This window comes from Sphingobacterium sp. InxBP1 (assembly GCF_026191775.1).
Lineage (GTDB): Bacteria > Bacteroidota > Bacteroidia > Sphingobacteriales > Sphingobacteriaceae > Sphingobacterium > Sphingobacterium thalpophilum.
Map to the genome: position 1 here is coordinate 1 of NZ_JAINDX010000040.1, position 115343 is coordinate 115343.

Annotated in this window: 82 protein-coding genes, 6 tRNA genes and 3 rRNA genes (1 of these 91 running past the window's edge); 35 read left to right on the plus strand and 56 right to left on the minus strand. The window is 44.2% G+C overall.

All coding sequences use genetic code 11. The features are described from left to right. Positions 1-504: 504 nt before the first annotated feature. The 7 genes from K7A41_RS04405 (at position 505) to K7A41_RS04435 (ending at position 8561) form a co-directional block, all read left to right on the plus strand. Positions 505-2032, plus strand: a 16S ribosomal RNA gene (locus K7A41_RS04405). Between the two features lie 124 nt (positions 2033-2156). Then, a tRNA-Ile gene (locus K7A41_RS04410) sits at positions 2157-2230 on the plus strand. Positions 2231-2240: 10 nt separating this feature from the next. Then, positions 2241-2314 (plus strand) — tRNA-Ala (locus K7A41_RS04415). A 165-nt stretch (positions 2315-2479) separates the two neighbouring features. Beyond that, positions 2480-5363: ribosomal RNA gene (locus K7A41_RS04420) — 23S ribosomal RNA — on the plus strand. Between the two features lie 160 nt (positions 5364-5523). After that, a 5S ribosomal RNA gene (gene rrf, locus K7A41_RS04425) occupies positions 5524-5635 on the plus strand. The 16S, 23S and 5S rRNA genes sit together here with 2 tRNA genes alongside, the layout of an rRNA operon. A gap of 452 nt (positions 5636-6087) precedes the next feature. Further along, positions 6088-7494, plus strand: coding sequence for a Gfo/Idh/MocA family protein (locus K7A41_RS04430; protein ID WP_265712771.1), 1407 nt, complete (start codon positions 6088-6090; stop codon positions 7492-7494). A gap of 29 nt (positions 7495-7523) precedes the next feature. Beyond that, positions 7524-8561 carry a formylglycine-generating enzyme family protein gene (locus tag K7A41_RS04435; protein ID WP_265712772.1) on the plus strand — a complete coding sequence of 346 codons (1038 nt, stop codon included), beginning with the start codon at positions 7524-7526 and terminating at the stop codon, positions 8559-8561. Positions 8562-8605: 44 nt separating this feature from the next. Here K7A41_RS04435 and carB read toward each other — a convergent pair whose 3' ends face one another. Together carB and K7A41_RS04445 are read right to left on the minus strand one after the other, a co-directional pair. Next, positions 8606-11425 (minus strand): carbamoyl-phosphate synthase large subunit, encoded by a 2820-nt coding sequence (gene carB / locus K7A41_RS04440; protein WP_265712773.1) that lies wholly within the window; start codon positions 11423-11425, stop codon positions 8606-8608. A gap of 259 nt (positions 11426-11684) precedes the next feature. Further along, a complete protein-coding gene (locus K7A41_RS04445; RefSeq protein WP_265712774.1) occupies positions 11685-13943 on the minus strand; it encodes a family 20 glycosylhydrolase in 2259 nt (752 codons plus the stop codon). A gap of 149 nt (positions 13944-14092) precedes the next feature. Here K7A41_RS04445 and lipA point away from each other — a divergent pair, with 149 nt between their 5' ends. Further along, positions 14093-14974 carry a lipoyl synthase gene (gene lipA / locus K7A41_RS04450; RefSeq protein WP_028072418.1) on the plus strand — a complete coding sequence of 294 codons (882 nt, stop codon included), beginning with the start codon at positions 14093-14095 and terminating at the stop codon, positions 14972-14974. A 264-nt stretch (positions 14975-15238) separates the two neighbouring features. Here lipA and K7A41_RS04455 read toward each other — a convergent pair whose 3' ends face one another. The 8 genes from K7A41_RS04455 to upp all read right to left on the minus strand — a co-directional run bounded on the left by K7A41_RS04455 (position 15239) and on the right by upp (position 23762). Then, positions 15239-17899, minus strand: coding sequence for a hypothetical protein (locus tag K7A41_RS04455; RefSeq protein WP_265712775.1), 2661 nt, complete (start codon positions 17897-17899; stop codon positions 15239-15241). After that, positions 17899-18804 carry a GLPGLI family protein gene (locus K7A41_RS04460; RefSeq protein ID WP_265712776.1) on the minus strand — a complete coding sequence of 302 codons (906 nt, stop codon included), beginning with the start codon at positions 18802-18804 and terminating at the stop codon, positions 17899-17901. Before K7A41_RS04460 ends, K7A41_RS04455 begins: the two co-directional genes overlap by 1 nt. A gap of 135 nt (positions 18805-18939) precedes the next feature. Beyond that, positions 18940-20583 carry an amidohydrolase gene (locus K7A41_RS04465; RefSeq protein ID WP_265712777.1) on the minus strand — a complete coding sequence of 548 codons (1644 nt, stop codon included), beginning with the start codon at positions 20581-20583 and terminating at the stop codon, positions 18940-18942. A 184-nt stretch (positions 20584-20767) separates the two neighbouring features. After that, entirely contained in the window at positions 20768-21178 is a 411-nt protein-coding gene (locus K7A41_RS04470) for a BrxA/BrxB family bacilliredoxin (protein WP_028072420.1), read from the minus strand. Positions 21179-21326: 148 nt separating this feature from the next. Next, positions 21327-21860 carry an ATP-binding protein gene (locus K7A41_RS04475; protein WP_265712778.1) on the minus strand — a complete coding sequence of 178 codons (534 nt, stop codon included), beginning with the start codon at positions 21858-21860 and terminating at the stop codon, positions 21327-21329. A gap of 23 nt (positions 21861-21883) precedes the next feature. Then, on the minus strand, positions 21884-22486 hold the full coding sequence (pnuC, locus tag K7A41_RS04480) for a nicotinamide riboside transporter PnuC (RefSeq protein ID WP_265712779.1): 603 nt from the start codon (positions 22484-22486) through the stop codon (positions 21884-21886). A gap of 51 nt (positions 22487-22537) precedes the next feature. Then, positions 22538-23011, minus strand: a complete 474-nt coding sequence (locus K7A41_RS04485) for a ribonuclease H-like YkuK family protein (protein ID WP_028072423.1) — start codon at positions 23009-23011, stop codon at positions 22538-22540. Between the two features lie 103 nt (positions 23012-23114). Further along, positions 23115-23762, minus strand: coding sequence for a uracil phosphoribosyltransferase (gene upp, locus K7A41_RS04490; protein ID WP_028072424.1), 648 nt, complete (start codon positions 23760-23762; stop codon positions 23115-23117). A 275-nt stretch (positions 23763-24037) separates the two neighbouring features. Here upp and uvrB point away from each other — a divergent pair, with 275 nt between their 5' ends. The 4 genes from uvrB (at position 24038) to K7A41_RS04510 (ending at position 28982) form a co-directional block, all read left to right on the plus strand. Next, the gene (gene uvrB / locus K7A41_RS04495) at positions 24038-26068 is read left to right on the plus strand and encodes an excinuclease ABC subunit UvrB (RefSeq protein WP_265712780.1); all 2031 of its coding nucleotides are present in this window, start codon (positions 24038-24040) and stop codon (positions 26066-26068) included. A 222-nt stretch (positions 26069-26290) separates the two neighbouring features. Further along, positions 26291-27322: a glutamate 5-kinase gene (proB, locus tag K7A41_RS04500; protein ID WP_265712781.1), complete on the plus strand. Its 1032-nt coding sequence runs from the start codon at positions 26291-26293 to the stop codon at positions 27320-27322. Beyond that, on the plus strand, positions 27319-28569 hold the full coding sequence (locus K7A41_RS04505) for a glutamate-5-semialdehyde dehydrogenase (RefSeq protein WP_037534678.1): 1251 nt from the start codon (positions 27319-27321) through the stop codon (positions 28567-28569). The genes proB and K7A41_RS04505 overlap by 4 nt, the downstream gene beginning before the upstream one ends. 8 nt (positions 28570-28577) lie before the next feature. After that, positions 28578-28982 carry a hypothetical protein gene (locus K7A41_RS04510; RefSeq protein WP_265712782.1) on the plus strand — a complete coding sequence of 135 codons (405 nt, stop codon included), beginning with the start codon at positions 28578-28580 and terminating at the stop codon, positions 28980-28982. Positions 28983-29038: 56 nt separating this feature from the next. On the opposite strand, the gene K7A41_RS04515 is transcribed toward K7A41_RS04510, so the two are convergent. Beyond that, positions 29039-30175: an acyl-CoA dehydrogenase gene (locus tag K7A41_RS04515; RefSeq protein ID WP_028072429.1), complete on the minus strand. Its 1137-nt coding sequence runs from the start codon at positions 30173-30175 to the stop codon at positions 29039-29041. A 258-nt stretch (positions 30176-30433) separates the two neighbouring features. Between K7A41_RS04515 and K7A41_RS04520 the strand changes: the two genes are divergently transcribed. Next, complete coding sequence (locus K7A41_RS04520) at positions 30434-31069, plus strand: peroxiredoxin (RefSeq protein ID WP_028072430.1); 636 nt, start codon at positions 30434-30436, stop codon at positions 31067-31069. Positions 31070-31330: 261 nt separating this feature from the next. Here the strand turns inward: K7A41_RS04520 and K7A41_RS04525 are convergent, their stop codons facing one another. After that, positions 31331-32437, minus strand: a complete 1107-nt coding sequence (locus K7A41_RS04525) for a S1 family peptidase (protein ID WP_028072431.1) — start codon at positions 32435-32437, stop codon at positions 31331-31333. Between the two features lie 23 nt (positions 32438-32460). Then, entirely contained in the window at positions 32461-33033 is a 573-nt protein-coding gene (locus K7A41_RS04530; protein ID WP_265712783.1) for an RNA polymerase sigma factor, read from the minus strand. Between the two features lie 280 nt (positions 33034-33313). Between K7A41_RS04530 and K7A41_RS04535 the strand changes: the two genes are divergently transcribed. Next, positions 33314-37363, plus strand: coding sequence for a glycoside hydrolase family 2 TIM barrel-domain containing protein (locus tag K7A41_RS04535; RefSeq protein ID WP_265712784.1), 4050 nt, complete (start codon positions 33314-33316; stop codon positions 37361-37363). Between the two features lie 211 nt (positions 37364-37574). On the opposite strand, the gene K7A41_RS04540 is transcribed toward K7A41_RS04535, so the two are convergent. The 8 genes from K7A41_RS04540 to K7A41_RS04575 all read right to left on the minus strand — a co-directional run bounded on the left by K7A41_RS04540 (position 37575) and on the right by K7A41_RS04575 (position 40955). Then, positions 37575-37651 (minus strand) — tRNA-Asp (locus K7A41_RS04540). Between the two features lie 25 nt (positions 37652-37676). Beyond that, positions 37677-37750, minus strand: a tRNA-Asp gene (locus K7A41_RS04545). Between the two features lie 28 nt (positions 37751-37778). Next, positions 37779-37855, minus strand: a tRNA-Asp gene (locus K7A41_RS04550). A 61-nt stretch (positions 37856-37916) separates the two neighbouring features. After that, positions 37917-37990, minus strand: a tRNA-Asp gene (locus K7A41_RS04555). A 72-nt stretch (positions 37991-38062) separates the two neighbouring features. Further along, positions 38063-39136 carry a peptide chain release factor 1 gene (gene prfA, locus K7A41_RS04560; protein WP_028072435.1) on the minus strand — a complete coding sequence of 358 codons (1074 nt, stop codon included), beginning with the start codon at positions 39134-39136 and terminating at the stop codon, positions 38063-38065. Between the two features lie 97 nt (positions 39137-39233). Further along, a complete protein-coding gene (locus tag K7A41_RS04565; protein ID WP_028072436.1) occupies positions 39234-39563 on the minus strand; it encodes a DMT family transporter in 330 nt (109 codons plus the stop codon). Positions 39564-39627: 64 nt separating this feature from the next. Further along, a complete protein-coding gene (locus tag K7A41_RS04570) occupies positions 39628-40218 on the minus strand; it encodes a Crp/Fnr family transcriptional regulator (protein WP_051607377.1) in 591 nt (196 codons plus the stop codon). Further along, entirely contained in the window at positions 40200-40955 is a 756-nt protein-coding gene (locus K7A41_RS04575) for a UDP-2,3-diacylglucosamine diphosphatase (protein WP_028072438.1), read from the minus strand. The genes K7A41_RS04570 and K7A41_RS04575 overlap by 19 nt, the downstream gene beginning before the upstream one ends. A 255-nt stretch (positions 40956-41210) precedes the next feature. On the opposite strand from K7A41_RS04575, the gene K7A41_RS04580 reads away from it, so the two are divergent. Next, on the plus strand, positions 41211-43334 hold the full coding sequence (locus K7A41_RS04580) for a prolyl oligopeptidase family serine peptidase (protein ID WP_265712785.1): 2124 nt from the start codon (positions 41211-41213) through the stop codon (positions 43332-43334). Positions 43335-43399: 65 nt separating this feature from the next. Here K7A41_RS04580 and K7A41_RS04585 read toward each other — a convergent pair whose 3' ends face one another. The 18 genes from K7A41_RS04585 to K7A41_RS04670 all read right to left on the minus strand — a co-directional run bounded on the left by K7A41_RS04585 (position 43400) and on the right by K7A41_RS04670 (position 61393). After that, positions 43400-44638 (minus strand): thioredoxin family protein, encoded by a 1239-nt coding sequence (locus tag K7A41_RS04585; protein ID WP_265712786.1) that lies wholly within the window; start codon positions 44636-44638, stop codon positions 43400-43402. 112 nt (positions 44639-44750) lie between these two features. Further along, entirely contained in the window at positions 44751-45938 is a 1188-nt protein-coding gene (locus K7A41_RS04590) for an aminopeptidase C (protein ID WP_028072441.1), read from the minus strand. A 183-nt stretch (positions 45939-46121) separates the two neighbouring features. Next, positions 46122-47174: a TerC/Alx family metal homeostasis membrane protein gene (locus K7A41_RS04595; protein WP_265712787.1), complete on the minus strand. Its 1053-nt coding sequence runs from the start codon at positions 47172-47174 to the stop codon at positions 46122-46124. Continuing rightward, positions 47174-48145 (minus strand): polyprenyl synthetase family protein, encoded by a 972-nt coding sequence (locus K7A41_RS04600; RefSeq protein ID WP_265712788.1) that lies wholly within the window; start codon positions 48143-48145, stop codon positions 47174-47176. The genes K7A41_RS04595 and K7A41_RS04600 overlap by 1 nt, the downstream gene beginning before the upstream one ends. Before the next feature lie 32 nt (positions 48146-48177). Continuing rightward, on the minus strand, positions 48178-48759 hold the full coding sequence (locus K7A41_RS04605) for a DUF3109 family protein (RefSeq protein ID WP_265712789.1): 582 nt from the start codon (positions 48757-48759) through the stop codon (positions 48178-48180). 5 nt (positions 48760-48764) lie between these two features. Continuing rightward, positions 48765-49550 carry a DUF3108 domain-containing protein gene (locus K7A41_RS04610; RefSeq protein ID WP_265712790.1) on the minus strand — a complete coding sequence of 262 codons (786 nt, stop codon included), beginning with the start codon at positions 49548-49550 and terminating at the stop codon, positions 48765-48767. 36 nt (positions 49551-49586) lie between these two features. After that, positions 49587-50099 (minus strand): DUF2480 family protein, encoded by a 513-nt coding sequence (locus K7A41_RS04615; RefSeq protein ID WP_265712791.1) that lies wholly within the window; start codon positions 50097-50099, stop codon positions 49587-49589. Between the two features lie 62 nt (positions 50100-50161). Then, positions 50162-52267 (minus strand): peptidylprolyl isomerase, encoded by a 2106-nt coding sequence (locus K7A41_RS04620; protein ID WP_265712792.1) that lies wholly within the window; start codon positions 52265-52267, stop codon positions 50162-50164. A gap of 256 nt (positions 52268-52523) precedes the next feature. Beyond that, a complete protein-coding gene (lptC, locus tag K7A41_RS04625; protein ID WP_232048632.1) occupies positions 52524-53096 on the minus strand; it encodes an LPS export ABC transporter periplasmic protein LptC in 573 nt (190 codons plus the stop codon). Between the two features lie 58 nt (positions 53097-53154). Next, positions 53155-54435 carry a hypothetical protein gene (locus K7A41_RS04630; protein ID WP_265712793.1) on the minus strand — a complete coding sequence of 427 codons (1281 nt, stop codon included), beginning with the start codon at positions 54433-54435 and terminating at the stop codon, positions 53155-53157. Positions 54436-54657: 222 nt separating this feature from the next. Further along, positions 54658-55641 carry a DUF6427 family protein gene (locus K7A41_RS04635; protein WP_037534681.1) on the minus strand — a complete coding sequence of 328 codons (984 nt, stop codon included), beginning with the start codon at positions 55639-55641 and terminating at the stop codon, positions 54658-54660. 12 nt (positions 55642-55653) lie between these two features. Further along, a complete protein-coding gene (locus K7A41_RS04640; protein WP_028072452.1) occupies positions 55654-55863 on the minus strand; it encodes a CcmD family protein in 210 nt (69 codons plus the stop codon). 137 nt (positions 55864-56000) lie between these two features. Next, on the minus strand, positions 56001-56666 hold the full coding sequence (gene ccsA, locus K7A41_RS04645; RefSeq protein ID WP_028072453.1) for a cytochrome c biogenesis protein: 666 nt from the start codon (positions 56664-56666) through the stop codon (positions 56001-56003). 36 nt (positions 56667-56702) lie between these two features. After that, positions 56703-57362, minus strand: a complete 660-nt coding sequence (locus K7A41_RS04650) for a heme exporter protein CcmB (RefSeq protein WP_265712794.1) — start codon at positions 57360-57362, stop codon at positions 56703-56705. Between the two features lie 77 nt (positions 57363-57439). Beyond that, positions 57440-57838 carry a hypothetical protein gene (locus K7A41_RS04655; RefSeq protein WP_028072455.1) on the minus strand — a complete coding sequence of 133 codons (399 nt, stop codon included), beginning with the start codon at positions 57836-57838 and terminating at the stop codon, positions 57440-57442. 103 nt (positions 57839-57941) lie between these two features. Continuing rightward, positions 57942-59777, minus strand: a complete 1836-nt coding sequence (locus tag K7A41_RS04660) for an ABC transporter ATP-binding protein (protein ID WP_265712795.1) — start codon at positions 59775-59777, stop codon at positions 57942-57944. A gap of 143 nt (positions 59778-59920) precedes the next feature. After that, positions 59921-60481, minus strand: a complete 561-nt coding sequence (locus tag K7A41_RS04665; protein ID WP_265712796.1) for a hypothetical protein — start codon at positions 60479-60481, stop codon at positions 59921-59923. A gap of 123 nt (positions 60482-60604) precedes the next feature. Beyond that, the gene (locus K7A41_RS04670) at positions 60605-61393 is read right to left on the minus strand and encodes an SAM hydrolase/SAM-dependent halogenase family protein (RefSeq protein WP_028072457.1); all 789 of its coding nucleotides are present in this window, start codon (positions 61391-61393) and stop codon (positions 60605-60607) included. Between the two features lie 355 nt (positions 61394-61748). On the opposite strand from K7A41_RS04670, the gene K7A41_RS04675 reads away from it, so the two are divergent. From K7A41_RS04675 to K7A41_RS04725, 11 genes are all read left to right on the plus strand, one after another. Next, positions 61749-62714: a PhoH family protein gene (locus K7A41_RS04675; protein ID WP_028072458.1), complete on the plus strand. Its 966-nt coding sequence runs from the start codon at positions 61749-61751 to the stop codon at positions 62712-62714. 43 nt (positions 62715-62757) lie between these two features. Continuing rightward, complete coding sequence (locus K7A41_RS04680; RefSeq protein ID WP_028072459.1) at positions 62758-63708, plus strand: phosphoribosylaminoimidazolesuccinocarboxamide synthase; 951 nt, start codon at positions 62758-62760, stop codon at positions 63706-63708. 33 nt (positions 63709-63741) lie between these two features. Further along, positions 63742-64122 (plus strand): STAS domain-containing protein, encoded by a 381-nt coding sequence (locus K7A41_RS04685; protein ID WP_028072460.1) that lies wholly within the window; start codon positions 63742-63744, stop codon positions 64120-64122. A gap of 1 nt (position 64123) precedes the next feature. Continuing rightward, positions 64124-65035 carry a ribonuclease Z gene (locus K7A41_RS04690; RefSeq protein ID WP_028072461.1) on the plus strand — a complete coding sequence of 304 codons (912 nt, stop codon included), beginning with the start codon at positions 64124-64126 and terminating at the stop codon, positions 65033-65035. 150 nt (positions 65036-65185) lie between these two features. After that, positions 65186-66244 carry a histidinol-phosphate transaminase gene (hisC, locus tag K7A41_RS04695; RefSeq protein ID WP_265712797.1) on the plus strand — a complete coding sequence of 353 codons (1059 nt, stop codon included), beginning with the start codon at positions 65186-65188 and terminating at the stop codon, positions 66242-66244. Positions 66245-66248: 4 nt separating this feature from the next. Continuing rightward, the gene (gene hisB, locus K7A41_RS04700; RefSeq protein WP_265712798.1) at positions 66249-67388 is read left to right on the plus strand and encodes a bifunctional histidinol-phosphatase/imidazoleglycerol-phosphate dehydratase HisB; all 1140 of its coding nucleotides are present in this window, start codon (positions 66249-66251) and stop codon (positions 67386-67388) included. A gap of 182 nt (positions 67389-67570) precedes the next feature. After that, positions 67571-68170 (plus strand): imidazole glycerol phosphate synthase subunit HisH, encoded by a 600-nt coding sequence (gene hisH / locus K7A41_RS04705; protein ID WP_028072464.1) that lies wholly within the window; start codon positions 67571-67573, stop codon positions 68168-68170. Between the two features lie 12 nt (positions 68171-68182). Beyond that, entirely contained in the window at positions 68183-68935 is a 753-nt protein-coding gene (locus K7A41_RS04710; RefSeq protein WP_028072465.1) for a HisA/HisF-related TIM barrel protein, read from the plus strand. 1 nt (position 68936) lies between these two features. Beyond that, entirely contained in the window at positions 68937-69689 is a 753-nt protein-coding gene (gene hisF / locus K7A41_RS04715; RefSeq protein ID WP_028072466.1) for an imidazole glycerol phosphate synthase subunit HisF, read from the plus strand. Positions 69690-69725: 36 nt separating this feature from the next. Further along, positions 69726-70310 (plus strand): bifunctional phosphoribosyl-AMP cyclohydrolase/phosphoribosyl-ATP diphosphatase HisIE, encoded by a 585-nt coding sequence (gene hisIE, locus K7A41_RS04720; protein ID WP_028072467.1) that lies wholly within the window; start codon positions 69726-69728, stop codon positions 70308-70310. Between the two features lie 255 nt (positions 70311-70565). After that, positions 70566-71471: a WD40 repeat domain-containing protein gene (locus tag K7A41_RS04725; protein WP_265712799.1), complete on the plus strand. Its 906-nt coding sequence runs from the start codon at positions 70566-70568 to the stop codon at positions 71469-71471. Here the strand turns inward: K7A41_RS04725 and K7A41_RS04730 are convergent. The 5 genes from K7A41_RS04730 to dacB all read right to left on the minus strand — a co-directional run bounded on the left by K7A41_RS04730 (position 71468) and on the right by dacB (position 78497). Continuing rightward, positions 71468-71941 (minus strand): GAF domain-containing protein, encoded by a 474-nt coding sequence (locus K7A41_RS04730; protein ID WP_028072469.1) that lies wholly within the window; start codon positions 71939-71941, stop codon positions 71468-71470. The genes K7A41_RS04725 and K7A41_RS04730 overlap by 4 nt on opposite strands. Before the next feature lie 94 nt (positions 71942-72035). After that, positions 72036-73892 carry a beta-N-acetylhexosaminidase gene (locus K7A41_RS04735; protein ID WP_265712800.1) on the minus strand — a complete coding sequence of 619 codons (1857 nt, stop codon included), beginning with the start codon at positions 73890-73892 and terminating at the stop codon, positions 72036-72038. Positions 73893-74084: 192 nt separating this feature from the next. Further along, entirely contained in the window at positions 74085-74666 is a 582-nt protein-coding gene (gene ruvA, locus K7A41_RS04740; RefSeq protein ID WP_028072471.1) for a Holliday junction branch migration protein RuvA, read from the minus strand. A 30-nt stretch (positions 74667-74696) separates the two neighbouring features. Then, positions 74697-76979: an NADP-dependent malic enzyme gene (locus tag K7A41_RS04745; protein WP_028072472.1), complete on the minus strand. Its 2283-nt coding sequence runs from the start codon at positions 76977-76979 to the stop codon at positions 74697-74699. Between the two features lie 93 nt (positions 76980-77072). Further along, positions 77073-78497: a D-alanyl-D-alanine carboxypeptidase/D-alanyl-D-alanine-endopeptidase gene (gene dacB, locus K7A41_RS04750; protein WP_265712801.1), complete on the minus strand. Its 1425-nt coding sequence runs from the start codon at positions 78495-78497 to the stop codon at positions 77073-77075. A 175-nt stretch (positions 78498-78672) separates the two neighbouring features. Here dacB and K7A41_RS04755 point away from each other — a divergent pair, with 175 nt between their 5' ends. Next, on the plus strand, positions 78673-80448 hold the full coding sequence (locus K7A41_RS04755; protein ID WP_028072474.1) for an aminopeptidase P family protein: 1776 nt from the start codon (positions 78673-78675) through the stop codon (positions 80446-80448). A 173-nt stretch (positions 80449-80621) separates the two neighbouring features. Here K7A41_RS04755 and K7A41_RS04760 read toward each other — a convergent pair whose 3' ends face one another. The 8 genes from K7A41_RS04760 to K7A41_RS04795 all read right to left on the minus strand — a co-directional run bounded on the left by K7A41_RS04760 (position 80622) and on the right by K7A41_RS04795 (position 93594). Continuing rightward, the gene (locus K7A41_RS04760) at positions 80622-81017 is read right to left on the minus strand and encodes a response regulator (protein WP_051607380.1); all 396 of its coding nucleotides are present in this window, start codon (positions 81015-81017) and stop codon (positions 80622-80624) included. Positions 81018-81027: 10 nt separating this feature from the next. Then, positions 81028-82842, minus strand: a complete 1815-nt coding sequence (locus K7A41_RS04765) for a sensor histidine kinase (protein WP_265712802.1) — start codon at positions 82840-82842, stop codon at positions 81028-81030. 292 nt (positions 82843-83134) lie between these two features. Continuing rightward, positions 83135-84928, minus strand: coding sequence for an alpha-L-fucosidase (locus K7A41_RS04770; RefSeq protein ID WP_265712803.1), 1794 nt, complete (start codon positions 84926-84928; stop codon positions 83135-83137). Positions 84929-85155: 227 nt separating this feature from the next. Beyond that, positions 85156-87009 (minus strand): alkaline phosphatase, encoded by a 1854-nt coding sequence (locus tag K7A41_RS04775; protein WP_265712804.1) that lies wholly within the window; start codon positions 87007-87009, stop codon positions 85156-85158. Then, positions 87003-88523 carry a RagB/SusD family nutrient uptake outer membrane protein gene (locus K7A41_RS04780; protein WP_265712805.1) on the minus strand — a complete coding sequence of 507 codons (1521 nt, stop codon included), beginning with the start codon at positions 88521-88523 and terminating at the stop codon, positions 87003-87005. Before K7A41_RS04780 ends, K7A41_RS04775 begins: the two co-directional genes overlap by 7 nt. A gap of 88 nt (positions 88524-88611) precedes the next feature. Next, positions 88612-91956, minus strand: a complete 3345-nt coding sequence (locus K7A41_RS04785) for a SusC/RagA family TonB-linked outer membrane protein (RefSeq protein WP_265712806.1) — start codon at positions 91954-91956, stop codon at positions 88612-88614. 65 nt (positions 91957-92021) lie between these two features. Then, positions 92022-92969: a FecR family protein gene (locus K7A41_RS04790; RefSeq protein WP_265712807.1), complete on the minus strand. Its 948-nt coding sequence runs from the start codon at positions 92967-92969 to the stop codon at positions 92022-92024. Between the two features lie 97 nt (positions 92970-93066). Continuing rightward, a complete protein-coding gene (locus K7A41_RS04795) occupies positions 93067-93594 on the minus strand; it encodes an RNA polymerase sigma-70 factor (RefSeq protein WP_265712808.1) in 528 nt (175 codons plus the stop codon). 623 nt (positions 93595-94217) lie between these two features. Here K7A41_RS04795 and K7A41_RS04800 point away from each other — a divergent pair. The 5 genes from K7A41_RS04800 (at position 94218) to K7A41_RS04820 (ending at position 105240) form a co-directional block, all read left to right on the plus strand. Further along, positions 94218-95942, plus strand: coding sequence for a hypothetical protein (locus K7A41_RS04800; RefSeq protein WP_265712809.1), 1725 nt, complete (start codon positions 94218-94220; stop codon positions 95940-95942). Between the two features lie 79 nt (positions 95943-96021). Next, positions 96022-99447, plus strand: coding sequence for a DEAD/DEAH box helicase (locus K7A41_RS04805; protein ID WP_265712810.1), 3426 nt, complete (start codon positions 96022-96024; stop codon positions 99445-99447). An 18-nt stretch (positions 99448-99465) separates the two neighbouring features. Continuing rightward, the gene (locus K7A41_RS04810; protein WP_265712811.1) at positions 99466-100155 is read left to right on the plus strand and encodes a hypothetical protein; all 690 of its coding nucleotides are present in this window, start codon (positions 99466-99468) and stop codon (positions 100153-100155) included. Positions 100156-100380: 225 nt separating this feature from the next. Then, entirely contained in the window at positions 100381-103629 is a 3249-nt protein-coding gene (locus K7A41_RS04815; protein ID WP_265712812.1) for a SusC/RagA family TonB-linked outer membrane protein, read from the plus strand. Between the two features lie 90 nt (positions 103630-103719). Continuing rightward, on the plus strand, positions 103720-105240 hold the full coding sequence (locus tag K7A41_RS04820) for a RagB/SusD family nutrient uptake outer membrane protein (protein WP_265712813.1): 1521 nt from the start codon (positions 103720-103722) through the stop codon (positions 105238-105240). Positions 105241-105390: 150 nt separating this feature from the next. Here the strand turns inward: K7A41_RS04820 and K7A41_RS04825 are convergent, their stop codons facing one another. From K7A41_RS04825 to K7A41_RS04840, 4 genes are all read right to left on the minus strand, one after another. After that, positions 105391-106476 carry a Gfo/Idh/MocA family protein gene (locus K7A41_RS04825; RefSeq protein ID WP_265712814.1) on the minus strand — a complete coding sequence of 362 codons (1086 nt, stop codon included), beginning with the start codon at positions 106474-106476 and terminating at the stop codon, positions 105391-105393. A gap of 48 nt (positions 106477-106524) precedes the next feature. Beyond that, positions 106525-107133: a hypothetical protein gene (locus K7A41_RS04830; RefSeq protein WP_265712815.1), complete on the minus strand. Its 609-nt coding sequence runs from the start codon at positions 107131-107133 to the stop codon at positions 106525-106527. Positions 107134-107177: 44 nt separating this feature from the next. Beyond that, complete coding sequence (locus K7A41_RS04835; RefSeq protein ID WP_265712816.1) at positions 107178-109103, minus strand: heparinase II/III domain-containing protein; 1926 nt, start codon at positions 109101-109103, stop codon at positions 107178-107180. Between the two features lie 146 nt (positions 109104-109249). Further along, positions 109250-111640: a TonB-dependent receptor gene (locus K7A41_RS04840; protein WP_265712817.1), complete on the minus strand. Its 2391-nt coding sequence runs from the start codon at positions 111638-111640 to the stop codon at positions 109250-109252. Between the two features lie 301 nt (positions 111641-111941). On the opposite strand from K7A41_RS04840, the gene K7A41_RS04845 reads away from it, so the two are divergent. The 3 genes from K7A41_RS04845 to K7A41_RS04855 all read left to right on the plus strand — a co-directional run. Then, positions 111942-112562, plus strand: a complete 621-nt coding sequence (locus tag K7A41_RS04845; RefSeq protein ID WP_028072489.1) for an RNA polymerase sigma factor — start codon at positions 111942-111944, stop codon at positions 112560-112562. A 62-nt stretch (positions 112563-112624) separates the two neighbouring features. Next, positions 112625-113599: a FecR family protein gene (locus K7A41_RS04850; protein WP_265712818.1), complete on the plus strand. Its 975-nt coding sequence runs from the start codon at positions 112625-112627 to the stop codon at positions 113597-113599. Positions 113600-113714: 115 nt separating this feature from the next. Continuing rightward, positions 113715-115343, plus strand: partial view of a SusC/RagA family TonB-linked outer membrane protein gene (locus K7A41_RS04855; RefSeq protein WP_265712819.1) — the start only. The gene runs 2025 nt beyond the window's last position; only the first 1629 of its 3654 coding nucleotides appear in the window; the start codon lies at positions 113715-113717; its stop codon lies beyond the right edge, outside the window.

Sequence of the window (115343 nt, forward strand, 5' to 3'; positions counted from 1 at the left end):
GGCGCAGCAAGTTTGAAAAACAATCGTGCACCTGTCCAGCGTGTTAGGGCAAAAACAAAAAAAATAAGGACAAAAGTCTTGGAAGTTTGTTCCAAAAGTTTCTATCTTTGCACCACTCCGCAAGGGAGGGCGGGCTGCTGCGGAAGAAGCAGCCATGAAAAAAGAAGGGTTTAACGGGTGTTAGACGCGGAAACCGGAAAGAGAAAAGAAAAAAAACTTTAAAAGTTTTTTGGAAGTTCCGGAAAGATTCCTACCTTTGCAGTCCCGTCGGAAACGGCCGGGGAGACAAAACAAGATAAAAGAGGGCGCAATGCCATCGGAATATAGCGGATACGGAAGTTGAAGCGGAAAAAGTTCTTTAATAACACACAATCATGTAGCGTGACGAGTAGACAGACGAAAGTCATGGAACAAATTCAAGAATTCGTTCAATTCGGTCCAAGATCAGAGATATAAAAAAGAATTCTGATTATTATAAATAGTTGGAATCAAAAACTTCATTTTACAATGGAGAGTTTGATCCTGGCTCAGGATGAACGCTAGCGGCAGGCCTAATACATGCAAGTCGGACGGGATCCATTGATAGCTTGCTATCAATGGTGAGAGTGGCGCACGGGTGCGTAACGCGTGAGCAACCTACCTCCATCAGGGGGATAGCCTCTCGAAAGAGAGATTAACACCGCATAATATCAACAGTTCGCATGTTCAGTTGATTAAATATTTATAGGATGGAGATGGGCTCGCGTGACATTAGCTAGTTGGTAGGGTAACGGCTTACCAAGGCGACGATGTCTAGGGGCTCTGAGAGGAGAATCCCCCACACTGGTACTGAGACACGGACCAGACTCCTACGGGAGGCAGCAGTAAGGAATATTGGTCAATGGGCGGAAGCCTGAACCAGCCATGCCGCGTGCAGGATGACTGCCCTATGGGTTGTAAACTGCTTTTGTCCAGGAATAAACCTAAATACGAGTATTTAGCTGAATGTACTGGAAGAATAAGGATCGGCTAACTCCGTGCCAGCAGCCGCGGTAATACGGAGGATCCGAGCGTTATCCGGATTTATTGGGTTTAAAGGGTGCGTAGGCGGCCTGTTAAGTCAGGGGTGAAATACGGTGGCTCAACCATCGCAGTGCCTTTGATACTGATGGGCTTGAATCCATTTGAAGTGGGCGGAATAAGACAAGTAGCGGTGAAATGCATAGATATGTCTTAGAACTCCGATTGCGAAGGCAGCTCACTAAGCTGGTATTGACGCTGATGCACGAAAGCGTGGGGATCGAACAGGATTAGATACCCTGGTAGTCCACGCCCTAAACGATGATAACTCGATGTTGGCGATAGACAGCCAGCGTCTTAGCGAAAGCGTTAAGTTATCCACCTGGGGAGTACGCCCGCAAGGGTGAAACTCAAAGGAATTGACGGGGGCCCGCACAAGCGGAGGAGCATGTGGTTTAATTCGATGATACGCGAGGAACCTTACCCGGGCTTGAAAGTTAGTGAAGGTAGCAGAGACGCTACCGTCCTTCGGGACACGAAACTAGGTGCTGCATGGCTGTCGTCAGCTCGTGCCGTGAGGTGTTGGGTTAAGTCCCGCAACGAGCGCAACCCCTATGTTTAGTTGCCAGCATGTAGTGGTGGGGACTCTAAACAGACTGCCTGCGCAAGCAGCGAGGAAGGTGGGGACGACGTCAAGTCATCATGGCCCTTACGTCCGGGGCTACACACGTGCTACAATGGATGGTACAGCGGGCAGCTAGCTGGCAACAGCATGCTAATCTCTAAAAGCCATTCACAGTTCGGATTGGGGTCTGCAACTCGACCCCATGAAGTTGGATTCGCTAGTAATCGCGTATCAGCAATGACGCGGTGAATACGTTCCCGGGCCTTGTACACACCGCCCGTCAAGCCATGAAAGTTGGGGGTACCTAAAGCATGTGACCGCAAGGAGCGTGTCAGGGTAAAACCGATAATTGGGGCTAAGTCGTAACAAGGTAGCCGTACCGGAAGGTGCGGCTGGAATACCTCCTTTCTAGAGCATCTTAGGACCGGTGCTCGTCACGTACAACATGATTGAAAAAAAAGAGAAACATCAGAAGAAAGTGCCCTCCCCTTAAAAGGAGCGGTCCCGATAGGAGAGATGGAATAATACAGCTAGTCCCGTAGCTCAGTTGGTCAGAGCACTACACTGATAATGTAGGGGTCAGCAGTTCAAATCTGCTCGGGACTACGGATAGAAAGGGGAATTAGCTCAGCTGGCTAGAGCACCTGCCTTGCACGCAGGGGGTCAACGGTTCGAATCCGTTATTCTCCACGTTTCCGGGGGGACATCGATAGATGCTCCGAAAAGAGAAGCCGGAAAAAGAGTTCTTTGACATACTGAAAGAGAAAAAAAATTACAAGAGAAGACAACAGTAGGGATAATGTCAGTGATGGCATATCCATGCAGCTTCCTAGCGAGCAAAAGGGCTAGGGGGTGAAGAAAGTAAATAAGGGCACACGGGGGATGCCTAGGCTCTCAGAGGCGATGAAGGACGTGATAAGCTGCGATAAGCCACGGGTATCGGCAAATGCGAATTGATCCGTGGATTTCCGAATGGGGCAACCTGGCTATTTGAAGAATAGTCGTATGAAACGCGAACGCGCTGAACTGAAACATCTAAGTAGGCGTAGGAGAAGAAAATAACAATGATTTCCCAAGTAGTGGCGAGCGAACGGGAAGGAGCCCAAACCGGTCATGTTACGGCATGGCCGGGGTTGTAGGACCACGATATTGTACTGTGCTATGAACTGGAAGCAGGTGGGAAACTGCGCGATACGGGTGACAGCCCCGTACAGGTAAAGAATACAGGCATAGTGGTATCCTGAGTACCGCGGGACCGGAGAAATCCTGTGGGAATCGGCCAGCACCATCTGGCAAGGCTAAATACTCCTGAGAGACCGATAGTGGACCAGTACCGTGAGGGAAAGGTGAAAAGAACCCCGAACAGGGGAGTGAAAAGAACCTGAAACCGTGTGCTTACAAGCGGTTGGAGCGGAGTAGTTCCGTGACAGCGTGCCTTTTGCATAATGAGCCTACGAGTTACTCTTGTCTGGCAAGGTTAAGTCCTTCAGGGGCGCAGCCGAAGCGAAAGCGAGTCTTAATAGGGCGTATAGTCAGATGAGGTAGACGCGAAACCTTGTGATCTACCCTTGGGCAGGTTGAAGTTGCAGTAACATGTAATGGAGGACCGAACCGATAAACGTTGAAAAGTTTCCGGATGACCTGAGGGTAGGGGTGAAAGGCCAATCAAACTGGGAAATAGCTCGTACTCCCCGAAATGTTTTTAGGAACAGCGTGAGAATAGAGTCTGTCAGAGGTAGAGCTACCGATTGGGTGCGGGGGAGTCAAATCCTACCAAATCCAGACGAACTCCGAATGCTGACAGATATGTCTTGCAGTGAGGCTTTGGGTGCTAAGGTCCAAGGCCGAGAGGGAAAGAACCCAGACCATCAGCTAAGGTCCCCAAATCCGTTCTAAGTTGAACTAACGAGGTCCGGCTGCCCAGACAGCTAGGATGTTGGCTTGGAAGCAGCCATTCATTTAAAGAGTGCGTAACAGCTCACTAGTCGAGCGGCCGGGCGTGGATAATAAACGGGCATCAAGAACGGTACCGAAGCTATGGATTTGCACCGAGATATGTGCATCTGGTAGGGGAGCATTCCATCGCCGGGGAAGCAGTTTGGTAATGAACTGTGGAGGTTATGGAAAAGCAAATGTAGGCATAAGTAACGATAAGGCGGGTGGGAAACCCGCCCACCGAAAGACCAAGGTTTCCTGATCAACGTTAATCGGATCAGGGTCAGTCGGGACCTAAGGCGCACCCGAAGGGGGCAAGCCGATGGACAACTGGTTAATATTCCAGTACTATTATTGACTGCGATGTGGTGACGGAGTAGTGACACTGCCGCGAACTGACGGAATAGTTCGTTGAAAGGCGTAGGTATTGGGGCTGTAGGCAAATCCGCAGCCCTAGCTGAACCCCAATAGTACAGCAAAGCTCCGGCGGCGCTGATAGAGCAGGTAAACAGACTTCCAAGAAAACCCGCTAAGCTTCAGGTTAATAATACCCGTACCGCAAACCGACACAGGTGGTCGAGGAGAGAATCCTAAGGTGCTCGAGTGAATCATGGCTAAGGAACTCGGCAAAATGGCCCTGTAACTTCGGGAGAAGGGGCGCTGTCTCAGCGATGAGCAGCCGCAGTGAAAAGGCCCAGGCGACTGTTTAACAAAAACATATGGCTTTGCAAAATCGGAAGATGAAGTATAAGGCCTGACACCTGCCCGGTGCTGGAAGGTTAAGAGGGGATGTCATCGCAAGAGAAGCATTGAATCGAAGCCCCAGTAAACGGCGGCCGTAACTATAACGGTCCTAAGGTAGCGAAATTCCTTGTCGGGTAAGTTCCGACCTGCACGAATGGTGTAACGATCTGGGCGCTGTCTCAGCCATGAGCTCGGTGAAATTGTGGTATCGGTGAAGACGCCGGTTCCCCGCAACGGGACGGAAAGACCCCATGCACCTTCACTATAGCTTAACATTGAGATTGGGTACAGGATGTGTAGGATAGGCGGGAGATATTGAAGTGGCTTCGCCAGGAGTCATGGAATCATCCTTGAAATACCGCCCTTTCTGTATCCGGTTTCTAACTCCGCTGTGCGGAGGACATTGTTTGGTGGGTAGTTTGACTGGGGTGGTCGCCTCCAAAAAGGTAACGGAGGCTTTCAAAGGTAAGCTCAGTACGCTTGGTAACCGTACGTGGAGTGCAATGGCATAAGCTTGCTTGACTGTGAGACCAACAAGTCGAACAGGGTCGAAAGACGGACATAGTGATCCGGTGGTTCTGTATGGAAGGGCCATCGCTCAAAGGATAAAAGGTACGCTGGGGATAACAGGCTGATCTCCCCCAAGAGCTCATATCGACGGGGAGGTTTGGCACCTCGATGTCGGCTCGTCACATCCTGGGGCTGGAGAAGGTCCCAAGGGTTGGGCTGTTCGCCCATTAAAGTGGCACGCGAGCTGGGTTCAGAACGTCGCGAGACAGTTCGGTCCCTATCTGTTGTGGGCGTTGGAAGTTTGAGTGGATCTGACCTTAGTACGAGAGGACCGGGTTGGACAGACCTCTGGTGAACCTGTTATGCCGCCAGGTGTACGGCAGGGTAGCTACGTCTGGAATAGATAAGCGCTGAAAGCATCTAAGTGCGAAACTAGCCACGAGATGAGACTTCCTTATAGGGTCGTAGGAGATGACTACGTTGATAGGCCACAGGTGTACAGGTTGAGAGACCAAAGCCGAGTGGTACTAATAGCCCGAAGCTTTCTCAAGCAGAGAGACACTGTTGTCTTCCTCTTTAATTTTTGAAACAGTCAGAAACGTATCTCTTTTGGTATATATGTCAATATAGTGTGATGTACTGGACGGGTGTCTTCCCCATGGAAGTAAGCTGAATACTGATGTCCGGATACATGATACCATAAAAAATCTTTAGGTGCCTATATCGGCGGTGTCTACCTCTTCCCATTCCGAACAGAGCAGTCAAGCCCGCCAGAGCCGATGGTATTGCCGTAACAGGTGGGAGAGTAGGTCGGTGCCTTTTTTTACACGGAAGCCCTTGCTGGAAACAGTCAAGGGCTTCTTTCGTTTACAGCGGTACACCGCCCCAGCGTGCCGCATGCCCTTCGAACAAATCGATTGATAATATTGTGTTTCTATAAAATAGATTGCTTCTCGTTTTTGGTAACGGAGATGTACCGCTGTATTCCTTTTATGAAACTGCTGGGCGCTACTTTCGAAATTGGTTAGACAGAGACTACGATGATAATAAATTAAGCAATCGTTTGTGTAAATTAAGCAAACGATTGCTTTGAAGTTTGATTTTTTATTTTGAGAAAAGTGTTATATCATTGTTATAGAGATTAAGTTCTTTAGTTAGAACCAGATATAAATCCAAGTCCACAAGGATTTTCGAATTGACTGTTTAGTTTGTTTTAAAATAGGTGATTTTTAGAGGGACCAATTGGTCCCTTTAAATTTACATGACTTTAAATTATGAATTCTAGAAGAGATTTTCTAAAAAAGGCGAGTATATTATCTTCGTTGGCAGTTTCGCTTCCCACTTTAGTGCATGCAGAGTCGGCAACGGAAGCATTCAATATGTGTGGTTATGCGGCGCCCAAGATTGATAAGGTCAAGGTTGCAGTGATCGGGCTTGGAATGCGCGGGCCTGGCGCTGTGGAGCGTTTGTCCTATATTGCTGGCTGTGAAATTGTAGCGCTCTGTGACAAGTATCCTGAGCGCGTTGAAAAAGCGCAAAAAATTCTAACTTCGAAAGGCCTAAACACTGCCAAATCCTATTCTGGGGAAGATGGATGGAAGGCCTTGTTGAAAGAGCAGGAGCTGGATCTGGTGTATATCTGTACGCCGTGGTCATATCATGCACCGATGAGTGTCGCTGCCATGAAAGCCGGCAATCATGTTGCCTGTGAAGTGCCGATCGCCTTATCGATAAAGGACTGCTGGGAAGTCGTCAAAACCTCTGAAGCGACAAGAAAGCATTGTATGATGCTGGAGAACTGCTGTTATGACTTTTTCGAAATGCTAACCCTAAACATGGTTCGGCAGGGATTGTTCGGCGAACTGGTTCATGCTGAAGGTGCTTATATCCATGATCTACTGGATCTGAATTTTGCAAAGAATGGCTATGATAATATGTGGCGCTTACGGGAAAATATCAAAATGAATGGCAACTTGTACCCTACTCACGGTCTCGGCCCAGTTGCACAGTGCCTAAATATCAATCGAGGTGACAAAATGGACCATTTAGTGGCGATGTCGTCCAACGATTTCATGATGGGTGAAAAAGCGAAAGAGCTCGCGGGTAAAGACTCCTTTTTTCAGGAGTTTGTCGACAAAAAGTATCGCGGCAATATGAACACCACTCTTATCCGTACAGCAAAAGGCAAGACGATTATGCTGCAGCATGATGTCACTTCGCCAAGACCGTATTCCAGGCTGCATACCATAAGTGGAACAAAAGGATTTGCACAAAAATACCCAACAGAGAATATCGCTTTTGGACACGAGTTTATCGGAACAGAAAAGCTAAAAGAACTGTATGACAAATATACACCAGAATTGGTGAAGTATATCGGAGAACAGGCAAAGCAGGTGGGCGGACATGGAGGAATGGATTTCATGATGGACTGGCGGTTGATCGACTGCCTGCGGAATGGCCTACCTTTAGATCAAGATGTATATGATGCCGCTTCGTGGAGCTGTATCGTCCCGTTAAGTGCTGAATCGGTTGAGAGAAATTGCAAGACTGTTGCAGTGCCGGATTTTACAAAAGGTGCTTGGAAACATAATGCTCCTGTTGATATTAGCCTGCGAGGCGGGGGAAATACCCCTATCCGCTCTAAGAGCGTAAAAAAGGAAAATCTTCAGTTGGATGTATAGAGGTCCCGACTTTATGTTTATCTTTAATCATGCTACTTAATCTGACACTGGTTACTTGTCTGTCGTTATTTCCGGCACCTGATACACTTTCATGCTGCGTCGGAGCGAGTATACCGACACGGGCAGGAATGATTAAATCGAAATTATCAAGGCAGGATGCTGGCACCGATGGAAAAATGGTCTTGGTCAAAGGTGGCCGTTTTTTGATGGGTAGTTCTAGGTTTGAGGACAGTAAGCCTTTGCATACGGTAGAAATATCATCCTTTTATATGGATGAGCATGAAGTGACGAATGCGCAATTTGCTCAGTTTGTAAAAGAAACGGGGTATATTACCGTCGCTGAACGGGAACTGGACGCCGGAGATTTCCCTGGCGTAGACCCCAGCATGCTTGTTCCTGGATCTGCGGTATTTTCCAAACCGGAAGAAATCCGCTCCTTAAATAACTACCTGATGTGGTGGGAGTATATCCCTGGTGCAAGCTGGCAACATCCTGAAGGACCTCAAAGCTCCATAAAGGACAGAATGGATCATCCTGTGGTACAGGTTGCTTACGAGGATGCGGCAGCCTATGCAAAATGGGCGGGTAAGCGCCTGCCGACAGAAGCCGAATGGGAATATGCGGCACGTTCTGGACAGGATGCGAATGATAATGTTTATTACTGGGGCAGCGAATTAAAGCCAGATGGCAATTGGAAAGCAAATATCTATCAAGGACAGTTTCCTGTCGATAATTCAAAGGAGGACGGGTATGAAGGTACGGCTCCGGTCAAATCGTTTCCGCCAAATACTTTGGGGCTGTACGACATGGAAGGAAATGTCTGGGAATGGTGTTCGGACTATTATAGGCCCGACTATTATCAGCATAGTGTGCTGTCTAACCCAAAAGGGCCTGAAAATTCTTATGATCCTCAGGAGCCAAATCTCGAAAAACGTGTACAACGGGGAGGATCTTTTCTTTGCAATGACCAATACTGCGAACGTTATAAAGCCGGGAGCAGAGGAAAAGGAGAGGTAAACAGCCCTACCAATAATGTCGGGTTCCGCTGCGTAAAAGATATCAAATAGAAAAGGCTTGCATTTGCAAGCCTTTTCTATTTGATATCGATATTTTATTGTGCATTTAAGAACATCGATTTTTGATTGTATAATTCTCTGAAATATGGGTCTTGTAGATCTTTGATAAAGCGGATTGCTTCACCGGTTGATTTCATTTCAGGACCTAATTGTTTGTCGACCTCAGGGAACTTACTGAAAGAGAATACCGGTTCTTTTATCGCATATCCTTTCAATTTTCGCTCGATAGTGAAATCGCTCAATTTGTTTGCTCCTAACATGACTTTCGTAGCAATATTGATGTAAGGAACATCGTATGCTTTTGCGATGAAAGGAACGGTACGGGATGCTCGGGGATTAGCTTCGATAACGTAAACATTCTCACCCTTGACTGCAAATTGAATATTCAATAGACCACGTACATTCAGCGCTTTCGCTAACTTAATAGAATATTCTTCCATTTTGTCCTGTACTGCTTGCGATAAACCAAATGGAGGCAACACAGCCGAAGAGTCTCCAGAGTGTATACCAGCAGGCTCGATGTGCTCCATCATACCGATTATATGTACATCTTGACCATCGCAGATAGAATCCGATTCAGCTTCTTCAGCACGGTCCAGGAAGTGGTCGATTAGAATATGGTTTCCTGGTAGATTCTTCAGCAAATTAACAACGGCTTTTTCGAGGTCTTCGTCGTTGATGACGATGCTCATGCCTTGCCCACCCAATACGTAAGAAGGGCGAACCAATACAGGATATCCTACTTCATTGGCAACTTGTAATGCTTCTTCTGCTGAGGTTGCCACTCCATATTTTGGATAAGGTATATCCAGTTCTTTCAACAAATCTGAGAAACGGCCGCGATCTTCGGCAAGATCCATGTCCTTGAAAGATGTACCGATGATTTTTACACCAAGCTGCTCCAGGCGTTCCGCCATTTTCAATGCAGTCTGGCCTCCTAACTGAACGATGACGCCTTCAGGTTTTTCGAGTTCGATAATCTCCCGCACATGTTCCCAGAATACAGGCTCAAAGTATAACTTATCTGCCATGTTGAAATCTGTAGATACCGTCTCTGGGTTACAGTTGATCATGATCGCTTCGTAACCACATTCCTTAGCTGCCAATAATCCATGAACGCAAGAGTAATCAAATTCGATGCCTTGGCCAATACGGTTAGGACCGGATCCTAATACGATGATTTTCTTTTTATCCGAAGAGATCGATTCATTTTCTTCTTCGAATGTCGAGTAATAATATGGCGTCTGTGCAGGGAATTCTGCCGCGCAAGTGTCTACCATTTTATAAACACGGTTGATGCCTAGTTCCTTACGACGATCGTAGACTTGGTCTTCTGTCACATTTCCTAACAGCCAGGCAATCTGTACATCCGAATAACCTTTTTGCTTTAAGGTCATGAAAAAATCGCGGGGAATGTTATTCAGTTGGTAACGGCGCAATTCCTGTTCAAGGTGTACGAGTTCCTGAATCTGAACCAGGAACCATTTATCGATACGTGTAGCCTTTCGGATGGATTCCAATGGAACGCCTAATTCGAAGGCATCTTTGATATGGAATAGACGGTCGCCGCTGGGATGCTCCAAGCTATCCATGATCTCATCAAGATTTCTCCACTGACGGCCATCAGCACCTAAACCAGCGCGGCCGGTTTCCAGCGATTGACAAGCTTTCTGTAATGCCTCGATAAAGGTACGGCCGATTGCCATCACTTCGCCTACGGCTTTCATCTGAAGCCCCAATTCTTTGTTCGCTCCTTTGAATTTGTCGAAATTGAAACGTGGGATCTTAACAATTACGTAATCTAATGTAGGTTCAAAGTAGGCTGAGGTCGTTTTGGTAATCTGATTCTGAAGCTCATCGAGGTTGTAGCCAATTGCCAGTTTCGCTGCAATTTTTGCAATAGGGTAACCTGTTGCTTTGGATGCCAGTGCCGATGAACGCGATACCCGTGGGTTGATCTCAATGGCGATGATCTCTTCATTCTCAGGATTGACGGAGAACTGCACATTACATCCACCGGCAAAGTTACCTATGGAGCGCATCATCAGGATTGCCTGATTACGCATTTCCTGATAACATTTGTCTGATAAGGTCATTCCGGGCGCCACAGTAATTGAGTCACCGGTATGAATACCCATTGGATCAAAGTTTTCGATGGTACAGATGATGATGACATTGTCATTAGAGTCACGAAGCAGCTCCAGCTCAAACTCTTTCCAGCCCAGCACTGCCTGCTCTACTAACACCTCGTGTGTAGGAGAAGCATGTAAACCTCTGTTTAAGGCTGCATCAAAATCTTCTTTTCTGTGTACGAAGCCACCACCTGTACCTGCTAATGTATACGATGGACGGATCACAAGTGGATAACCAATTTCTTGAGCAGCTTCTTTACCCTCTAGGAAAGAGTTCGCAATCTTGGATTTTGCAACACCCACTCCGATATCAACCATTAATTGACGGAATTCTTCACGGTTTTCAGTTTTTTCAATGGCAGCGACATCCACACCGATCACCTTTACATTGTATTTTTCCCAGATACCGCGGTTGGAGGCTTCTATACATAAGTTCAGAGCCGTCTGACCACCCATTGTAGGAAGTACAGCGTCGATGTTATGTTTTTGCAATACTTCTTCAATACTCTCACAAGTTAATGGAAGTAAGTAGACATTGTCTGCAACAACTTTGTCCGTCATGATTGTTGCAGGGTTTGAGTTGATGATGGATACTTCAATACCTTCTTCTTTCAAGGAAAGGGATGCTTGAGATCCAGAATAATCAAATTCACAAGCCTGACCGATAACGATGGGACCTGATCCGATGATTAAAACCGACTTAATGGAAGTGTTTCTTGGCATTATATCTAGTTCAAAAAATTAAATTTCCTATTGTGATGTGAGCAAAGACAATCAAAAATAGCTCATGGGGAAGGGTCTTTCCGACTGCTTTGTCGGAGTGCAAAGTTACATTTTAAATTTTGAAAATTAAGTATTTATTTTAAGAATATTTCAAAAATAAACGCGGAACATTGGAATACTGGTCTTGAAGCAATGAATAATAGTTGGAAAACGTAAGTGGCATCATCCAACTATTATCGGGACATAATATATTGTCTATTTAATAAATGATAATTTCATCTGTAAATAGATAGCCTTTTTTAGGATTGCTTGCTTTGATTTTGATGTAGCGGGCCTGCTGTGGTTTGTCTAGTTTCAGCTCAAATCTTTTAAAAGTTAATTTCGGATCATTGTCGGGAATATCATTGTGAACGGTGCCCACCTTCCGGAACGTTCGGCCATTGTCAGATAGAAGAACTTCCATTTCACCGGGCATATAAACACCGGGACCTATCATTTGCATAAAGGTCATGGCGACCTGATGGATTTCTTCCCTTCTTTCCATATCCACGACCACATCCACCGGACTTGTGAAACCCTGCCATTGGCCGTCATGATACGATAGCCCGCCCTTTATACCATTGGTAAGTGTCGAATCCTCTTGGGCAGGGTAACCCGACCATGGGGAATTATAAATTACTTTCTTACCGATAGCACGGTGAATATCCACATCAAAAGACAAGGTAGGGCCTATTTTAACGGAGTCTTGAAAGTAGGCGGCATTGATGTGTCCCGTTGCACTAAGTTCAAATGGACCGGTATAGGGCGTTGACAGGATCGTTGGCTCACTTCCATCGATCGTATATCGGATCTGGTCGGTCTTTAACTGTTCGGTCGTCAGCGTCACTCTGCTGTTATTCTTGTTGGCGTTGTATGATGCGCTGTAGGCTACATTATACGAAGGACGGTAATAATTCAGGTTTAGCTCCTGCATCAGCTTGTAATGAGACTGAAGTCTTCGCTGAAAATCGGCCCAACTCTTTGCGTTTTTACTTGTCCAGTTTACCTCGGACAGTGCCAAAGCGCGAGGAAAGACCATATATTCAACATGCTCTGTCGTGGGAACATATTCTGTCCAGATATTTGCTTGCGCACCGAGAATATGCTTGACCTTATCGCCCTGTATGGCTTGGGGAACCGGATCATAAGCATACACCTTGTCCAGCGTCAGATATCCTCCGATGGCTTCTGGCTGCGTCCTTGGATCGGTCTGATAAGAATCAAAATAAAGGTGTGAGCTCGGAGTCATAATGACGTCATGACCAGCATTTGCTGCTTTGATGCCACCCTCTTCTCCACGCCAGCTCATGACGGTTGCGCCTTCGGTCAGTCCGCCTTCTAGTATTTCATCCCAGCCTATAAGTTTCCTACCTTTTGATTGTAGATACAGATCCATCTGTTTAATAGCATAGCTCTGCAGCTCATCTACCGATTTTAAACCTTCTTTTTGCATAAGCGCTTGATCTTTAGGGCAGGTTTTCCAGTGTTTTTTGTCTGCTTCATCACCACCGATGTGAATATATTGGGACGGAAATATCGTTAGCACTTCATCCAGCACATTTTTAAGGAATTCAAAAGTCTTTTCATTTCCAATACAGAATTCGCTTTGGTTGTATGGTGTTCCGGAGCAGGAAAGCTCGGGATAGACGGCCAGCACTTCTTCCGAATGTCCCGGCATTTCTATTTCGGGAATGACATTGATGCCTTTGCGGGCAGCATATTCGACCAGTTCACGAGCTTCCTCCTGTGTATAATACCCCCCGCTGGCATTCGGACTTCCTTTGTCGACGTAGCGACGTCCATTATTCCACCAGTCTTTCCAATGGGTATGGGTGCGCCAGGCGGCTCTCTGCGTTAGTTCTGGATATTTTTTGATTTCCAGCCGCCATCCCGCTCCGTCGGTCAGATGCCAGTGAAAGTTATTAAACTTATATATAGCCATGACATCAATATACTTTTTGACGAAAGAGAGTGGCATAAAATGACGGGATACATCCAGATGAAGTCCCCGGTAGGAAAAACTCGGTTCATCAACGATAGTTGCAAAAGCGATCTGGCTCGGATCGGACTGCAGGTAACCTAGCTGCACAAGTGTATAAATCCCATTGATGATCTGGGGTGTATCCCAGGCTTTGAGCAGCAATCCCTTCTCATCGATCTGTATAGAATATGCATTTTTATTTAAGTTATCGGCATCGACGGCCTTAACGATTCGAAATCCCTCTTTGGGCACTTTCTTATTTTTCTTGAGGGTTTCTATGCTCAGACTTTGAATCGCGGGATGCTCGGACAACAACTGGGCTGCAGCCTGAAAATCCTCCGATACAATCATAGAAAGGTGGGCGGGGATGGTATATACGCCCGCAGTTAAACTTATTTTCGAAGGTTTGGGAATGATATCAAAGTTAGTTTGTGCCTGCGCACCAAAAAAGCATGCTGCTCCAAGCAGTGCCATGAACAAAGATCGGCTCAATCGCATAGTCATGTATTTAGATTAATGATAATCAGCACAAATATCTTAAATTTTGTTTCATTATTCTATTCATGCTTGCATCGGGTGAGTTTTTATGATATAAAACCAACAAATAGGCCGATAGAAATTACGTTTTTAATCCTTAACTTTGTTGTATGATTGAACTTCCAGTTATTCCGGCAACTCCTACACAGCGCAAGCCTGATTGGTTGCGCGTCAAATTGCCTGTTGGTAAAGAATACAGACATGTCAGAAGTCTAGTAGATGAGCACAAATTGCATACTATTTGTGAGAGCGGCAATTGCCCGAATATGGGCGAATGTTGGGGAGCCGGAACGGCAACCTTTATGATACTGGGCAATATCTGTACGCGCTCCTGCTCATTCTGTGCTGTTGCCACTGGCCGCCCCTTGCCCGTGGACATGGATGAACCCAATAGGGTTGCCAATTCTGTGAAGCTCATGCAGGTAAAACACTGTGTAATCACCTCAGTGGACCGTGACGACTTAAAAGATGGCGGTTCTACGATCTGGGCAGAGACTATCCATGCTATTCGTAGAGAAAGCCCCGGAACCACTTTAGAAACACTGTTGCCGGATTTCAAGGGACAATGGGAGAATCTGGAACGGGTTATTGCAGTGCGCCCGGAAGTTGTCTCGCACAACCTGGAAACTGTTCGCCGTTTGACCAGAGAGGTTCGTATTCAGGCAAAATATGACCGCTCGTTGGAATGTTTAAGAAGGATTTCGGCTGCAGGTCTGCGTACCAAATCCGGCATTATGCTCGGTTTGGGCGAAACGGAAGAAGACGTTATTGAAGCGATGCAGGATTTATATAATGTCGGGGTGCACATATTGACTTTAGGTCAATATCTACAGCCCACGAAAGCGCATCATCCCGTAATTGAGTGGATCACGCCGGCGCAATTTGAGAAATATCAGAAAATCGGTTTGGAAATGGGATTCAAGTATGTGGAATCTGGACCGCTGGTTCGCTCTTCCTATCATGCGGAGAAACATTTATTTGATATGCAATAGAAAACGGGTTTAAAGTTTTTTTGGAAGGTATATTTCGCCTTATAGTGGAATTATCTTTGCAAGATATAAAAAAGAAGCCTGAGTGATTTTTCGCTCAGGCTTTTTTTATCTGAAAATACCCGCTTTGGTGAGTTAAAAAGCCTTTTGCTCATTTTTCAAAACTACTGGCAGGCTTGAAAATAGAAAACTTCGATTGGGAGCTATTGGGCCATAAGGGTATGCGTATGCTAATTCAATTGATGCTTACCGGTATGGGCAGGTGCTTTAGAGGTTAAAAACAGTACGCAGTAAAATGGTTCTTCCGCGAAGTTCAAATTCATTCTGGGAGATCATATTGGCGGTCGTCATGTAGGTGCGATAGTTTTTAATATTGGCCAGATTATTTATTTCCAATTCAAGGTCCATTTTCCATTTGTTGACTTTATAGCGTGTGAAAAAGTCTATAAAAGTATAACTTGCGTTCCGCATATTCGTTTGAAAGGTGGCTAGATTACGGAGATTTACACGCATAAAGCCATTTTTGAACGGGCTCGCCGGAAAACCCAGGTTATGCATCATTGCCGTTGTTTTATTTTGGATCATATTGCTTAGCCCTTCTTGTTTACTCTTGTTCCAATTGAACATTCCTGAGTAGGAAATGTTATAGGATTTAAATAGTCTGGCCTCCAGACTAGGTTGAAATAGATAGCTTATGCTTCGAATAGGAACAATGGCATTATTTATCAATTGATTGTATTTAAAATAGGAAATACTCCCTTTTAATTTGAGGGTACTTGCCAGGGGGAAAAGGTATTTGTCGAATCCGATCTGGGAGGACCATCTTTCCTGAAGGTTGTCCATATTGACCACTACATTTTCGGTGATATTATTTTTTATAATAGTGGATAACATCGTATTTGAAAGCGATCTTGAATAGCTGATGCCTGCATTTGCAAATAATACCTTTAGGGTGCGGGCCAAATTGTAATTGAGATTAAATGCATGTTTTTTGGACTCGTTGAGTACCGCATTATTTTGGCTGAGCATTCTATAGTTGCGCAATACTACTCCACGGTATATGTCTTCAATATTACCAATGTCTTGGCCATATTGATAGCTAAATTGAAGATAGTCCTCCTGAGAAACTTGCCATCGCGCTTTTAGATTGGGATTGATCAGCAATGAATTTTTGGAGTTCGTCAGCTGTTGGATTTCATCTTTATAATGTGTATATAGATAGGTGACCGGAATATCCAGCTGGGTTTCGAACCTATTGGTTTTCCAGGAATATTGTGGTGTAATAAATGCCTGGGTTCTGTTCCAATGCAGATCATTATGCATCCTTTCTCCGAGTGGCCGGCTACCTTGGTCATTGTCCGCTATGGTTAGTAAAGAGTTGAAATGCTGACGATCAATATTTATCCCAATTTGATAGTATTGCTTGATCTTGCCTTTATTGAAGCGATAGCCTGTACTGATTTCTGTAAAAAATGAGGGTACCTCAATTTGCTGAAGGCTACTTTTATACAGAACGCTATCATTTAGTATTTCAGGAAATACACCAGGATAGATCTGTAAAGACTGTGGCTTGCTGCCATAATTCACAGACCAGTTAATAGCAATGATGTCGTTATTTTTAAGTTGTGGGATATAACTGAACAAGTTACTGAATCCCTTAATGCGGTGTTTTTGGAATTGGTCGATTTGGCCTGTAGAATTAGTTAATAGAGCTTTTATATTTCTCTTTTCATATTCAAATGACAGGGCATTGCTCGCATACTTGTGTTCGGTATTGGTAGACGCGGAAAGCCTAGCTGTTCCTAGCCATTTCTTGGTTTTCACCTGGTTTTGTTCATTAAAATAAACATCACCCTCATCGAGCAGGTAATGTGTGCTGGAAGCATTATTTTGTTTATCAGTGTCGTATAATACCTGAATATTGGATTTTAATTGCCAGTTATTTTTGAGGTTATATAAGTTATTCGTATTGAGTAAGCCGGTATTGTTGAAGTAATAATTATTTTTAGGTATGTTGGGACTGCCTGTCGTACTGGTCGCCAGAAGATTATTGATGGTGGAGTTGCCAAATTTGGCCAATAAAGATGACTGATTGCCGCCGATGATATCCCCAGAAAGATCTTTACCGGTATTATTCCCGCTGAGGACATTGAGCATCTTTACTTTTTTGTTGAACAAGATGGAATTCAGTTCGGGATCATAGAGATTAGGCGTACCAGCACCGATTTTAGCCTGTCCAGTGAGTTTTAGCTTTGCTTCGTCTTTAATAACCAGGTTAATGGCAACGTCGTCTGTAAATCTTTTATTTTTAAGTACCTTATAATGTTCGTGGTTGTCGAGTACCTGAACGTCCTTCACCATTTTATGGGGGATAGTCCGTGTACCGATTCCATAGCGATTTTCCAATAGGTCGTCTCCGTCGATGTAAAGTTTAGAAACAGTTTTGTCCTGGTATTTAATGAGCCCAGATTCGGTCACTTCCATGCCTGGAAGACGCTTGATGACATCACCGATATTTCGGTCTTCCTCTTTAGCAAAAGAGCCGACATCGTAGGAGATGGTATCATCCGAGCGGGTTACTTTAGGCTTGCTTTTCACAATTACATCTTGCAAAAGATTGGTTTTTGGAATAAGAGCAATTCGAAGATTTGACGCCTGTGGACCAAGTTTAAGCTCAAATTTTTCATAGGTCAGGTGATTGATCTGGAGGTAGATGTTTGTATATTCCTTGGTTAAAGTAATGGTAAAGCGTCCCTCTTTATCAGTCGGTTTGAAGGCAATAATTTTATTTTCTGAGAGAATATTGACACTGGCAAAGGGTACCGGATGCAGTGTTTTATCTACTTGTACCGTTCCGCTGATCGTTTGCTGGGCAAAGGTTATTTGCCCAAGCAAAACGAATATAAATAAACATAGAAATATTTTCATTAAGGCGTCAGCTCTATCGGATTATTGGTAACTTTTGAAGGTGTGTACTTATCGTCTTTTGAAATATTGACACTCTTTATTTTTGACGCATCCAAAGCACCGAGCGGGGAGCCTCCTCCAGAGCTGGAATTGGATCTAACGGCAACCATGTTTCCTGATGAACCTACACTGATGGTTCTGTTTTTTTCCGATTGCGCTTGCATATAAGCTTGTGGGTTGGCCTTAAAGGCTTCCTGAATTTTTTTTACTTCTTCTGCAGTAGTTACGATGGCGTTTTGCGGAAGGGCAACCGATGTTTTGCCTTCCTCAATTTTGTCGAATCCAGCGTAAGCAAAAATTACTTCATTTTTCGTATCACGGGCGTCCAGGATTAGGCCAGGAAGACCATGAAGTTTCCAGGGACCATAGGAAAACGGCAGTTCGGTTGTAAACCAGGCAATATAGGTTCGGCCTTTGAATGTTGTTTTTGCGTTCTGACAATTGTAGCCACCGATTTCTTTGCGGTCACTTAGTATTTCCCAATCTTGTGTGGGGTAGGCTTGTGGGATGGCAAATTTGTCACTGGCAACGCTGACCACTTCGGTCATTTTGTTTTGATTGGCTTCTAATAAGTAGGAAGAGCTTGACGGTGTCGAGCGTGTAATAATGGTTAGCGTACCGTCGAAACCGGGATCCTCCATTTGTTTTTTGACCTCATCTTGCATGCGCCTGGAAGAGTAGGAGGTGTAATAACTTGCTTGTTGATTGAAGTAAACCACTGTTTCATCACGTATAAATTGATCCCGCTGGGTACTGTCGTTTACATGTTTGAATTCGTAATGTACTTTCGCAATCGCTTGTGGACTGTCTTGCGCATATAGAAGCTGTGCAACTATAGATAAAAGGATTGATAATGAATATTTCATAATAATATGTTTATATCGTAAATATACGAAATATTCGTAAATCATAAAATTTATTTCATTTTCACACGTAATCTTGGGTAAGCAAATGAAAAGAGGCAAGTATAAAGCTTGCTCCTAAAGACTTATTGGGCGGTTCTATTCGTGTTCTCTATTAAAAACTGTCTCGCCAGCAATCACTGTGCGTAATGTTTTCACATCACGTAGCTGATCGAAGGGCGCTTTTAAAATGTCCTGCTCCAGAATAACGAAATCAGCGTCTTTTCCAACTTCTATGCTACCTCGTTTATTTTCCTGAAAACAAGAATATGCAGCCCAGATTGTCATGCCCCGCAAAGCATCTTCGCGGCTTATGGCATCCTGTATCTGAAATCCTTTATCGGGGAAACCGTTTTTATCCACACGGGCTACAGCGGCGTGGAATCCATACAGAGGATTGAAATGTTCTACAGGAAAATCACTGCCCAAAGCGAGTTTGCCATATTCTTCCAGTAAGTGTTTATAGGCATAAGCTCCTTTCATCCGTTCTTCTCCAAGACGATCTTTGGCCCAGTACATATCAGACGTAGCGTGAGTTGGCTGTACCGAAGGGATGATCTGAAATTGGCGAAATTTATTGAAATCGACTGGTGAGATAATTTGTGCATGTTCGATGCGCCACCTGCGATCCGCCTGCGGTTGGAGGTACTTACCATAGATATCCAGTATAATGCGGTTGGCCGAGTCACCAATTGCATGCGTATTGGCCTGGAATTTACTTGCAGCAATCTGTTCTATCATCTCCTCATATTCCGCGGGACTATGCAGCAGAAAGCCATGTGTAGGAGCATCGTGGTAATGTGCGAGAAGGCAGGCCCCCCTGGATCCCAATGCGCCGTCTGCCAATAGCTTGAAACTCTTGATCTCAAAACGCCCGGTTTCGTAAAAGCCTTGGCTTATAAATGATTTAATATTTTTAGGTGTGCCTAATATCATGGCGTAGTCCCTAATTTTTAACTCACCGGCTTTGTAGTATTTTTTCAGCAGGTCAAGCTTTTCTTTTGTCAAGCCAGCATCGACAATAGAGGTGAGACCTACGGACAATAGTGAATCCTGCGTTCGCTTCAACATTCTTAAATATTCTTTTTCATCCGGAACAGGAATCGTCTTGTTCACAAGTTCCATGGCATTGTCAATTAAGAGACCATTTGGGACGTTATTTATACCGCCGACTACACCGCCATGAATAATCGGGATACTGTTTAGCTGGGCCCATTCCAAAGCTTTTGAGTTGGCCACTGCTGCATGATAATCGACCCGTATCAGGTATACCGGAATATCCGGGAAGGCTTTGTCGAGCAGTTCTTTTGTGGGAAAAGCTTTGTCTTTCCAGCGGTTTTGATCCCATCCACTCCCGATGAGCCAGGTTTTGTCCGGATTTCTCTTTCGGTATTCTTTAACGCGCCGAATTACCTCTTCAAAGGATTCCGCTCCATTGAGATCCGCCTGGTCCATTAACTCGGCTTCGTCAAATAAGTGGGCATGAGCATCGTAAAATCCCGGATAGATAGCTTGCCCTTCCGCATCGATATACGCCTTGGCCGTATAATGCTGTTCGATGTGTTCGTTGGAGCCTATTGCGATAAACTTTCCGTCTTTAACTGCAAAAGCCTGCGCCTGACTAAACATCGAATCAACGGTGTACACATGGGCATGGTGAACAATCAGGTCAACATTTTCTTTGGAAGAACAGGCGGCAAATAGCACACAGCATAATACGAATAGAATTGGATAGTTTCTCATACCTTAAAAATAAGAAAAACTGTTTTTATTCTTCCATTTTTTGTTAGCGTCCGTGTGTGACAGTCAGGCTGTCGCTTTCGGAAAAGACGGGAGGTTGCCGGAATGCAGGGTAGGTTTATTCAAACAAAAAAGGCTATCCAAATACCTTGGACAGCCTTTTTAATTCAAAAATCAAAATACGTGACTAACAGTACTCGTCAAATGCTGCAACCAAATTGTCCGCAATCATTTGTGCCGGGCGACCCTCAATCATATGTCTTTCAATCATATGTACCAATTTACCATCTTTAAATAAAGCCATTGCCGGAGAAGATGGGGGATACGGCAACATGTAGTTGCGGGCAGTATTTACGGCGTCCGTTTCCATACCTGCAAAAACTGTTACTAATTTTCCTGGACGTTTTGCGTTCTTAACTGCTGCTTTTGCTGCAGGGCGCGCATTGGCCGCCGCACAACCACAAACTGAGTTTACAACCACAAACACAGTTCCTTCTGTCGCGATGGCCTGATCCACCGCTTCTGGTGTTTTTAACTCTTCGAATCCAGCGTCAACGAGCTCTTGACGCATTGGGGCTACTAAATATTCTGGATACATTATTTCTTAAGTAAAGTTTAAATTCCAATTATTTGTCTAATAGTCGCCGATGGGTTATTTTGTCTCCTCATTCAAGGAGCATCCGCCTGGCCCTCTATTTTCATTTACAAATATAGATGGAAAAGCCTGTTCCGTCAAGAAGCTTCTCTCAAATCAATGTCAGAAAATCGCTGACAGCCGAGAATCCGTTGTCCAGTCGTTGGTTGCCTTGTCCTGAAACAATACGATACTGGCCACCTATTGCCTGCAGTTCTTTTTTCCAAATCTCCATAAAGTAATCCCGTTGTCCGGGGAAGTCCCGTAAAGGGTCGTCCTGCCAAGGAAGATCGATGTCCATCAGAAGATAAAGATCATAGGGATGCTGTTCGATTTTGTCGACGACTTCTTTAGGGGTATATTGAAATAAGTGATCGCACCAGATTTTAACGGTCATGAAAGTGGTGTCGCAGACCAGGATATTGTTTTTGGCCAAAGGGAGCAGCGCTTCCTCCAGGGCCACCTGTCCATAAAACATATTGACTTCATCCTGCAATGTATACTGATTATTGAGGCCTTGGCAATAATACCGCGAATATTCGGGTACACAAACGGTTTGTAATTTCTCGGCAAGATACTGCGCCATTGTGGACTTCCCGGTGGATTCAGGTCCTACAACTGCAATCTTTAGTAACTCATTTCCCACATCTATCGTTTTGATGAGCAATATTACGCAAAATTTTGACAGGTTTTGCGCCAGTCGCGATATCCGTTCCAGGCGATAATGGTGAACACAAAGTACAGAACTGCTGTTAACATAAGTTCTTTGTGTATGTATAAAGGGATATAGCAGATGTCTACAAACACCCACAGCAGCCAGTTTTGCAAGACTTTGCGAGTCATGAGAAATTGGGCTACAAAGCTCATCGCCGTACAGAATGCATCAATATAAGGCACGTCCGAATTTGTCTGGCTGTCCAAAAAGTATCCGAGTATACCAGTTAACAACAGGACCGCCAACATACTCAGGAGTAGCTCCAGCTTGCTGGCTTTGACAATGGGTTTCTTTTTTTCCTCTTTTCGTTTTAACCAGTAGTACCAGCCATAGACAGCGGTACACAGAAAATAAAACTGGAGCACGGCATCCCCGTATAATCTGGTGCCATAAAACAGAATAGCGTAGGAACTGACGCTAATAATACTTATTGGCCAGTTCCAGATATGCTGTCTGGCAGCCAGGTAAACACATAGGAAGCCCGTAAGGGTGCCCAGCCATTCGAGCCAAGTAGTCTGAGCAAACTGACTTGCAATTTGCTGAAAGAAATCCTGCATGCGGCGTTTTATAAAGTTACGCCTAATATACGAAGTCTAACCTAATGTCAGCTACTGAACCTGCTTATTCGCACAGTTGGTGCTGGCAAATGATTCGGGTTTGGCTTTAAAGACAAAGCCCATCCCCATGATATAACCCATAGCTTCTTTGAGAGCAACATTTGACTGAAAGTTTGGATTGGTGTTAATGTCGGCGTGGACTTCGAGGTCTACTTTGTGTTTTTCGAGGAGGGGGCAGAGTTGGTAGGCAATGTCGATGGATTTCTGGACTTCGAGCAACATCCTTTCTTTGATGCTCATCCGGTGGTGCCTTTTGTCCCGTTGGATGAACATAAATCCACCTTTATGTTCCCTGAGAAAGACGATGACGGTAGCGAAGTCGATAATTCCTCTCTTGACCTGGGAGTCGGTGCCGATATAAACCTTGAGTTTATTGCCGAGGGCATCTTCCCGTTTGATGACTTCTTCAACAGCATCGTAAATTGTGGAGCGAATGGATTCGCCATTGTATTTTTGCCATCTCATAGTGATATAAATTAGATATAAAAAAATAAAACTTCATCATTGATATAAATTTACTGAATTTCAATGAGCTAAGTGTTAATTTAATTTTAAATAATTATCCACATCAATGGTGTTTTTCACCATAGGCAAGGTCTCCGGCATCGCCTAGTCCGGGGACAATGTACGCTTTTGTAGTCAATTCGTGGTCTACATCGCCAACCCAGATATGGGCGGTCGGGATAAAGGCTTTAACATGGTTTAATCCTTCTTCAGAAGCGATAGCGGCAACGATATGCAGTTCCTTGATATCGTACTCCGCAAGGAGTTCTTTGCAACAAAGGACAAGACTCTTGCCGGTAGCAAGCATGGGGTCCACCATAATAACCGTCCGGTTATCTAAATTAGGAGTGTTGACATATTCCTTATGAATCTCAAACTCTCCACTCTTTTTTGTATGTCTATAGGCTGCTATGAAAGTATTGTCCGCATGATCAAACACATTGAGTAATCCCTGGTGAAAGGGGAGCCCCGCTCTCAATATGGTTGCGAGCACCGGTTGCTCCATCAGCAAATGCGTTTTGGCGACTCCCAGAGGGGTTTCTACTTCCACAGGTCTGAAGGCCATGGTTTTGCTGATCTCGTAGGCAAAAACTTCTCCTAGCCGCTCCAGATTCCTGCGAAAGCGCATCCTGTCCCGCTGAATAGTGACATCTCTCAGTTCCGCAATAAAATGATTTGCAATGCTGTTTTGGGTAGATAGAATAGTGACCATGACGTGATTGCTAGTTCAGTAAGCTAAAGATAGTAAATAATCAACTGAAAGTAATAACATCTGCAGCATTATTATGGTTTGATATAAAATGGTAAAAAAATTAGTAAATTTGTTTACAGACTATAGCAGGATATGGCCTAGACCACATGTTACGAATCACAGCATTTACAGCTCGCATCTTTTTTGTCGGAATGGATGAATTTTTTCGCTGAGCCCGGACAGGTATTCGTGTACTGAAGAAGCTGAAATAATTTTCTTTAAGAAATTGGAATTGTATGAAATTTGAATTGACATCAGAGTATAAACCTACAGGCGATCAGCCAGAAGCAATTAAAGAATTGGTCGCCGGGGTGCTACAGGGCGAGCAGTATCAGACTCTTCTAGGCGTCACAGGATCTGGTAAAACATTTACCGTGGCCAACGTAATTCAGGAGACGCAGAAACCGACATTGATACTGAGCCACAACAAGACACTGGCCGCACAGTTGTATGGGGAATTCAAACAGTTTTTTCCTAAAAACTCTGTCAATTATTTTGTTTCCTATTATGATTATTACCAACCGGAAGCTTTTATTGCCTCGACCAATACCTATATCGAAAAAGACCTGGCCATCAATGAGGAAATTGAAAAACTGCGCCTGGCAACAACCTCTGCTTTGATGTCCGGCCGCCGGGATATCGTGGTGGTTTCTTCGGTATCCTGTATCTATGGTATGGGAAATCCGGAGGATTTTTCGCGGTCGATTTTTCGTTTCGGTGTGGGGATGACTGTCAGCCGCAACGCCTTTTTGCACAAACTGGTTGAAATCCTGTACTCGCGGACGACGACAGAGTTCAAACGCGGTACCTTTCGTGTTAAAGGGGATACGGTAGATGTGTTTCCGGCGTATCTGGACAATGCGATCCGGATTTCTTTTTTTGGTGATGAAATTGACGAATTGAGCGAGATAGATCCCGTTTCTGGCAAAACATTGAATAAAATGGAGGATCTCGCACTTTTTCCTGCAAACCTGTTTGTGACGCCAAAGGAGAAATTCAAGGAATCCATATGGGCTATTCAGGATGAATTGCTGCATCGCAAAGCGCAGCTCGAAGAGGAAGGGCTGATGCTCGAAGCCAAACGTTTGGAGGAGCGGGTCAACTATGATCTGGAAATGATGCGCGAATTGGGGTATTGTTCAGGTATAGAGAATTATTCCCGTTTTTTCGATGGCAGAAAACCCGGCATGCGTCCATTCTGCTTGCTGGATTATTTTCCGGAAGATTATCTCCTGGTCATTGACGAGAGCCATGTGACCCTGCCACAGCTGCGGGCCATGTACGGTGGTGACCGCTCGCGCAAAGTATCCTTGGTGGAGCATGGTTTCCGCTTGCCAGCTGCACTGGACAATAGACCACTGAACTTTCCTGAGTTTGAGTCTTTGACGAATCAGACTATCTATGTGTCAGCGACTCCGGGGGATTACGAACTGCAACAGACAGAGGGGGTTGTTGTGGAACAGGTTATTCGACCGACTGGGCTACTGGATCCGGTCATAGAGGTGCGTCCGGCAATCAATCAGGTGGACGATTTCCTGGAAGAAGTGGATAAAACCGTAAAAGATGGAGGGCGTGTCCTGGCAACGACGCTAACGAAGCGTATGGCGGAAGAACTCACAAAATATATGGCCAAGCTCAATTTAAAGGTGCGCTATATACACTCGGAAATCAAGACATTGGAGCGTGTGGAGATTTTGCGGGGACTGCGTCTCGGTGAGTTTGACATATTGGTTGGGGTGAATTTGCTGCGGGAGGGCCTCGATTTGCCCGAAGTGACCTTGGTGGCTATCCTCGATGCCGATAAAGAAGGATTTTTGCGGTCAGAACGTTCGCTTATACAGACCATTGGACGTGCCGCAAGGAATGACCGTGGGCGGGTCATCATGTATGCGGATAAGATGACGGATAGTATGCGCGTAACGATAGATGAAACAAACCGCCGAAGAGATAAACAGATGAAATACAATCTGGAGCACGGGATTACACCGAGAACGGTAGGTAAGACCAGGGAAGAGATCCTGGAGCAGACTTCAGTTGCGGATTTCTCTGCTGCTGAACCAAAAGTGTATGTTGAACCTGATCCGGCGCAGGCCGTAGCCGCCGATCCGGTGATGCAGTACCTCAGTGAAAAGGATCTGAAGAAAGCGATTGAAAATGTCCGTAAGAAGATGGACAAAGCAGCTAAAGAGATGGACTTTCTGGAAGCAGCCAAATATCGGGACGAAATGTTTTCATTGGAAAAGCTTTACGAAGAGCGTTTTTCCTAACCATCTTGTTTATCGCATTTAAGCGGGCACCAGGTTGGTTCTTCTTTTTTTGAGCTCCTCATAAGAAGTGTATACTGCATCGAATTTGAATGGTGCAGTATTTTTCGTGTATACTGTTCGGCTTTGCTGTTGAATAATATTGTTCAATTGTTAACATATTTTGCGAAAATCAAATTCTTCTGCCTAAATTAGGGCTTTAATCTAAACTAAAGCATACAATAAATGAAAAAGCCAATTCTGGTTGTCAAATTTGGATCGGCTTCTATCACCACGAAAGAGGGAGAAGTTGACGAACGTATTGTTTTGGAGATTGCCAGGCAGATTGCTTCCTTACAGAAGAAATATAATATTGTTCTGGTATCTTCGGGTGCTGTTGCTGCAGGAAAGCGTTTTCTCCCGAGTTACACCGGAACTTTATCGGAGCGGAAAGCTGCGGCGGCCATTGGGAATCCGATTCTCATCAATACCTATTCGACTTATTTCAGGCCTTTTAAGATTTCGCTTGCGCAGAGCCTGTGTGAAAGGCATCATTTTTCTAACCGCGATCAGTTCCTGCAACTTAAAAATACCTATGAAGAGCTGTGGCGAAATAACGTTATTCCGATTGCGAATGAAAACGATGTGGTAAGCAACAAAGAACTGAAATTTTCGGACAACGACGAACTGGCAACATTGATAGCTGTAGGCTTTGGTGCGGAGAAACTGCTGTTCAGTACCTCTGTTCCGGGGGTACTGGATACCGATAATAAAATCATAGACCGGATCGAGACGATCGACCGGGAGGTCCTTGGGCTGGCCCGAAAGGACAAGTCTGCTGTCGGTCTCGGAGGAATGACATCGAAATTGAATTTTGCGCGGCTGGCCAATCAGATGGGGATTGCTGTTGTGATTTTTAGTATGCAGACTGAAGATGCCATAAAGAAAGCGGTCAGGCACGAGACCGGTACCCTGTGTATGCCGGAGAGCAAGAAGATTTCTTCCCGGAAGAAATGGCTTGCGAGCGGCAGTCTAATCAAGGGTGAGCTGATGGTAGACAGGGGGGCTGAGGAAGCACTTTTAAAGCATAAGAGTCTACTTGCCGTTGGGGTAACGCGGGTCGTCGAACATTTTGAAAAAGGGGAGGTGCTGAATATTGTCAATTTGGATGGAGTCACTATTGCGGTTGCACGGGCCAAGATGGATTCGTCCTTATTCGCACAGTCCAGTAAGAAGAATTTGGAAATTGCACATGCAAATGATATCGTATTGTTATGAGTGAATCAATCGTAGAACAGTTACAGGCAGCGACCAGGGCCAAACAATTTTTACAGCAACTTGCTTCCGAAGCAAAAATCGGAATCTTGAATGCGATAGCGGCCGCACTTATAGATCAGGAGAAAGCTATACTTGAGGCCAATAAGCTGGATCTGGACCGGATGGATGATGAAGATCCGAAAAAAGACCGGCTATTGCTGAATAGTGACCGGCTGCTGGGGCTGTCAGAAAGTGTCAGGCAGATCGCTACACTGGCCGATCCGACAGATCAGCTGTTGCTTAAGAAAGTGCTGCCCAATGGGCTGGAGATAGAAAAGATTACTGTCCCATTGGGTGTAGTGGGCGTCATTTATGAATCGAGACCCAACGTCACGATTGATGTTGCAGCCCTCTGTATTCAATCAGGCAACGTGTGCCTATTGAGAGGCGGTTCGGACGCCTTATATACCAATGAAGCACTGCTGAAAGTAATATATGCAGTGCTGGAAGCAAGAAGCATACCCAAGGAGATCGTACAACTGCTACCGGTAGACCGCAAGCATGTATCAGAACTTCTGGAAGCTACCCGGTATGTGGATATCATTATCCCACGTGGTTCGCAGTCTCTAATCGATTTTGTGCGGGCCAATGCCAAGGTTCCTGTTATTGAAACAGGGGCTGGGGTATGTCATACCTATGTTGATGAGACGGCTGATCTTGATATGGCCGCAAAGATTGTAGCCAACGCTAAAATCTCGAGGCCTTCGGTCTGCAATTCGCTGGATACAGTATTGGTGGACCGGTCGGTAGCGGGAACCTTCTTGACTAAGTTAATTCCATATTTCGAAGAAGCTGGCGTCGAAGTTTTTGCCGATCCTGTTGCCTTCGAACTCATGCAGCATCAACATTTTGCAAATTTAGCAGCAGCAGAGGAGGCAGATTTTGGAAGAGAATTTTTAGATTTGAAGTGTTCGGTAAAAACAGTGGACGGATTGGACGAGGCGCTGTCGCATATTGAAAGATATTCGTCCAAACATTCGGAATGTATCGTTTCTTCCGATGAAGTTCATATTGAGCGTTTTCTGAACGTCGTCGATGCGGCTGCGGTTTATGTCAATGCATCAACGCGTTTTACCGATGGGGGAGAGTTTGGGTTGGGAGCCGAAATAGGCATCTCGACTCAGAAACTTCACGCCAGAGGGCCATTTGCCCTGGAAAAATTAGTAACAGAAAAATGGGTGGTCCGTGGTAATGGGCAAATCCGATAAAATAAATCATGGGATTAAGTTATAAGAAAGATGTATTGTTGAACTGGATCGAAGAGATCGGTAAATTTCTGCGCATATGGACAGAAGGCCACCATGCACTGACGGAGGCTGACGATCCTGCTGTATTTGATACTGCTTATCAGAAGTTCTTCGAAAAAGACAGGATACATTTCTTGCAGCTTGCTGAAAGTGATCTGATAGCTTATGTCAAGGCAGAGCTTCAGCCGCAGCAGCTGCGTCCGCTGGCATTGACCCTGCTGTTCGATGGTATGCAGGCGAAGCCTGATGAACAACAGAACCTATTGGGCAAAGCAAAACTGCTTCTCAATCTGGCAATGACCGAAACGGCTAGTTTTGATTTTCAAGACTACCAATATCTGGCTTTGATTGACAGTAAATTGAACAACTCCTAAATGTCCCGGCGGCATTTAAACACAACAGCACTCCCGGTTACTAGCAATAAGAAGTTTTAACGTAGAATTTCACGGGCGATGACCAACCGTTGTATCTCAGAAGTTCCCTCGTAGATTTGTGTGATTTTGGCATCGCGCATCAGACGTTCGACATGGTATTCTTTCACATAACCATAACCACCATGGATCTGTATAGCCTCTACAGTATGCTTCATAGCTACCTCCGAAGCATGTAGTTTGGCCATAGCAGCTTCTTTACCATAAGGTAGCCCCTGATCCTTAGTCCAGGCCGCTTTGTAGGTCAATAGTCTGGCAGTTTCAATATCAACATCCATGTCAGCGAGTTTGAACTGTATCGCCTGATGTTCGGCAATTGGTTTTCCGAAAGTTTTCCTTTCTTTGGAATATGCGAGTGCGAGGTCGTAGGCGCCGGCGGCAATGCCCAGGGCCTGAGCTGCTATGCCGATGCGTCCGCCATCCAAGGTTTTCATGGCGAACTTAAATCCGAAGCCATCCTCACCAATGCGGTTTTCTTTTGGTACCCTCACATCAGAAAATAGCAGTGAGTGTGTGTCCGAACTGCGTATGCCCAGTTTATTCTCTTTAGGACCGATAGTGAAGCCCGGTAATCCTTTTTCCACAATCAGCGCATTGATTCCCTTGTGGCCTTTTTCGGGGTGAGTCTGCGCAATGACGATGTAGATATCGGCGTGACCGCCATTGGTGATCCAATTTTTGGTTCCATTCAACAGGTAATGGTCGCCTTTGTCCTCCGCGATGGTATGCTGTGACGTAGCGTCCGATCCCGCTTCAGGTTCGGACAAGGCGAAAGCGCCTAGCATTTCGCCTTTAGCCAGGGGGACAAGATACTTTTGTTTCTGTTCTTCGGTTCCGAAAGCATGGAGACCATATAACACCAGTGAGTTATGTGCTGAGACAATGACTGCGGTGGAAGCATCGATTTTGGCGATCTCCTCGAGCACTAGTACATAGGCTAACGTATCCATTCCAGAGCCTCCGTATATTTCGGGCGTCATAATGCCCATGAAGCCCAGTTCAGCCATTTTGCGGACAAATTCGGAGGGAAATTGAGCGTCTTCGTCGCGCTGTATCACACCCGCCTTTAGTTCTTGGGCAAACTCCCGCGCTGCATCACGGATCATTTTGTGTTCTTCGCTTAGTTCAAAGTTCATGGTCTACTAATTTGAGGTTTATCAATTATTTTTCGGATATGCCTATGCCTGCAGGCAACACGCTTTCAGCGAGTCAACGCTGTAAATCTGTCTATTTACCTGACTTACCCAAATATACGAATATATATTATGCAAGCATAGTATTATATAAATAGATTTTTCATTTTAATCTAAGAATTTGGCCAATTATTTGTTTGCTAATTTTAATCTACTATATTTGTAGAGTATGTAGTTTTGAACAGTTTAAACAAAAAGATTATGAGTTTAAGATTAGGAGACGAAGCGCCAAACTTTAAGGCGCAGACAACCATCGGTGAAATTGATTTTCACGATTATATTAAAGATAGCTGGGTGGTATTTTTCTCACATCCGTCTGATTACACTCCGGTATGTACAACAGAGCTGGGCCGTACGGCAAAACTAAAATCTGAGTTCGACAAACGTGGTGTTAAAGCTATTGCCCTGAGTGTTGACAGCGTAAGTGATCATCTGGACTGGATCAACGATATTAACGAAACGCAGCAGACAGAAGTAAACTTTCCTGTCATTGCCGATGAGGACCGTCACATTGCGGAATTGTACGATATGATTCATCCCAATGCATCTGCAACAGCAACGGTACGTTCAGTGTTTATTATCGGGCCGGACAAGAAAATAAAGTTGACATTAACCTACCCCGCGTCTACAGGAAGGAATTTTGACGAGATTTTGCGCGTCATCGACTCTTTGCAATTGACGGCAGACTATCAGGTGGCTACACCTGCGGACTGGAAACATGGCGAAGATGTGATTGTCGTACCAGCTATCAAAACAGAAGATATTCCAGCTAAGTTCCCGAAAGGTTACAAGGAAATCAAACCGTATTTGAGGACAACGCCGCAACCGAACCTGTAAGTGTTCGGCAAATGCGATGTGCCTGTTATGCAAACGTCAATCTTCCATAAGATTGACGTTTTTATTTTAACGGCTTATCGTCCTCTCTCTCCGTCGACGTACCTTAAGGTTATTTCAGTACGCTGGCCATTAGCTGATGTTACCGCAAACCTTGATAGCGCTGAAAATAGAAAGTTTCTTTTGGACCGATAAAGAGAAGGTATTTTAAATAAAAAAAGGCAGTGCTTGAGCACTACCTTTTTTGGGCATTAAAATTACAGTTTAGTATACTTTGACCATATAGATATAGTCCTGTAGTTTTTTGATCTGTTCGGTTCTTGGCAGACCTGCCAACGTGTTTTTCTTATTAATTTTTACTTCAGCCGACAATGAGTCCGTTGGGATAGCTGCAATCGCATTCATTATGGATTTGGTTTTAATGGCAAATGCAGCACCATCGATTCCTCTTTGTTTACCCGATATAATTCCGATTACGTTTCCTTTGCTATCCAGCACAGGGCCGCCGCTGTTGCCCGGGTTCACAGGGACAGAGATCTGATATGCAATCGTGTCTCCGGCGTAACCTGTGGATGAGCTTAGGTAGCCCTGCCCGTACACTGCTTCGTCTCTAGGAAAACCAATCGTATAGATATCTTCCCCTAAATCTGAAGTTGATGTCTTGAAGGTATAGGGCAGACTTTTAACCTTTTTGAAATTCTTATCTGCGATGTACAGGATCGCTAGATCCTTGCTGGCATCCGTATGGACAACCTGAGCTTTGTACGACTCGCCTTTACTGTTCTGTAAATAGATGGAATCAGCCCCGCTGATGACGTGGTAATTGGTGACCACATAACCATCGGTGGTGAGCATAAAACCAGTCGCACCAAATTGGCTTTCACCGGCCGTTACTGATTTCTTGTCATTGATATCCCTAATTGCTGCATTGTGCGCATTCACATTCTTTTTGACATTATTCATATCACGGCGCAAAGCACTGTAATCAGAAGATGCTTTTTCCAGGTTGCTATAATAACCACTTAACCATAATGTGCCAAATACTGCAAATACGGCCACTACCGCCGCTACTAAAGAACTTGCTTTGATTCGCTCCCAAAGAGAAATAACAGCGGACTGTTTCATTGGAACCACTTTGGTGGTTCTGCTCTGAGATTGATGGTATTCTTTAGCTGATTTTGCCAATGCGTTTTTGAAATCAAGCCTTTGGCTTGTCTCTTTCATATGAGCAACAAAATCGCGATGTTGTTGTAATTGGGCAGCATAGGAAGGGTGTTCAGCACAGAAAGATTCGAATGCTGCTTGTTCTGCCGCTGCTAACTCGCCGCGGAGATATTGGTCAGCCCACTCGAAAAATTCGCTTTGATTCATTGTTCCCATGGTGTTACTCAAATTTACTCTGTTGAAAAAAATATTTTTTTCAGCCTCTGCAGGCATTTATATTTTTGAGTCTTGGCGTTATCAGTATTGGTGTAACCAAACTTTTCACAGATGTCCTGCATCGAGTGGTTTAAGATATAGAAATCATATAAGATGGTCTTACACGGTTCTCCCATTTTCTCCAGCGCCAGTTCCATTTGATCGAACTTCTTTTCGAGTTCTTGATGCTGCTGTAAATCTTCCTCCTCAAAAAGGAAATCTTCATAGCCGCTAATGTCACTATTGCCAAAACCAGCACGATTGAGCTGTTTAAGCCAAAGCCTTCGGCAAATGGAGTAAAGATATGTCTTTAGCTTGCTGCTGAGCTCAAAATCACCTTTGGTCACTTTGTCATAGAGCACGATTACAGCCTCCTGAAAGATATCTTTTGCTTCATCCTCACTTCCGTTGTTTTGCAGTATCATATGGCTTATGGAGGGGTAATACCGCTTATAGATAGTATCTATCGCTAAGCTGCTTCCGCCCTTAATGCCTTCAATGATTTGCTCATCATCTTCTAGCAGGATTGATTTACCGAATTTACTCACCTATTAATACCTTAATGCTTAAATTGTAACCCGTTGAAAAATGAAAATATTCAAAATATTTTCAAACGTAAACTTTTATTTGTTGAATGCGAAATCTATAATCAAAAATACAGCTTATTCCTTGAAAGCGAAAGCATTTGTTTTTTTGCTCTTCTATTCCAGTTGCTTGCTTTATTTTATGTATCGAAAAAGTTTCGCAATCGAGTGCTTTGACTATCTGCTTGTTATTCCTATAAAATGAACTTACATTTGGTCGTCCTGAATTAAAATGCTTACATACATGATGTTAAGAAAATCTATCTTTTTTTCAACCATTTTGGCCTCACTGCTGCCGTTCGGTTTTCGTCCCGCAGCCGCACAATCTCCTAACCCACATATCCCCGGCTTTCAGTATGAACACACGCTGGCCCCCAGTGGTCATGAATGGGAATCCCCCCAGCTATTGGCCCTCAATAAGGAACTGCCACACGCCTCCTTTTTCTCTTTTAAAAACGTTGAAAGTGCCCGAAAAGTACTTCCAGAGCATAGTGATTTCTGGCTTTCTTTAAATGGGAACTGGAAATTCCATTGGGTAAAGACGCCGGAGGAGCGGCCAAAGGATTTCTTCGATCCCAGATACGATGTGACTGCCTGGGAGTCGGTCCCCGTTCCGATGAGCTGGAATATCTTTGGTATCCAAAAAGATGGCAGTCTAAAATACGGTGTGCCGATTTATACAAATCAGCGGGTTATCTTTCACCATCAGGTGAAAACCGATGACTGGCGCGGCGGCGTCATGCGGACGCCGGCAAAAGACTGGACGACTTACGTTTATCGCAATGAAGTAGGCTCATATAGACGTAACTTTACCGTTCCAGCAACCTGGGATGGCCGTGAAGTTTTTATCAATTTTGATGGCGTCGATTCTTTCTTCTACCTCTGGATCAACGGTAAGTATGTGGGGTTTTCAAAGAATTCAAGAAATGTAGCTTCGTTTAATATCACCACTTTTTTGAAGCCTGGAGCAGAGAACGTTCTGGCGGTTGAAGTCTACCGTAATTCGGATGCGTCATTTTTGGAGGATCAGGATATGTTCAGGCTTCCCGGCATATTCCGGGATGTCGCATTGACGTCGACCCCGAAAATACAGATACAAGATCTGGCAGCGATACCCGAATTGGATAGTAACTATGTGGATGGTACACTAAAAATCAGGACGAACGTCCGCAATCTGAGTGGTAAAAAAGCCGCTGGCTATAAGATTGCGTATTCCTTATACCAAAATGAATTATATAGCGACCAGAATACCTTAGTTGACCAGGTAGAAACAATCGCTGCCGTACCTGAACTCGATGCGAAAACGACACATACGATAGGGGCCATTTTGGCCGTAAAGCATCCAAATAAATGGTCTGCTGAATTACCTCACCGTTACACCCTGGTTGCAGAATTAAAGGACAGGAAAAACCGGACAGTGGAAGTAGTTTCGACCTATGTGGGCTTTCGGAAAGTTGAAATTAAGGACACCAAGGCCAGCGATGACGAATTTGGTTTGGCTGGACGTTACTTTTATGTCAACGGTAAGACTGTTAAACTGAAGGGTGTCAACCGGCACGAGACCAATCCCAAACACGGCAAGGTGGTGACCCGTGAACAGATGGAAGCCGAAGTGAGGTTGATGAAACGCGCTAATATTAACCATGTCCGTAATTCGCATTATCCTGAACCAGCATACTGGTATTATCTCTGTGATAAATATGGTATTTACCTTGAAGATGAAGCCAATATTGAGAGTCACCAGTATTATTATGGGAAAGAATCTCTTTCTCATGTGCCGGAATGGAAAGCAGCGCATGTGGCACGTAATATTGAAATGGTCCGTGCGACGATCAATCATCCTTCCGTGGTGATCTGGTCGCTTGGAAATGAAGCCGGACCGGGCAATAATTTTGTGGCAGCCTATGAAGCCATCAAGAAAATAGATACATCAAGACCTGTGCAGTATGAGCGGAACAACGCTATTGTTGATATAGGTTCAAATCAGTATCCTTCCATCGACTGGGTGAGGGGTGCCGTAAAAGGGACGTATAAGTTAAAATATCCCTTCCATATTTCAGAGTATGCGCATTCCATGGGCAATGCTGCCGGAAACTTGATCGACTATTGGGAGGCAATTGAATCGACCAACTTTTTCATGGGAGGCGCAATCTGGGACTGGATCGACCAGGCCATGTACTACTATGATAAAAATACCGGTGAACGCTTCCTGGCGTATGGAGGAGACTTTGGCGATAAGCCAAATGACGGTACTTTTGTCAACAATGGGCTAATATTTGCCGATATGAAACCCAAACCTCAGTATTACGAAGTAAAAAAGGTATACCAGAATGTGGCCGTCACCGCCATCAATATGCAAGCGGGTAAAATTGAGCTGTTTAATAAAAACTACTTCAAAGATCTGAGCGAGTATAATGCACGATGGTCGCTATATAAAGATGGCGTCGAGGTGGAGGGAAGCGGCGGCATCCTGCCTGCGTCGGAGCTACCTGGGCCACGTCAACGTAGGCAGATCGTGTTACCTATCGGTTATGAAAAACTGGATGCGGGCTCCGAATACTTTATAAAAGTACAGTTCTTACTGAAAGAGAACAGCGCCTGGGCGGATAAAGGCTATGTGCAGATGGAGGAGCAACTGTTTGTCAAAGCAGCTCAGAATAAACCGTCTATGGCTACAGTGGCAAAGGGCAGTACTCCTGTACTGAATAAAGAAGGTGATTTACAAGTTATAAAAGGCGAGCAGTTTGTCGCCAAATTTGACAATAAAACAGGCACGATTCATAGCCTGCTGTATGGCAATAAACAGATTATCCGCGAAGGCGAAGGACCTAGGCTGGATGTGTTACGCGCTCCGGTGGACAATGATAACTGGGCTTATCAACAATGGTTTGAGAAAGGGCTGCACAACCTCAAACATAAAGTGCTCTCGGCGGATAGTTATACCAGGAAAGACGGTGCGCTCATACTAACTTACACTGTAGAATCTCAAGCACCTTACGGAGCTTCCTTATTGGGGGGGACCTCAGGAACCTATTCTCTCAAGGAACATATCGACAAGCCGTTTGGTGAGGACGACTTTAAATTCACGAGCAACCAGATCTGGACGATTTATAAAGATGGTTCGATTGAGCTGTCTTCGAGCGTGACATCGAATAATGCCAGTGTTGTACTCGCGCGGCTGGGCTACTCGCTACAATTGCCGGGCGAATACCATAACTACAGTTATTACGGCCGCGGGCCGATCAATAATTATGCAGATCGCAAAACTGCACAATTTATTGAACTGCACAAAAGTACTGTAAAAGATCAGTTTGTGCCATGGCCTAATCCGCAGAGCATGAGTAATAATGAAGATGTCCGCTGGGCTGCCCTGACCAACGACAGCGGACAAGGTGTGCTCTTTGTTGCAAAAGACCGTTTGTCTACCTCTGCTTTGGAATATAGCGAGCTAGAACTCACATTTGCGCCACATCCACACCAATTACCCAGAAGTTCTGGCGTGCATCTGCATCTGGATGCGGCAGTTACGGGGCTAGGTGGGAATAGCTGTGGACAAGGGCCACCATTGGAAAAAGACCGCGTAAAGGCTGTTCCAACTTCGTTGGGCTTCCTTATCCGTCCGGTGCGACAGGCTAATTTAAGAGAACAGGCTCATGTCGCTGCAGCTGGAGACGTACCTATTTCGATTACCCGGGCTAGTAGCGGTGAGGTATCCGTTCTCTCTGAAAATGCCGTAGAGCCTATTGTCTATAGCGTGAACAATGGGAAAGCCAAGAGGTATACAGCAGCTTTTGACCTGCGTCAGGGCGGAAATGTGACGGCTTGGTATCAGGGGAATGAGAAATTGAAGGTGACGCAGCAATACACGAAAATTGAGACCGTACCTATGGAAGTTGTACTTGCTTCGAGTCAGGAGACGGGAGAGGGAAATGCAGCCAACTTGTTAGATGGGGATCCATCGTCCATCTGGCATACCATGTATTCCGTAACCGTCGCGCAATATCCGCATTGGGTTGATTTTGATGCCGGGAGTATAAAGACGATCAAGGGATTTACATTTTTGCCGAGGCAGGATGGTTCCAATGGTGATATAAAGGATTATAAAATTCAGGTAAGTAAAGATGGTAAAAACTGGGAAGATCTGATGTCGGCCTCATTCGAGCGCAGCAAAAAACTCAAAACTGTCCGCTTTGAAAGTCCCGTTAAAGGGCGTTACATCCGGTTTACAGCGTTGACCTCACAGCGCGGGGATGATTTCGCTTCCGGGGCAGAATTTGCTGTCATCGCTGAATAGACCATGCTGAAAATAATTTTTGGGAGCGACCACCTGCATCCGCAGGTGGTGGTTTTATGGGGAGATTACTGTAGCAAGTGGAACAACCGAGGAACTGGTGGAACAGATTGGGAGATGCCCTTCAAGGGCGTGGCAGTATGAGTTAAACAAACGCGGATAAGCATATAAACAAAAAAAAAGCATCATTTGAGGAAAATGATGCTTTTTTTGTTGGCGGTCTGGACGGGACTCGAACCCGCGACCCCATGCGTGACAGGCATGTATTCTAACCAGCTGAACTACCAGACCAACGTTGGATTGTTTAAAATTTTAGCGGTCTGGACGGGACTCGAACCCGCGACCCCATGCGTGACAGGCATGTATTCTAACCAGCTGAACTACCAGACCTAAAATCTTAAGGATTGTTTTTAAGTTTTGGCGGTCTGGACGGGACTCGAACCCGCGACCCCATGCGTGACAGGCATGTATTCTAACCAGCTGAACTACCAGACCTAAAAATCTTAAAAACTTATTTTGTTAAAGAACGTGATGAGCTTTTGGCTCTATCTTGATGCGGTCTGGACGGGACTCGAACCCGCGACCCCATGCGTGACAGGCATGTATTCTAACCAGCTGAACTACCAGACCTCAACCCTTCCTCTCAGAAGGTGTGCAAATATAGCGTTTGTTTACGTATCTGCAAAGGTTTTTTGAAAAAAACTACTCTACTTGGCCTTCTTTCATCTTCTCCGCATTCTCTGCAAATTGCAATGCGTCGATAATACCTTGAATATCACCATCCATGATAGCAGGCAGATTATACATCGTCATTCCGATGCGATGTTCAGTTACACGGCCCTGAGGGTAGTTGTAGGTCCGGATCTTGGCAGAGCGGTCTCCAGTGGATACCAAAGTCTTTCTTTTGGCCGCGATGTCGCCGTTCTTTTTATTCAGTTCGAGTTCATAAAGCTTGTTGCGCAGCATTTCCATGGCCAGTTCGCGGTTAGCTAACTGCGAACGTTCGACCTGACAGATAACGACAATTCCGGTAGGTTTATGCGTGAGCTGTACTTTGGTCTCTACTTTGTTGACGTTCTGCCCACCAGCACCGCCGGAGCGTGAGGTCTGCATCTCAATATCACCGGGATTGATTTCGACGTCTACGTCTTCGGCCTCCGGTAATACAGCGACAGAGGCAGCCGAGGTGTGCACACGGCCCTGAGTTTCTGTATCAGGTACACGCTGGACACGGTGTACTCCGGATTCATACTTTAACTGCCCATAAACATCTTCACCGATTACTTTTAAAATAACCTCTTTATAGCCGCCGGATGTTCCCTCAGTGACATCCATCACCTCGTTGCGCCAGCCTTTACTTTCAAAATAACGGGTGTACATACGGTAAAGATCACCGGCAAATAAGGCTGCTTCATCACCTCCTGTTCCACCACGGATCTCGATAATGGCGTTTTTGGCATCTTCAGGATCTTTCGGAATGAGCATCAAACGGATTTCTTCCTCCTTCTGCTCTTTTTCCACCAGCAATAGATCCAATTCCTCCTTAGCCATCTCACGAAGCTCCTGGTCTTTTTCGTTCATGATGATGTCCTTATTGGTTTCGATATTGCTGACCATATTTTTATAAATATGATATTGCTCAACGATTTTGCCCAGATCTTTGTATTCTTTATTCAGTTTGGCAAAACGTTTCATATCTTGCATGGTTTCAGGGTTGCTCAATTCGGCTTCCACTTCTTCCCATCTTTCTTTGATCGCTTGTAATTTATCTAACATATATCAAAAATGCTTCTTCTAGGAATTATGACCTAGATTACTATTGAGTGTACAAAAGTAAGGAAATTTTGTTGCTTTTGAACTACCTAGGCAGCTATTAATGAGCGGAAACTGCTTTTAATCCAATGATAGAAGCGATCAGGGTGAAAATAAAGAATATGCGCCAGAAGTCTGCGGGTTCTTTGAAGAAGATTATGCCCATTAAGACCGTGCCTACAGCACCTATTCCGGTCCATACCGCGTAGGCTGTGCCAAGGGGAAGCGTTTGAGTCGCTTTGATCAGTAAGCCCATGCTCGCAGCCAGAAACACAATAAAGGCACCATACCACAACCATTGTTCACTGCCTTGCGCATCTTTCGCTTTTCCGAGACAAGTGGTAAAACCAATTTCACACAATCCGCCGAGAATTAAAAATATCCAGTTCATATTTTATCTTTTTTGTTTCTGCAACAAAGGTCTGTCTTTTGTGCCAAAATAGTTTTAACATTTGTTAAAAATTGGACTGTATATTGGCGCGGATCCGGCTGAGGGTCACTTGGCTAACCCCCAGATAGGAGGCAATATAACCGAGCTTGATGCGCTGTATATATTGCGGGTATTTTTTCAGTAATTCGGCGTATCGCTCCTGAGCCGTACTAAATAGCTTGGACATGGAGCGCTGTTCGGCTTTGATAAACTCCAGCTCAGCCATTTTCCGACCCCAATTGGCAATGGCGATATCGCTTTCATATAATTCAAACAACTGTTCCTGATCGATCTGATACACTGTACTTTCTTCGAGCAGATCGATATTTTCATAACCCGCGGTACCGTGGACATAGCTATTCATGGATATCAGTGTCCCGCCCGGTGACACAAAATCCAACGTAATCTGCCGCTCGGAGGTCTCATAATATACCCTGGCCAGTCCTGAACCCAGAAAGTAAATGCTGTGCTGTATTTTATCCTGTTGGACGAGTATGCTGTTGCGTTTGCAAACCAGTTTCTTGCTGATCTGCTCTATTTTAGCGCTGCTGTCTGGATTCATAAAATGATAGCTCTGCAGGCAATCTGCTAAAGAAATTACAGCTGTTTCTCCCATTTTTCTAAACGTAAAGTTTCACCGTCCCACACCGCGTAGGTATAGTAATTGATCCATTCACCAAGATTGACAATGCGGCTGCCGGTAGGCAATGTTATATCGTAAGGCAAATGGCGGTGACCGAAGATGTAAAAATCGTGATGCCGCTTATCTTCTATTTCCTTGGCATAGCCAATAAGCCATTCCTTATCCTCGCCCAGAAATTTTTCGTCTTCATTATTGGCGAGCCTGCTGTGTTTGGACCATCGGGTCGCTATTCCAATACCTAGATTGGGGTGCAGGCGGGCAAATAGCCACTGACAAATGCGGCTTCGAAACACTTTTTTTAGCAGCTTATATTTGTAATCGCCCGATCCCAGTCCATCACCATGGTGGATAAAAAATAGTTTGTTGTCCAGCTCCAGTTCCAGTTCGTTGTCGATGATCTGTGCATGGAGCTCCTTTTTAAAGTAATCGAACATCCACATATCGTGGTTACCTTTAAAAAAGGTAATAGGGATTCCCAGGTCCGCGATCTCTGCCAGTTTGCCTAAAAAGCGGAGGTAACCTCTTGGGACTACGGTTTTGTATTCGAACCAAAAATCGAAGATATCGCCAACAAGATAAAGATGGGAAGCATCTGATTTGATTCGGTCCAGCCACTGTATGATGCAGCTCTCCCGCTCATGCGAACGCTCAGGGGGATAAGACCCCAGGTGGAAATCAGAGGCGAAGTAGATTTTTTTTCTCGTTGACATGTGTCCAAAACTAAACAAAATGGCGGCGAATACAAAATTCGCTCCAATATCTTATATGCGAAGCAGCCGCGGTCCATCCACAGGGTGTGATGCTAGGAACTGATAGCGGGGTACCCCTTGTTTTTGATTCAGAAGCTTGCCCATTTCTTATAGACCGGGACCGGCAGTGTGAATACTAGGATGATTATCTATTGAATACGATGGAATCTGAAATTATATTTGTTATTTTTGGTAGAAACTAGTATAAAGTTCTTTATGATAAACAAAAAAATTGGTCTTATCCTGATGATGATAGGTATGGCAGGTACAGTAACAAGTAGCTATGGGCAGCAGTTAAAATATCCATCGACAACTAAAGGAAACGTTGTTGATGAATTTTGGGGGCAAAAGGTGGCGGATCCTTACCGCTGGCTGGAAGACGACCGGTCTCCAGAAACAAAAAGCTGGGTGCAGGCGGAAAATAAAGTAACTTTTGATTATTTAAATACTATTCCTTTCCGCTCCAAACTGAAAGAACAGCTGACCGAGATATGGAATTACGAAAAAATAGGAACACCGTTCAAGGAGGGGGAGTATACCTATTTCTTCAAAAATAACGGCCTTCAGCAACATTCGGTTTTGTACCGTAAAAAAGGGGAGCAGGGAAAAGAGGAGGTCTTCCTGGATCCAAATACCTTTTCCAAGGATGGTTCAACGTCACTGGCAGATGTATCTTTTTCCAAAGACGGCAGTCTGGTGGCCTATTCGATTTCTGAAGGTGGCTCGGACTGGAGAAAAGTCATTGTCCTGCGCGCAAAGGACAAGTCGCCGGTAGGTGAAGCCCTGGTGGATGTGAAATTTTCGGGGATTGCCTGGAAGGGGAACGACGGTTTTTATTATTCCAGTTATGATAAACCCAAGGGGTCTGAACTGTCTGAGAAGACTGATCAGCATAAGTTGTATTACCACAAATTGAATACCCCACAATCCACTGATAAATTGATATTTGGTGGAACGGCCACACCACGGCGTTATGTAGGAGCTTCGTTGACAGATGATGAACGCTACCTGATTATATCAGCAGCGAATACGACCACCGGAAACGAGTTATATTATCAGGATCTGAGCCAGTCAGACAGTAAGATTATCTGCCTGCAGGATAATTTTGATGCGAATACGGGAGTCGTTGACAATATTGGAGATACTTTTCTTTTAGAGACGAACTATAAGGCGCCTAACAATCGGCTGGTGAAGGTCGATCTGAAGAATCCAGCTAGAGAGCAGTGGAAAGACGTCATTCCGGAGACAGAGAATGTGCTTTCCCTGACCACTGGCGGTGGTTATCTGTTTGCGCATTATCTGAAAGATGCTGTTTCCGTCGTCCTCCAATACGACTACACGGGAAAGAAGATCAGACAGATCGAACTGCCGGGAGTAGGTACGGCAAGTGGCTTTTCAGGAAAGAAGAAAGAGAAGGAAATTTACTTTGGCTTTTCAAATTATATTACGCCTGCGTCGAGTTATAAACTCGATGTCAATTCGGGGCAGACAAACCTTTATATCCAGCCAAAAGTCAAATTTGACAGCAATCTCTACGAGTCGAAGCAGGTTTTCTATACGTCCAAAGACGGAACCAGGGTGCCGATGATTATCACTTACAAGAAGGGGATTGATCTAAATGGGAAAAATCCAACAATTGTCTATGGTTATGGCGGATTCAACATCAGTTTGACACCTGCATTCAGTACCTCGGTAGCTGTCTGGCTGGCGAATGGCGGTGTCTATGCAGTTCCTAATTTACGTGGTGGAGGTGAATATGGACAGAAATGGCATGATGGCGGCCGACAATTCAACAAATTGAACGTCTTTAATGATTTTATCGCCGCGGCACATTATCTGCAGGAAAACGGTTATACATCACCAGAATATACCGCATTGTCAGGCGGTTCGAATGGCGGTCTGCTTGTGGGAGCCACGATGACGATCGATCCGAAAGTAGCGAAAGTTGCCCTTCCGGAAGTAGGGGTTCTGGATATGTTACGTTACCATACCTTTACAGCGGGAGCAGGCTGGTCGTACGATTATGGTACTGTCAATGATAGTAAGGAGATGTTTGAGTATCTGAAAGGATATTCGCCTGTGCATAATGTGAAAACAGGTGTTTGCTATCCGGCAACGATGGTGTTGACAGGAGATCATGATGACCGCGTCGTTCCGGCACACTCTTATAAGTTTGCCTCCGAGCTCCAGGCAAAACAGGCTTGTGATAATCCCGTATTGATTCGTATAGAAACCAAAGCGGGACATGGTGCAGGGCGATCTACAGAAGTTTTGATCAATAGCACTGTCGATAAATATGCCTTTGCCCTTTGGAACATGGGGGTGAGGGAGCTCAAGTAGCCATAACGAAAAAAGAAGGACCAGTTCAATATGAATCTGGTCCTTTTGCTTTGTGTTGGACGGTGTTAATTTTCCCAGGTTTTTATGCCTTTGGCCATTTTATCCAATGTCTCCTGATAAATCGGCCGATCATCTTCGCTAGCCATTTCTATTGCTTTATTTTGCCATTTGATCGCCTTTTCTTTTTCCCCTTTTTTATAAAGCAGATTGGCGTACGTATCAAGGAAAGCCGAACTGGGATCTTCTATGATCGATTTTTTGCTCCAGCTGATCGCCGCATCAATACATGCCGGGTCACTGCTGTTATTAAATATGGTCCAGGCAAAGGTATTGAGCTGATGCGCTGTGAAATCTTCGGAAGATAAGTAATCATTGATCGTATTTTTCATCGCAACATAATTTTTGACCTGGAGGTAATAATGTGCTTTTATTTTTTTGAACATGGGCACGAAGTCGATGTCGGGATATTTTGCGGCAAGTTCACTTTGGTAGCTGTCCCAATTCGGTTCATTTTTGGCATCGATTTTTATCTGCAGCAGCTCGTTGACGACCACGTTGGCTAACGTTCGGTTGGCTATACCGGGAGACTCCAGCAGGATATCGATTTTCTCTTTATTGTTGCGAATGAGATTGAACGCTTTGGAGTTTGTAAACTTTGCTGCGGCAAGCAAAATATGTACATTTTCCTTTTTGAAGAGCTCATCGGTGGATAATGAACTGGCCAATGTACTCTCAGCCCGTCGTGCAGTGTTTTCGTCGTAGGCTACATTGGCTGCTTTAAGCATCTGTTTGGCTGTGTAAATGTCCTGCGGTCTTTTTTCAAATTTCTTGAGCAGGGTATAATACTGTGTCTCCGGATATAGACCATCGGTCACATGCTCAACAAATTCAGGTGCGTCGCTGGCGCCGACAATCCGGTGAACGGCTTCACCATCTGGGTTAAATATTAAGAAGGTCGGAAAGGACTGGATATTGTACGCATCGGACAGTGCCCGGGCATCAGCATACCATTTCTTAACGAACTCACTATCCGCATCGGTGGAGTCCATTTGGACGCGAATGCTGATGAAATTCTGGTTGATGGGTTCGCCCACCTGCTCCAACGGAAAGATCTCGTTGCTCATGTATTGGCAGGGGCCGCACCAAGTGGCAAATAATTCAGCGAAGATAAACTTATTTTCTGCCTTCGCTCTTTCTTTGACCTGTTTCCAGCTTAATCCCTCCACAAATTTAACCCCCTTGGTCTGGGAATATACCATATTCCCGAATAAAATAGTAAGGCATAGTGCGATTATACTTCTCATACTCACTGTACATCTAGATTCATAATTAGGTTTAAGTTATTAAATTAATTCCAAAACAAAAACACCTCTGAAATTAATATTTCAGAGGTGTTTTTAAAGCTTGATAAATCCCTTATTTGATATTTATCTTGGATTTTAAATCTTTGGACAAGCCATCTTTGTGTAACAGCAAAGAAGTTGTTTTATAGCGTACAAATTCCTTTGTGGCATATAGATAACCTTTGTAATCATTGGAGGTGCCCCATGAGTTTTTCACGATGTAATATTCTTTACCATTTTGGTCCTTGACCAGACCAACGATGTGCATTCCATGATCGTCAGTTGTCTGCCAGTTGTCGAAGGCTTTTTGTCTCTCTTCTGGTGTTATTTTCATTTCAGGTTTAGGTCCAACAAACATCGTCGCCTTTTCCTGATCAGTCATTTGCTCAAATGGTTTTTCTGGTACGTAGGCAACACCATTTTTCCAGGAAAATCCTTTTTCTGATACATCCGTTGCCCAGGCAACCGTGTATCCTTTTTGTAGGGCATTGTCAATGATATCTGTCAGATCATTCATCTGCACGTTGTAAAAACGGTCGAATGACCAGTTGTCCGGAATCAACAGAACAAACTGACTGTAATAAGGATGATCGGTGACCGAAGCAATACCTACGTAGTCGTCTGGGTTGATGCCGATTACTTGATCCGCGAAGGTACGTGGCGTATACGATTTCCCGTTGTACTCGAATTTTTCAGGAACTTCACCCAGATAGGAGTCCATGGCTGCCGTGTAGGCCTTTTCCCAGTTTGGCGTTAATGTTTTGCCTTTGACAATAGACCCGAGCATAGCATCCAGCATGGAGGTCATTTCGCCAAAGTTGTTGCGGGTAGTTCCGTAATGCAATCCAGTATATGCGGACTGTGGCATTGCACCGTATTTACGGTATGAATTCAATACATCGTGAAACTGGCCACCTTCGCCCAAAGATAGTCCTCCATGAAGGCGGACATACGTGCGTGCTTTGTCCAGGTAGGTATTGCGAGCAGTAAAGATCTGAGAGATTTCGACCGGTTTTTTGCCCATACGGATCATCTCTGACTCCAAAAAGGAGTTGCCAGAATAGGACCAGCATGTACCGGAAGAACCTTGATCCTTAATGGAAGTATTACCAAGGTTGATCACCTCTGTAAATGTAAACCCCGATTTACTATTGTCATTTTGATTTGCTTTTAGGGCATTGATCAAATTGTCCTGTGCTTGTACCTGGAACGAAGCTGCGAAAAGAGAAGCAGCCAGTACAATCGATTTATTCCAATTCATTGTTAGTATGTTGTTAATTTTAAAGTGGTGCTAAAATAAATAAATTAAATTTAGTAAGGCCCATTCCTCTGTAAAATAATTGTTCTAAAAAGGAAGCTCGATTTTGATTCGTTTGATCGAATCAGCGGCTACGTGGACGGTACTGAAAAACAGAGGGCCGTATTCAACGGCCCCTGTTCTATATTATGCTGGGATATTCTTTTTCTTCGGAAATAGGAGTGAGGCAATGATACTTAATGCCAGTATACTAATGATCACAATAAGAGAATGCGTCGTAGTAAAGCCCACTTCGGCTAACCAGTGGTGCAGCAGCATCTTCAGACCGATGAAAACCAATAAAAATGCTAAACCTACTTTTAAGTATTGGAATTTATGGATAATATTGACCAATAAGAAGAACATCGACCGCAGTCCGAGGATCGCAAAAATATTGGAAAAAAAGACGATATAGGGGTCTTTGGTCACCGAGAAAATCGCTGGGATCGAATCGACGGCAAATATGAGGTCGGTAAATTCGATGACAAGCAATACCAGGAAAAGCGGCGTCATATATTTCACGCCATTTTCGATATGGAAGAAATGGCCAGCGTCCAGTTTAGGTGTTACTTTGAAATACTTGGATGCGAATTTAACCACGGGGTGGTTTTGCGGGTCAACCTCTTCTTCCTGGTTGCGGTTGATAAACATTTTTATACCTGTAAATACCAGGAAGGCACCAAAAACATACAGGATCCAGCCAAACTTGGCGATTAAAGTTGCGCCCAGGAAAATAAAGAGGAAACGCATAACGATAGCGCCTAGGATGCCCCAGACCAACACCTTATGATAATAACGTTCGGGAATGCCAAAGGAAGTAAATAGCAATACCATAACAAAGATATTATCTACGGACAGTGCATATTCGACCACATAGCCCGTTAAATATTCAAGGCCAAGATTCTTGTTATAGATGTCCAGGCTAGCAGCTAAGTCTCCCGGGATAATCTTAATGTCGTGATGATGCTTAACGATAATCTGTTGTAGATGGTCCAGATCATGGATATTGTGTAACTCAAACCCGTAGTGACGGAGTAACCAGTAGAAGCCCAGAGAAAAGAGCACCCAGATTGCACTCATGATCGCGGCCATTTTCAGGCTCACCGGTTTGTCGCCCTTAGAAAACAAGCCAAGGTCAATGGCGAGCATCAGCGCAATGAAGATGAGAAAACCTCCAAAAAACATTAATTCGTGACTCATTATTTTTTTCTTTCTGTTGTATATTTTACTAATTGAAGCAATGCTGCCTTGTATTCATTCTCGGGAAAAGCTTCCAGGATCTGGAATGCCTCCTGCTGATATTGTCGCATTTTTTCTGCGGCATAATCCAGACCGCCGCTAGTGCGGACAAAGTCAATAACTTCGGCGACTTTTTTTGGATCTTCATTGTGGTTTCGAACCAGATTGATGATTCGGCGTTTTTCGCTGTTACTGGTATGACTGAGAGCGTAGATCAAAGGCAAGGTCATCTTTTTTTCCTTAATATCATTTCCTACCGGTTTGCCTACATCATCCAGTCCAAAGTCAAACAGATCGTCTTTGATCTGAAATGCAATGCCGATTTTCTCACCAAACTGATGCAGCTTGTCCACGGTCTGCTGATCAGCATTGGACGACGCGGCGCCGCAGGCACAGCAAGAGGCGATCAGGGAGGCCGTTTTCTTCCGTATTACCTCGAAGTAAATGGACTCCTCGATGTCCAGCTTGCGCGCTTTTTCGATTTGGAGCAACTCGCCCTCACTCATCTGGTCTACCGCCTCCGATACGATCTTCAGCAGGTGGTAATCCTGATGTTTTACAGACAGCAATAAGCCTCTGGACAACAGAAAATCTCCCACCAGTACAGCGATCTTGTTTTTCCACAGCGCATTGATCGAAAAGAAGCCCCTCCGTTCATAGGAGTTGTCGACTACATCGTCATGAACCAATGAGGCTGTATGCAACAATTCTACCAAAGCAGCTCCTCTATATGTCGATTCGTTGATTCCATTACAGATCCCTGCAGAAAAGAATACAAACATCGGCCGCATTTGTTTGCCTTTTCGTTTGATTAGGTATTGGGTAATACGATCCAACAGTGGAACGGAGCTTTTCATGGAAGCTTTAAACTTCTTTTCGAAAGCTTCAAGTTCGTGGGCAATAGGGCGTTGGATCTCTTTTAATTTTGACATGAATTAGGGTGAAATACCAAAGTAGTTAAAGCTTAAAGATAATCATTTTGTGATAACTCATCCACTGCTTTTTCCAGATTTTTGTACCATTCTTCGCCATAAGTTCGGATCAGCGGATCCTTCAGAAACTTATATACCGGAACCTGCAATTCTTTGCCAAAGGTGCAGGCATCTTTGCAGATATGCCATCGGTCATAATGAAGCACGTCAAACTCGGGATAATGTGTCGTGCGAATCGGATAGAGATGGCATGAAATGGGTTTGCGCCAATGTATCTCGCCAAGTTCGTAAGCTTTTTCGATAGCACATTTCGTAATACCATTTTCCCAGGTAACGTACGCACACTCCTTATTCCCGTCCACACAGGTGGTGGTCAGATCACCATCTATATCGACCACGTATTTGCCTTGTTCTTCAATGGCTTCAATGCCCTTGGCCGTCATGTAGGGTTTTACCTTTGGATAAATTTCCTCCAGAATAGCCTTTTCACTTTCCAATAAAGGCGCACCTGAATCCCCTTCGATACAGCAGATCCCTTTACATTTTGATAGATTGCACACAAAGTCGTTATTGATCAGATCTTCGTGTACCAACACATTTCCTACTTCAATCATTATTGTTATTTTGAGTAGCTCGCTCTCTGTCCCAGTTTATATTTTAGCCCCTGTGCCTCCAAAAGCTCTAAGGTGACCGAACCGATCAATATATCGACGTTGGCCTTAACCGGGATCCGGTTACCATCGTTGGTAACCCATAGATAAAGTTTGCTATTTTTCTTAAAGATACGTCCCGGTTTGATTTCAGGACTAAATTTGAGGCACTCCAACGTGCCTAACTCGGTTTTTATTTTTTCGATTCCGATATATTGTATCCCTAATGTGGCGATTTCATCATTAAGGAAGTAAGTCAGTTTAAAGGATTCCCCCGGCTTTACGGAAGATAAGTCCAGATTGCGTGCAAAATAGTAGGACGATAACAAATCAAATGTTTGGTCAACTTTTGAGGTGAAATTTCCTTTATTGCCGGACACTGTGCGTGCTTCCTGATTAAAGCGGACTTTATCGTTGCGTCTGTAGCCGCCCTCACGGATGTTTTCCGTGTAGTAATAAGGTAAAAATGTTCTGCTATTTATATAGGAGTTATACTCATTTCTTACCGTGTATATGGAGAATGCTCCGGCTGTTCTGCCAGCAGCATACAGATGGAACGCCGGATTCCCCTGCCCATCTTTGGCTTCGCTCACAGTCAAAGTTCCCGTTGCAGCCGAGATAATACCATAACGTAATCTATACTTTAATTTTTCTCCTGCTTTAAAGGCAGATTCCTTCAAATGGGGCAGGTCTTGTGCGAAAACAGTACTTACAAAAACGGATAAGTAAAGGAGCAAAGTCGATATAAGTTTCATGTACGTAAGTTTACGAAATTTGTTTGAAAGAAAATGTTATTTTCTCTTAAAAACGGGAACTGTCGAACAGGGCTCACCGTACATGATACTTTTTGCTACTTTGCTGAGTCTCACGGTAAATTGCACAAAGGCAGATTCCGGAATTTGAATGTCGCCACAGCCTTTTACAACGACCCGCTGGTCCCGATATTGCTCCATATCGATGTGTGCTATGGCGGCGGCATACTGGATACGCAGGAGTTCGTCCAGGTCGCCGAAGATGACAGTAGCAGCATAGGGTTCAAGCTTATTGGCCAGTAGCATATAGGCCCAGGTAGGTACGATGGCATCTGCGCTGCAAGTGATCGCTACATGTTTGCCTGTATACTGTGACCAGTCGTGCGATTTTATGAATTCGCGGAAGTCTTTCTCCTTTAGAATCAATCCGTGGAATAAATTATCTTTAATGTCATATAATACATTATCAGCATGAGGGTGATAATCTGCCAGATCCACCGTGATCAAGCCACTCTGTGCAACCTTATTGACAATATTTGTTTGAATATCCATATCCTATCAAAAAAAAAAACCGGACGATAATTCGTCCGGTTACAAATTTACTCAAAAATCTTCTAAAAGAATTTCACTCTATTGTCAATGATTTCAGCTTTGTCCTGTAATGCACGGAAGATTGATCCCCACGCGCGTTGAGCTTTAGCAGCAAGCATTTGTTTCTTTTGCGCATTGATGTCAGGGATTGCCGCCGGATTGGTGAAACCATTTACCTGTACCACATAGACACCTGTGTTGCCCTCGATTGCTTTGGAAGGCTTGTTTGGCTGCAGACCGAATACGGTACCTACTACTGTGTTTTCGAGTGCGACACCAGGAATCACCGGATTTGCAAACACAACATTCTCCACCTGGATCGCTGATTTGCCTACTTTCTGAGCGACCTGATCAATTGAAGAAGCACCGGCTAAAGCTTTGTCAAATTTCTCTTTCAACAGCCTTGCTTTCACCATATTTCTTACAGCAGGTTCAATATCTTTTTTTACTGCATCCAGAGCAAGTGTTCCCTTAGGCTGTATATTGACTAAATGAGCCAAGATGTAGGAAGTTTCAGTTTCAAACACTTTGTCCGAAACATCACCTTTTTTAGCTTCAAACGCCCAACGAATCAAATCACGTGGAGCTTCAGCGCCGTCGAGCACATTGTCCATTGCCGATACGCGGGAAGCTGTACGCGCTTCAAGTCCTAGCTTCTTCGCCTCCTGAGCAAAGTTTTGCGCGGTAGCAGCTGATAAGAATGCAGTCGCTTTACTATGCGCGTTGTTTAATGTTTCTTTACCGCTGCTGATAACTTTGTCAATGATGGCTACCTTAGCATATTTGGCTGTGCCGATCTGTTTTTCTATTTTGATGACATGGACACCAAACTGAGATTTGACAACTTTGATCTCGCCAGCTTTGCCTTCGAATACAGCTTTTTCAAATTCAGGAACCATACGGCCTCTGGTAAACGTACCGAGCTCACCACCGTTGTTTTTACTTCCGGGGTCGTTGCTGAACTGTACTGCGAGGGCAGCAAAGTTGTCTCCTTTCTGAATTAGACCTTTGATCGAATCTGCTTTTGCCAATGCCTTGTCGACACCACCTTCTGCAGTTGGGTCCAATAAGATATGAGAAGCTTTCACTGAGTCAGGACCTACTACAGTCGATACGACTTTTGCAATTTCATAAGCACCATTATTTAAAAATGGACCAACTGTAGTACCCGCTGCTACATTGAATACCACGGAATCCAAAGAAGGACTCAACTGACCTTTTTTTACATAGGTGAATGGGTATTTGTTGTCCGAGTTGATGGACGCAAATAAGGAATCATCTTTAGCTACAATCAGGTCTTGTTTCAGTTTGTTGATAGCCTCTTTTACAGCCAAGGAGTCTTTGGCAAGTGGTTTGGCGTCCACAACGACATATTGGATGGCACGGGTTTCCTCCTGCGTCTTGAACATATTTTTATGTTCGTCATAATATTGCTGAAAATCAGCATCTGATAACTTGACATCCGCATCTTTTACCGAAGCGTAATCCAACAGAATATATTTAAAGTTTGCCAGCTTATTGCGCTCTTGGTATTCTTCGTTTGCCTCCAATGACGTTACATATACACTGTTGGAAAGCAATTCGCCATATTTACTGCTTAGGCGTTCATCGCGTACACCTTCAAGCAAGGCTTCCCACTGTTGGGCCACTGCTGGATTGCCAGCGGTGTTCATCTGGCTTATGAAAGTCATCAATTGACCATGGTCGAATTGTCCAGTTTGGGGATTCGTAAAAGCCTGAACGATCTGTGGTGAAGGATTTGGCCCTTTTACTAAATCATTCAACTCGTCTTTACCCACGGTCAAACCGACTTTTTCGATTTCTTTCTTCAAGATTTCTCTAGACAAGAATTGATTCCAAACCTGTTGTACGGCGTAAGTTCTCATCTGAGGAGTGACCGCGCCGCCCATTTGCTGTTTGAACATTTCTTCTGCTTGCTCTACCTGTTGGTTGAACTCAGGATACTCAATTTCCGTTCCGTTGACTTCCCCTACACGATTTTGATGTCTTGCCCAAAAAGGAGCTCCTCCTCGAACGACATCGCCTAGTAAAAATGCTAAAATTGCGATAGCCATTGCTGCTGTCAAGATGATACCAGCTTTGTTACGCAAAAAGCCCATTAATCCCATAGTCTGCTTATTGTGTTTATATTGTGTAAATACTTGTATTTCGTTAATTTATGCATAGCATAGCAAAATGCGGTGCAAGATACAATTTTTATAAAAAAAAACGGAATATTTTCCTGAATGTAAGAAAACAAATTTGAAAACAAATTGTATAAGCTGTTTTTTGGAGAGTTGCTGGCCTCATCCTGCGATGGCATAACCGTGACGCGAAACAATAAGACCCCTTATCAACTGAACGTGTTGTTTGATAACAGTGGAGCTATCTGCCGCCTATCGTTGGAAACAAGCTGTTGTCTTTGATGATTACCATGCCTGTCGCATTCTGGATATTGGCATGCAAGAGGTCTTTATCAGAGCTAAATGAGGTTCCCTGCAGGTTGCCTCGCTGATCTTTAAAGAACGCTTGGATCGGAACATGGTTGTAAAAGGTTCTGTTGGGGTCTTTGGCTCCTTCGTCGTAGATAATTTCTTCCGTTTTAAAAACTGACCCATCCGCGATGGTCACGACCACATTCTTCGTGAAGATCGTCAGTTTCTCCTTCTCCTTTCTTACCGCGTGATCGGAGGTAATACGTTGTGTTTCTTTGAGATTCTCGTCGTAAAAAATGATTTTAATACTCTTGGGGAAGATGTACACCTGACTACTGTCGTGCTTGATGCGCATTTCGGGCGCTGTCAGGTTAGCTTTAACTTTGGACGAGTCACTATAAATAATGTCAACGTGGCGTGATATATCCACTGCTTCTTCTTTCTTTAAGTTGGCAATCCGGTCGACCTCTTTCAGGTCTGGTTCACAGGACGTCAATAAGAGCGCCCCTAGTAAAACGAGCATGACCAGGGGCGATAAATATACTGTTATGGAATTTGCAAATATTTTGCGTCCCATCCTATTAGTTGAATTGATTTCTGACGAACCAGCGGTCATTTAAGGTAAAGCCGATGTTGATATTGATATATCGTTCGCGTAAGAGACCGTTTGCAATTTTGCCCATTTGGCCGAACTCGGCAGATACATTGATTTTGGAGAACGCTCCTGTATATTGATTACGGGCCAATGGTAAACCCACGCCGACGCTTACAGCCATATCGTTGATATTCTGGTCATTTAAATAGTACTGTGTCTTGTTGTACCTGAAACCAAGACGATAGTCAATCTGGTTTAAATACTTAAAGGATGTCCGGTCGGGTGTCAATTGTCCCCCTACAGCTACGCCATAGTTTTTACGTAGACGGTTTTCGCCTGTACGAACCTGAAATCTAGACCAATCAGCATATTTAAAGTCCGCACCAACCAACCAGCGGCCACTGCGGGCCAAGGTAAAACCGACGTTATGTTTTAAAGGTAGCGTCAAATGTCTACTTTCACGAGGCGATTGGAAGGTCGTATCTGTAGGTAGATTGGCATTGTCAGGATCTGCTGATGGTGCAAGCCTCGTTACAAATGTGGTGGAGCGATCCTTGATATCGTTGTTTAAGGATCCGGAGTATCCAAGCGTGACGGCGTATTCCTTATTGAAGACATGTTCGTATTGTAAACCATAGTCAAGAATAATACCCTGAATTTCGCGTTTGTCCTGTTGCTGTACATTCAGTGCGCCGGAAGACACGGGAAATTCCACACGGCTATAATCATTTAGTGTGCCAAAAAGATAAGACACGTTAGCTCCTATACTCAGACCTTTAACTAGCCTGACACCCCAACCCGCATAAGCTTTGGTCAAACCGCCTTCGCCTGTAAACACCTTTCGGAAGACGGACGAATTAATAGTTTCCTGTGATTCCGTACGGTAGCCCACATCCGAATAGGGTAAAATACCCAAGCTGATACCACCAAACCGCTTCATCGGAAAGGTCATGGTGATATGGCTGAAAGCAAAATCCGCTGTATTGTCCGACCGGGTTGTTGAATTTAGCTGAGTAAAGTTGCCATACAGCCCAGCATCAAAAATGCTCATCCTCGCTGCGGAGTACGAGGCCGGATTGCTTGGGTTGGTATTGTAGTAAAGTCCATCCAAGGTACGTACACCAGTACTGATACCGCCCATCGCTCTCTGCTGAGGTAATAAATCTTCACGCATTTGGCCTATCCCCAACTGAGAATAAGGTGAGGCGGATGTTGTTTTTTGAGCAAATGCGGTCGTAGAACTAGCTAAAAGTCCACCTGCTAACAACAGTTGGAGGGATTTATTTTTTAGAGAGCTTATAAAGCGTTTCTGCATGGTCAACCTATAAAATTGAGAAACTAATGTTTATTTAGTTTGAGTGAATCTTCGAGTTTTTGACTCGTATAATTAAATGTTTTTTGCTTTTAATCGCATACAAAACTATTCAATTTTTGTGAGCTTGTTAAGCCGTTTTTGTTAAAAAAGGTTAAACAATTGTTGCACAGTGTTTTAGAAAAACTGGAAGTAAATTATCGTCAGTGCGATGATGGCGTATATGACCTCAAAAAACCACTTCTTTTTAGCATAGGTAAAATAATAGCCCATATAAATAGCAATAGGAGGTGCACAGAGAAGGAAATGGGCTTCCGTTAATTTTTTGTTCCAATAGAAGGAGGCTATTGCGAGGCATAACATAAAGAATAGCAACTGAAAGGACTTGCGGATATGCACGATGCTCTTAAAGAAATTATCTTTTAGAATCAGCAGAAAGAGAATCAAGGTGAAAATGATCGGAATCAGTACCAGATAATCGACAAGCTGAATGCGGATTGCAGTAGGAAATTTGTAGGTAAAAGGTAACCAGATGGTATAAAAAAGTTCCATTTTTCCTACCCATAGATAGATCACCGCGAGTATAAAATAAATGGTTGCCAGCCCCAGCAGTGGTGTGATCCATTCCCGCCAGTTAAATGGCCGGAAAATAAGCAGGCTGATCCACAGCAAAAAGAACATGCTAAGAAAGGGGAAGTAGATCAAACTTCCGATGCCAACAATCATCCCTAGATCAAACATTTCCGCTTTTACGTCCGTCTGCCGATATAGGGAAAGCAATTTGCTGAGCATCCATATCGATATAAAATTACAGATCAAGGTCGGTGAGAGAACCAGAAAAGGCAAAAATAGGCTGGCCAAGGTCATGTACATCAGAGCCACCAGAAAGCTGGGCTTTCCCAGCAGATTGAAGTGGCTGGTGATCCGGTTGAGTATAGTTGCCTGAAAGATGGTCAAAATCAGGGTGATAAAGACATTGGTTGCAGGAGAAAGGTTGATCAGGTTGTTTTCTCCCAAAAGATTGCCGAGGGCCGGTTCAAAGATTACGGAGTCCAGCTTATCCGGAAGGTGGAGAAATATGCCAAGGCATAGTATAAAACCTACTGCGGATAAGAACAGAATATTTATGGGCGTGTAATTCCGAAACTGACCTATAATCATGCGATAAATATATTATTTATTCTTTTTTTCCAGTTTGCTGATGCGGCGGTCCAGCAGAAAGAGGAAGAAACCCAGTCCGAGAAAGATGACCAGCATCACTAAGACCACCACGTAGATCTTGCCTTCGCTGCGGAGGCCGGTGGCCATTTCTACGTCGTCCTGCGCAAAGGTGCTTAGCGTCGATAAGATAAGTAAAGCAATTGATAATGTTATTTTTTTCATCTTAATTATATGTCTTTAATGGGCGATGGGCGTTGGAGAATCGTATTGTACTGTCTATAGATTTTATATCCCGCTTCCCATCGCATTATATTCTTTTATTTCTATAGGCTGGTCGATTGCACGTATGGTAAGCCGCCCTAATCGGATTCTTGTTGTTTTTTCTCCAGCAAACGAATACGGTAGCGAAGTGAGCAGATCCAGAATGCGATCATAGGCCAGCCAATCATGGCTGCATAAAACGTGGGCCGCAGTTCGTTGCTCATCTGCAGCTGTCCAAAGGTTGCATTCCCGCCACTTCCGGGGTGCAGAGAGTCGGTCATTTTTGGGAGAATATAGAGTAGTACAATAATAATCGGAAAGGCGAAAATATTATACACTGCTGATATTTTGGCTCTTTTTTGTTCCTCCTCAAGTGCATTGCGCAGGACGAGGTAGGCAAGATACATCAACGTCGCGATGGCTGATCCATTTAATTTGGGATCGTTGGGCCAAGGTTCACCCCAGGTGATATTTGCCCACAGCATGCCCGTAGCCAGCCCAAGAAAACAAAAGGTAATTCCCGTGTTAACCGCTTCGACTGCCAGTAAATCGTATTCCTGCTTGCCGGTATTCAGGTATTTGATACTATAGATTACGGAAATGAGATACATAACGATCATGGCAGACCACATCGGAACATGAAAATACACATTTCGTATACTTTCGTGAAGGATAAATAGACGGGGGACGGGGCCTAAAAGACCATTAATAATGACTGCACTGATGATCAGAACAGCTAGTATTTTCCACCATTTTTTTCTCATGGTAACTTGAATTTAATATGTTTTCGATTCTACAACCTAATCTCGCCAAAGGTACGGAAATAACAATAAAGAAATAGTGACGGTGATTACATTAATTGCGAGTAATACGATTATTTCTTTTGCGCTGGAAGCCCTTTCCAGACCTTCCATTGCATGACGTGAAAGCTTGATCAATACAATCAGTAGAGGGATGATTGCCGGGAAACTTAAAATGGCCATCAAGGTACTGTTATTCCCAGCTTTGGAACTTATGCCAGAGATCATGGTAAATACACTGGCAAAGCTGATGCTACCGAGTATGACAGCTGTAAAATAGAGTAGGGGATCCCCAAGCGGATTTTTAAAAATAACCGAATAGAATGCAAAGGCGATCGAGGCCAGCAGGACCATCAGTAACATATTATAAATGACTTTGGCAAGAATGATCGCTTTGGGATCAACGAGGGAGTAATAGTAAAGTTGCCGGCTGGGGTTTTCCTGAACGAAACTTTTGTTGATGGCATTGATGGATGCAAACAGCATGATAATCCAGAAGAGAGCGTTCCAAACGGTCGAATCTACCGATTTGAATGCCTGATAACAAACAAATACAGTAGATACGACATATAGCAGGATTCCGTTAATGGCATACTTTGATCGCCATTCCAGAATAATATCCTTAAGAATTAGGGTTTTAACCTGTTGCAGTAAAGTCATATGGGACAAAGATACGAATGTATTCTGACCATTAAAGAAGCATAAACCCGTCAGTTCTTAAAAAAATACTTTTTTACTTATGCATTAGAAATTTTTGATTTAGCTGCATCGGTTGTATTGTCGATCTTGCTGGCCAAATTCTGCGCGGCATTATTGGCATGATCCAACGCCTCTCTGCCGGCCTCTTTTGCTTTGTTTTTCAGCGCATCTGCATCTTCAGAAGCTTTACTGAACGCGGCCTGTGCTTTATTTTTGAGGCTATCCAATTCGGCGGAAGCTCTGTTGGCCAATTTTTGTGCTTTCTTAGCTTCTTTTTTAGAAAGTTCCTTCAATGACTTAGTTAAGCTTTTGATGCCATCATTTGCACGATCTAACTGTTTTTTTCCGTCATCGGTTCCTAAAAGATACCATGCAGCAGCTCCCGCAGCCAATCCTACCAAAGCAAATGCCACTAATCCATTTTTGCTATTTTTCATAATTCTTCTATTTTGTTATGTATTCAAATGATAATCAAGTATGATACCAAATGAACAATCACTAGGAGAATTTGTTTAAAAAGAATGGATAATTAACAAAATTTTACATATCTACTTTTTGCTGTTTGGACTGCAGGGTGTAGAGGTGCTGATACAGACCATTTGCTTTCTGTAAAAGTTCGAAATGAGTGCCGCTTTCGGATACGATGCCATTTTCGATAACAATAATTCTATCTGCATCGACGATCGTAGATAGCCTATGTGCAATGATGATCGATGTACGGCCTCGCATCAATTCTTCGAGTGCGTCCTGCACCTGTCTTTCTGATTCGGAGTCCAGGGAAGAGGTTGCTTCATCCAGAATAAGGATGGCGGGGTCTTTGAGCAATGCTCGGGCTATAGCGATGCGCTGACGTTGGCCGCCCGACAATTTTACGCCCCGTTCACCGACGATGGTATCGTATCCTTCGGGAAAGTTCAGGATAAACTGATGGGCATTGGCCCGTTTGGCTGCGGCCATGATTTCGTCATCAGCGGCGTCCAGCTTGCCGTAAGCAATGTTCTCACGAATCGTTCCGCCAAACAGCAGTACGTCCTGCGGTACAATAGCAACCTGGTTCCGTATATCGCAGAGTTCGAAATCCGAAGCCGGCTTGCCATCGTATCGGATTTCACCGCTATTGGCCTTGTAAAATTGGAGGATTAAAGAGGCTATCGTTGATTTGCCGGTTCCACTGGGGCCCACAATGGCTACCTTATCACCTGCATGGGCAGTGAAGTTGATATCCTTTAAGATCTGCACATCGGGCCGGCTTGGGTAAGCAAATGCTACATGGTTAAAACTGAGGCTCCCGCTCATTTTTTTGCCGATATCTTTGCAAGTAGGTTCGACTTTGATCTTTTCCTGAGGCTCGTCGAGAATTTCCAGAATCCGTTCGCTGGCACCCAGTGAGCGTTGGATATTGGCGTAGAGTTCAGGAAAAGTGCCCATGGATCCTGCCACAAACATGGAATAGAGTATATAAGTGGTCAGATCTCCCACAGACATCTCATGAATGGATACCAGCGCTGCACCATACCAGATGACGGCAATCACGGCTCCAAAAATGCAGAAGATAATAAATGATGCAAATGCACCACGGAATGTCGCACCACGAACGGCGAGCTTGACGACGGAGTCCATTTGGTTGCTATACCGGCTGAACTCAAAGTATTCATTGACAAAAGCTTTGACATTACTGATGCCAAGCAGCGTTTCCTGGACAATGCTGTTGGATTCAGCCATTTTATCCTGAGCCTGCCGCGACAGCTCACGAATAAATTTACCAAAGACAATGGCAGCAACGACAATGACCGGAAGGATGCAAAGATTCATTAATGCCAGTTTGGGGGAGACCCATACCAGCAGAAATACCCCGAAGCAAAGACTGATCAATTGGCGTAAGATTTCGGCCAGCGTAGTTGTGAGGGTATCCTGAATTTGGGACAAATCCGCAGAAAGCCTGCTGTTTAATTCGCCAACACGGCGGTTGGCAAAAAATTCGATAGGTAAGGAAATCAGCTTATGATAGGTGTCTTTCCGGACCTGAGCCAGCGCACGCTCAGCAATCTCCACGAAAATGCGGATTCGAAAAAAAGATACAATAGAAGTGAAAGAAAGGATAACAAAGGCAATTCCCCCGATGTAATAGACTTCTGCCTGAAGCCAGGGATAAGTTTGTTTGCCCTGGGCAGCATCTATCATGGCGCCAAGCAGGGCCGGAAACGCCAGCATGGACAGGCTGGACAATACCAAAAAAAACATACCCACGCCAAATTTAACCCTATAAGGCCTGAGATAGGTCAATATTTTCGATGCCCGTAAAAGGAGTTCTTTATTTAACTTTGGTTTTGGTAGATCTTCTTCTTGTTTGTTGCCGCTATTGAATCCTCTTGCCATATCCGCTACTTCAAATTTTGTTGCGAGGACAAATGTAGCGAGATTAAAAATATTTTGCTATCATACTTCGGTCAATTTTTTACCCCATTCCATTTTTGACAGAAAGTAGGGGCGAGGATTTGCATCAAAGGCTAAAGGCGACGCTAGGAGACTCCGGACACGCCATTATCTTTTGACATCAGCTTCCGTTTATTACTGCGGTACAGCAAAAAGCCTAAAATAAAGATTGCGGCAAGGGATACATATCCCCAGATAAGACCCAACGGGGACCCTTCGGTCTGGCCTGCTTGCTGGCGCAGCTTGTCATTCTCCCGCTGGAGCTTGTTTATGGTACCAATGTAAGCTGAGACCTGTTTATCGTAATCTGTGGCCAGTTGCTGATATTTGTCTTTTTCAAAGTCTTTGATTTTAAGTAGCTTCTGCGTTTCCAAAAAGATGTTGTTATCCGTGATGACAATATCTTTGAGGATATCAATGCTCTTCTGCATATCTCCTTTGGACTTGAATAAGCCAAACAGCCCCGATTTCTGGGTAAGGCTGCTGTCATAGGCGCCAAATTTTTGCTGGCGGGCATCAAGCAGGTCGTTGACGCGCTTGCGCTGCACCTCAAAAGCACTGGAATCTGCATTTTCCTGTGCAGCGACGGGCACAAGACAGCAGCATACGTATGCCAATACAAGAAGGATTTTTGAGAATTTCATCATGACTTCAACGATCAATTTAAATTAATATTACGCGAGTAGCCCAAGTGTTGGATTACGGTGTGCTTTCGCCATTTCGGATGTCTGTCCGAAACATAAACAGCTGACCTTGGTAAAAGTTGGGAATTAATCTTTAAATTCTATGCGGATGACGTTGGAGTCATCGTCGTGGAGGCCTAAAAGCTGGCTTGCGTTTCCCTTATTGATGGCAATTTCCAAGTAGTTGCTTATCCCAAACAAACACAATTTTTCACCTTCCCCGACTTCATTATAATGCCAGGACAGATTGGTGATTGTTTCATTTCGTTTAAAGTACAAGACGAAGTTACGGCCTTTTTGTACTTTATTGAAGAGGTCTTTGGAAATATTGGTAATGGCATTGCCAAACGAATCGACGTAGATGACATTGCCTCTGATCATGTCCTTGTCGAAGATGGGCTGCAAAGTTACTTTTTCAATCAGTTGATGGATGGGGGTGCCCACATCTTTCAATTTTCCTCCTTTTGCAATATGGCAAGCCGACTTGGAAAGGATGTCGGCCAGGGGAAAATGTAGGTATCTCAGATCCTGCATTAAGTTAAGCTCGTATAATTCCTGCGGATCATTTCCGTTTAACAACAAGCTGAAGATACCATTGTCTGCACCGACGAAATAATGATCATTGTATTTCATGCCGATATATTTGGATTCTTCATGGAATAAAGTGTTGATGCCAATAATATGTACGGTGCCCTTGGGGAAATAATGATAAGCATTGCCGAGGACAAAAGCTGCCCGAGGAATGTTGAATGCGGGGATTTCATGTGTGATGTCAACAATATTAACGTCAGACAACTGCGATAAAAGACTCCCTTTTAACGCCGCCTGGTAAAAATCCTTATGTCCGAGATCTGTTGTTAACGTAATTACTGCCATTCCCTTTCGCCTATTTTTTCGCTCAAAATCTAATCAAATAGAGAGCAAAATTACTATTTATCAGCTGATTTGTAAAGCTAATCGAAGAACTTATTTTGAATATATTTTTTTTCGGTTGATATCCACAAACATAGCGCATATCTATGATGTAAAGAAATCTTTTGTGGACTCTTATAAGCGCTTTAAAATAGAGGCGATTCGCGGACAAATGCAAAAAGAAAGTTTGTTTTTCTTTTTGTAAAAATCTCTCGGCGGTGGCATGTTTTCTCAATAGAATACGTTAATTTTGAATAGTATTATGCAGAGGAGCTTTTGTGTGATCGCTACAATCTAAAGAATTCTAAATAGATAAAATTTGAACGAATTACTAATTGCATTAGATGGTCTGAATTTACCCATACTATGGGGGGCAGACAATGAGCACTTTGATTATTTAAAGAAACAGTTCCCAAAACTGAGAATTGTTGCTCGAGGAAACGAAATGAAGGTGTTGGGCGATGCGAAGGAGCTGGAGCTGTTCGAGCAGTCATTTAAGGCAGTCATGGCTCACCTGGAAAAATATAACAACATCACGCTGCTGGATTTTGAAAATCTCCTTGGCGCGAGTGCCGGTTCCGCGGCACAGCAGGAGAAGGAGCTCTCAGCACAGCATGCTGCGTTTGGTTCGGAGCCCATTGTCTACGGTCCAAACGGCCTGATCGTACGTGCGCGGACACCTAATCAGCGTAAAATGGTGGACAGTATTTCCAAAAATGATATCTTATTTGCGATCGGTCCGGCAGGTACAGGAAAAACCTATACAGCGGTAGCTTTGGCTGTCAGAGCATTACGGAACAAGGAAATTAAGCGGATAATTCTGACCAGGCCTGCTGTGGAAGCAGGAGAGAACTTAGGATTCCTGCCCGGTGACCTCAAAGAGAAAGTCGACCCGTACTTACGGCCGCTTTACGATGCACTCGACGATATGATTCCTGCCGAGAAATTAAAAGGCTATCTGGAAAACCGTACGATAGAAGTCGCGCCTTTGGCATTTATGCGCGGTCGTACACTGGACAATTGCTTTGTCATTTTGGATGAAGCTCAAAATGCCACAGATATGCAGCTCAAGATGTTTTTGACACGTATGGGGCCGACAGCAAAATTTATTGTCACGGGGGACATGACACAAGTCGATTTACCTAAAAAAAATCAATCTGGTTTGTCAACGGCCATACGCTTGTTGGACAATATTGAAGGAATAGACATTATTCATCTCAGTGGTGGCGATGTGGTGCGGCATAAATTAGTACGCCGCATACTGGAAGCCTACGGCGATATTTAACCGGCGATGCATCATTTAATTATTTTTTGAATTTACTTTGAACATGAACGCTATAAAAGAAACAAATTTCAATTTCGACAATCAAACCGCATTTTATAGAGGGAAAGTACGGGACGTGTATACGATTGCCGATACGTATCTGGCGATGGTCGCTTCGGACCGTATATCTGCGTTTGACGTGGTACTGCCGCGTCCGATCCCCTATAAGGGGCAGGTGCTGAATCAGATTGCTGCCAAATTTTTAAAGGCTACGGCCGATATTATTCCCAATTGGGTGGTGTCGGTGCCAGACCCAAGTGTGACCATCGGTCAGATGTGCGAGCCGTTTAAAGTAGAGATGGTGATCCGTGGTTATCTCTCGGGGCATGCATGGCGCGAATATGCTGCCGGCAAACGCGAAGTCTGCGGTGAAGCCCTTCCCGAAGGACTAAAAGAGAATGATAAGTTACCTGCGCCGATCATCACACCAACGACAAAGGCTGCAGTAGGGCATGACGAAGATATCTCGCGGGAAGATATCCTCAAAAAAGGAATTGTCAGCGAGGAGGACTATATACAATTGGAAAAATATACCAAAGCTTTGTTTCAGCGGGGTACCGAAATCGCTGCGCAAAGGGGATTAATACTGGTAGACACCAAATATGAGTTTGGAAAAAAAGACGGTCAGATCGTACTGATCGACGAGATCCATACCCCCGATTCATCCCGGTATTTTTATGCCGAGGGCTATCAGGAACGTCAGGAGAAAGGGGAGCCACAGAAGCAGCTGTCCAAAGAATTTGTTCGTAAGTGGTTGATTGAAAATGGGTTTCAGGGTAAAGACGGGCAGGTGATACCTGAGATGACAGACGAAATTGTTGCGTCCATCTCTGAACGTTATATCGAGCTCTATGAGCATATTGTCGGTGAAAAATTTGTTTATCCGGATCAGGAGGATGTGCTTGAACGTGTAGAAAGAAATGTGACAAAGGCTTTAAAAGAGCTAAATTATTAGTACATTGTGTCCTCAAACAAAGGAGACAGACTTATGAAGTATACTATTGATAAACACGATCGCTATATTGTCATAGAGCCTCATGTGGAAGTGATAGACGCGGAGAACGCCGCGAAGCTTAAAGGAGAGTTTTTGTTGCGCAATACGATAGGGCAGCGCAATATTGTGTTGGACATGATCCATGTCCAAAAGACAGATGAAGTAGGTATCCGTTTGGGGATATTGGCCCATCGTTTATGTCAGTCGGTTGGTGGTATATTTATTTTGGTTAATCTCTGCCCCGCGCTGATGGATATGGTCCGTGTGTCCCATCTCGACAAGTCGCTTAAGATCGCAGCTTCGCTCAAGGTTGCTGAAGATCTGATCTTTGCGCACGAACTGGAATCCGAATATCGGGGGGCAATCGAGGATTAATATGAAGTTTGAAGTTCTGATTTTAGGAAATAGTTCGGCGACACCCATGTTTGATCGCCATCCAACTAGCCAGGTGCTGAACTTTAATGAACAGTTGTTTTTAATTGACTGCGGAGAAGGAACCCAGATGCAACTCAGCAGGTACGGTATTAAAAGCAATCGAATAGGGCATATTTTTATCAGTCATTTACATGGGGATCATTATCTGGGCCTGGTGGGGCTGCTTTCATCGATGCATCTCGTCGGACGCAAGAGTGATCTCCATTTATATGGACCGGCAGCTTTGAAGGAAATCTTGGATATTCAATTCCTGCATTCGGAAACGGTATTGCGCTATAATTTGGTTTTTCATGCGATTTCACCGGATACACCGGGCGTAATTTTCGAAAACAGAACGCTCAGAGTAAGCACCTTTCCATTAAAACATCGCATTGCCTGTACAGGATTTCGATTTGATGAGGGACCGCGTGCCCGCACTTTGCTGGGCGATGTGGTGCAAGCCCTGCAGATTCCGACAGTTTATTATCCTGCAATAAAAAAAGGGATGGATTATGTGGACGAAAACGGTAAGGTCTATAAAGCGGATGAGTTGAGCCTGCCGGCGCCGAAATCCCGGAGCTATGTTTATTGTTCGGATACTGTACGTACACCGGAGTATCTTCCTTATATCCAGGGAGCTGACTTAATCTACCATGAGTCAACATTTTTGCATGATATGGCGGACCGGGCGAAGGAGACGTTCCACACCACAGCGCTTGAGGCCGGAGAGATTGCGCTCGAAACACAGGCAAAAAAACTACTACTGGGCCATTATTCTGCCCGTTATCGCGATTTAAATCCACTATTGGAAGAAGCGCGTTCGGTATTTCCGCGTGCCGAACTGTCGGTCGAAGGTAGGTGGTTTACTGTCTAGCTTCTGCCTCATGTACTCTCCTAACGCTGGCGTGCTCTCTTGACGAACAATACAGCGACCCAGCCGGAAATAAGCCACTACGAATAAAATGTTTATTGTATTGGATTTAATAAACAATTTATCTAAGTTTACGGCTCTAATTTTTTTATAATGGATAATCCATTCAACTTAAACAACCTATTACGGGAAAACATTAAGAAGCTCGTACCTTATTCGTCCGCGAGAGATGAATTTAAAGGAGAAGCGTCCATATTGATCGACGCCAATGAAAACCCTTTTGGATCCCCGCTAAACCATGATTACAACCGCTATCCCGACCCCCTCCAGCATCAAGTTAAAGCCAAACTTTCCAAAATAAAGGGGGTTCCGGCCGAAAATATTTTCCTGGGCAACGGTAGTGATGAGGCAATAGATATTTTATACCGTGCATTTTGTACACCGGGGTTGGACAATGTGATCTTAGTGCCACCGACCTATGGAATGTATGAAGTGTCCGCGAATATCAATGATGTAGCCTTCAAGAAAGTAAATTTAACAGCAGATTATCAACTGGATCTTGATGGTATCGCTGCCGCAATCGATGCACATACCAAACTGATCTTTATCTGTTCGCCAAATAATCCTACTGGAAATTCCATTCGCCGTCAGGATATTGAAACGCTTTTGAATAATTTTCAGGGAATTGTGGTCGTCGATGAAGCTTATATAAATTTTTCGGCGGTGCGATCGTTCACCCAAGAGCTAGCAGAATATCCCAATCTGGTGGTATTACAGACCTTATCCAAAGCATGGGGGCTGGCGGCATTGCGCCTAGGGATGGCGTTTGCCAGTAAAGAGATTATCGCTGTTTACAATAAAATTAAACCGCCATATAATATCAATCAGGCGACACAGGATATTGTACTGGAAGCCTTGGATAACGTAGAGCAGGTCAACGACTGGATTAAAGAGACTGTCGCTGAGCGCGAAAAATTGGTGCGCGAATTGCTTGAACTGGACTATGTACATCATATCACCCCATCAGATGCCAACTTTATTCTCGTCAAAATGAGTGAACCGCGGGCAGTCTACGACTACCTGGTTCAGCACGGTATCATTGTGCGGGACCGTTCCAAAGTCGAACTCTGTGAAGGTTGTTTGCGGATTACCGTGGGTACGCCCACCGAAAATCAAATATTGTTGGAAAAACTTAATCAAATCAATAAATAATACTATGCCTGATAACTTAAAACGTTTACTGTTTATCGACCGTGACGGGACATTAATTCTGGAACCAGAGGATGAGCAGATCGACTCTTTTTCCAAATTGAAGTTTTATCCGGGTGCTTTACAGTATCTGCCACGCATTGCAAAGGAACTAGATTTTGAATTGATCTTGGTGTCCAACCAAGATGGTTTAGGTACTCCTTCCCATCCGGAGGAAAATTTCTGGCCTGTGCATCGTTTTGTGATCGATACGTTTGCGGGAGAAGGTGTAGTATTTGCGAAGGAACATATAGACAAGACTTTTCCCCATGAGAATGCGGAGACGCGTAAGCCGGGGATTGGCATGCTTGGTGAGTATTTTGACCGTTCAGCATATGATTTAAGCCATTCATTTGTCATTGGAGACCGGGTAAATGACGTGAAGTTAGCGCAGAATCTTGGTGCTAAAGCCATCTGGTTACGTGCCAACGATCAGTTGGGTGCTTTGGAGAACGTAGCTATTGATCCGGCTGTGGTCGCCTTGGAGACGACTGACTGGAAGGCTGTTTACGAATTCCTCAAACTCGGTACACGCACAGGAGAGCATCATCGGAAGACAAATGAGACGGATATTTTTATTCAGTTAAATTTGGATGGCTCGGGCAGATCGGATATCGATACTGGACTGCCGTTTTTTGACCATATGCTGGACCAGCTGGCGAGACATGGCGCTCTTGATCTGACCATACAAGCCAAAGGCGATCTTCACATCGATGAGCATCACACCATCGAAGATACGGGAATTGCCCTCGGAGAGGTGTTTTTAAAGGTATTGGGAGACAAACGTGGTATTGAACGCTATGCCTATACGTTGCCCATGGACGATTGTCTGGCGCAAGTGGCCCTCGATTTTGGTGGCCGTAACTGGATTGTCTGGGATGCTGCGTTTAAACGCGAAAAGATCGGAGATATGCCTACAGAAATGTTTTTCCATTTTTTTAAGTCGTTTTCCGACGCGTCGCGCTCAAACCTCAACATCAAGGCAGAAGGTGAAAATGAACACCATAAAATAGAGGCGATTTTTAAAGCTTTTGCCAAATCCATAAAAAAAGCTGTGCGGCGGGACGCAGATCATATGCAATTGCCGAGCACAAAAGGAGTTCTCTAATTAAGGAATAATGTTATCGACGTTACGGCGGTGACTAGTAGGGGGGTAAATCTCTTGTGATCCCACTAAACATTTATGCAGATACTCTTGTTAGAAAGTTATAACGTAAAAATGGTGGGAGACTTTGGGTCGTCCTGGTGATAAAGGGTAAATGTAGGAAGCTATATTAGCGGTACTAAAAGATGATAGGAATTATAAATTACGGTGCTGGGAATATTTTTTCTTTGACGGCTGCGTTAGATCGTGTAGGGCTTGCTTACGGCATGATCAACAAAGCGGAGGAAATCGATCTGTATGATCGCATTATTATTCCTGGCGTAGGTCATGCCGGGGCTGCAATGCAGAAACTGCAGGAATCAGGGCTTGTGCCTTCTATAAAAAAATTACGTAAGCCAGTGCTTGGAATCTGTGTTGGCATGCAGTTGCTAACAGCATTTTCAGAGGAGGGCAATGCGGAGATGATGCAACTATTTCCGCTGAAAACGTTACATTTCAATTCCAGCCTCGCGGGCAAGGTTCCCCATATGGGCTGGAATAGTGTTTCGATATCCGCAGATAATCCTTTATTTGCGAATATTGAAGATCAGACTTATTTTTATTTTGTGCATTCGTATTATATAGAATTCGATGCGGGATATACCGCTGCTCAATGTGATTACGGGGTGCCGTTTTCGGCAGCGATCGCTAAAGATAATTTCTTTGGGGTACAGTTTCACCCGGAAAAGTCGGGTAAAGCGGGAGAGCAGTTGCTGCTCAATTTTTCAACTATTCAAATTGACTAAAAATATTCGATTATGTATATCATTCCAGCAATTGACGTTTTGGACAAAAAAGTGGTCCGTTTAAGAGAGGGTAACTATAATGAGGTTACGACTTACGATATCAGTCTAGAGGCTCAGATAGAAAACTATCACGCTAATGGTACCGAATTGGTGCATATCATAGATTTGAATGGTGCGAAAGGCGACTTTAGCAATCAAGGCTACCTGTTTGATATTATTCAAAAGACTGATATGAAAATCCAATACGGAGGCGGTGTCAGGAGTATCGACAAAGTAAAAGAACTAGTCGATGCAGGTATCTACCGGGTTATTGTCGGTACACAGGCCATTACGAACCCTACCTTTTTGGAGGAGCTCGCCACACTGAATGAGGGAAAAGTGAAATATGCTGACCATATTGTGATCGCTATCGACGTACTCGATGAGGTCATCAAATATTCGGGATGGCTCGAAAGCTCACCGATAAAATTGATCGAATATATTGACAAATGTCTGGCGCTGGGCTTTTTCAGATTCTTGTGTACAGACATCAGTAAAGATGGAAAGTTAGGTGGTGCGGGGGTAGAATTGTACCAAAAGCTACTGAATCATTCACCTATCATTAAGTTAATTGCTTCAGGCGGTATCAGTTCCATGGATGATATTAAAAAACTTCAGGAACTGGGGGGCATTGAGTCTGTTGTGGTTGGAAAAGCCATTTATGAAAATAGGATTTCCATAGATGAGGTCAAGGACTGGAACCTTAAATCGTTAATCAGATTTTAACATGCTTGCAAAACGGATAATTCCTTGTCTGGATGTGAAAGATGGACGTACGGTCAAAGGAGTCAACTTTGTGGACCTGCGCGATGCTGGGGATCCGGTGGAGCTCGCCTATGCGTATTCACAGCAGGGAGCCGACGAACTGGTGTTTTTGGATATTACAGCCACGCATGAGGGACGCAAGACCACGATTGATCTGGTGAAGGCCGTGGCACGTCAAGTAAATATTCCATTTACCATCGGGGGTGGCATCAATGAAATCAAAGACGCGGACATCTTATTGAATGCGGGGGCAGATAAAATTTCTATTAATTCGGCTGCGGTACGCAACCCCGGATTGATCAATCAGATGGCAAATGCGTTTGGTGCCCAGTTTGTTGTGGTTGCTGTAGATACACGCTCTATTGAAGGGCAAGATTTTGTTCATCTAAGTGGTGGACGTATCAAAACGGACCTAAATACGGTGGACTGGATTCGGGAAGCACAGGAGCGTGGCGCAGGAGAGATACTACTCACCTCAATGGATCACGATGGAACAAAAAATGGTTTTGATAACCAGTTTTTACGGACAGTCAATGATCAGATCCATATCCCACTGATTGCCTCCGGTGGCGCCGGAGCACAACAGCATTTTGTTGATGTATTTCAACAGGCCAAAGTGGATGCAGCTTTAGCGGCTTCGGTATTCCACTATGGGGAAATATTAATTCCAGATCTCAAGCAGACTTTACGCAATAACGGTATTGTCGTGAGATAAGGGAAATATAGGTAAAAAATAAAAATTACGCATAACATGTTAGATTTTGCAAAAGGTGACGGACTTGTTCCGGTGATTGTGCAGGACGCCCAGACCTTAGAAGTACTGATGCTGGGCTATATGAATGAGGAGGCATGGCAAAAGACACAGGCAGAAAAGCGAGTGACCTTTTTCTCCCGAAGCAAGAATCGTCTCTGGACAAAAGGCGAAGAGAGCGGAAACTTTTTAAATGTGAAGAGTATTCATGTGGATTGCGATCAGGATACGGTGCTGATCAAAGCCGAACCCATGGGGCCGACTTGTCACACAGGAAGCCGTAGCTGTTTCGGTACCGAATTCAATCAGAATTTTTTGTTGGAACTTGAGCGCATCGTAAACCAGCGATTCGAACACCCGTCGGACGAATCGTACGTCAACCGTCTGCGTACACGCGGGATCAACAAGATTGCGCAAAAAGTGGGGGAAGAAGCAGTCGAGACAGTTATTGCCGCCCTAACGGAAACGGATAAGGATTTTATCAATGAAACTTCAGACCTATTATTCCACCTGATCGTATTGTTGCGTGAGAAAGGATTTTCGCTGGAGACAATAGCGAAAAATCTTGAAAGCAGACACCAATAACGCACTCTTACCGGCAAGGCAGTGCTATACGCCGCAGTCTCTTCCACATTGGATAAAAAATACCAGGCGTAAGGCTTTAAGTTGATATGACAAAATAATCTGAGAAGTGCAGTATATTTGTAGTTATACTGCACTTCTTATTTGCTGTGCGCTTTATTTGCCTTGGAGGCAGTTCTGATTATACACTCTTGTGGCGGGAGAAACAGATGCAAAACAGTCATGCAGCAGCAGTATGCAGGTTTGTGGATTATTATTATGGATATTAAATTAAGAGCGACATTACCGGGACACCGGAATCCAATTTTTTCAGTGGAAAAAGGATATTACCCGAATACATTCTTTACAGCAGGAAATGATAAAGGAGTCGTGGAATGGGATGTCGACAAAAATAGTTTTAAACGTATTCTTTGTGCAGTCAGTTCGTCCGTTTATGCGCTGAAGTTAATTCCGGATACATCCATTCTATCCATTGGCTTACGGGAGGGAAAGCTGCTTTTTGTCGATGTGCAGGAGCAGAAGCTTGTCGCGAGTTTACAGCTTGGCAAAAAAGCGATTTTCGCGATCACTGTTATCCGGCATAAAAATGAGCTTTTGGCAGTGGGCGAAGAGGGCCGGCTTTATGTGATTGACCTGCATGCCTATACGCCGATTTATGACTGTGAGCTTTCTCAGACCACGATACGAAGCATCGCTGTAGATGCGGATGAAAATAAAGTGGCATTGGGAGATAAAGACGGTTGGGTTTACCTGTTGGATGCACAGGATTTTCAGTTGCTGGATCGCGTACAATTACATCGCATGCCCGCGACTTCTTTGGCCTTTCTGCAGGATAAACTGCTGAGCGGTGGACGTGATGCACAGCTGGTCATTTCGGATATAGCACAGTTACACAATAATTTTTCTTTTGTACCCCATCTGTTTACGGTATATGGTATATATCCGCATCCTTATCAACCATTTTTTGCTACAGTAAGCCGTGATAAATCAGTTAAATTTTGGTCTGCTACCGATTTTGCGCTATTGAGAAATATGAGCAGGGATAAGATGCAGGATGGCCATCATCTGTCGGTCAATGCAGGTGCTTGGTCGGACGATGGCCATTATTTTTTTAGTGCTGGCGATGACAAACTCGTGAAAATCTGGGAAATTAATGCGGACTAAGGCTCCAGCAGCTGCAGTATTTGTGTCAGGTACTTTTCGTCAATTTCATCGAAACTGTTCAGTTCGCTACTGTCCACATCCAGCACGCCTATAATTTTTCCTTGTTGATATACAGGCAACACAATTTCAGATCGCGATAAGGAACTGCAGGCGATATGTCCCGGGAATTGGTCCACATCAGGTACTATCAGCGATTTCTCCTGTGCCCAGGCACTGCCACAGACACCTTTTCCCTTTTTTATGCGGGTACAGGCGACAGGCCCCTGGAAAGGACCGAGTACCAGCTCCTCTGCATCCACAAGATAAAAGCCCACCCAGAAGAAATGAAACTGTTCCTTTAAAGCGGCAGCGATATTCGCAAGATTGGCAATCAGGTTATTTTCTCCTAATACTAATCCTCCGATCTGTGGGATTAAATTTTGATATTGTTCTTCCTTACTGCCTTGAGCAATACGTAGGTCTTCAGCCATAAAAATCGTTTAAATTGAGAACTGTGCTATAAAAAAGCGCTAATAGCTGTCAAAGTTAACAGAATATTAGCGCTTTTGTATCAGTTATAGGTGATTATTTCTTTGTGTTGACGATGTTGACCCGAATATAGTTGCTCCGTTTTCCGGAAGGGGTAACCACCACTGCCTTGAATATACGCTCCTTGCTGTTGGGAACCGTTATTTTCACTGGACCAGTATATTCCATATCCAACTCCGACGGATCATAGTTGTCCAATGTGTAGTAGATTTTGGCGCCCTCCACTGACGGTTTTAGTCCGCTTACCGTATATTCAGAAGCGTAAATTGTGGTATCGGATATACCGTAGACTTCAGGTACGCGGTAGAACGTACTGGTCTGATCGAGTTTCGCCAGCTGGCGTGCCGCCCGCTGTTCGGAGAAATTCTTCCAGTTTTTCTTTTCTGGTTGTGTCCAGGCGATTTCCGACAGTGCCAGTACACGCGGCAGGATTGTAAATTCTACTTTATTGGACGAGCCTATATATTCTGTCCACACATTGGCTTGTACACCTAAAACGTGCTTTTTGTTGCTTTCGGATATTTTACCCGGCATGGGATCCGATGCGTAGACTTTCTGTAAGCTCGACAGTCCGCCAATGCTCAGCGGCTCACGGTTTTGATCCGGACCCTGTTTATGATCAAAATAAAGGCCATAGCTGTTTGCAGTGATAATGACGTCATGGCCTTGGTTTGCAGCTTCGATGGCGCCCTGATCTCCACGCCAGCTCATCACAGTGGCATTCGGAGCCAGGCCACCTTCGAGAATTTCGTCCCAGCCGATAATACGTTTGCCTTTGCTATTGATGTATTTTTCCATACGCTGGATGAAATAGCTCTGTAGCTCATGTTCATCTTTAAGGTTGTTGTCTTTAATTCTTTTTTGACAATGCGGACAAGTCTTCCATCGTGTTTTTGGGCATTCGTCGCCACCGATGTGAATGTATTCACTGGGGAATAACGGTATGACCTCATCGATGACATCTTCCAAAAGTTTGAAGGTTTCTTCTTTTCCGGCACAGAATACATCATCAAATACACCCCAGGTCTGCGCAGCTGTGAAAGGGCCGGGCTTGTCGCCGCAGCCTAATTCAGGATAGGCAGATAGTGCTGCAAGTGCATGGCCGGGCATTTCGATTTCTGGAATGACCGTCACATATCTGGATTTGGCATAAGCGACCACTTCTTTGATCTGCTCCTGGGTATAGAAGCCCCCATAAGGTGTATTATCGTAATCACCGTCCGTCTTATAGTTACCCAGAAGCGTTTGTTTGCGGTATCCTCCAATCTGCGTCAGTTTTGGGTGCGATTTGATCTCAATGCGCCAGCCCTGGTCATCCGTCAGGTGCCAATGAAACGTATTCAGTTTGTAAGAAGCCAGGATGTCAATGTACTTTTTGATAAATGTTATGGGAAAGAAATGTCGGCCGACGTCGAGATGAAGTCCACGGTATGCAAAGCGTGGTTCATCCTGAATGCTGGCCTGCGGGATGTCGAGGTTTACATGTTTATCTACCGGAAGTAACTGGATCAACGACTGCATGCCATAAAACAGCCCGGCATTTTTACCGCTGACGATAATACGGTCAGCACCGATGTTAAGGGCATAGGCCTCGACATTTGTCAGGTTCGTATTTTTCGAGGAAAAATAGATACTATTGTTGCCTGGAGATTTTACTAATGGTAAGCTAAGGTTATAGTTACTTTTTAAAAATTCCTGAAATAAGGTGGCTACTTTTTTGTCGCCTTCACCATCAAATGCAATTTTCGTGTTTGCATCGATTCTGAACGATCCGTTTTTGATCTGTACCTGTTGTGGTAAAGGCACGATGTTTAGGCTGATGTCCTTTTTGTCCTGCGCAAATGCAGCTGCACCAATACCTACAGCGAGCGCGAGGGAAAATAGTTTTTTCATGTGTGAGATTATAACTGAAAATAAGAAGCTCTAAAATAATGAATAAATACGATTTAGCAAATAAAAGACGACAATCGATATCCGTAATAAATTTCATTGCCTCATCATCGGCTTGCACTTTGGCTCCTTCGAAATCGTAGTGGTGCGGCACTAATAGGATGATCGTGGCAGCATCCTTTGGAATCAAGATTTTTATAGTCTTTTGAGCGCCAGCTTGATCATATCTTCTACCGTGAGTTCTCCCTCAGTTTTCAAAATTGCACTGAGTACCTTTTCGGCCGCAGGCTTATTGAATCCGAGCATCACCAGTGCAGACAGGGCTTCATCTGGTATGGATTGAGAACGTACAGGCATGGATAATGCTTCGACCCCCTGTTTTTTCAGTTTGTCCTGAAGTTCCAGAATGAGGCGCTGAGCCGTTTTCGGTCCTATTCCTTTGATCTTTTGGATCAAGGCGACCTGACCATTTACGATAGCCGACTGTATTTCGTCCGGGGTATTAGAGGACAGGATCATCCGGCCCGTGTTGGGACCAATACCAGAAACGGAGATCAGATTTTCAAACAGTTTCTTTTCGCCTTCTGTAGCGAATCCATATAGCGTATGTGAATCTTCTCTGACCTGCAGGGATATAAATAATTTGCAATTTTCCTGATCCTTGATCTGAGAGAAAGTATAAAGGGAGATGTGGACATAATAGCCAATCCCACTCACATCAATGATGACATGAGTGGGGGCTTTGTATGCTAATTTTCCGTTGAAATATTCGTACATAGTACGAATATAGCAAGATTTTAGGCTATTCTATAAATTTTTGAGATGTGCCTGTACGTCAACGACTGCGATGGTAACCATGTTGACGATTTCACGTACTGAGCTGTCCAGCTGCAGGACGTGGATAGGCTTATTCATGCCGAGGAGAATAGGTCCCACAGCTTCCGCTTCGCCCACTTCCTGCAGTAGCTTATAAGCAATGTTGCCGGATTCAAGGTTCGGAAATACAAGTGTGTTTGCCGATTGCCCATTCAGGCAGCTGAAAGGGAAGTTGGCCGTTAGCATCTCGCTGTTGAGCGCAAAGTTTGCCTGTAAGTCTCCGTCAACCATAATTTCAGGATGTTTATCGTGCAGGATCTGCGCCGCTTCTCTTACCTTGGTAGGTGTTTTTCCTTCACTGGAACCAAAATTAGAGTAGGAAAGCAAGGCTATGCGAGGCTGTATATTCATCCGTTTGACTGCCTTGTCCAAAAGTAATGTAATATCCGCCAGTTCTTGTGCGGTCGGATCTTCATTTACCGTGGTATCCCCAAAGAAAATAGGTCCTTTTTTTGTCAGCATCATATACATGCCGGCCACTCGGCTGCCTGGCTTGGCACCGATCACATGCAGGGCAGGACGGATAGTGTTTGCATAATTTTTGGTCATACCCGAAATCAAGGTATCTGCTTCACCAAACTCGACCAGCGATGCCCCGAAATAGTTGCGGTCAAACATCAGTTTACGTGCATCGTAGCGGGTGATGCCCCGACGCTGTCTTTTGGTGTAAAGATGTTCGATAAACTTCTTCGAGCGTTCGGTTTCGCCATCTACTTCAGCAACAGGGTCAATGATGTCCACACCGTCCAATTCAAACGCGTATTCATGGATCAGGCGCTCAATTTTTTCTTTTTTGCCGAGGAGGATAGGGATTGCGATCCCTTCTTCTTTGACGATTTGGGCTGCGCGCAGGGTTTTGTAATTGTCGGCTTCGGCGAATACAACACGTTTTGGATCTCTTTTTGCCGCCATGGTCAGGTTGCGCATGATGGCGTCATCTTTGCCCAGACGTTTACGTAAAGTATCGCGGTATTTATCCCAGTCTTCGATGACCGTTTGCGCAACACCTGACTCGATTGCTGCTTTGGCGACAGCCATAGATACTTCGGTGATTAAGCGTGGATCTGTAGGTTTCGGGATAATATACTCTTCTGAGAATTTTAAATTGTTGGTATTGTAAGCCTGATTGACTTCCTCCGGTACAGGTTGTTTGGCCAGGTCCGCAATTGCCCGTACAGCGGCGATTTTCATTTCCTCATTGATTGCTGTTGCGCGCACATCCAATGCGCCACGGAAGATATATGGGAAGCCCAGGACATTGTTCACCTGATTAGGGTAATCTGAACGGCCGGTACCCATGATAATATCATTGCGGGTAGCCATTGCCAGGTCGTAGGCAATTTCAGGGTTAGGATTGGCCATCGCCAGAACTATCGGGTTCGGAGCCATGCTCAGGAGCATTTCCGGTGATAGTACATCGGCAGCAGATAAACCGATAAATACATCGGCGTCTTTGACGGCATCCGCTAAGGTACGAATATCACGGTCAGTCGCATACTGCGCTTTCATGCTGTCCAAATGCTCTCTATCTGTCCGGATGACTCCCTTACTGTCCAGCATGACGATATTTTCCTTGCTTGCGCCTACCGAAATATACATAGCTGTACAGGACATTGCTGCAGCGCCGGCACCGTTCACCACAATTTTTACTTTGGAAATATCTTTTCCGATGATTTCACAAGCGTTGATTAATGCCGCGCCTGAGATGATGGCAGTACCGTGCTGGTCGTCGTGCATGACTGGAATATTCATCTCTTCTTTCAGGCGACGTTCAATTTCGAAACACTCGGGAGCTTTGATATCTTCGAGGTTTACCCCGCCAAATGTCGGCTCCAAAGCTTTAACGATCTTGACGAATTCGTCGACATTTTTGGTGTCTACTTCGATGTCAAAGACATCAATGTCTGCGAAGATCTTGAACAATAGGCCCTTACCTTCCATGACCGGTTTGCCGGCCTGAGCGCCGATATCACCTAGGCCCAATACAGCAGTACCATTGCTGATTACAGCAACAAGGTTACCTTTTGCAGTATATTTATAAGCATCTTCTTTGTTCTCAGCAATAGCCAGACATGGCTCTGCTACGCCAGGAGAATATGCTAATGATAAGTCTCTTTGCGAATTTGTCGGTTTGGTCGGAACAACAGCTATTTTTCCAGGTCTACCCATTGAGTGGTAATTTAACGCTGCCTGTTTACGATTAGTGTTACTCATTGCGATTTTATTAATTTAAGGCTACAAATCTATCATTCTTTTTGATAAATGGAAATATTTGCCAATATCTTATTATAAATAGACAATAACTTGTTACTTCAAAACATCCAGCAACTTAAACATTTGTTTACGCATATTGGATGCAGATCCTGAATAATTGTTGACCAGGAGCGTATAGGTGAATGATTGTCCATTTTTGTTGGTATGCACACCGGTATAACCTAGCACGCCGCCGATTGTTCCGCTTTTCATTTTCATGTTGTTATAAGTCGGAAGGCTTTCGTAGAACACAGGGTACCAGGATTGCTTCTGTGCGTATTGCATGATTTTATTCATGGCTAAAGTAGTCACCCGATTTTGCGGCGATAGGCCTGAGCCGTCAAGGCTATTTAGTTCGGCCGCTTTAATACCTAATTTGGCATTCCAATATTTCTGCAGATAATGCGCACCATCATCCGTTCCGGTTTTACCTGCCGTGGTATAAGCAATCGCTTTGAGCAGGGCTTCTCCATAGAGGTTAATGCTTTTTTGGTTAAACCAGTAGACGATTTTATCCAATGTTGGCGAGAGGTGTACATCCAGTGTCTGTTTTTGGGAAAGATCCAGAGAATCCAGCTTCCGACCTGTTGCAGGAGCCTCAGAAGCGATGATACCTTGTGCTGCCAGCATTTCGTTCAGCTGAAAAGCAAGATCGTATGCCGGATCCGGAGAAGCGAGTTCAATGGTTTTCTTCAGGTCCTGGCCATAGGAGCCACGCATGAATATTTTCGAAGAGTAGGGGGCAGCATAACCGTACACGTTGTCGCCGCTTCCCGTTTTACCGGTAGTGACCTCGTTGATAATCTCTATATAAGGCATATGCGCGGTGTACCGCAGGATTCCAGCTTTTGCCCCTATTTTGTCTGCGGGACTAAATTCTACTCCAAAAGCGTTTTCCCGCCAGTTGAGGGCCGAAATTCCGGCACCATAATAATTGCCCATATCGGTCCATATCCAGCCGCCGGGCAGTTGGTTGCCGTTATAAAGGCGGTCATCAGCGATGACGCAGCCGTTTATACTACGGATCCCCGCTTGCTGTATTGCTGCCAGCCATTTGTTCAGAACGACTTCTTCTTTGGTTTCAGGGTAACGGGGGCTGCCCAAGGTGGGATCACCGGTACCTGCGATGATGATGTTGCCGTTGAGCGTTCCATGCTCATCCACGGCACCTGTGTAATATAGCGTTGTCTTAAACTGGTAGTTTTTGCCCAGAAAGTCTAAGGCCGTGGCAGCGGTGATGATCTTCATGGTTGAAGCCGTAGCCAGACCAATGTTTTCGTTGGCCGCATAGATGGTCTGACCACTATTTCCATCAAATACAATGAAGGAGCTGATGCCATTCCGGAGGTTTTCCTGTTGCTGGAAGCTGAGGTAGGCATCCTGGATTTTCGTGTGCATATCCTGCCCAAACAGGGGAGCGGTAACCGCAGTGGACGCATAGGCGGATAAAGCAATGGAATATAATAAAAATTGTTTCATGGCATATAATTTCTTTGCGAGTCTCGCGGTTCGGTCATCTTTTTTATAACAGCTTTAGCGATATGAGCATGCAACGTAGGCGATTGTGCTCAGGTTACTCGGTTTGTTTTATTTGGCCTAAAGTTAGGCATTCGACTCTAAAAAATCCTAACTTGCGTAAAATTGTAATGACGACATGAAGCATATCGAAAAATTAGCTGCCATTCGCGAGGCGATGAAGATTCAAGGAATCGATGGTTATATTATCCCATCATCAGATCCTCATATCAGTGAATATTTACCGGAACGTTATAAATGTATTGCATGGGCTTCCGGATTTACAGGCTCTGCCGGAACACTGGCCATTACACAGGATTTTGCGGGCCTCTGGACAGATTCACGTTATTTTGTGCAGGCGGAAGAACAATTGGCCGGAACAGGCTTTGAGCTGGTTAAGCTAAAAACGCAGGGTGCTGCCGAGTATGCGGACTGGCTGGCTGAAAAATTAAGTTCAGGTGCGACAGTTGCTTTTGACGGTAACCTGGCTTCTTTATTGGTTGCTCAATCAGTTAAAAATACGTTAGAACCTTTGGATATACAGGTCGACGGGCATGTAGATCTATTATCGGCGCTGTGGACGGACAGGCCTGAATTGCCTAAAGCACAGGCATACTTGTTGCCGGAGAGCACTACCGGTCAGTCTACCGTGACAAAGATCGGGGCAGTCCGGGCGGAAATGAAAAAGGCCCGTGCGGATGCTCATCTTGTTTCTTCGTTGGATGACCTGGCATGGTTATTAAACATACGTGGTCAGGATGTACCTTGTAACCCTGTTGTTCTGGGCTTTGTCCTGATCACTGCTGAGAATGCGACCTTATACATTGAGCCTTCAAAGTTAAGCGCAGCAGCGGTGGCGGAGCTGAAGGGATATGGTGTGGATATCGCGCCTTATGATACCATCCATGCGGCAATAGATAATTTGCAGGCGAAGACTATTCTTATCGATCCTAAGCGCACTTGTTTTGCTGTCTACGACCGCGTGCCAGCCCACATCAAGATCATCGAAAAAGTAAATCCGTCTACAAACCTTAAAGCGGTTAAAAATAACGTTGAGATTGAAAATAACAGGCACACCTTTGTGAAAGACGGAGTCGCTTTGACCAAATTTTTTAAATGGCTGGAGGAGCATGTTGCGACGGAAGAACTGTCGGAATTGTCCATAGCGGATAAATTGCGTGAATTCCGTGAAGAACAGGAAGGCTTTGTTGATATTTCGTTCACGACCATTGCTGGCTATCTGGATCATGGTGCGCTGCCACATTATTCAGCGAATGAAACGTCAAATTACACGTTGCGCCCCAAAGGGTTGTTGCTGGTGGATTCGGGCGGGCAATACCAGACCGGCACAACCGATATTACGCGGGTCGTGTCATTGGGGCAGGCTACACAAGAGGAAAAAGAAGACTATACACTCGTGCTCAAAGGAACGATCGAAGGGTCTCAGGCAGTCTTTCCTGTTGGCACAAGAGGTTACCAGATTGATGCCATCACGCGTCGTCCGCTCTGGGAAACGTGGCGCAATTATGGGCATGGAACAGGGCACGGCGTAGGTTTCTTCCTGAATGTACACGAAGGACCGCAGGTATTCAACGCTGCAGCGATCGATGTTGCTGTGGAGCCCGGCATGATTACCTCTATCGAACCGGGACTCTACCGGGTCGGCAAGCATGGTATCCGCATTGAAAATCTCGTGCTAGCACGTACGGCAGGGACTTCGGAGTTTGGTGATTTTTTGGATTTCGAAACGCTGACGATCTGTTATATTGCTACAGATTTAATAGAGAAGTCGCTATTGGACAGAAAGCATGTAGCGTGGTTGAACAATTATAATCAATGGGTGTTTGACCAGCTGGCAGCACATCTATCGGGTGAGGAAAAAAGCTGGCTGGCTGAAAAATGTAAAGCAATCTAGGTATTGCCTCAAGAAACAGGCACGGCCGATTGGCTGTGCCTGTTTCAGTTATAGCGATCATGACGATCGTGAAAGTCACTTTTCATGCTTGTCTGTTGTCCCCTTTATGCGCAGGTATAAACCTTTAAGCCCTTTGTGGTCATATCGCTCTATGCCGGCGGGTACCCGTCATGTTAATACTTCTGGAGAATCTCGTACAGTAAGTCCTTGTCAAAAGGTTTTAATACGAAGCCGCTGATAAAAGGGTAATTTGCCAATTGGTCCTGGTCGCTTTTACTGGACGACGAACTGATGATGTATATTTTGCTGCGGTTTATAAAATCGGTGTTATCTTCCAGTCGGTCCATCAGTTCCCAGCCTGTCATAAAAGGCATATTGATATCAACAAAGAGTATTGGGGTGTCCGATGGTCCAATTATGTCAGCCTGCTCCAGAAAGTCAAGTGCATCTTTAAAGGCATGGAATTCGATTTCATAGCCCGAAAAGCCCCGAATCATATGGCCAAAGATAGTACGAAGAATCGCATTATCGTCAATAAGGATGATTTTTCTTTTGTTGTTGCGGTTCATTGCACCTTATTTAAAAGTTGACTGAGAAAATACTGCCTTTATCCGGTTCGCTGTGTACGTCGATCTTTCCGCCAAGGGATTCGATCTGGTGCCGTATCAGAAACAGGCCGACACCTTTGCTTTCAATGCCGCGGTGAAAGATTTTCTTGAACATGAAAAGCTGGGACTTGTATTTCGGCAAGTTAATGCCGAGTCCATTGTCTTTGACCGTCAGCACCGTACCCCCCTCTCCGGCATGCGTTTGTATTTCAATATGAGGCTGCCTTCCCTGAGCGGTAAATCGAAGTGCGTTGCTGATCAGATTGACAAGAATACTCTCCAGATAGATTTTTGGATAATGAATGGATTCTACCTCAAAGTCAACCGAAATGAACGCGTTTTTTTGCTGTATTTCTTCGATAAGCTGGTGTTTTACACTTAAATATACTTGAAGAAAATCACATTTTTCGAAATGAAGAGCAGTGTTGGAGCGTAAATCCAATATATCTCCCAGATCGTGGAGCGTCTCAGAAAGCTGATCAGTGCTCGCTTTTAAAAGGTCCAGAAAATCACTTTTAATCTTTTCATCGCGTGAGACCTTGATTTCATCGATCAGCATCTGCATATTACTCAAAGGTCCTTTTAGGTCATGTGCCAAAATGCCGGCGAATTCCTCCATTTGCCGTACCTTCGTTTCCAGGTCAATTTTAACCAATTCAGACTCCATCTTCTGCCGTTTGAGAATCTCTATGTTTCGTTTAGATTCAGAAATGTCCTGAACCTGGACAATCAGAAACAGGGGGCTGCCCGTATGGTCAAAAACAGCAGAGATCGTAACGGAACACCAAACGAAATGACCCAATTTATGCTTGTAACGTTTCTGCAAAGTGAAGCTATCAACTTTTCCTTGAACAAGTTTTGTCCGTAGCTCAGATTCCTGTCTTGTATCATCTGGATGTGTATAATCACTAAAGTTCATTTTTGACAGCTCTGTCTGTGTATACCCCAATATTTTAGTCAGTGTATTGTTGGATTCTATACAAAAACCACGAAGATCTGTGAGCGCCATTCCCAACCCGGAGAAGTGAAATGCCTGATTGAACTTATGTTCATTGAATCGTATTTTTTCGGTGGATTCAATCTGTTCTGTAATGTCCGAAACCACTAATGCTACGTGGTTTTGTGAACGGTGGATGGGTTTAACCTGTAGGCTGTACCATTTGTTTTTATGCTGTTTGAACGGTGACTGAAATTCCATTTTGAACTCCTTCTCCAGCTTAAGAGCTTTTTGGATCAGCTGAATAGCAGGTCCAGACAGGTGCGGTGGAAAGAGTTCATCCATTCTGCGATCTAAGAATTCGTCTGGACGGTAAAATAAGAGGCTGGGATCATTGGTCCAGTAATTTTTAAACACGCCCTCGTCGGTTACCTCGAAGACAATATCATTTAAGGAGGCGACCAGCAACTGAAGTTGTTGTTGCTTGTCCTTTACATCCTGATTTTGGCTGACCAGCCCTGACACGTCCATAAAAGAGATGAGAAGACCATTATAATCCTTCTCCTTTAGCGGATGAATATTAAATAAAAGCCATTTGAGCTGATCCTCCACGGATATTCCCAAAACAATTTCCTGTAGCTCCCGTTTTTCTTGTAATGCAGTATAGAAAGGAGTTTGCTCAGGATGAAGGGGAGCCCGGCTATCTGCAGAATAGAAGGTTGTAAGCTGATGTATTTTATTGGTGGTAGGTTTAGCGTTCTTTAACGCCAAAAGCTCATTGGCACGTCTATTGGCCTGTAAAATGACTCCATCGTCAGCTGTTAGCAGCAAACCCTCTAATCCGGACATGGAGTTGTGGATAGAAAATGGCGATAAAAAGTCCCGTTGCAAATACATTCTCCAACAATGTTTAGGATGAATTCTCTTAGTTATACTTAGCTGGCAAATAGCATAGTTACCGTCTTGCAAAATTGGTAACTTTTACACCAAAATAATAAATAAATATTAAAATAGATAACTTTTTCTATAATACCGTATTGCAGAAGGGACAAAGTGCATGGCTTTTTGCAAAAAAAATCCTTCGGTTGCGAGACCGAAGGATTTGATCCTCTATCTTTTTAAATCTGCTAGCGGGCGCAGGTTAATTTTTGGTTTTTTCAAGCCATAACCAGTTTAGCCAAAGCGGAGCCTGAGACTCGGTTTTGAACGTGAATCTATATGTTCCGGGGTTGTTTAATTTTATTGTACCGACGCGCTGTTCTGGAAACTCTTCGGTATAATTATTTTCATTGGGTTCGACGACCATTTTCTGCGAGGGAGCAAAATATCCGTCGAGTTGCTGATCAGCCACATTCAGTTGAAACCGTATGGGCTCTTTATTGGGATTATGTGCAGAGAGATCAACAGTGTAATTACCGGCTTCGGCAACGGTAACTTCCCATTCCATTTTGGTATCGGCTGTCACAATAGTATGCGTAGGGTTTTTGCCGTTATAGCCAATAGTTTTGGAATTGTTTGTCACGCTGTTGATAGAATTCAGCGAGAATCCGCCAAATGTCGATTCCTGGACAGCAGTCTCATCCAATACCAATGGGGTATCAAAAGTTAGGCGAACTTGTGAGACGTAATGGTCAGGCTGTTCATCGGGTAATTGAAGGTGGAGGAGACTCAGCTTCTGATCATACTTTATTTGGATCGGTGTTTTTCCGTTCATCAATGATATCTCTACAGGCTTGGATTTTATTCCTGTGATACGCAGTTTATGGTCCAGCGGCCAGTTGAATATGTGGGCGTATACAGTGCTCTTTTGCTGCCCGACTTTGGAAGTCAGGTAACCCCAGTCAAAATGATTGCTTTTTAAAGGTAGGCCAGTGGCCCCATAGATCCCTTCGCCGTAGTTTTTGAGCCAAGCACCGACTTCATGGAGGCGACTGACGCTTTCGTAGGGCACGGTACCATCGGCGCGGGGCCCTATATTCAAGGTGAAACCGCCATTGAGGCTCACATTGGAGATAAGAGACTGAAAAATCTGGCTGGTGGATTTCCATTCGTTCTCCTGTCCATTGTAGCCCCAGGAGTGAGCAATTGTACCGGGTGTTTCCCACGGATGTGCAATATAGGTACTTCCAAATTGATTATCGCCCAAGGTTTGGAAGTCAACGTTTTCGGCATCGGTTGGAAGGCCCAGACGAGAGTTGATCAGGCATTGGGGCTGCAGTTGGCGGATTAATTTGACCACTTGCAGGAGCTGTTCTTTCTTAATAATGGACTGTTGGTAAGGAATCCACATATCAAACCAGATGAGGCCGATGTCCCCATAATTGCTGAGCAGCTCACGTAGCTGCGGTATTACTTTTTCTTGCCAGTATTGGTTGTACTGTGCATCAGTGACATGGCCTGTCAGTTCCTGCTGATGGTTCCAGCCATAAGGATGTTCCCAGTCGATCCAATGAGAATAGTAGAAACCCAGTTTGAGGCCGTGTTTTTTGCATGCCGCTGCGATCTCTTTGATGACATCCCTTTTTGAACCACTGAGCTGCGGCAGGCTGTAGGTACCTACCTTGGTGTCCCATAGTGCCACTCCATCGTGATGTTTGGCCGTAATAATGATATATTTCATCCCGGCTTCTTTTGCTAGAAGTACCCATTGCTCGGGATCAATTTTTTTCCAGTCAAAGCGCTTAGCCAGGGTACCATATTCTTCTTTGGATACCCTGTTGCGGTAACGTAGCCATTCCGCATAGTTGTTCATATAACGCAAAGGTTCTCCTTTCCATAAGCCTTCAGCGGCACTATATAAACCCCAGTGGATAAACATGCCAAAACGGGCATCTTTAAACCAGTCTGCCTTATTCGTGTGCTGAGCAAAAAGTCTGATAGAAGCACTGATCAGTAATACAAAGAGCAGCAGTGCCCGTTTGAATCGTGGTATCATAAAGGTCATCATTATTTAGAACGACAAGATAGCTAAAAAATCAAAAATTGATAAGCTAAATCGAATTTTTAAGAACAGGGAACTCCTATGCCGTGTGTGGATAGTAAAAACGACCCCAAGCGTATACAGCATGGGGTCGTTTTCAGTAAACATCGTCTGCGAAGCTGCAAGCTGATGGGATGGCCGTAGGTTATGAATACCTGCGAAAAAAGAATATCGAAGTGAAACTATTTCAGTTTGAACGCACTGATAATCTTGTTAAATATCTCCGTATTGTTGTAAATACCAATAAAATTCTGTGCTCCCGGACCATATGCGAAAACAGGAACCATAATATTGGTGTGATCATCGCTGCTGAAGTAGCCCCTAACTGTTCCTTTTCTGTAGTCAGCATCTAGAAGTGAGAGTCCGCCAGTCTCATGATCTGCCGTTACAATGACGAGGGTTTCGCCATCGTGATCGGCGAATTTTAGTGCTTCACCCACAAGTCTATCAAAGTCATGTTGTTCGGTAACAACGTAGGGTAGATCGTTGGCATGTGCGCCATAGTCAATCTGGGCACCTTCTGCCATGATGAAGAATCCCGTATTGTTCTTTGATAATAACTGTATGGTTTTTAACAGTGAAGTCTTTAACATGTCTCCACGTCCGTCCAAAACCCTTCTGGTTGCCGAATCGGCTAACAGGACCAGCTGCTTTCCTGATGTGGCTTTTTCAAAACTATCCAGCGTGGTTTGTAGTTGATACCCTTTCTCTGCCAGTTCGTCCATCAGCTGACCGTCTTTATTTTTTAGAAAACTTTCACGACGGGAACCGACCAAGATGTCCACGTTACTTTTTTTGAAATCAGCGGCAATGTCCTGCGACATCGTGCGTTCAATCTGGTGCGCATAAAATGCAGCAGGAGTGGCATCGGTAATGTCTCCGGCACTGATAATACCGCTCTTGATCCCATATTGAGCGAGAGTGTCAGGTAAAGAGGTGGCCCTCTTGCCATTAGCATCTACGCCGATATAGCGGTTGTTTGTTTTTTTTCCGGTCGCGAGTGCTGTTCCTCCCGCTGCCGAATCTGTAAAATCTGAATTAGAGGCTTCCGTGCGTGAAAAACCGATATGCTTGATGTTAATGATATTGGACTGACCAAAATTGGCGCTTAAGCCTGCCTGAATGTGTGCAAGCCCCATTCCATCGCCGATCAACAAGATGATATTTTTGGCTTTTCTTGATGTGCCGTCGCTTTTGTAGGAGGGCAGATAGGGCTTGTAGCCTAGAGGATTGACGTATTCGGCTTTGGCCCGGTTTAGATAGAAATTTTTTAGGGCATCGGGATGATCCGTGTTGATCCAGTCGATACCCATATGCTCAAGCTCCTTCCAACTGTTTGGGCTATCTTTGGTGGCCCAAAAACGGAATGGTTTCCCCATTTGGTGTACTTTCTCAACAACGGCTCTCATCTTTTCAAGATCTGGTGGTGTTGGTGTACCTTTACCGTTCCAGACTGTGTAGCGGCCGATATCCTGACTGATCATTCCGATACGTTTTAATTGTTCTGGAGTATAGTCTTTTTCTGGCCTTCCGTCAAAAAAGAAGATCGATGGATAATGCCCGAACTTTTCGGCAGGCGGTATTTCACCGCTGATGACGATCTTGATCGCAGATGGATTCTGCTCTGGGTCGAATACCGATTCATTTCCTTTTATTTCCTCTAGCAATTTCTCCAGAACTTGCTCATAGTTTTCTTTAATGTCGATGACCAGCTGTAGTTTTAGCTTAGGGTCGGTATAGGGCCGGTTGCCATTTTTTTTGAAAAGTGCGACCAGGGGATCTATGTAAAGGGTTTTAAGGGTTCTTTCTGGCTCTATCTCGTGGTTTTCATGTGCAACGAATAGTTCGCCGTTCCGGTAGAATACGTCCGCTTCGATAGATCCCATGCCGGCATAGTACGCTTCCAGCAAAGGTATCTGCCGCCTGTAGTCGTTGTGGCTGTGACCGGTGTTGGCAGTCAGTTTCTGCTGTGCGGAAACTGACTGAATATAAAGGGCCGCAGATAGCAACCAAATGAACTTACTGTTTTTTACCATCCTGGATTTTGTTTAATTATTCCTGAACTATTGTCGATTTCACGTTGGGGTACAGCCCAGACATCATGCACCTGGGGGTTGAAGTTTCGGGAAGGCCAGATCACTGTACCGTCATAGTCGTGCAGAGGTTTTGCATACGCTGCCTGAGCATCTCCCCATCTAACCAGGTCGCGATGACGATCGGCCCATTCTCCTGCCAATTCATTTCTGCGTTCCCGTTTTAAATCTGTCATGGTCATTCCGCTTTTGGGTAATAGGCCCGCGCGTTTCCGGATCTTATTTAATTCTATATCTCCAGCGCCAGCTCCGTTTAACTGAATAGCTGCTTCTGCTTTGGTCAAAAGCACTTCAGCAAAACGCATCAACGGGATATTGAGATCTGTGGTTCCATTGTCACCATTTGGATTCACATGAGTCGGAATCGGATTTTTATAGGAAAACGGTTCCATATATTTATTGAATTGATAGTTTGATGTCGCACCTCCATCTTTCGTGAAGGTACGCTCTTCGCCGAAGAACTGGAATTTGTCTCCCGGTTTTAGGATTGTAACCTCGCGGCGTAGATCCCCACTTTCGAAAGAGTCATAGAGTTCTTTGGTAGGAAGATAATATCCCCATCCATTATAAATACCCCATGCTTTGTTCGTCAACATGACGCCGGGTAATTTGCTGCCCCAGCCCGTTCCGCCGCCGTCTGGAGTACAGACTACCGACCAAATATATTCTTTGGACCAGTTGTTGGCTGCTTTAAACACATCTGCAAAGCTGGGCAGCAGATCATGCTTGCCCGAATTAATTACCATATCAGCATATTTTGCGGCATTTGCATAATCCTTTTTATATAAATATACCTTGGAAAGATACGCCCAGGCAGCGGTTTTGTGTCCTTTACCGTAATCTGATGGATCCATTTCCGAAAAATAAGGAAGATTTTCTGCTGCTTTTAAAAATAAGGAGATGATGTGATCATAATTTTTATTGACGTTACTGGCTCGTGGGATGGGTTGTGTGGCATCTGTTTCGGGAGTAACAATTGGTATCCCAGCCTTGTTATTCCCGTAGTTGGCCGCTAGCTGGAAATATACTAGTCCAGCATTAAAATAAGCATCGCCTATAATTTCTTTCTTTCGATCCTCATTCATCGTGATCCGGGGAACGTTTACAATAATATCATTGGCTCTTTTGATGATGGCATAGCGCATGCTCCATTGTGTTTCTGTGTAACCGCCTCCAATATAGCTTCTGTTAAAGTTCTTGATGTTGTCGGCTTCCGGTTTATTGCGGCCCGTTACCATATCGTCACTGGCGTTTATGAACCAGAACATCCCACGACCGTAAAAATCTTCTTCGTTGTATTTTTCATACATGCCTGCCTGCCCTTTGATCGCATCTTGTTCGGTCTTCCAGAAATTCTGTGAAGATGGCGAACCTTCAGGTGAGATATCCAGTTGTTTCGCGCACGACCCAAGGAGTGCTATAGCTAATACTGCGAGGTATTTTATATTCGTTTTCATCGTTTTATTTTGTAGTATTCATGATGGCCAACTGTACTAAACTCTATAAGTACACTATATTCTTTAGACTTGTGGCGTTTATTTGAGATTATAAGTTAACATTTAAACCGAAGATAAAGCTTCTGGCTTGTGGATAGCGACCAACATCAAGGCCGTTATTGTCCATGCCTATTTCTGGATCAAAGCCTGTGTATTTTGTAAAAGTGAATAGATTGTTGGCCGTTGCATAGACTCTTACGTTTCCAAGTTTAAATCTATCAGCCAGGGATTTTGGCAGCGTATACCCCACGGTGACATTACGGATGCGAAGAAAAGAGCCATTTTCTATATAAAAATCTGAGGCATTAAAGTTTCCGTTGGCATCTGAGCTGGATATGATCGGCACTTTACCGTTCGGATTTTCCGGAGACCAGGCGTCGAGAATCCCTGCAAGTTTATTGTACGAAGGACCACTGGCACTATATGTCGTTCTTTTTACTGCATTGAACAACTTGTTGCCCTGTACGCCCTGCGCAAAAATATTGAAATCAAAATTTTTATAATTTGCATTGAAGCTTAGGCCGTAGGAGAAATCCGGATAAGCACTTCCTGCGTAGTAGCGGTCTTCGGGACCGATAGAACCGTTGCCATCCATGTCGACGAACTTAAAATCACCGGCTTTTGCATTAGGCTGGATTTTTTGGCCATTTGCGTTTTTGTAACCATCTGCTTCTGCCTGGCTCTGGAAGATGCCATCCGTCTTGAGCACAAAATAGCTGTACAATGGCTGGCCTACAGCGATCCGCAGTGGTGCCAGTTCGTTTCTAAAGTTGGTCTCAACAGGGATGTTGGTCAGTCCGGGAGCCAGCTCTTCTACATTATTGTTCAATTTCGTTAAGGTGGCGTTCACGGAGTAGGAAAAATCGTTATTTTTAGTGCTGCTATAGGTCAGACCTAATTCGATTCCCTTGTCTTTCACGAGTCCGCCATTAATGGTTTGAGTATTCAGACCCGCTGTACCTGGAAGAGAACGTTTTAAGATCATATTGTTTGTTTCCTTAACAAAATAATCAGCCACAAGGCTCAGTCCGTTTAGGATACCAAAATCCAGACCGATATTGGTCTGTTTGCTTTCTGCCCAGCGCAGATCGTCGTTTGGCAGAACATTCTGTACGTAACCATTTTGGAGCTCCGGCTTTTCACCAAAGTAACTGGTTGTGCGCACGAGAAGTGGGTTTACGTCCAGCGGGTCTAATCTTCCAAGACTGCCGAGCACACCGTAGCTGCCTCGCAGTTTTAGTTCATTTAGCCATTCTACTGAGCGCAGGAATTCTTCTTTGTTAAGGGCCCAGCCTGCTGAAACAGAGTAATAGTTCCGGTATCTATTTTTTTCCTTCAACATGGAAGACCCGTCTCGCCTTCCAATCAAGGATAGCAGGTATTTTTCATTGTAATTGTAGTTTGCTCTCAAGAACAGCGATGAAATTGCTGTTGATGCATAGCCGCTTTCTGGTGGTTGCACTTTATTGGCGTTATCCAGGTACCTATATTGTTTGGATTCGTCATCAAAATCGCTCGCTGATGTATTCAGATAGGTGGTTTTGGTCTTTTGAAAAGTATAACCTCCTGTCAAATCGATCTGATGTGCATCAAATTTAGCTTTGTAGTTTAACACTTGTTCTGCCAGAATATCATTTGCGTCATTCGCTCTTTCAACTAGGCTATTGCTCATGACGGGCTTACCGATTTCGGGACGTTTTGGTGTGAAACTTTTGTATCTGGAGTTGGATTTGGTAATACTTAAGTTAGAACGGAAGGTTAGCCCTTTGGTTAATTGAAAGTTTGCATAAGGGTTGATAACCAGTATGTTGGTAGGGTTGTTGATGTCTATACGCATCAGTTCTGCGACCGGATTGATGATATCGCCGTAATCGCCGGGATAGGGTCCCGGGAGACCGGCAAAACTGCCGTCGGGATTATAGGGAGTACCGTTTGTTGGATAATAAATCGCCGATAGCAGTGCACCGGTATAGTCACTGCTTGTATTGGCACCGTTTCCGTTCGTGCTGCTGTACGACAGGTTTTCGCCCACCTTCAACCAAGGGGTGACCTGATGCTCCGAATTTATCCTGAAGTTGTAGCGTTGTGTTTTCGTATTCAGTACAATGCCTTCTGCGTTCCGGTAATTGAAACTTAGGTAAAAATTGGACTTTTCATTACCTCCATTGATGGCGCCATTGTAATCTTGCAGCGTTGCACTTCTAAAGACCTCATCCATCCAGTTGGTTTTCGTTACAAGTCCATCCGGATACTTAGCTGGGTCGAAAGCAGGCAAAATTGTCGTACCACCATTTTTCGCTGCTGTTGCCGCTACTTCTGCGCGTTGTTCGGCATTTAAAGGTTTTAATTTGCGCCATGCACCCTGCTGGCCAATCTTGGCGTCAACACTGATCTGCAATTGCCCTTTTTTGCCTTTTTTTGTGGTGATCAAGACCACTCCTCCGGAAGCCCGTGCCCCATAGATTGCAGCGGAGGCATCTTTTAAAACCGAAATAGACTCGATGTCGTTGGGATTTAATTGCGGGGTACCTAAGAAAATAGAGCCGTCGATCACGTACAGCACACTTTCACCATTGATACCACCGGCACCACGAATATTAATACGGGGTGGGGAAGTGGGGTCACCGCCCTCGTTGGTCACAATGACTCCTGGGGATTTGCCCGCTAAAACCTCACCGACACTGTTTACTGAACGCGAAGACAATTTATCAAGTGATACGATACTTACAGCACCTGTTAATGTTTCTTTCTTTTGCGTCCCATAACCGACCACCACAACTTCAGATAATGTTGACCGTTCTTCACTTAGCGTTACATGAATCATTTCATTCTCGCCTACTGTTATCTCTTTTGAGTGGAAGCCGATCATAGAGAAGGAGAGTACTGCCTGGGAGCCGGCTTCGATACGGAACGAACCTTTGGCGTCTGTTGTCGTTCCATTTTGTGTGCCGACTACTTTTACGGATACGCCTGCGATAGGCGCTCCCAAAGTATCGCTGACAATCCCCTTAATTATGCGGTCTGCTTTGATGTCAGTTGATTGGCTGAGTATGACATGTCCCTCTTTCTCCATAGCGCTGATCCCCAGTTTGGTCAAAATGGAGCGTACAGACTCCGTTCTGAAATGGCCGCTTACGACGGTATTGCGTCCCTGTAAAAGGTCTGGGTTGTACACGAAGCTAAGACCGGAGAGATGTTCAATCCTATGCAGAATTTGTTCGAGCTGCTGTCCCTTGCTGATACTGATGTTTATTCTGCTTTTGTCCAATCGCTGGGCCATACCGGGGGAGGCCATTAAAGAACTGCAGAATACTGAAGTAATCGACAATGCCAGACAGGGATACTTCATGACCCGATAAAAAGAGAATTCTCTTTTAAATGGAGGTGTTTTCATTTTTTTGTAATTAGGTAGTGAATTACGCATGATGACTAAGATTTTTTGTGGTTATTTTTTGAACATTATTTATGGATTTTGAATATGGTATTGTTATGTGATGCGCTGTATCGGCAATGATGTAAATTGCAGAGAATGTCTAAAATTTCGGATGGCTTTTGTGCACTGCTGAAAGTAGCAGTTGTTTTTAGCGACTTGAGCGTTTTATCGGTGAGTACAATCTTGATATTATAGATGTAAGCCAACCTTTGCACAACCTCTTGCAGCGAAGCTCCATTAAATGCGATTGCTACCGTGGTATTGGTGTCCAGCGAGCTATGTGACGTTTGTAAGGTCTGTTTATTATAGCGCAGGCTTTGGTTTTTGGTCAGGATACCAAGCACTTTCTCTTGCTGTTGTACAGCGACTTTACCCGTTGCAACCAAAACTTCAATATTTTTGGAAGCTCCGTATGCTTTAATCCGAAAGGAGGTTCCCAGTACTTTTACGGTTAAATCAGAAGCGAGCTGTACTTGAAAAGGATGCTCTTCATCGTGAGCAATAGTAAAAAAGGCTTCGCCTTCAGTAAGTTCCAGTTCCCGTATTTCCCCATTGAATTTGCTTGGGTAGCTGATTTTCGAAGAAGGCTCCAGGATAATTTCTGAACCGTCGTTCAGCGTGATTTTTTTTCGTTCACCTGTTTTTGTCGTCGTCACGATTTGTGCTGTGTCCGAAATAGGCTGCCTGTAGCTTCGGTTAATCAATAGACTTGCGGAGACGATGATGAAGAGCACTGCGGCTATTTTTAAGAGTGGATAGCGTGACAGCGTATGTCTTTGAGCTTGTTTTTCGGATATTGCGGACTGAATATTGCCCAACATCTGCGCACGAAGTAGATTTTTGCGTTCCTCTGAAACCTTGTTTTCAGCACGGTGAAGTTGAGCATACCATTCTTCAACCTGTTTAACTTCCGCAGCACTCGCCTCACCGTTTACATACTTTTGCAGTAGCTGTTTTGCTTTTTCTTCCTTCATTTGAATAGATGTCACTTCAAATGGAGAATGGTACTAGTTGAAGATGTTAGCAGTATATTAAGTTTTTGTTAATAGCGAATAGAAGGCAGGAAATAGATTAGGACAGGCTTTTCCTGAGTATTTTCATGGCTGAAGTAATTTGATTTTTTACCGTTTGCACCGAGATGTTTAATTCTCTTGCGATCTCCTTTATTGATTTTTCCTGTTTGCGGCTCATCAGCATAACTTGGCGCATCCGTTCGGGGAGCTGCATGAATGCTTCCTCTACTTTTTGTTCGGTATCGTGTAGGATAAGGAGATCGTCCGCAGCGTCAGCGTATTGTTGATTCATCAGGGCTGCGAGTTCGGTCCGATGCCCATCTTTCACGATGTTGTTCCTAAAGTAGTTGATGATTTTGAATTTTACAGCTCCATGCAGATAGGCCGCGAGGTCGCCGGAAAACACGATATGTTCGCGGTTTTCCCAAAGTTTAATGAAAATTTCCTGTATGATGTCTTGGGCAGCATCCTCATCACCTATTTTTTTTAAAGCTGCATCAAATAGATCTTCCCAATACAGATCAAAAATCTGTTCCATTGCAAAATGCTCACCTTTCTTTAATGATGCTATCAATAATTCGCTCACAGGATCAATTTAATTCGACAAAGCTAACAACTGCGTATTCCCTTAAGGTTAATAAATCTTAAAGAGTATATTTTGTCTATTGTCCCATTCCTGTAGTATTAAACAGCGTTTCCTTTCTAATGAATGTAGCCTAGTTCTCGTATCGACCTCCTATAGATGTAGCAGCGTTGAGGCCTTGTATTGGATATTATCGCATAGCGAAAACGCTGCTTTGTTCTTGGCGGCACAGCAGAGGGATAACTTGGTCCGAACACACTCTAAATAAAAAAATATTTGCATTTTGTTCTATTTATACATATATTTGTATGTATAAACTATAATAACGTATTGCTATTTGTTTTCCATAACAGGATAACATACTGTTATGTCCGTTCGATGGCCGACTGCGGACCATAACTTTTCGCTTGCTGAATATGCAATATCTGTTGATTTCTGAGTTGGCCTTTCCTAATCAGACCAAGGTGCGAACGTTTATGTCGCAACTGAGTTGACCCCTATTTAATCACCTTGGTAGTCGCTGTTTTTTACAAATAAGTGTTCGTTATGTGCAATTTTTGCGGTCAGCGCGCGCTGTTGCTGCTGCTTTCTGTTGCATGGTTTTTTATCTAAAGTCATTTTTTGAAATGGAAATTAATAGCCAATTAATCATTGATCGGTTGTCTCAGCGTCTAGACCTCGATCGCGTTTACCTCGTTAAGTATGAATTTCTTAAGCAGGAGTATCATCATTTATTGCTGGCACTTAAACCCGTGAGCGGTCTTTCGCATAAAGTATTAAAGCCCATAGTGGAGTTATGTTTGATGGATCAGGAAAATATTTCCTTTGAAATAGTGCCCACAGGCGAAATGCTCAATAAGATAAAAACAGGTAGTTTATACTATTCCTATGCATCGCTGGCCGAGCATATCATTTATCTTGACAGTAAGAAGCATAGTCAGCCGCTTAAGGCAAAAGAACTTAAGAGTATTTTGGAAATTTCGCAGGAGTATTACCAAAAGATGACGCCGGTTTCGGTTGATTTTTTCAGGGGAGCTGAAACCTTTGCTGCACAAGGAAATTTTCAGAGAGCCGTTTTTATGCTGCACCAGAGCGTGGAAAACCATTTACGGCTGTTGCAGATCATGATCGATGGAAAAGCCAATAATGTCCATCATATCAGCAATAGAATCAAGAATCTCCATGAGCATTTTTCTATGTTGAGGCAATCAATTACGGGAAAAGATGCTGATGAACAGGCACGCTTTAAATTGTTGGACAGCGCTTTTAACGCGGTAAAACAAAATAAGGACTTGGAGATATCAGCCTTTGATGCCTCCTGGCTTTATGATCACTGCAAGACCATCCTTAGTGCAGTAGGAGAGCTGTACCTGGATTTTATGAAACGCCTTCAGACGGGCTATGAGAAAATGAGGGAAATGGAAGCGTTAAAACTGAAAGAGAGTAAAACTGTCGAATCTGGGAAGTGTATCGAAGCGAAAAAGACAGCAGTAGTGTCAAACGACCCTATTTTTCATGCATTTCCCTGGCCGGAGCAGTATCAATCGGACATATATCATTTGCTTGATCAAGTTCGTCAGGAGAATCGTCCCGAACAGATTATGTTGCTGAATTACTATGCAAGTGATGCACGAGGCAAAGGGTTATTCGAATTCCCGCAACAGGAGCACAGCAATGCTGAAATTTATCTCGCGGTCATCAAGAAGAAAATCGGTCCATACCATTTTCGAAAAATATCTTATGGACGGGTGACAGCAATCATGGCCTTTTTAAATACAAATTTTATTGAAACAAAATTAAATACAGGCAGTCGCTTCTCGCATACGATTTGGAACGAATCTGTGGTGCTTTATCGCGATCCAAGCTATAAGCCTACTTATTCTATTTCACCGGTAAATTGGTCGGACGCCCTGTATAAAACTGCCAATACGTGGGCGCGAAATGCAAAGCTCATGCAAGACCTGGTCGCTACCTGTTGTAATGATTGTTTCTCTAGCCGGCCATTGGCCGTACTCTTGTTAAACCAGCTCACCCTGATCGGATTGCATAATTATCTCTATTTACGAATCGGCTATGCGCCAATGAATGCGGCTGTAGAAGACCTTGTTGCCTGGACTTGTATCTGTGACAAAAAGGTGAGCCAGTTTTTTGTGGCAAAAGACGATACGGAGGAAATCTTGAATGGACAACTATTAAAGTTGATGAAAGGCCGGGTCTATGAGCTTCCTCCAGAATTGGACCAACTGGACTTAAACTACTTTAAGTCCAAAGCCAAGGCGATTGCAGCTTTTTTTACCGACCTATGCGAGCAGAGTTTGAAGTATATGGAGTTGAAATCCAGGACTATATAAATTGAAGTTCCGATAAAATATCAGGCCTTTACATAGGTATGATAACAAAACATAAACCATGATAACTAAACATAGATCAATGAATGAAATAGAGGTAGCGATACCGTGGCAAAGCAAGAATGAGAAATCGCTGTCGATCGTTTATCTTAAAAGATTTTTTAACGGAAAATCTGCAAAATTTGATTGGGATTTTAGCGTGCTGCTGGAAGAAAGTGTTTTTAATAATACATATGTATTTGAAGGATTTTCTAGAGGAAGAGGCAATGTTCGTCTTCAAATAAGACTGACCGCTGAACACCTAAAAGTAAATTGCTCGTGTGGAAGAATGGAAGCAACATTATGTGAACATGCCTATAGTTTGTTGCGCGAAAAGGTAAGTAAGAATAAATATTATTTTGTTCATCTATACGATCCAAAATGGTTTAAACCTCATGCGAATCAACGCAAGCTATTTAAATTGTCTCTTAAGAATGAACATGGAGGAATGCCGGCAATTGAAATCAATGCCACGGCAGATCGGGGTAGCATTTATGGTTTTCACAAACCATCGGAGATATGCCATCTAGCTAGCCATAAAATTTATCCCATTAAGCCTGCAGTTCCCAAGCCGCAAGGTAAGTTTATTGTTGCCATACCGATAAATAATACGATCGATCATTTACCTTTTTTACTTCCTTTTTTAAGTGACGAAAAGAAAAAATACGTTTTCAAGGAAAGCTATCTATTTAAAGAAGACATGCCACATCCAGAACATCTCACTTGCCATGAGTTGATGCTTGATGCTGTAGCACGGAAAATGGTACAGCTAGGGGCTTCTGCATTTCGACTCAATGGATGCGACGCACTCTCCTTTGCTGAAAAGAACGAAAGACGTCATCGAATAATGGACTTATGGAGGGATCTCGTCTCCAATCAATTGTGTAAAGATGAGCTGATCTTCTTCTATTCCAATACCAACAATTTTGGTCTAACACATTGTCGATTCCGATACAGCTCCCATCTCAACCAGGTTCGTAAACTAAAAATTGCTAATGGAGATGTTAAACTTAAGATTCAATTGGTCGAAAGCCAAGATGGTCTATTGATGGAATTGCTAGCTTATTATAAAGGCAATTTGTTGAAGAAAATCAAGTTTTTGAGTGATGTGCATAGTTTCTTTCTGGAACTAGGCTCCAAACATGTTCTTTTCATTGATGATTTACATGTCGAAAAATTGCTAAACCAGTTTCGGTATTCGGCATTCAGGATTTTTGTATTGAGTCAAGACATTGGCAAGTTCTATGACGAAATCTTACATCCAATAGCGCCCCATTTTTCTATAGAATACAGACAGGAGGGGCTTCAGGAACTGCCAACAACGGTGGAAAAGAAAGATGAACAAACCAAAATACTGGAGCTGTCCCTTAAAGACGACTTATTAGTCCTGAGAGCCTATATAGATTTTGGGACAGTTACCTTGCCCATTGTTGATATGCCTAGTACCACTGTCTTAACTTACATCGATAATAAAATTTGTGTTCAAGAGCGCCATGTTGAGACGGAGCTGGCCTTTAGCAATTTTGTTAAAAATCAACATGAATCTTTTGAAGAGCAGGCTTCTGCCCACACTTGGGAATTGCGAACATCACTAATTTCTCGAACGAATTGGATAAAGAATCTCGGTAAAGTATGTCAGGATCATCACATTAAGCTCAAGCTTAGCGGTTTGGTTAAAGGATCTAACTATTATCCTTTCTCTTTGAAATGGGAGGTGGGGGAGCTGAAGTCGCAGTCCAATTTATTATACGTCAATATAAAATTTAAGCTGGGGAAATTAGTACTCGAACCTAGCCAGTTTGAACCTTATTTATTGGAAAGGAAAAATTGGTTTAAGATCAATAACGGCGACCATGTCTATATCAGTGACACGTTGAAATCGCTTTTTTTACCCTTATTTGGTCAGGCACGTATAGAAGACCCTTACCTCATTTTCACCTCAGCGCAATTAATTTCTTTTCAAACACAATTGGAACAGATAGATCCTAGGATTATTAGCGATAGTACAAGAGAACGGCGAGATAAATTGGCCAATATGACAGAAATACCTTTATTAGATGTTCCCCATACCGTAAAAGCAACGTTACGACCTTACCAATTGGTTGGTTTTAGCTGGATGGCATTTTTACAGGAGTTTCAATGGGGCGGTATTCTGGCCGATGACATGGGACTGGGAAAAACATTACAGGTTATTACTTTATTGGAATACTATTATCAAAATAATCCAGAGGCGGACCCTTCCATTGTTATCGTTCCTAATTCCTTGCTATTTAATTGGCAGAATGAAATTAAAAAATTTGTTCCGGAACGAAGTTATTATGTATATCATGGTACGAAAAGAAAAGATCAGGAGACTTTAGCGAAGGCATCGATCGTACTTACAACGTATGGAACTGCAATGGCAGACTTCTCTTTTCTTCAATCTCAATCATTCAGCTATATGATTTTGGATGAATCTCAAATGGTAAAAAATCGGAATTCCAAGCGGTTCGAATATTTGTTTTCTATTCAAGCATCATTTCGAATTGCCATGACTGGTACGCCAATTGAAAACGGTATTGAAGACATCTATGCACAAATGACCATGGTCAATCCGGGCTTTTTTGGGAGTTACAGAAATTTTAATAAAATGTATAAGTCTCTTGGAGACGTGGAAGAAGCCGATGTACCCCTAACGAATTTGCAGAAGATGATTGCTCCATTCATCTTGAGAAGAACCAAAAAGCAGGTGGCATTAGATTTACCTGATAAAACAGAAACTACCCTCTATTTGGACATGCAGCACGAACAACGGAAGCTTTATGACATCTATCGTAAAAGATATCGAGTGGAAATTGAAGAGAATTTAAACGGTGAAGATTCTTCAAAGTTGAAGTTTTTTGCGTTGGAGGCTTTGCAGAAGCTAAGACAACTATGCAACTCTCCTGTTCTGATGAAAGATGGTGACTTTGGTAACGAGTCAATCAAATTGGACTTCATTGATGAAATTATGGCGGAGGTCGCTCCTAACCATAAGATCTTGCTCTTTTCAGCGTACACGTCCATGCTTAAGCTTGTAGCTCAACGAATTGATAATAGTGGAATAGACTATATCTACCTGGATGGAAAGATGAACCAAGAGCAAAGGCAAGCTGCCGTGGAAAAATTCCAAAACGATGACGAATGTCGTGTCTTTTTGATCAGCCTAAAAGCTGGTGGGACCGGTTTGAACCTCACTGCTGCGGACTATGTCTACATCTTAGATCCTTGGTGGAATCCTGCCGCCGAAGCTCAAGCGATAGACCGTTGCTACCGGATAGGTCAAGATAAGCATGTAATGGCCTATAAGATTGTTTGCAGGGATTCTGTTGAAGAACATATTCTGACACTTCAGGAAAGTAAAAAACGAATTTCTGAGGGCCTAATCTTGGATGAAACCAATCTGATGAAATCTATCAGTAAAGAAGAACTACTTAAACTATTCGATTAACCACAAAAATTAAAACTGATGAAGACTGAATCTAAAACCCACATTTCCTATTCGGGAATGATGTATGCGCACGATTTTCAGCTTTGGTACACCTATCTTAAGCGACGTATTAAGTGGGGCTGGAGGCCTGAAGAATTGTCTTTTTTACTTGGGAAGCCCGATCATGCGTACTTAGACTTTGAGCGGATGTTTCAACCCCGAAAGTTCTTGATGCAGGAATCTACCCTTTTAGATCGCTTATATGCCAGCTCAGACGTCGTCGCTATGGAATTTCACCGCGAGAAATATGAGCTATCAGAAGAGCGGTTAGTGCGTATGCGTATTCATGAGGATGAGGTCAAATGGCGTTATTCCATTGAAGTACCTTGGACTTTTGAAACGGGGAAAAAGCGGCCTGCTGCACCAAAATTGCAATTTGAAGAATGGAAATCCGAAAAAGACCTTCAGCATGAATCAGATGCCATGTTGCATGTGCGGCAGAAAATGAAGTTGCTGCTGGAAGATGATTTCTTTGCCGATGGTGTGCCTGCCTGGCAGCTGTTTCAAAAAGTCAGTTATACAGGACAGGTCCATCTTCAGATTTATCCAAGACACTTGAAAAATGTGCTGTATGGTCTAATTCAACAGAGTAAATTAATCTTGCGAAACGTAGATGGGAGATATGTATTCCATCTCATGAAAAGAAAGGAGGTCGAATGCATCATCTGATGGGAGAGACTGTTGAACGTAAGCACAGATTGTATAACGGCTTAAGCCGTTATACAATCTGTGCTTTTTTAGAAATCTATCTTCGTTGGATCCCTGTCACTATTACTTTTTTATTAAGACTATGTGTTGTGCTAACTCGGTTTAGTTAAGATCTGTTAATCATTTGTTGATATAGCCTTCATATTGCATTTGTAACCTTGTACCCGTAAATCAAATGCACTACTTATGAAAATTAAAACCAACAAAGTTTTTTGGTTGTTATGTGCCATTGCAGCAAGCTCTACAGCTGTTCAAGCTAAACCACTCTCACTAACCACATCGCAATCCCTGCGTGTACAGAGCACGGTCAAGGGACGGGTCGTTGACGAGCGGGGAAACGCCGTCTCCGGAGCGACCATTCAAAATTTGAAAAGTAAAAAGTCCGTTCAATCTGATATAAACGGAAATTTTGAGATCGAAGCCGAAATGGGCGATAGCCTAAGTATTTCCTTTATTGGGTATCGCAGGCTCTTACAGTCTGTCACCCAATCCAACGGGCAGATCTTTTCCTTACAAGCCGATGAGAATACCCTGGAAGAGGTGACCATCTCTATCGGATATCAGCGAATCAGAAAGTCGGATGTCACTGGTGCAATTGCTAGCGTTAAGGCCGAGGAACTCAATTTGAGCGCACCAAAATTATCCCAGGCATTAGTTGGTAAAGTAGCAGGTGTACAGGTGATGCAGACAAGTGGTGCCCCATACGATGGCACCAAAATGCGTGTCCGTGGAATGGGATCGATCAATGCCGGTTCGGATCCATTGTATGTTATAGATGGCTATCCAGCAGGAAACAATTTGAATATCAATCCAAATGATATTGAATCCATCGATATCTTAAAAGACGCAGCATCTGCTGCGATTTATGGATCCAGAGCAGCGGGGGGTGTGGTATTAATTACCACTAAACGCGGCAAGGAAAATAAAAGCAACGTAGACTATGAGGTACTGGGCGGTTTTGGGCAGCTTTCCAAGAAAATTGACGTCTTGAATGCTGAACAATTTATCGACCTGTTGATCGATGGACGGAATAACTCTTATAAAGATCTATTGGCAGCGAAAGGAGTTGCCTGGACAGAAAGTAGACGGCTAGACGACAATAAAACACGTGTTGCCAATGTGGGTAACGCCGGTTCGGTCAGCATACCTGAAGCGTACTATGACTTTGCAACGGGCTCCGCAAAAAAATCGGCATACGATACCGATTGGCAGGATGCTTTATACCGAAATGCGCCTTTTCAGCGCCACAATGTTTCCACATATGGCGGCAACGAGAAGAACCGGTATTTTTTAAGTGGTTCCTACCAAAATCAGCAAGGTATCATGCTGGGCACAGACCAAAAGGTCTTTAATTTCCGGGCCAATATCGATAGTAAAGTGAGTAAAAGATTAACCGTCGGCGCTAATGTATCATTCACGTACAATGACAACAATGAGGTCACCACGGGACGTTATGATAGAAGCCCTTCCATGGCAGCTCTGATCTATTTACCGACTTTGCCGGTATATAACGAAGATGGTACCTACGCTAAATACCTTATGGCCGATTTATCTGCCAACAATTACGGTATTCAAAATCCTGAAAATCCGTTGGCCTATGTAACCGAGATCAAGAACAACCGCCGTGGAAAAAGAGGCTTTTATAATGCATTTGCGGACTTTTCTATCCTAGATGATCTGCATCTTAAGGTCAACGGCGGACTGTCTACCTATGATGAAAAATATGATTATTTCCGTCCTACAAGTATCTCGGACGGAAATAACAAGCCATTTTCACCGCAAGCAGTTTCGGCAGCCTATGCAGATGCTAAAACAAAAAACGAACTGGATAAATTGCTGGAAACTACATTAAATTATAATAAAACTTTCGATAAACATCAGATTTCTGCTCTATTAGGCTACTCCGCCCAACGCACTGACTACGATTACCAGGGTGTAAGGGCAAATGGTTTTCAGAATAATGCAATCGGGGAGATTACCGATAAAGGGGCTGATCCATCAAACTTTCAGCTTTTAAAGGATGATACATTCAAACGGATTACAACGCTTCAATCTTATTTTAGCCGAGTAAATTATAGCTACGATTCAAAGTATTTTCTCTCAGCTTCGATTCGTACCGACGGATCTTCCCGGTTTGGTCCAAATAATAAATGGGGCACTTTCCCTTCCGTATCCGGTGGTTGGACGATCTCGGCAGAAGATTTTTATAACGATTGGTTAGGGCAGCAGTCGACCGTCAAATTAAGAGCGAGCTGGGGACGTAGTGGAAATAATAATATTGGTGATTATCGTGCACTATCGGTGTTCAATTCACCGGCTGGGGTCATTCTGGGCGACAAAGTGGAAACCTCCTATATGGCTGGAAACCTATATGATCCTAGCCTTAGCTGGGAAACAACTTCACAATATAATGCAGGGCTTGACCTTGGCCTTTTCAGAGGTCGGTTGAACGTGATGGCCAATTTCTACCTTAGCCGTTCATTCAATTTGTTGTTTAATCAGCCAATTTCTGCCGTATCTGGATCAACCAGCATCTTGACGAATTTACCGAATTCAAAAGTACAAAATAAGGGATTTGATTTTCAGATCGATGCCACATTGATACGTAAAAATGAATTTGAGCTTGGATTTAGTGGAAATATCAATGTCAACAGAAATAAAGTATTGGATCTCGGAGGTGCATCTACAATCCTAACCAATGGTGCTGAACGTTCTTATTTAACACACATTACTCAAGAAGGTAGCCCAATTGGTATGTTCTATGGCTTCAAAGTTCTCGGTGTCGCAACAGAAGAAAATTATAAGACTGTAGCTCCTTCAGCAGCATCATCCACACCGCTACAGCCCGGCGATCTCTATTTTGAAGATGTCGATGGTAACGGTATTGTCAACGATGCTGACAAACGTATAATCGGTAATCCGCATCCTGATTTTACATATGGCTTTGCCCTGAGCGCCCGCTATAAATCTTTCGATTTGCGTGCATCATTCAATGGCTCGCAAGGTAATAAAGTATTGGATGGCTATGATTATTACCTGTATAATATGGAAGGTTCGGGTAATCAATACGCCGATGTGGCACAACGTTATCGTTCGGCACAAAACCCAGGTAACGGTAAAGTCTACCGGGCATCCCGGGGCGGTACTCAAAGTAATAGTACACGTCTGTCGGATTTCTATCTGCAGGATGGATCGTTCTTTCGAATGACAAATATCGCCCTGGGATATAATCTGCCAAAAGACCTAGCGAATAAATTGACACTGTCCGGCATAAGGGTATATGCTACAATAGATAACCCTTTTACGGTTACAAAATACAAAGGTTATAATCCTGAGCCGGATTATAATCAACGGGGTAATCTAACGCCAGGAGTCGATTATGGCCTTTATCCATTGGTAAGATCATATAATCTTGGTGTAAAAGTAACATTCTAATTAATCTGCTGCCTACATTCATAAAATTTTGACACGACCTGGTGGAGTTCTGATTGCAATTCTCCATCATGCAATAAATAAAGAAGTACGATGAAAAAAAGATATTTATTACCCTTTGTTCTGCTGGCTTTGTCCTCCTGTTCCAAGGATTTCCTGAATCAGAAAGATCCCAACGCTGTCACTATCGACGATTACTTTCAATCGGAGAATGACGTCCTTTTGGCTGTCAACGGCCTGTATCAGTCTTTACGCTCCGGAAGTACCATCGGCGAGTCAAGTACCCTATACAATGAGGAGCGCTCGGACAATACGGGGCGGAACGATAACCAATCCAATGCAGGCGAACCATTTCAGTTCAATGACTTCTCCTTGTTGCCCAGTAACACCTATCTGAAGACACATTGGTCAGCAATGTATACGGCAATCAACCGTTGTAATGTCGTCCTTTCGCATATCGAAGACGTCACGTTTTCCAGTGAGGAGCTTAAAGGACGCTATATTGCTGAGGCAAAATTTGTGCGTGCTTTACTGTACTTCCATATGGTTCGCAAATTTGGTGATATTCCATTGTCTACGGTACAAGTGATCACGAAGGAGCAGGCCAATGAACTAGCTTTTCGTCAAAAGGAATCGCTTGTGTATGAGCAAATCATTAAGGACTTGACCGAGGCGTTGACGAGCAATCTTCCCAATACACAGAAAGATTACGTTGTCGGCAGAGCATCTAAAGCGGCCGTCAATGCAATTTTGGGACAAGTATACTTAACTTTGGGTGCAACACAGACATCAGGCAGTGCGGAAAATTTCGCCAAAGCGGAACAATATCTTAATGCGGCCTATCAAATGCGAACCTTTGGTAAACTGAGTGAAATTCCTTACGAAGAAGTCTTTGATGTCACAAAGAAAAACACCTGTAAAGAACTGATTTTTCAGATTCAATACAAGCAGGGAGACCAAAATTACAGTTCGAGTATTGCTCGTAACTATCAGGCTAGAGGAGAAACAATCAATTCTAAATATACTTCAACGGGTGTTGGTGAAGTCGTAAAATTAGACCTGATCAATGATTATGAGCAAGATGACCTACGTAAGGCTTTCTCCGTCAAATTTGCCAACCATACTCAGGTAAAAGATTGGTTCGTCACCAAATTCAGGGATAATAGTGATGCTGCTGGTACCAATGGCTGGGGAGGGAACGATTGGATACTGATCCGCTATGCAGATGTTATGTTACTGTTGGCCGAAGCGAAATATCATTTAGGAAAGGAAGCCGAAGCGATCGCGCTCCTTGATCAGGTGCGGGAACGCGCGGGATTGCCTTCTTACGCCGCATCCATGTTGAATGCTAGCTACCGTAGCAAATATCCAACATTAAAGGAAGCAATATTGCACGAACGCCGTGTGGAACTGGCCTTTGAGAATCATCGTTGGTTTGACTTGATCCGCAATTACAACCCGCAGGAATTGGTGAATTATTTTAAAACCAAGAAGCAATCGGAGTATGGCAATGCCAAGATATCCAATATCTCCACCAAGGATAGATACTATCCCATCCCATTTGATGAATATAAATTGGATCCGGAGCGCATGTATCAAAATCCTGGGTATTAATATAGGACTTTATGCAAAGTTGTATGAAGAAAATCTTTTTCTGGTCTTGAATAAAGAATACTGCACGCACCATCGGGACAACAGGCGAAACTCCCTATAATAATGGAGACTTTTGCACGACGAGGTATGTGTATCACATACCTCGTTGTTTTATTCCAGAATGATAGACCTGCCTTCTTTGGCGGAGTGCTTTGCTGCTTCCAATATCTCGACAACGATGACGTTATTGCTGATGGATCCCAGATCCTTTTCCACTGCTTTTTTATCTTTCAATACTTGCTCCAGGTAAGCAATATGATGCTCAAAATAGGGTAAGTCTAACGGAACAGCCGACGGTAGATCGTTGTGCTGTGAATATTTGAACAGTTCCTTGTCATTTTTAGCATAAAGCTGCGCCTTTGTGCCAAATACCTGAAAGTCTTTGACACTATAAGGCCATGCCCAAGACGCCTGAATGATACCTGTGCTGCCGTCTTTATAGTTGAGTATGATTGTGGCATCATCTTCCACCTTTGGATACACCTGAGGCTTAAGCGAATGGGTAAAAGCAGTGACCGAGACCGGGCGCTCACCATCCTTGAGCCAAGTCATCAAATTGGCCCCGTAGCAGCCAAAATCCATCATTGCACCACCACCATTTTTTTGAGGATCAGTCAGCCAGTCCAAAAAATAACTGCTGCAGCCGATCTCTTTAGGCCCTTCGTGGCCGTCTTTCACAATCATTCGTGTAATATTTCCAATTTCCTTTTTATCAACCAACTGTTTTAACTGTTGATTGCTTTTGTACCAAGTGGTTTCATAATTGACTAAAAACGGTGTGTCGTATTGGACTGACAGTGCAGCAATACGTTTGGCATCTGCCAACGTCGTTGCGAGGGGCTTTTCAACCATAACAGGTATTTTGAGTGGCAGGCAGGATTCGGCGACAAGGATATGTTCATTGGTGGGGTTATAAGCTAGTACAACGTCAGGCCTTGTCTGTTTCAACAAGCTGTTCAGATCTGTGTAGAACACCGATTCAGGAAGATGGTGCTCAGACTGGATTTTTGCTGCCAAAACTTTATTGGGCTCTGCCACAGCGATGATATCCACTTTTTTCTCCTTATATAAATGGAGTAATAGATAGACATGATCATGGTTGAGGCCCGCTACGGCAACTTTAAGCAGTTCGCCGGCATATGCCGACTGTTGAGCCAGTAGAGCGAAAAAGAATAGCACGTTGAATAAATGTTTCATATGACGGTATTAGGTACTCTAAGATAACATTTTGTAAGCGATAAATGACTAATACATCCAGTCAACCTTGTTGTGTGATAAAATGATCTCCGTGATGATGTCGAAGTAGGTCTGCCCTTTGCCCGCTTGTAAGTCGGTTAGTTTCTGCTGGAAATAGGTCCGATTGTAGGGAGAACCCGTGGCCAGTTTGTTCCGGTAGTACTGTAAGGTCACCGCCACACCCAGTTTTTCACGGCTATAAGTGATATCCTTCCAGATCATGGTATGCTTATCTGCATCGCTTAGCTTACCAAATCCCCCATATAGTAAATCGTTAAACCCATCGAGCGAACCAATTGCCCAGCTTTCGTCGGACATATAAACCCGGTTGATTTCTGCGTAAAAACTAGGTATATCGTGTATATTTTTGCCCTCTATCAGTGCAAAGCCGTGCTGAGGATGGTCTGCAATGATCTGCTTCAGGTCAGCCCAGATAGCTTGGCCTGAATGTATTTCCGCAGCCTTTTCAGACGACCATTTTGAGGCAAACATGAAGAGCTCAGGTGATGGGGCTTGCTCGAAGAGCACGCGAAGCGCTTCCTTCAAACTCGAAGGATCAGGTGCGCTGACCAAGATCCGCGCTATGGCAGCGATCTGATTTCTTACTTTTATCCCCATTGCTTTGCGTTGGATGTTTAGCAATATAGCTAAAAAATCCAATTTTACATCTGTTGCTCACGAATGACAAATGTATATTTTCCATTGGATTTTACCTCCTTAGCCTTGAGATTAATGCGATAAAGCCGGTCTCCCCACACGTTGGTCAAGCGCGGATCATCTTGGGGGATGGTGTCGAAAGAAGCATCAAACTGGCGGGTATTGAATTGCAGTACCGCCAGACCATCGCCTAAGGTGATTTCACCTGAATGGATATGCGGCTCCCCGGCCACCAAAAAATGGATGATATTAGCCTGTGATGGCTTATTTATTTTAAACTCCTCCTGTATGGTGAGTCCCATTTCGGTTAGCGTATAGCTGCGCGTCCAGTGGTCGATATGCGCCGAGTCGGGATAAGCGCCCCCGATGTCGAGCTGAAAGGTATGCTTTTCTGGGGTGAATATTACATTTTTGGCCTTGTACTCTTTGCCAAAAGCCTGATCCGTACCGTTGATCAGCGGGAGGTTATGATAGGCGCCCTGCATTGTCCAGATGCTATACCGCTCGTTGCTGAATGTCTTTTTATTATAAGTGCCTACACCCGCATCAACAAATAAAGGTTGGTGTTTTCGATATAAGATAAAGCTGCCGACATCGTTGTGGTTGTGGCTTTCATTGTTGAAGCCGCCTTTTGCAGCAAAGAAGTAATCTGCTTTTTTCAGGTAAATAAATTGTGTTTCGGGATACCACTTGGCGTTATTTTCCGGAAGCTTAGCCTGAACCTTATCCAGCTGCGGGTGACATCTCAGGTCTTCAAATGCGCGGAAGATATCACGGGAAGGCTTGAAAACATTTTTTTTGTCGTTCATCTCCTCGATATATCTAGCGAATTGCATCATTTCGTTACTGTGTACGTCCTGTCCAAAACGGTAGATCAGCAGCGGCTCGCCGCCACCTTTGGCAGACGCATCGGCAAAATTAACCACCCATTGATCTCCGCCAATGTAGGATTGCGAGATATATTCGCCCATCTCACGGATTAAGGGTTGGTCAAAGATACTGACCTTATTGTTTGTAGCCATGGACAGTATTTTCAGATAATCATATAGTTTGCCTGCCGCGTGTCCCCAATACGATGGCCCCTCTTCGCAGGCGCCGTCTTTTTTGATATAATTGATAAAACGGTCCACCGAAGACATGGTCTTATAGATACCGTTAAGCTGAGTATCCGGGTTGTCTTCGGTCAATAGCAGACAGGTCAATACATTAAAATTGCACCAGGGGTTCCAGTTATTGACAATCTGGTTTTCCCGGAGTTCAAATGCCTGCCACCACATGTCGTTGCGGTCCAGATAAGGCTCGATAATACGCTCGTGGATCTGCTGTTTGATACGGAGACTGATCGCCGGATTAATTTTATTAAATTCGGTCCGAAAGAAATAATGTGTCCAGGCCAGTAAAGAACCCAAGTCGCCAGCCATTAGGTCGAGGACCTGTGTACGTTGCTGCGGCAGAGACCTTTTGGAGGATTGAAAAGCAGGTAGATGTGCAGAGAGCGACCAAGTGGACATTTCGGTCAGGTGCCAGCTCCCGTTGATAATTTGGTCTATATAACGTCCTTTGCCTTCCGCCAGTTCCGCCAGGATAAGGCTGGACAGGGCGCTGACGTTTTCGTTCAGCGGTTTTTCCATGATGGTGCGGTTGCCCGAACGTTCGTATTCCAGGTAATCCGTCGCCTTGACTACCTGCCACTGGTAACTGAGCACACTGTTGCCCTTCTCAATAATCTGTTCTTTGAAAGGAGCCACCAATTGTTCCCAGCCCGCGCGGTCGGCATATTCGGGGTAGGGGATCCAGGATCTTCCTGTTTTTAAATAGGATCTGACATCTTCTTGTTTAAACGTCCCTGTCAGCAGGTTAAGCTCCTTGCCCAGCGCACATTGAAACGTGAGCTGGCAGAAGAAGATGAATAGTATAACGTGTCTTTTCATTTTTCTTATTCAGGCTTGGGGCAGCCCATAGAAGGAGCCGCGATCACATCCGCGGTTCCTTCTATGGGCTGATCAATGTTGCGATGAATATACTGATTTAGGAAGAAGGATCCATACAGTTTTGTCGCAATCGATTTCGCGCTTCCTTAAAACTCAATGCGATAGTTTATGGTAGGGATAATGCCTGTCCATTTTTGGGCTTCGATCACGCGTTTGCTGAAATTGTAATGCATGCCGACGGTATTTTCTCTATTGAGGACGTTTTGAATGTCAAGAATGAAAAGATGACTTACTTTCTTTCGGTTGATGCGATAGCTCGATGAAAAATCGACCCGGACATAAGGTGAGGCTGTGAGGGTATTGATCCGGTTTTGATCGACGATCTCCTCATCCAGTCGCAGCGACTCCTCTTCAAGTACCGGCGAGTACTTTCTTCCGCCAGCATAGATGAGCTTTCCATTTAAGCCAAATAAATTATTCTTATTTTTCCCAACAGTCCATTCTTTTCCAAGCAACAAGTTGCTGACATAGCCTGTGTTGAAAGTAGTATTGAATTCTTTTCCGTTTAACGCTTTAAATTTCGAATCGAATAACGAGGCTGTTGCCATAAAATAGTAGCCTTTGCTCAGTGATTTTTCGAGTGTCAGCTCAAGGCCGTAGTTTTTGCCGGTACCTTTATTGACTAGCTGGCGGTAAGTGGAGGTGCCGATGGCGCCGATATCAGATACATTGAGCAGCGAAAAATTGATTTCGGGATCTGAAGAGACGGGTACATCATACAAATGTTGGTAGTACATCTCGGTTTTCAAGCGTAAGGTACGGCTGAGGTTCTTTTCGTAGCCCACCACTGCCTGGGCTGATCGGGTCGGTGATAAGGGCACATTCTCGTGGCTGGTCTGACCATCGCCGCTCTTTGCAAAGTAATAGGTAAGCGGTTCTAAGCGGTTGTATAAACCCGTGCCGAAGGAAATTGTCTGATCCGCGGCAATCTGCCAATTAAGGCCGATTCTGGGTTCCACGGTCCAGCTTTTGCTCAATACAAAGTAATTCGCATGCACTCCTGTATTTAGAGTGAGTTTATCATTCAAAGTGGTCTTAAGCTGTGCGAATGCGTCGTATGTGCTGGTGCTTCCATCTTCGTTGATCCGTTCTTTTAAGGCGGCAAGTTCGGTGTCATAGCTGCGTGCATAAAGATCGTAGCGCAATAAAGTCGCATTGATACCCGCACGGATGGTGTTGCTGCTGTTTGCCCGATAATTCAAGCTGCCCGCATAGCGGATAGCAGTGTTGGTAAATTTATCCTTATGGTACAAGCTGCTGATATAGTCCCGTGATAGGGTGTCTGTGGTATTCGAATTACGGCTTACCGACATGGAAATGATGTTTGTGAAATATAAGCGGTCATTGGCGATATATTGGTGTTTTAGTCCTGCACTCCCGGCATTAAAGGTCAGATCCATGTCCTGGGCATCGGTGCGTTCTTCCCACTTTTGGTAATCGCGTTCGGCTGTTTCCTTGAGTTTGCCCAAACCACCGATTCCAAACAGTGAAAAGGTACCTGCTTTTTTGGTGGGGAATACAAAGTTGAAGGAAAGATCCTGATACTTGGGTATGCCAGTGTCCGACACTTTGACTCCGGCCTTTTCCAGAAGGCTTAAGGAGGAATAGCGGTAGCTGATCAGATAAGAAGCATCGCTCCCTTTTTTAAAAGGGCCTTCCAGCGTAGCACCGACACCCAGTACACCGACATTAAAGGTATATTCCCGCTTGTCCGTATTCCCTTTCCGGAACTTCAGATCGAAGACCCCAGCGGTGGCATTGTTATATTCTGCGGCCAGACCGCCGGTATAGAAGTCAGACTTGCCGAGCACCATGGCGTTGAGCATGCTAATGCCGCCACCAGCAGCCCCTTCCGCGCCAAAATGATTGGGGTTTACGATCTCGATACCTTCCAGCCGCCACTGTAGGCTCTTGGGCGAGTTGCCACGTACGATGATCTCATTGTCATCACCACCGGCAACCGCACCCGGAAAGCTCTGGGCCATCCTTGCTGGGTCAAAAAATGCACCTGCATAACGGTTGGTTTCTTCCGGCGAAAAGGAACGCCCGCTCGTCATTGCCATTTGATTCAGGGGCTGTTTGCCTGTATGCGCATATACCACGGCCTCGTTCAGCGTGTTGGCCTGTGGTTCCAGTTCGATATGCACTACATTCTCCCGCCCGCTGGTGACCAGTAGTTCGGACAGATCTTCCTGTCTATAACCTGCCATCCGGACCTGGAGGGATTGCCGTCCCACAGGCACATCTGTCATCCGGAAGACACCGTCCCGGTCTGAACTGACCGACCTGTTATTGCCCCGGGAAGATAGGGTGACAGTCGCTCCGGCAAGAGGTAGTCTGGTATTTTTGTCAAGGATTGTTCCCTTGACGGTTTCAGTCACGACCTGCCGGCTTACTTTGGCTGAATCCTGTTGCTGGGCAAACGACAGCTTCGTCTGGGCGCATAACGCAAGTATTACGATGGATGATAGTTTCATATAGATTAAGCTTTATCTCTATGACAGCCAACTCCGCCTTGACCCTTGTCGATAAGTTATATTTTTTTATTTATAAGGGGGCATAGCATATGCTGAAAATGTAGTGCAGCGTGATAAGGTATTTAAGCGTGTGTTGGTTGTTAACAAAAATGCTTTTGATTATCAATAAATTAACATATTTATCAACAAAATTGGTGCTGTCTCTGCACACTTATCTGTAGGGGCCCATATTGCTGTTCATCGGATCAAACCCAGTCAAAAAATTAACATAGGCATAATCTTAAGCCTTTATCTTTGTAAGGTGAAAACTACCGGGGCCAATGTAGACAACCACTATTTGTCACGCTTTAAAAAAGGTGATCCCAAAGCTTTTACCTATTTTTTTGATCTATATTGGGAAGGACTTTACACCACCGCTTTTCGTCATCTTCAGGACGAAGCTCCGGCAAAGGATCTGGTTCAGGAAGTTTTTATACATATCTGGGAAAAAAGAGAACTGCTGCGTACCGAGTACGGTTCGCTAAAATCCTATTTATATAAATCGGTTAAAAATAAACTGCTGAACTACTATGCCGCAGAACGGGTCCGGAAGCAGGTATTGGACAGGTCGGTTGAACGGATGGAACTGTTTTTCACTCTAGATGACCATAGCTTGGCTAAGTACAAGGTGTTGGAAGCGATTGTGGACGATTCTGTCGCCAGATTGCCGAAAATGATGAAATCCGTCTTTTTGCTGCATTATGAAAACTATTCGATACGGCAGATTGCACAGGAGCTTAACCTTGCCGAACAGACGGTCAAAAACTATCTTTCGGAAGCGAAAAAACTGCTACGTAGCGAATTGACCCGTCGCTTTGCAGACCAGGATTCTGTATTTCTTCTTCTGGCGGGAAGCTATCTGCTTCATCATTATTTAATATAAAAAACATCTTTAATTAAAGTACTTCGCCTGCCTTCACTTGTATTAACAATAAACTAATCGCAGTGAATTTAGACGACTTTAAACATATTCTACAGCGCTATCTGCAAGGACAAGTAACGGACAAGGAGAGAGACCGGGTCGATGTCTGGTATCAGTCCATTTCGAACGAGGATATTAGCCCTTTTGAGGACTTGCAGCATCGTAAGGCGGTCAAAGAAGACCTATTCGAGCGTATTGCTGTAGGTTCGACATTTGGAAAAACGAGGAAAGCCCGTATCCGGCAGCTTCACTGGATGTCTGTTGCAGCAGCAGCGCTGTTGTTTTCCCTGGCAGGACTATGGTTTTACCGGCAGCCATTCTCCATTCTTCCGCAGACATCTACTCCTGTTGTATTTCATAAAAATGTGACAAAAGCAGGCGAATTGCGGGAGATCTCGTTGCCCGATGGTACGTCAGTATTCCTGAACGGCAATACAGGGCTCCGTTATGACGAACTAAGTTATGTGAAAAATAGGGCAGTTTTTCTGGATTCGGGAGAAGCTTTCTTTTCTGTCAGGCGTGACACCGCGCATCCTTTCACTATACAGACGGGCGCTGTGTCCGTAGCCGTGCTCGGTACATCCTTTAATATAAACAACTCACCGATGTCAGGTGAGGTTACTGTTGAAGTCAAAACTGGTCGCGTGAAGGTCCAGGGAAAGGAGGATAATCGCTTTCATATCCTGACACGTGGCCAAGGAATCCGTTACAGTCATACTGGAAAGCAGCAGGGCCTCTTTCAAGGAAATCCAGGTCATGTGAATTTATGGACCCAGGGCGGACTGTGGTTGAATCAGGTAAACTTTGACGGGTTAAAAGAGATTTTCCATAACCGTTACGGTGTCTTACTGAGGGCGGATAAGCTCGATACAGATCGCTTCAATTATTCACTGATCATACCTCAGGTCCGTTCATTGAATCAGGTCTTAGATATGGTCTGCGCTATTCATCAACTCAAATATAGGAGGGAACACAATGAAATAATTTTATATAAATAGCTGGTTTACGAACAGCAGATAATGGGTAATCAAAAGAAAGGGCTCATCTGGCAAACCGCTAAATCCACCAGAGAACGCCCTATAAGTCATGTTAAAAAAACATTTACACAAATATATGTATAAAATCTCAAAGCTTAACCGTATGGCTTCGAAGCTTGTACTCTGTTCTGTTTTTTCATTCGGCGGAACAGTAGTCGTGGCCGGATCCACGGGGTATATGCAGCTCATCAATAAGGATAATATCAATATTCGCCTACACGCAGGTCATGCAGCACAGGCTCTACACCAGCTGTCTCAGCAAACCGGTCGGGCAATAGGCTATGACAGGAATACGATTGCGCTGGAAAGCATATCAGTTGCCGAAAAGGTCTTTAGAAACGCGAGTTTTGATGAGGTGTTGAATTACATCCTGAAAGGCACTGATATTCGTCCTAAAGAAGTTTCTGGGGGTATTGTGTTAGTTAGATATGCCGAAAAGCAACAATCTTATGGCCTGAAGCTACAGATCTCGGATCCACAGCAGCGTCCTATTGCGGGGGCTTCTGTACGCGAACTCACAACAGGGCAAAGCCGCTTATCGAACGAAAAGGGAGAAGTGACCATCAAATTGCCAGCTGGCGAATATAATCTCGTGGTTACACATATTGGCTATGAAAAAAAAGAACTGTACAATTTAAGGCTGGATGCCAATCACCTTGTTGTGCAGCAGGTCACACTAAAAAGTAAGGATAAAGCGCTTGACGAAGTGGTTGTGACAGCACTTGGCATCAAGCGTCAGGACCGTTCTTTAGGTTATGCCGTTGGCAAGATCAAAGGTGACGATCTCAATCGGGTGAACAACGATAACTTTCTGGTCGGGATGGCGGGCAAAGTTCCGGGAGTGTCCATTAGTGCTACGGGCCCCACAGGGTCAACAGTAAATATGGTCATTCGGGGAGCTTCGTCCTTAAGTACCGATAACCAGCCGCTGTTTGTGGTGGATGGCGTACCATTAATGAATAGTTTAAATAATATTGGTGAGATCGGTGATGACAATAAGGTGGACTATGGGAACGCCATAGCCAATATCAATCCAGAGGATATAGAAAATATATCCATTTTAAAGGGACCCAGTGCGGCTGCCCTGTATGGTTCTAGGGCAGGCAATGGTGTCGTTTTGATCACCACAAAGACCGGTAGAAGTGTTGAGAAGATGACGATTGGGCTGACCAGTAACACCGTGTTTGACATCCCTTACAAATTTATCGGCCTGCACAACAAGTTTGCCAGTGGAACCATGCCCTGGAGACCGGGAGACCAGCCGGGAGACCTACTAATCGAAGAATCATCGAGTGCCATGGTGGGACCGGCACTCGACAAGGGATACAAGGCGGTGCAATGGAATAGCCCCCTTGATGAAAATGGAAAGCCCATTCCGACAGAATTAAAATCGTATCCCGATAATATCAAAAATTTTGTACGGACAGGTCTGACCAGTACAAATGGACTCTCGCTGAGCAACCGCAGCGAGAAACTTGACTATCGCTTCTCTTATTCAAATATGGCCAACAAGGGTATTATCCCGAATTCAGACCTCTTTCGGAATACACTGAATATCAATTCGACCATGCGTCTGCGGAAGGATCTTTCGTTGGGGCTCTCCCTGGACGCCAGTAGAAATAACTCCAATAATCGGCCGGCAGGCAACCGCGGAACGAATCCCATGCAGGCAGCGTATGAGGTGGCACCGCATATTAATATCCTC

Bases quoted from the DNA above. Each gene is read 5' to 3' on its own strand.
- K7A41_RS04430 (WP_265712771.1), top strand. From the start codon at position 6,088: ATGAATTCTAGAAGAGATTTTCTAAAAAAGGCGAGTATATTATCTTCG.
- K7A41_RS04435 (WP_265712772.1), top strand. From the start codon at position 7,524: ATGCTACTTAATCTGACACTGGTTACTTGTCTGTCGTTATTTCCGGCA.
- carB (WP_265712773.1), bottom strand. From the start codon at position 11,425: ATGCCAAGAAACACTTCCATTAAGTCGGTTTTAATCATCGGATCAGGT.
- K7A41_RS04445 (WP_265712774.1), bottom strand. From the start codon at position 13,943: ATGCGATTGAGCCGATCTTTGTTCATGGCACTGCTTGGAGCAGCATGC.
- lipA (WP_028072418.1), top strand. From the start codon at position 14,093: ATGATTGAACTTCCAGTTATTCCGGCAACTCCTACACAGCGCAAGCCT.
- K7A41_RS04455 (WP_265712775.1), bottom strand. From the start codon at position 17,899: ATGAAAATATTTCTATGTTTATTTATATTCGTTTTGCTTGGGCAAATA.
- K7A41_RS04460 (WP_265712776.1), bottom strand. From the start codon at position 18,804: ATGAAATATTCATTATCAATCCTTTTATCTATAGTTGCACAGCTTCTA.
- K7A41_RS04465 (WP_265712777.1), bottom strand. From the start codon at position 20,583: ATGAGAAACTATCCAATTCTATTCGTATTATGCTGTGTGCTATTTGCC.
- K7A41_RS04470 (WP_028072420.1), bottom strand. From the start codon at position 21,178: ATGTATCCAGAATATTTAGTAGCCCCAATGCGTCAAGAGCTCGTTGAC.
- pnuC (WP_265712779.1), bottom strand. From the start codon at position 22,486: ATGCAGGATTTCTTTCAGCAAATTGCAAGTCAGTTTGCTCAGACTACT.
- K7A41_RS04485 (WP_028072423.1), bottom strand. From the start codon at position 23,011: ATGAGATGGCAAAAATACAATGGCGAATCCATTCGCTCCACAATTTAC.
- upp (WP_028072424.1), bottom strand. From the start codon at position 23,762: ATGGTCACTATTCTATCTACCCAAAACAGCATTGCAAATCATTTTATT.
- uvrB (WP_265712780.1), top strand. From the start codon at position 24,038: ATGAAATTTGAATTGACATCAGAGTATAAACCTACAGGCGATCAGCCA.
- proB (WP_265712781.1), top strand. From the start codon at position 26,291: ATGAAAAAGCCAATTCTGGTTGTCAAATTTGGATCGGCTTCTATCACC.
- K7A41_RS04505 (WP_037534678.1), top strand. From the start codon at position 27,319: ATGAGTGAATCAATCGTAGAACAGTTACAGGCAGCGACCAGGGCCAAA.
- K7A41_RS04510 (WP_265712782.1), top strand. From the start codon at position 28,578: ATGGGATTAAGTTATAAGAAAGATGTATTGTTGAACTGGATCGAAGAG.
- K7A41_RS04515 (WP_028072429.1), bottom strand. From the start codon at position 30,175: ATGAACTTTGAACTAAGCGAAGAACACAAAATGATCCGTGATGCAGCG.
- K7A41_RS04520 (WP_028072430.1), top strand. From the start codon at position 30,434: ATGAGTTTAAGATTAGGAGACGAAGCGCCAAACTTTAAGGCGCAGACA.
- K7A41_RS04525 (WP_028072431.1), bottom strand. From the start codon at position 32,437: ATGAATCAAAGCGAATTTTTCGAGTGGGCTGACCAATATCTCCGCGGC.
- K7A41_RS04535 (WP_265712784.1), top strand. From the start codon at position 33,314: ATGATGTTAAGAAAATCTATCTTTTTTTCAACCATTTTGGCCTCACTG.
- prfA (WP_028072435.1), bottom strand. From the start codon at position 39,136: ATGTTAGATAAATTACAAGCGATCAAAGAAAGATGGGAAGAAGTGGAA.
- K7A41_RS04565 (WP_028072436.1), bottom strand. From the start codon at position 39,563: ATGAACTGGATATTTTTAATTCTCGGCGGATTGTGTGAAATTGGTTTT.
- K7A41_RS04570 (WP_051607377.1), bottom strand. From the start codon at position 40,218: ATGGGAGAAACAGCTGTAATTTCTTTAGCAGATTGCCTGCAGAGCTAT.
- K7A41_RS04575 (WP_028072438.1), bottom strand. From the start codon at position 40,955: ATGTCAACGAGAAAAAAAATCTACTTCGCCTCTGATTTCCACCTGGGG.
- K7A41_RS04580 (WP_265712785.1), top strand. From the start codon at position 41,211: ATGATAAACAAAAAAATTGGTCTTATCCTGATGATGATAGGTATGGCA.
- K7A41_RS04585 (WP_265712786.1), bottom strand. From the start codon at position 44,638: ATGAGAAGTATAATCGCACTATGCCTTACTATTTTATTCGGGAATATG.
- K7A41_RS04590 (WP_028072441.1), bottom strand. From the start codon at position 45,938: ATGAATTGGAATAAATCGATTGTACTGGCTGCTTCTCTTTTCGCAGCT.
- K7A41_RS04595 (WP_265712787.1), bottom strand. From the start codon at position 47,174: ATGAGTCACGAATTAATGTTTTTTGGAGGTTTTCTCATCTTCATTGCG.
- K7A41_RS04600 (WP_265712788.1), bottom strand. From the start codon at position 48,145: ATGTCAAAATTAAAAGAGATCCAACGCCCTATTGCCCACGAACTTGAA.
- K7A41_RS04605 (WP_265712789.1), bottom strand. From the start codon at position 48,759: ATGATTGAAGTAGGAAATGTGTTGGTACACGAAGATCTGATCAATAAC.
- K7A41_RS04610 (WP_265712790.1), bottom strand. From the start codon at position 49,550: ATGAAACTTATATCGACTTTGCTCCTTTACTTATCCGTTTTTGTAAGT.
- K7A41_RS04615 (WP_265712791.1), bottom strand. From the start codon at position 50,099: ATGGATATTCAAACAAATATTGTCAATAAGGTTGCACAGAGTGGCTTG.
- K7A41_RS04620 (WP_265712792.1), bottom strand. From the start codon at position 52,267: ATGGGATTAATGGGCTTTTTGCGTAACAAAGCTGGTATCATCTTGACA.
- lptC (WP_232048632.1), bottom strand. From the start codon at position 53,096: ATGCTCGTTTTACTAGGGGCGCTCTTATTGACGTCCTGTGAACCAGAC.
- K7A41_RS04635 (WP_037534681.1), bottom strand. From the start codon at position 55,641: ATGATTATAGGTCAGTTTCGGAATTACACGCCCATAAATATTCTGTTC.
- K7A41_RS04640 (WP_028072452.1), bottom strand. From the start codon at position 55,863: ATGAAAAAAATAACATTATCAATTGCTTTACTTATCTTATCGACGCTA.
- ccsA (WP_028072453.1), bottom strand. From the start codon at position 56,666: ATGAGAAAAAAATGGTGGAAAATACTAGCTGTTCTGATCATCAGTGCA.
- K7A41_RS04650 (WP_265712794.1), bottom strand. From the start codon at position 57,362: ATGACTTTACTGCAACAGGTTAAAACCCTAATTCTTAAGGATATTATT.
- K7A41_RS04655 (WP_028072455.1), bottom strand. From the start codon at position 57,838: ATGAAAAATAGCAAAAATGGATTAGTGGCATTTGCTTTGGTAGGATTG.
- K7A41_RS04660 (WP_265712795.1), bottom strand. From the start codon at position 59,777: ATGGCAAGAGGATTCAATAGCGGCAACAAACAAGAAGAAGATCTACCA.
- K7A41_RS04665 (WP_265712796.1), bottom strand. From the start codon at position 60,481: ATGATGAAATTCTCAAAAATCCTTCTTGTATTGGCATACGTATGCTGC.
- K7A41_RS04670 (WP_028072457.1), bottom strand. From the start codon at position 61,393: ATGGCAGTAATTACGTTAACAACAGATCTCGGACATAAGGATTTTTAC.
- K7A41_RS04680 (WP_028072459.1), top strand. From the start codon at position 62,758: ATGAACGCTATAAAAGAAACAAATTTCAATTTCGACAATCAAACCGCA.
- K7A41_RS04685 (WP_028072460.1), top strand. From the start codon at position 63,742: ATGAAGTATACTATTGATAAACACGATCGCTATATTGTCATAGAGCCT.
- K7A41_RS04690 (WP_028072461.1), top strand. From the start codon at position 64,124: ATGAAGTTTGAAGTTCTGATTTTAGGAAATAGTTCGGCGACACCCATG.
- hisC (WP_265712797.1), top strand. From the start codon at position 65,186: ATGGATAATCCATTCAACTTAAACAACCTATTACGGGAAAACATTAAG.
- hisB (WP_265712798.1), top strand. From the start codon at position 66,249: ATGCCTGATAACTTAAAACGTTTACTGTTTATCGACCGTGACGGGACA.
- hisH (WP_028072464.1), top strand. From the start codon at position 67,571: ATGATAGGAATTATAAATTACGGTGCTGGGAATATTTTTTCTTTGACG.
- K7A41_RS04710 (WP_028072465.1), top strand. From the start codon at position 68,183: ATGTATATCATTCCAGCAATTGACGTTTTGGACAAAAAAGTGGTCCGT.
- hisF (WP_028072466.1), top strand. From the start codon at position 68,937: ATGCTTGCAAAACGGATAATTCCTTGTCTGGATGTGAAAGATGGACGT.
- hisIE (WP_028072467.1), top strand. From the start codon at position 69,726: ATGTTAGATTTTGCAAAAGGTGACGGACTTGTTCCGGTGATTGTGCAG.
- K7A41_RS04725 (WP_265712799.1), top strand. From the start codon at position 70,566: ATGGATATTAAATTAAGAGCGACATTACCGGGACACCGGAATCCAATT.
- K7A41_RS04730 (WP_028072469.1), bottom strand. From the start codon at position 71,941: ATGGCTGAAGACCTACGTATTGCTCAAGGCAGTAAGGAAGAACAATAT.
- K7A41_RS04735 (WP_265712800.1), bottom strand. From the start codon at position 73,892: ATGAAAAAACTATTTTCCCTCGCGCTCGCTGTAGGTATTGGTGCAGCT.
- ruvA (WP_028072471.1), bottom strand. From the start codon at position 74,666: ATGTACGAATATTTCAACGGAAAATTAGCATACAAAGCCCCCACTCAT.
- K7A41_RS04745 (WP_028072472.1), bottom strand. From the start codon at position 76,979: ATGAGTAACACTAATCGTAAACAGGCAGCGTTAAATTACCACTCAATG.
- dacB (WP_265712801.1), bottom strand. From the start codon at position 78,497: ATGAAACAATTTTTATTATATTCCATTGCTTTATCCGCCTATGCGTCC.
- K7A41_RS04755 (WP_028072474.1), top strand. From the start codon at position 78,673: ATGAAGCATATCGAAAAATTAGCTGCCATTCGCGAGGCGATGAAGATT.
- K7A41_RS04760 (WP_051607380.1), bottom strand. From the start codon at position 81,017: ATGAACCGCAACAACAAAAGAAAAATCATCCTTATTGACGATAATGCG.
- K7A41_RS04765 (WP_265712802.1), bottom strand. From the start codon at position 82,842: ATGTCCGGATTAGAGGGTTTGCTGCTAACAGCTGACGATGGAGTCATT.
- K7A41_RS04770 (WP_265712803.1), bottom strand. From the start codon at position 84,928: ATGATACCACGATTCAAACGGGCACTGCTGCTCTTTGTATTACTGATC.
- K7A41_RS04775 (WP_265712804.1), bottom strand. From the start codon at position 87,009: ATGGTAAAAAACAGTAAGTTCATTTGGTTGCTATCTGCGGCCCTTTAT.
- K7A41_RS04780 (WP_265712805.1), bottom strand. From the start codon at position 88,523: ATGAAAACGAATATAAAATACCTCGCAGTATTAGCTATAGCACTCCTT.
- K7A41_RS04785 (WP_265712806.1), bottom strand. From the start codon at position 91,956: ATGAAAACACCTCCATTTAAAAGAGAATTCTCTTTTTATCGGGTCATG.
- K7A41_RS04790 (WP_265712807.1), bottom strand. From the start codon at position 92,969: ATGAAGGAAGAAAAAGCAAAACAGCTACTGCAAAAGTATGTAAACGGT.
- K7A41_RS04800 (WP_265712809.1), top strand. From the start codon at position 94,218: ATGGAAATTAATAGCCAATTAATCATTGATCGGTTGTCTCAGCGTCTA.
- K7A41_RS04805 (WP_265712810.1), top strand. From the start codon at position 96,022: ATGAATGAAATAGAGGTAGCGATACCGTGGCAAAGCAAGAATGAGAAA.
- K7A41_RS04810 (WP_265712811.1), top strand. From the start codon at position 99,466: ATGAAGACTGAATCTAAAACCCACATTTCCTATTCGGGAATGATGTAT.
- K7A41_RS04815 (WP_265712812.1), top strand. From the start codon at position 100,381: ATGAAAATTAAAACCAACAAAGTTTTTTGGTTGTTATGTGCCATTGCA.
- K7A41_RS04820 (WP_265712813.1), top strand. From the start codon at position 103,720: ATGAAAAAAAGATATTTATTACCCTTTGTTCTGCTGGCTTTGTCCTCC.
- K7A41_RS04825 (WP_265712814.1), bottom strand. From the start codon at position 106,476: ATGAAACATTTATTCAACGTGCTATTCTTTTTCGCTCTACTGGCTCAA.
- K7A41_RS04830 (WP_265712815.1), bottom strand. From the start codon at position 107,133: ATGGGGATAAAAGTAAGAAATCAGATCGCTGCCATAGCGCGGATCTTG.
- K7A41_RS04835 (WP_265712816.1), bottom strand. From the start codon at position 109,103: ATGAAAAGACACGTTATACTATTCATCTTCTTCTGCCAGCTCACGTTT.
- K7A41_RS04840 (WP_265712817.1), bottom strand. From the start codon at position 111,640: ATGAAACTATCATCCATCGTAATACTTGCGTTATGCGCCCAGACGAAG.